The organism is Ruegeria sp. O5 (assembly GCF_056535105.1).
In genome coordinates, this window is sequence record NZ_JBQERN010000002.1 from 168,448 (window position 1) to 282,956 (window position 114,509).

Sequence of the window (114,509 nt, forward strand, 5' to 3'; positions counted from 1 at the left end):
AAACACCCCAGAACTCTCATCGATTTGCACACGGGGTTTTCCACATGTCTGTCCCCATTCTTCTGGCTTCGGGATCCGTTATTCGCGCGCAGTTGCTCAGGAACGCAGGTGTGCCGTTTGTGGTTCAAACGGCGCGCGTGGATGAAGAGGCGGTCAAAAGGGCGTTGCTGGCAGAGGATGCCGCACCACGCGATATTGCCGACACGCTGGCCGAGATCAAAGCGCGTAAGGTCAGCGACAAGAACCCCGGCGCCATGGTGATCGGGTGTGATCAGGTGCTGGATTTCGAAGGGCAGCTGCTGTCAAGGCCCGAAACCCCGGAACAGGCGCTGGCCCAACTGAAAGCCATGCGCGGCAAGCGGCACATGCTTTTGTCCGCAGCTGTGATCTATCAGGACGGTGAGCCGATCTGGAGGCATGTAGGGCAAGTGCGTCTGCGGATGCGGGCCAGTTCCGATGCCTATCTGAAAGACTATGTTGCGCGGAACTGGGACAGCATTCGCCATGCCGTCGGAGCCTACAAGCTGGAAGAAGAAGGTGTCCGCCTGTTCGCCACCATTGACGGCGACTATTTTAACGTTTTGGGTATGCCCCTGTTAGAGCTTCTCAATTTTCTGGCTGTCAAAGGGATGATCGAGCAATGACGGACAATCGGGTTCCTTTGGCCGGAGTGATTGGGCATCCCATCGGGCATTCGCGTTCTCCTAAGCTGCACGGGCATTGGTTAAAGACCTATGGGCTTGCCGGGCATTATATCCCGATGGACGTCGCCTCTGCTGATCTGGAGACTGTGCTGCGAACCCTGCCCAAAGCGGGCTTTGTCGGGGCCAACGTGACCGTTCCGCACAAAGAAGCGGCGTCGAAGATCGCAGATCATGTTTCTGACCGTGCAACCGTGATTGGTGCTGCAAATACACTGGTGTTCCGAACTGATGGTTCGATACATGCAGATAACACCGACGGGTACGGGTTTATGGAAAACCTGCGCAGTGGCGCACCTGACTGGAATGCGAAAGATGGCCCGGCGGTTGTGTTTGGTGCCGGGGGTGCTGCCCGTGCCGTTTTGCAGGCCTTGTCTGATGCCGGGGTGCCGGAAATCCTGCTGACCAACCGAACCCGCGCCCGCGCGGATCATCTGAAGGAAGAGTTCGGCCAACGCATTCGCGTGGTCGATTGGGTTCAGGCGGGGAATGTCATCGAAAATGCCGAACTGGTGGTCAATACGACCTCACTGGGGATGCAGGGCCAGCCAGAGCTGCGCGTGCCGCTGGATGGGTTGCAGCCTGGTGCCGTGGTAACGGACCTGGTCTATGCCCCGTTGAAAACCCGCCTGCTGCAAACTGCCGAGGAGGCCGGATGCACCACAGTCGATGGTCTTGGGATGTTGCTGCATCAGGCCGTTCCCGGGTTTGAACGATGGTTTGGGGTCCGCCCCGAAGTAGACGCGGATACGCGCGCGGCGGCCCTGGCATGAGTTTTGCGCTTGGCCTGACAGGCTCAATCGGTATGGGGAAAAGCACCACGGCGCAGATGTTCGTTGAAGAAGGGTGCGCATTGTGGGATGCGGATGCGGCGGTGCATCGGCTGTATGCCATTGGTGGAGCAGCGGTTGAACCAATGCGGGCAGCCTTTCCTGATGCGATACTTGACGGGGCGGTTAGCCGAAACGCGTTGAAACGGATTATCGCGGATGACCCGACCACGTTGAAAACGATTGAGGCGATTGTGCATCCACTGGTCGCTGCTGACCGCGCAGAATTTCGCGAAAGCGCTACAAGCGACATCCTGGTGTTCGATATTCCGCTTTTGTTTGAAACGGGCGGTGATGCAGCAATGGATGCGGTGGCCTGTGTTTCTATCCCGGCCGAAGACCAAAAACGGCGCGTGATGGAACGGGGCACGATGACCGAGGCGCAGTTCGAGCAAATCCGCGCCAAGCAGATGCCGAACGATGAAAAATGCGCGCGGTCGGATTTTGTGATCGTGACCGATACTCTGGACCACGCCCGCGCGCAGGTGCAGGATGTGGTCAGGCAGATACGGGCGGGGATGGCACATGCGTGAGATTGTACTGGATACCGAAACCACCGGGTTTGACCCCGAAAGCGGGGATCGGATCGTGGAAATCGGCGCCGTTGAGCTGTGGAACCACGTTGCCACCGGTGAAACCTATCACGTCTATATCAACCCCGAACGCTCGATGCCGGAAGAGGCGTTTGGCGTGCATGGTATTGGTCCCGATCTGCTGGACACCCCGCGCCCGCCGGAAAAGGGCGAAGTGACGCTGAAAGACAAGCCGGTCTTTGCAAAGGTTGGCCATGGGTTTCGCGAATTTGTTGGCGATGCGCGGTTAGTGATCCACAACGCCTCATTCGACATGAAGTTCCTGAATGCCGAGCTGAAATGGATGGGTGCCCCGCTTATCCCGATGGAGCAGGCGTTGGATACACTGGCAATTGCCCGTAAACGGTTCCCCGGTTCGCCAGCGTCACTGGATGCGCTGTGCCGTCGCTTCAATATCGACAACTCGAACCGTGTGCTGCACGGCGCGTTGCTCGACTCGGAAATTCTGGCCGAGGTTTATCTGGAATTGATCGGTGGAAGGCAGCCTGATTTTGGACTGTCGGCATCCACATCTTCTGCGGACGGAGGCAGCGATGATTGGCGAGCCACACAGCGCAGCACACCATTGCCATCCCGGATCACCGAGGATGAGCGCGCTGCACATGAAGCTTTCGTTGAAAAACTGGGCGAGAATGCCTTGTGGACCCGCGCCTGATCCGGACAGGCGCGGGTTAAAACCTTACGCGTCGGCTTTTTGGGCCTGTTCGGCCTGACGGCGCATCAATTCATTGCGATAGAGCGCAACGAAATCGATATTGTCCAGGTTGACCGGCGGGAAGCCGCCATCGCGGGTGATGTCGCTGACGATGCGGCGCAGGAACGGGAACAACATGCGCGGGCATTCGATCATCAGGAACGGGTGCAGCTGATCTTCTGGCACACCTTCCACGTGGAACATGCCGCAATAGTCCAGTTCGCACAGGAACAGAATGTCATCCATGCCTTTGGCTTTGGATGTCAGGTTCAGCTTGATCGAAACTTCGAACTGATGGTCCGCCGCGCGTTTTTTGGCGTCCAGATTCACCTGAACGGCGATTTCGGGTTGTACGTCTCCGGAAACGCCCTTTTGCGCCATCACGTTTTCAAAGGACATATCGCGGATGAACTGCCCCAGAACACGCATCTGAACCTGCGGGGCGGCTTGGGCCGCAGTGTTTTCTGCAGCGTTTTCTTCGGCCATGGATCTACTCCAAAAATGAAATTCGCCACTGCTTAGCAAGTTGGGCGCGGCACCTCAATGCTGGTGGGGGCCTTCCACCCATTTCGAAGGCTTCGAGGGGTCTTTTTTTGGCCGAACTTCGGTGAATTCCCCATCGATGATATCGCCCTGATCGAACGGGTTCCCCCGGGTTTGATATCCGGGGCCCGGCCCCATCTGGAACTGGGTCACGGTAACCTTGGATTTCAGATAGCGGAACACGGCGATGCGGACACCGGGAACTAACAACGCAAAACCAACGGCATCAGTGAAAAAGCCCGGTGTCAGCAACAAAGCACCCGACAACAGGATCATTGCCCCATGGGCCAGCGGTTCGGTCGGATCGTCCAGTTCGGCAAAGGACCGTTGCAGCTGTCCAAGCGCCATGCGACCTTGTGTCCGCACCAAAACCGTGCCCAGAACCGCGGTCAGCACTACGATGGCAAGTGTCGGCCACAACCCAATCAAACCACCAATCTGAATAAACAGCGCGATTTCGATTATGGGCACCAACAAAAATGCCAAGAACAGATACATTTGCGTTATCCTTTCCCTTAGGCCGGGCTGTGGACTTGCCACTCACTGTCACCTACATAGTGGCATGAGGCCGTGTATACAAAGTCGCGGCGTTGAAAAGAGAATGAAATGAGCGACAACCCTATGATCCAGCTCCTGGTCCTGGCCGGAATTGCCATTTTCCTGATCCTGCGCCTCAAAAGCGTATTGGGCACGCGTGAAGGCTTTGAAAAACCGCCTGTGCAGCAACAGCCTGAAGCCCATAAATCGCGCCGCGGTTTCGAGGTGATCGATGGCGGCCCGGATCATGACATTACTGACCATGTCGCCGAAGACAGCGAACAGGCGCAAACACTGGCTGCGATGAAACGTGTCGAGCCCGGTTTTTCGGTCAGTGAGTTCGTTCAGGGCGCGCGCGGTGCGTATGAGATGATCGTGATGGGGTTTGAAAGGGGCAATCTGGATGAAATCCAGCCTTTCCTGTCGGAAGAGGTGTTCGAGACTTTCGTTTCGGTCGTGGCAGCGCGCGAAGATCAGGGCCTGACCATTGAGGCCGAATTCATCGGTGTGCGGGAAACCACCCTGACGGATGTGAAATTCGACAAGGATACGAACCAGGCCGAAATCACGATGAAGTTCGTGGGGGAGCTGACCTCGGTCGTTAGGGATCGCGGAGGCGATATCGTCGAAGGCAACCCGAATACTGTGAAGCGCCAGAAGGACAGCTGGACCTTTGCCCGCGTCATGGGCAAGGACGATCCAAACTGGCTGCTTGTCGCCACGGACGCATGATTGCAACGCTTCGGTCGCTTTTACTGGTGGGTGCAATGACCATCGCCAGCGCTGCCGAAGCCGAGGCAACGCGATCCATACTGTCGTTTGACGATCTGCAGGGCTGGGCCGAGGACGACCACGGCGCGGCCCTTTCCGTATTTCTGAACACGTGCGGTGATCTGGATGACCCGGATTGGCGCGCCTTGTGTGGTGTGGCCAGAACATATGAACCGGATGCCGCCCGCGCCTTTTTCGAGTTATTCTTCCGCCCTGTTCTGGTCGAGGATGACAAAGAGGGCCTGTTTACCGGCTATTTTGAACCCGAGCTTGACGGCGCGCGCACCCGGACAGACCGTTTCAAATACCCGATCTACAAGATGCCGCCCGAAGCCCGTGCCGAAGGACCATGGCTGAGCCGTCGTGACATCCTGACCGGTGATGTGATGCAGGGCCGCGGGCTAGAGATCGCCTGGGTCGACGACCCTGTCGAGCTGTTCTTTCTGCAAATTCAGGGCTCGGGCCGTATTCGATTGTCGGATGGCGGTGCGCTGCGGGTTGGATATGGTGGCGCGAATGGTCACCCCTATCGGTCGATCGGTGTTGAACTGGTGCGACGTGGGGTTCTGGGTGCGCATGAGGTCAGCGCCCAGATGATCCGCGCCTGGGTGCGCAAGAACCCCGAGGCCGGTGCCGAGTTGCTGCTTCACAACCCGTCATACGTTTTCTTTCGCGAAGTCTCACGCGTTGCTCCTGAATTTGGACCTTTGGGGGCAATGAACCGGTCGATCACGACGATGCGCTCGATTGCGGCGGACCCCGCCTATACACCATTGGGCGCACCTGTTTGGGTGGAAAAGGACGGTGAAAAACCGTTGCGACGGCTTATGATTGCGCAGGACACAGGCGCGGCGATCAAAGGTGCGCAACGGGCCGACATCTTTTTCGGAACCGGTGAAGAGGCCGGGCAGGCTGCGGGCAAACTGAAAGATCCGGGTCGGATGGTTCTGTTGCTGCCCATTCAACGCGCCTATGCCTTGTTGCCGGATGAATTCTGATGACCCGGCGCAAACTGACAACCGATGAGATCGAGCTTTGGCGCAAGGTCACCAAACAGGCCGAGCGGCTGCATCCGGACAGTCCACAGACCGTCCATCCGACCACCCTGCCGAAACCCAGGCCCAGAAAAACACCAAAACCCCGGTTTGAGGTGTTTGAGCTTGGTCAGAACCTTCAGCCGAAACCAAATCCAAACGATCTGAAGCCATCGGTGACGGATGCGCTGCGTGCCGCGCCTGTTCAGATGGATATCAAAGCTTTTGGCCGGATGAAACGCGGTAAGCTAAAGCCCGAAGGCAAGCTGGATCTTCACGGTATGCGGGTTGATACGGCCCATCCTGCGTTGATCCGCTTTATCCTGAGCGCACAGGCACAAGGTAAGCGACTGGTTCTGGTGGTAACCGGCAAAGGCAAGGACCGCGACGAACCCGGCCCGATCCCCACCCCGCGCGGCGTTCTGCGCAATCAGGTGCCACTTTGGCTGTCCATACCGCCGTTGGCGCAGGCGGTGATGCAGATCACGCCAGCGCATATCAGCCATGGCGGCGACGGTGCTTATTACGTCTATCTCAGGCGAATGCGCTAAAAGTCCCGACGGGCGCGGGAAATTCCGGTTCGGACCAGAACGCAAACCAGCACGAAAAACACCCCAACCCAGATGAACTGAGTGTTCAGCGAAATACCAAGGTCAATCAGAACGCCGGTCAGGCCGGGGCCGATGGCCGATCCCAGAACCATGACAGCCGCGGCCATCGCCTTGATCGCACCGATATGTCGGGTTCCGTAGAATTCGGCCCAGAATGCGCTGGGCAACGTGCTGTTTGCCCCAACGGTCAAAGCCAGGAAAACCAGCCCAAGGGTTGCGCCGCCGATTGAATTGGTTGTGCCCAGAATGACGAACCCAAGTGCGATCGGAAGCTGATAGTAGGGCATGATCCGGGCGGTTCCCCATTTATCCAGCGCCCAGCCAGATGCAAACATGGACAGCAGGGATATTCCGGTAAAGATCGGAAATAGCGCCACCAGCTGGATATGCTGCCACCCCTTCACATCCGCCAGATAAACCTGATGAAAGAAAAACGCGGTGATAAATGCGGATGGCCCAAGCACTGATGGCACCATGAACCAGAACAGGGGATGGAACAGAGCGTCCCGGCGGGTCCAGTGTTTTCCCTGCATTCCCGATGCTGAAAACGCGTTGGCGAGGCTTTGTGGAGTTCTCTCTTCTCGCAGCAGCCGCATCAGGATCGGAATACCCAACGCCGTGATGCCCGCCGCGGCAATCCACAGCCAACGCCAATCCAGATAAACCATGGCGCCAACAAAGATCAGCGGCAGCAACGCCTCGCCAAGCGCATAGCCGGTGGACGCTATGGAAAGCGCTTTGCCCCGCGTAACCGTGAACCAGCGGGCCATTGCGACCACGGCAAGATGCGTGCTCATCCCCTGCCCAAATAACCGCAACAAAAAAATCACCAACGGCAACAGCAGCAGCCAAGTGTTCAGCGCCATTGCAATCGCGGCCAACGCCAGTCCCGCCAGCACAACCGGGCCCAAAACCCGTACGCGGAAGATATCCGTCAACCCTCCGGCCCAGATCATCACGACGGCGGACAGGGTCGTGCCTAACGTGTACAGCCCACCCCATGCGCCGTGGCTGAGGCCAAATTCCGAGCGGATTTCACCAGCAAAGACCGAGATGAAAAAGGTCTGCCCGAAACTGGACAGAAATGTCAGCAGAACGCCGGCCCCAAGCCAGGTCGCGTTGTCCGCAAGAAACCGGTGCAGGGAAACCCGCGTCACGGATTACTTACCTGGGCCTGGCCGGTTTCAGTCAGCACGATTTCTGTGGCGCCAGCAGGATTGCGCTGGCTTGGCGGCACGAGAATGTCGATCCCGCGCCGGTCATCGCGCCCAAATGTTTCGCTGACCCGGCGCACAGAGCGGAGGATAGTCAATAAGGCCGGAGAAGTAGCAGCCACAAAATGGGAGGATTCCGCATCGCTGTTGAAGGCAGTCGTATCCAGGATTTCAATCGGATAATCGGACAGCTTCTCGGCCGATCCGATATTGCCCAGCCTTTCACCATCGGCGGTTCCCCTCAACCGGCCGGAGACGTTCAGGACCTTGTCTTTCTTGGACACCATCAGGACAAAAGGATCAGGAGGATTTTTGATACTGTTCATCTGCGACCGAAAAACATCCACATCCAGATCGGGTGATATCAGAATAAGGCCTTCCAGATTTCGCTTTGCCCAGCCCGGCTGTTTCAGTTCGGTTTGCCGTATCATCTCCATAGCCAGCGCGCCGCCCATTGAATGCGCCACAAGGGCTACTCGCTTGACTCCCATGGATTTGAGTAGACGAATGGTTTCTTCCAGCCCATCACGGGCAAACAACATACTGTCCAGATCATAGGCATAACCATAGCCTGTCGCGCGGCTGGGCCATGAATAGACAAGGATCTGACCGGGAATGCCGATATCATGCGACAGCTGAGCGGCCCGGAACAATGTCTCTGTCTGAGTGGAGTTATAGCCGTGCACAAAAATCGTGACTTCCTTAGCCCCACTCAGCCTGTCTTTCAGCTGTTGCGGCCCGCTTAGCTGATCTACCTCTGCCAGCACGAACTGTTTTCTCGGGTCAGGGTTTGCGTAGGAGAATTTAAGGCTTCCCGGTGAACGGCCCGGTGGTATCGACACGGTCGTTTCCAGAAATTGCAGGCGTTCTGCGCGGCGGAATCCATACGCGCCATCGGGCTCGCGCGCACGCGTCGTGGCCGCAAAAACCGTTTCGGGAGTTCCGATTTCCAATGCAGATGGAAGGGTTTCGGATACAGTCCGGTCAACACATGCCGCCAGCACGACCGGACACAGAATGAAGATTAAGAAACGCAGCACGGACAGCCCCCGGAACCAATTGCCGACACGCTATCTTATTCTAATCCCGCGTCCAGCACGGCGACGCGAAAAAGCGGCAGAAACTGGCCCGAGCGGTTACAATCTGTAACAGACCGTATCCGTACGAAACCGATCTCTGCCGGTGCTGTTGGACCTAGACCTCGGTATCCTCGTCCTGTTCCTTGTGCGGCATTTCTTCGATCAGGCGGGTTTCCAGCAATTGCCCGTTCCGATACAGGATCGGATAGGCCACCGCAGCGATGTGGCTGTTAAATTCACGGAACGCGCGCAGGGTTTCCAGGTGGATATCGCTGGTCTCAAAGCTTTCCGTACTGCCGTGCTGTAGGCGTTTGAGGTGGCGTTTGCGGCTGTCGCGCTCGGCCCGTTTGATTTCGGTTTTCTCAAGGCTCAGCAGACGGGCGCTTTCCAGATCGTCCGAGATCAGAACGTTTGAGGCCAGTTTGAGGTTGGCCAGGATGCCTTCGTGCATCTCAACCAGTTCCGACCAGCCCTCTTTCGAAAATGAAGCGCCCTTTTTCCGCATGTCGCCCGCCAGAACAGTCAACCGCTTGGCAACAACGTCGCCCGCGGTTTCCAGGCGGATTGCGTATTCCATCAGGTCGCGCGCCACTTTTGCGTTTTGCTTTCCGAATGTCTCCTCGGGAATGGCGGCCACGAATTTTCGAATACCCGACAGGCAGTCGTTCACATCTTCGTCCATGTCCCTTACGGCGCGTATCTGGTCCTTGTCGCCGCTGCGGTACAATTCCAGTGACGGGCGGAACATCGACTCGACCAGATCGCTCATCCGCAGCAGTTCACGCTTGAGGCTGGACAGCGCCTGAGACGGGCTGCCGGCGGTGCGCACATCCAGCGCGCTGGCCGGGCGACCTGCCTGGGCCAGCGCGTTCGCAGATTTCGGGTCCGGAAAAAACTGCTCGAACGGCGCGCGCAATCGCCCGCAGAACGGCAGTGCCAGCAACAGCAACGAAGCATTGAACGCCAGATGCGCATTGACCAGCATCTGACCGCCCTGCAAATCCCCCAGAACACCGGCACGCAGTGCCGCAGTCGCTGCGAAAAGGGTGACAATCGCCCAGCTGCCGCGCAAGGCCAGGTTGGCAAAGGGTATGCGCCTGGCAGGCATTTCCATCCCCCTGCTCAGCCAAACAGGTATGAAAGCTGAACCGAAATTGGCCCCCAATACCAGCGACAGCCCGGCAGCAAATGGGATTGCGCCGATCTGGACCAGCGTCACACACATCAGGATCGCCGCGACAGAGGAATGCATAACAAAGGCCAGCGCGCCGCCGACCAGAAACGCTGTAATATAGTCGCGCGCCAGATACTCGGCGACAGCAGGCAGAAAGGCACTGTCCCGGATCGGGTCCATGGCTTCGCGCAAAAAGCGCAATGAGATAAGAATGAACGCAATCCCCATCAGGATGCGCCCCAATTGCCGGGGCTTCTTGGCCTCGGTTTTGACAAACAGATACCCACCAACCGCCAGAAGCAACGGTATCAGCCAACCCAGCTGGAACGACAAAACCTGAATGATCAGCGCCGAACCGAGATCAGCGCCCAGCACGATTGCAAGACCGGTGGGAAAGGTCAGGAACCCCCCGGCGGCAAACCCCGATGTCAAAAGGGCAACCGCCGCGGAGCTTTGCAGAACCACCGCCATTACAATGCCGACCATTGACGCCTGCGCGTAATGGCTTTGGCCCGTCATGAGGCGCTGGAACGAAGCCCCATAGCTGCGCTCGATCCCTGTGCGGACCATCCGCACCGCATAAAGCAGCAGCATCGTGGCTCCGGCTAGGCTGATGAGAAAGCTTACTATCGCCATGATCCTACCCGTTCACCAAATCCAGCATTTCCCCGTGCAGTTCGGGTGTTGCCGCTGAAATCACCCGGCCGTCGGAGTTCAGGTCAAGCGGCCGACCCTCCCAATCTGTCATCACCCCACCCGCAGCTTCAGCCACGGCCATCACTGGCAGGTAGTCATAGGGCTGAAGGTCATAGTCGATCACAGCATCCACATGGCCCGCCGCCAGAAGGGCATGGGGGTAGCAATCATAGGCGAACCGTCTGGTCTGTCCAGACTGCATCAGCCTGTCGAATAACGCCGGATGATCGCGATAGATCTTGTCCCCTTCGTTTACAAAAAGAATGGACTGATCCAGCCGCGTTTGGGCCGAAGTCGTGATCTCACGGCCATTCAACGTGGCGCCCCGGCCAACAACGCCGGTGAAAATTTCATTTATCGCTGGCATGCCGATCACGCCGATATCCGGTTTACCGTCAACCAGATGCCCCAACAGAAATCCAAACAGCGGATGCCCGGACAGGAATGACCGGGTTCCATCGATCGGGTCGATGATCCAAACCTCGCGACAATCCTGACCCTCGAACCCATGTTCTTCGCCAAAGATGCCGTGATCGGGGAAATGCTGTCCAAGATAGGCGCGAACCTGCGCTTCAACACCCTTGTCGGCCTGTGTCACCGGGCTTTCATCCGATTTGAACTCAACCCCCAGCGCGCCACGAAAATACCCCCGCGCTGCTTCGCTGGCCAAGTCGGCGATCTTTACCGCATGAGACAGCAGGTCGGTGCTTTCATCGGTCTGTGACGTCTTTGGATTCAGCATTTGTTTCTATCCTGTTTAACGATGATTGCGATCCCGGAGCGGTTACAAATCAGGAACGACCATTTGGCGGTCTCGTCTCGATCTCATCTCAACACATCCCACAATAATCCTACAGATCAACAAATATTCAAACAAAAAAACCCAAATATCCACGCTTTCACAAAAGCATGTGGATTTTGAAACATGATTCGATTCTCAGAACATGCAGGCAAAGGCTGGCTACACGCAAACAGGCGCACCCAAAGGCCAGAGGGTTGTGACGAAAACAAGAGTGAGCTCCTGTGGACGTCCCGGCCCCTACACACTTGAAGACAAAGATTTAACTTATCCAGTAAACAAGTTTCCGGGCATCGTGCCGCCTTTAGCAGCATTTCGGAGCTGAGCAAAACCGCGACCGCCGAAAGCCGTGATTCCGAAGACCGACTCCAAACAGTAAATACACTGAAATCTACCTAATGAATTGTCATGGAGTACACTTTTAGGTAACGCGATCCAGCTATCTGAATTAAGGTCAGCGGTTCCAGGGTTGGCTAAGGTCTCTACATTTCGCTTATCCAGTGATCACTGTAAAGCGGGCCCAGGTCTCGGAGGGTCAGCGTCTTGCCCGACGACAGATCGATAACAGGCTTATCCAAAATAAGTTCTGCACGATCGAGCCCGCGAAAAAAGGACATTGCCATATTCTCATCCCGCGAGTCCCGATGCCGGGATGGCCATGCGCGATATGTATCAAGTTTTGATGTGATATGTGAGGAGAGGTCATCACGTACAAAAAATGCGTTCACGCCGGCCGAGTTTGTTCCGACAAATTGATACCCTTTCGCAGCGGCCAGCATTTTGAACGCACCCAGAGATGCACCATAATACTGGCCTGAATAATGTGCCGAGAAACGTTCGAAGCCCGGATCGTAAGGGACAGTCAGATTATGCAAATCACCAAAGATCGCGTTGTATTCAACAATCAGTATCGCCGGAGATACGGAGCTAATCGCATCCAGCACCCAATAGTCGTTGCCGTCAATATCGACACTAAGAATGCCAATTTCGCCCGACAGATCGTGCTCGATCAGCAGAGTGTCGATATTTTCCGCAGTAATAAAGGCTTCAACGGGCGTTATGTCATTGAAGACGTGGATTGGATCTGCCCGAACATACGCAATATTCGCGGCTGACCCATCCATGATCAGACCGCGCCACCCCCTGTGGCGCACCAAAAAGCGCGTATTCGCTTCGGTATAGTTTTCAACTCCAAACTCAACAAAGACGCGTGGTATGCTTGGCAGTTGCGAGACCAACCATTCGATAATGCCATCTTCCCCGAATTGAGAATGGATGCGGAATTCTGCGTCGGCGATACATTCAAGCCTTTCCATCGCCTGAACCTGCCGGGCGGCAACCTGCCCAGTGGCCAGCAGTAACCGTTCCTGGCGCTCCGCAATTTCAGCGAGATGAGCTGCAGTCATCTGCGGGGCCGGCGCAGACAAATGCAGCGTTTCGGAAGAATGCAAGAAGCGCAATAAGACCCGACGCAGTTTCACGATAGGTTTCCGTAGTTGAATTGTAACAATGGTATCAAGAGCCTGTAAGATTTGGCATCAGCAAAAGATCAGTATGCGGAGAACCGGCCTTGGACTCGCCTTGCCGCAATGCCTCGTACATCTGATCAAGCGCATCAAGAGATAGCTGGTTTAGGCTATTCGGGTTAGATGTGCCAAGATCAATGACCCGGATATCGTCGCGTGATGCGATTGCGTCGCGTAACATTTTGTAACCCCCGGAACGCTCAAGACCATAGGGCCAAAACTCAAGCACAACCGGGCAACGCATTGTGGCCATTCTTTTTGCACAGGCCAGCACGTGACCTTCATGCCCTTGCGTATCGATCCAAATCAAATCGGGCCCGTCTTCAGGCAGCAGGCCATCCTCGACTAAACTGTCAAAGGTCCGAACCGGCACATCCTGAAGGATCCAATCGCCCTCATCATGTAGATTATTCGCGATGTCGCCTGAGACGCGAAGGCGATGGTCTCCGAAATTGGAAGGCGAGAGCTCCATCTGCATCGTGCCGTTTCTGTCCGATACTGCCATTTGGTGGCAGGACACCTTGTGATCTACCTCATGCAGGAATGTGTTAGCGCGCAAAAGTCGAAAGTTTTGCGGGTCTGGTTCAAAAGCGATAACGCGGTCAAAACCACGCCGTGCCGCATGGATCGAATGGGAGCCGATATTCGCTCCGATATCCACGAAACATGACGTCGCGATTTCATGCCCATTTTGGGCAAGAATCTGCATTACATCATCAATGGCGTGCTCCTGGAACTGGCCAGTCTGACGAAGAGACCCGCCAATCACGGAATCATTTCGGTGCGTTATCCAGTGCCCTCCTTCGGCACCGCGCGACATGACGAGTTCCGAGTTTTGCACGAAGGGTTCGGGTGAAGCCCATTTTGTTGTCGAGATTTCAGCCTCCCCTGAAAGGAAAGTTGCCCCGTTGCCATCGTCTTCTGAGGATTTAGGTGCTGCGTTCAAGCGTTGGCTCGTCGGCCAGTGTAGCGCCAGATATTCCGGGCTTGCCATCCATTGCTGGAATTGGCGCCGAGGAGATCCGTCGTGATTCAATACCCACCTACGAAATATCCCGCGCGGCTTACCGCTCGCGTGGAAGAGCAGCCTCCGCAATGTCCGGACTGGACGCCCGTTCGTTGTGCGGAACAGCATTTTTTCAAGCGCTCCACGCTTGGGTTGAACTTGGGTCATTGTGTGCGCTCTTTGCAGTTGCATGATATCATCGCGAAGGCTCGACACTTCCGTGGCGAGAGGTGGAACGTTGCCCAGCGCCCGGTGAATCTCTGATAATGCTCTGTCAAACCGGTAGACACCTTGGATCAGGTCCATCCCAATTCGAAGCGAAAACGCCTCATCCAGAGCACCGATCTCTGGTCCATCAACCTGTGCTACCACTGCATAATCAAGCGAAACATCTGTGAAAAGACTGATCAAATGAGCAGCTGTTTCCTCTCTTGGCTCACTGCCCTGCAAACGAAGAATCACGTTGCGCTCGAACCCGACATGCTCGGTGAGAAAACTGGTTAACCCCGGAGGCAGCGGTCGCAAGTGCGTAGGGTCAAGATGAAAATTGACCAAGCTAACAAGTGGATTTTCCGGATTGGGTGTTTCCAAAATCAAAAGCCCACCAGGGCGCAAAACACGGTGCGCCTCTGTTACCAGTTCGCGAATATCGTCAAAAGGCAGATGCTCGATCAAATGAAATGCGGACACTAGGGCAAGCGCGTTGTCTGGCAGCGCTTTCAACGCCGGCAGAGCCTCCATCTGTTCAACCGCCAGACCTTTTTGGTGAGCGATATCAAGCATCCCTTTGTCGATATCGACGCCACGTGCACTCAGGCCAGCCTCTTCCAGAATTTCCAGCCATTCACCTCGACCGCATCCCAGATCAAGCGCCTGTGCGTCCCCTTTCTGAGCGGCAAGTGGCGACAGGAAGGGTTGGTATACTCGCAAACGCTCTCGAATAAGAGAAGGATCGCCACGAAATCGTGCCTCGAAATCGCGATAGAAGGTGTCAGTCATACTCCGTACTTTCACATTTGCATGGTTTTGTCCGAGATGATCGCGCTTTTCTCGGATATTTACCTGATTGTTAGTACAAGTCAGGACAGAGGTCATCCCGTTTCTGGCTCGGAAATCACGCGTTCCTTCGCGTTACGTATTAGGTCAAAGGATCTGCAAGCTTAGGTGTGATCGGCGAAGGATCAAAACACCCTTAATCTGATATCACTCTGACCCCAAGCCGTTCTGGATAAGAAAGTAGACGGCCATAAACGGTGATGTGAATCAGAGATCCAATCACCTTTTCCTGCAGTTCATATACAATCCAGTTGGCGATGGTATCCGGATGCTACGGCCGATTGTTCTGCCAAGAACCTCTGGCGGCGGCAATCGAGATGCTTCAGGTCACTCCTTCAGCATCCATTTCAGCGTCTCTTCCAGAGTGTGACGGATGCCGATCGGGATCAGGTTTTCCAGAAGTGTGGGATCGCCCATCAGAACCTTGATTTCTTGTGCACGCATAAAGGCAGGATTAGACACCACCTCGATCTCATGGCCGGTTATGGTTCGGCACATGTCCAGAATCTCTGCCAGCGCGGTTGCTTTACCGGAGCAGATATTCACGGTTTCACCTTCGGGCGCGTTTTCCAGAAGCAACCTGTATACTCGCGCAACATCGCGTACATCGGAAAAGTCCCGCGCGACATCCAGGTTTCCCAATTCTATCTGTGGCTGCTTACGCCGGAAATGAGAAACGATCTTGGGAACAAGAAACTTGGGGTCCTGGCCAAGACCGGTATAATTGAATGGTCGGGCAATAACGACAGGAAGACGGTCGTTATACAGCCGGGCCATGTGCTCCATTGCAAGTTTTGAAACCGCGTAATCGTTAACAGGTGCCGGGGGGGTAGATTCCCCTATGGATGGCACGGCGGCGTTACCATAGATATTCGCGCTACTGGCCAGAACGACGGCTTTGCGGCCATGTCCGGTGTTGGCAAGCGCTTCTAGTAAGCACCGCGTCCCCATCAGATTGACCTGATAAAAGCTCTCGGCGGTTCCGTGTGCCACAAATGCGACCCCTGCCAAATGCAGCACCGCGTCCGGAGCGACATGGGTAATGACCTGCTCTAGACCCGATGAATCTGTCAAATCTGCTTCCAGATATTGGGAATCAGGCTTGGGGGCCGGATTTGTTCCGATGCCCCAAACGTCCCACCCTGCTTCTGCAAGCTCTATTGCGGCATAGTGTCCGGTAAAGCCATAGCGTCCGGTAATCAGAACTCGGGGTGCCGGCATCAAAAGGACACACCCTTTTCGTTACGTGCAAGATCCGCCTCAACCATCATCTGGCAGAGTTCCTCCAAAGATGTTGTCGCCTCCCAACCAAGCTCTTGTTTTGCCTTGCTCGCGTCGCCAATCAGCAAATCCACTTCAGCAGGGCGATAGAATTTGGGGCTAATCCTCACAAGAACACGGCTGCCTTCGGCGTCCACCGCCACTTCTTTCTCACCTTCACCTTCAAAACGCAGCTCGATACCCGCGCTCTTGAAAGCCATGGAGACAAAATCCCGCACTGTCTCGGTGCGACCGGTCGCCAGTACAAATGTATCGGGTTCATCAGCTTGCAGCATACGCCACATGCCATCCACGTAATCCCGGGCAAACCCCCAATCGCGCTTTGCGTCAAGATTGCCCAGCTCAAGGCAATCAAGTTGACCCAGTTTGATTTTGGCAACCGCGTCAGTGATTTTGCGTGTTACGAACTCCAACCCTCGCAAAGGGCTTTCGTGGTTGAACAGAATACCTGAGCTGCCGAATATATCGTAGCTTTCTCGATAATTGATGGTCATCCAATGCGCGTATAGTTTGGCAACACCGTAGGGGCTGCGCGGCCAGAACGGAGTCGTCTCGCGCTGCGGTACTTCCTGAACCTTGCCGAACATTTCGGAAGTGGAAGCCTGGTAGAACCGGATCTTGGGGTTCACTATTCTGATAGCTTCCAGCAAATAAAGTGCGCCAACGCCGGTGATCTGTGCGGTTGTGTGCGGTTGTTCAAACGAGACGCCCACAAAGCTTTGAGCCGCCAAGTTATAGATCTCATCCGGTTCCACCTTCTGAATAAGCCGGATCATTGTCCCCATGTCAGTCAGGTCGAGTTCCGACAGATCCAGATTGGGATGGTTACGAATACCAAGCTCTTCAATGCGCCAGAAATTCGTGGAAACAACCCGACGGAAGGTCCCCACGACGTTATAACCCTTGTTCAGCAACAGCTGAGCGAGATAGGCACCATCCTGTCCTGTGATACCTGTGACGATAGCAGTTTTTGTCACTCTTAATCCCTTTCTGTTTTGTCTTTTGCCTGTCGGAAAATCCTGGCCGACATGAGCAGTGCTTTTTTGTCAACTTAGTAGTGTGTGCAAGACCGCTTTAGTATTATTTCACGCGCAAGGGCTACAAAACTGGCCAATTCAAAGCTCTGTATTGGAATTGAAACCTGCGAACCCAAGCTTAGAACCAAGAGCGCGGACTTTCTGATGAAAGATTGGGCCTGCGATAAGTCGTGAAAGACGTCAATATGCATCGGTTTTTTTGGGTGCGTACATTGCCCGCCCCATATCCCGAGCCACATCTGACCAACTGCGCAGTGGCGCGGTTTTGATTTTTTCTTCCAGTTCTGAACGGTGGGCAGCGTTATTGAGCCTTAAGACGGCCTCGCCGATGCTTTGGACGCTCATTGCATCACAATATTCAACAAGATCCATTCCTACTTCGACGAGCGAGCTATTCTGGGCGACTACGGCCGTTTTTCCGTAGGCCAACGCCTCGCCCACGGGCAGGCCCCATCCCTCGTAAACACTCGGCATCAGCACGAACTGGCAGTTCTTGTAAAGGACGCCAAGCTCCTCATCTGTTGGTCCGTCAACCATGCTTACATAGCCGTATATATCGCCTGTCCCCTCCAATAGGTTATCGAACTCGTCTGTAAGCCAGCCTTTGCGGCCGGCAAACACAAGCTTAGGCAGATCAACATGGCCCTGATCAACAAGGTACTTCCACGCCATCGCGGTGCGCCAGATATTCTTGCGTGGTTCGACCGTACCAACACAAAGCGCATAAGGCTCACCAATAATTTTCCGCAGGTGGACACTTAGCTGGCTGGCGTCTTCAAGATGGGGGAAAGCGTCGAACGAAATCCGCGAAGACACGGGCCCTTGTTTCTGGGCATTCTCGTCTTCGAGCCCAATCTTGGACAACCCCGCCTGCGCCAAGGGAACAGCGGTCGCATTTCTCTGGATATCGTGTGCTTGAAAAAAGCGTAAAAGATCCTGCCGGGTCGCCTCAGAGATTGTCATGTAGCGGCTTGTGTACTCCCGACTGTCTAAAAGCCAGTCATAAAATACATAAGGCATGCTTCCAGCTGTAAACTGTGGTGCCACGATAGGGATCAGATCGTACACCAGCGAATGTACTTCCATCCCATTCGCTTTCGCCTTTTTGAACGCCTGAGTGTGGCGCGCCAGCCAACTGCTGTCCAGAAGCACAAGATGGTCACCTTCTATTGCCACATCGAACAAAGGTTGCTCGGTTCGGCGAGACCCCGAGGTTTCGACTGGTGCTTTCTTCCGCCGGGCCGCGCGCCACATCTCTGATGACATGTCCTTTTTTCGAAATACGGACTCTCTTCTGAGAAAGCTCATCACATCCAATTTGGTGCGGTGGAAGAAATACTTTGCAGGGCGGTTCCGGTACCCGTCCAACATTGGAAGATTTGAGCGCGCGGATTTCCAAGGATAGAAAATCTGCCGCAGCTTAGCTGGCGACGTAAGGGTTTCTCGACCCATTTCCTCCAGAAGCAAACAGCGCTGAACACCGGAGTTTGCATCGCACCAACAAAGGTAAACAAGCTTTGGATCGCTTAGTTTAGAAAACTCTGAGATCAACTCAACAACAACACGCTGAATGCCCGAGTAGCGATCAACTTTTTTGATATAGTCGATTAGTCCTGAGATATCGAAGAATACTTTTTTGCCATCTTGGTTAAACGTAGGGGCGTTCATAGCTTACTCTCCATGCAGTCTGCCAGATGAAGTGGTCTCATCTTTTTGGATTGTTTCGCAGTAATACCGAAGTGTACTGATTTTAAGGGCTTTTGCGACTAACTCGACTTCATGAGCAAGTAATCGCGCTTTTCTGGAAAATTGAGGTTCACACAACAGAAGGGCTGACTCTTGACGGCGAGTGTGGCGTCTGCCTGACAGAATGCCGAATAATGCTGAGACCTGCGCGCAGCGCCGAGGTCGATTGGACCAAAACCACGTGACATTTTAGAGGGGAATTGCCAGGCATGACAGTCCTTTCAAAGTTTATGGGCTCTATTGCCGGGATGGGTAACGGTCCCGTTAGTCCAGTCTTTGCAATACCGCTCGCACGTCCGCTGCAACGTTCGACCAAGTGCGAAGCTGCGGTTTACGCGCAGCAATGCGTGCGCGAAGGTTCTGAGCGAACTCCGGATCTGTCAGCAGCCTTGTGATATGGTTTGCAAGTTGATCAGGCCGATCTGGATCGAAATAGACACCAAGATCTCCGCACACTTCTTTCAGAACCGCCGCAGTAGAGCAAAGCGCTGGTGTACCGAACCACAAGGCTTCACCGGCGGGTAAACCCCAGCCCTCCATTCGGCTAGGCATGACAAGTGCCAAAGCATTCTTGTACAGGTTTACAAGGTCTGTCTGATTGGGGTTCTCGCGGAAGACCACGTGCTCACGGATCGTTGTGCATTCGTCTGATTGCAGATAGGTGCTTGTTTTGTGACGCAACGCCCCTGCCAGAACCAAAGTGGGTACGTCTTTCCCGTCACGCTTCAGAATGCGCAATGCTTCGAATACGACATCCAGGTTCTTGCGGCCCAGCATCGATCCAACTGTCATGATATATGGATTATCCGGAATATCTTGCTCGGATTGCTCGGTTCCCTCGGGGCATTCATGAACCAAGGGGACTGCGTAGACCTCTGGCGCTTCCGGCAGAACACCTTTTTCGGAGAAGTCCAGAACTTCCTGTCGCGTAAATTCGGAGTTTGTTAACAGCGCCTTGGCCCGGGAAACCAGCAGTTGGTTATCCCCTATGAAGTTACGCGGGAAACTTGCCAGCTGGTGTTCAAAATCGTGCATGGGGATCATGTCATGCAGCAATGGAATGATATCGCAAGTCACCCCTTTACGATCCAGAGTGCACAGGATTTCAACGATCAACTTGGGCCGCCCACAACTCACCAACGCCTTTCCAGACATGTCGATGGGCGTCATGTCTGGGGCTATCGCCTCCCAGGCTTTGCGGTTTCTGCGCCCGACCAGCGGTCTGACGGCCGCCAGCACCAGATCCCTCATAATTGACTTGGTGTAGTGGTGACTGCGCACGCGCAATTGCCGGATACCGATTGGAACGTTCAGGTCTACGCCACCATCTGCTCGTATGGTTGGGAATATTTCTAGAAGCTCGTTATGACCCTGCGAGAAAACGGCGAATCTGACGGACGCGTCCTGTTTTCTGAGCTCAGCGCCAATCTCGGCAACGACCCTGGCGATCCCGTAATAACGCAGCTTACCGGTCGAGGCTAAAAGCACCTCGGTCAGGTCATAGACAACCTGCCGCTTCTTGGCTGCATTGAGATCGTTTTCCATTTCCGTTTTCCTTCGGCCACCCGGTCAGTCTAAAGCGGTTATCCAACCGTGTCCTAGACCCTGGAATAGACGTCCTCATAGCGGATGATGTCATCTTCGCCCAGATAGCTTCCGGTTTGCACTTCGATCAGCACCATTGGAACCTTGCCTGGGTTTTCCATGCGATGCACAGCGCCAAGCGGAATGTATACGGACTGGTTTTCAGTGACCAGCTTGACGTCGTCATCGACGGTCACCTTCGCGGTTCCCTCAACAACAATCCAATGTTCGGACCGGTGGTGATGGCTTTGTAGCGATAGTGCTGCGCCGGGGTGTACATGAATACGCTTGACCTGAAAACGTCCGCCAACCACCAGGCTTTCAAACCAACCCCACGGGCGGAAATCCTTGGGAAAAATGGTGGCCTGGCTTGCGCCCTTGACTTTGAGCGCCTCGACAGCCTTCTTCACGTCTTGCGCACGGGATTTGTCCGCCACCAAAACCGCGTCGGATGTAGCCACAGCGATTATGTCCTTCAGGCCGATGCCGACCACCTCCAAATTACCCGCCTCAGAACGCAAAAGCGTGTCATTACAGTCTATTGAGGTCGCATTACCTGTGGCCACAACTCCGTTGTCATCCGGTCCTGCCTCACGCCAAACCGAACCCCAGTCACCCAGGTCAGACCAGCCAGCAGAAAATGGAACAACGCTCAGGTTGTCGGCCTTTTCCATCACCGCATAGTCGATCGAGATATCTTCGACCTGCTTCCAGGCCTCTGGGTCCAGCCGTAGAAAACCCAAATCCGTTTTGGCAGCTTCGCAAGCGGCCCGGACCGGAGCCATCAGTGTCGGGGCGTGGGTTTCAAAAGCGGCGATGACGTCACAGGCCCTGAAAAGGAAAATGCCACCATTCCACAGATGCTTGCCGTCGGCCAGCATCGCAGAGGCGGTTTCAACATCTGGTTTCTCGACAAAGCTGTCGAGTTTGACAGGAGCGGTGCCCTCCGGTGCTCCAGCCAGTTTAAGATAGCCATAGCCGGTCTCAGGCCGATCCGGTGTTATCCCAAAGGTTACCAACTGCCCGGCTTGGGCTGCTGGCACACCTGCAGCCACGGCTGCACGAAAGGCGTCAGCATCAGGTACAACATGGTCGGAGGGCTGAACCAGCAATAGGGCTTCGGGGTCGGACTTTGCCACATGGAGGGCTGCCGCCAGAACCGCCGGCGCGGTGTTGCGCCCCTCAGGTTCAATCAGAATCGTGCCTGGATCAATGCCAGCCGCCTGCAATTGTTCAGTCACGATAAACCGGAAATCAGATCCGGTCACCACTACTGGTGCATCATAGTCCGACCCTGACACGCGCCGGGCCGAGGATTGAAACAGGGTCTCGTCCCCGGTGATCGCTGTAAACTGCTTGGGATAGGATTTCCGGGACAGCGGCCAAAGACGGGTGCCAGAACCACCGCAAAGAAGAACAGGAGTGATGGACACGATCAGATAACCTTTGCCAATAAATGCAAGTGCCTAGTGTCAACTTAAGGGCGCAATTTCAAGGTTGTTCCACTACCACTGGGTACGTTTTGGCGAAAAAACGCTAAACACCTGCCCCCTGAGACCGCATTGTCCAGGCATTTCGGCCTCAATTTCCCAGTTGAGGTTCGATCGCCACGTTCCTCCAACGTGGCATGCCTCAGACAAACCGCCACGCTTCCAGTTGGCAAAAGGGAAAAGCGGCAGTATCGGATCCGAGCTGCTACAAAACGTAACGGCTCAAATCCGCCGACTTGGTCAATTCACCCAGATTGTCGTTCACGAATTCTGCATCGACCGTTATTTCTGTTCCGGCCCGGTCTGGTGCGGTGAATGACAGCTCTTCAAAGACCCGTTCCATGACTGTGTAAAGTCGCCGCGCACCAATGTTTTCAATGCTCTGGTTCACATCGGCTGCGATCCGCGCCAAGGCAGCAATACCATCCTCGGTAAACCCAACCGTGACCTCTTCGGTGGCCATGAGGGCTGTATACTGCCGGGTCAGTGCGTTGTCTGTTTCAGTCAGGATGCGCACGAAGTCTTCCTCGGTCAGCGCGCGCAGCTCTACCCGAATGGGCAGACGGCCTTGCAGCTCGGGCAAAAGGTCTGACGGTTTGGCGATATGGAACGCGCCGGATGCGATGAACAGGATGTGGTCGGTTTTCACCGGACCGTGTTTTGTCGAGACGGTTGTACCTTCGATCAGGGGCAGCAGGTCGCGCTGCACCCCTTCGCGACTTACATCACCGCCACGCGCTTCTGTGCGGGCACAGACCTTATCAATCTCGTCCAGAAAAACGATGCCATTCTGTTCCACCGATTCCAATGCGGTGCGGGTGACCGTCTCATCGTCCAGCAGCTTGTCTGCCTCTTCTCCGATCAGCAAGTCATAGCTTTCGGCGACAGTCAGACGTTTCCTTACAGTGCGCCCGGCAAACGCCTTGCCAAAGATATCGCCCAGATTCATCATCCCCATCTGACTGCCAGGTTGTCCTGGGATATCGAACATCGGCATTGGGTTTGAACTGTCCGCGACGTCCAGTTCGATGACCGTTTCATCCAGTTCACCCGCCTTGAGCTTTTTGCGGAACATCTCTCGTGTGCCTTCACGGGCATCCGTACCAGCGATGGCGTCAATCACGCGGTCTTCGGCGGCCTGATAGGCTTTGGCCTTGACGTCTTCGCGCATGATTTCCCGTGTTTGCAGAATGGCGGCATCGGCCAGATCGCGGATGATTTGTTCCACGTCGCGACCGACATAGCCTACCTCGGTGAACTTCGTGGCTTCGACCTTGATAAAGGGTGCGCGCGCCAGCTTGGCCAGACGGCGGCTGATCTCGGTCTTGCCGACACCGGTGGGGCCGATCATCAGGATATTCTTTGGATACACCTCTTCGCGAATATCGTCCGGCAACTGCTTGCGGCGCCAGCGGTTGCGCAGGGCAACGGCCACAGCGCGCTTGGCATCCTTTTGCCCGATAATGAATCGATCCAGTTCCGAGACAATCTCGCGCGGGGTCAGGTCGGTCAAAGGGCAATCCTCTCGGTCGTATTTGCGTGATGCGGTCTAGGTAATCATGGCTTTGACGAAAACAAGCAAACCGCGGGTCTTGGCCGCGTTGGTTAACAATGCCTCATGCGGTTTGCAAATCCTTTGCTTGGGGAAAACACGAACCCTCTGTTACGGTTGCGTCAGGGTTACGAGCGTCAGGAGCATACAGAATGACGAAGATTGCCAAGATTACCCTGTTGTTTGTGGTGTTTGTGGATCTGATTGGGCAAGGTCTGGTCTTTCCCATCATCAATTCGCTGATCATGGAAACGAGCTCAGGTTTCCTGCCGGAAAGCACGCCAGTGGGCCGTAGGCATTTTTACTACGGTCTGGTGATCGGATGCTTTTTCCTGTCGTGGTTTCTGGGTGTTGTTTATGTCTCGAAAGTGTCTGACTCGATCGGGCGAAAGAATGCGCTGCTGGTCTGCCTTGGGGGGGCGTTGGCCGGATATGCGCTGACCATTGTGGCGCTTTATCTCAATAACCTGCTTCTGCTGATCGTCGGCCGTTCGATTACCGGGTTCACTGCGGGCAATCAGCCCATCGCGCAGGCAGCGATGATCGATGGCAGCACTGACGCGTCTGACCGGGACCGAAACATGGGCTACATCGTGACAGGTGTCAGCTTTGGCCTTGTCGGCGGGCCGATCATCGGCGCGGTTTTGTCGGATTCGGCGCTGTTTGGCGGCTTTGCCACGCTGAAAACCCCGTTCTATGGCGCGTTCGTGTTGGTGTTGATCGCGATTCTTCTGGTGCTTCTGTTTTTCAAGGACACCCGAACCAAGCGCGAGCCCTTTGTGTTTCGTCCCCGCGATATTACCGACAGTCTGATCGCAGTTGGCGAACACCCTTTGGTTCTGAAAATCTTGCCGGTCTATTCGTTTTTCATGATCGCCAATGTCACATTCTACGTGTTTGTCGACAATTTCCTGACCAGCGCATTCGGGTATGGGGTCATCGGGGGCAGCGTGGCGATGGTTGTCATCGGTGTGGCGTTGGCCTTTTCCAGTACGTTCCTGGTGAAGCCTGCCCAGGAAAGGTTCAGCAAACACGCGATCATTTACACGTCGCTTGTGGTGATGGTCATTTGCGGGTTTGCCTTTGCCTTCAGCCCAAGCGGTGTATTCAGCTATGTCCCCGTGTTTTTCTTCTATTTCCTGTTCGGCATCGCCTATCCAACGCTGTTGGGCCTGTTCTCCTCAAGCGTCAGCGAGGCGGATCAGGGCTGGGCCATGGGCGTGGCCACCGCCGTGTTCTGTCTTGCGGGGGGGATCATGTCACTGATCGGTGGCGGGTTGATGAGCATCGATATCCGCGTTCCCTATTACATCGTGGTCGTAGCGGCGGTCCTGGGGCTGGTCGGCATGCACCGTCGATGGAAAGGCAAAGAGATCAAGGCGCTTTTAGCCTGAGATCGTCTCAACCGTCAGGTTGCCATTGGTGTAGACACAGATATCTGCTGCGATGGCCATGGATTGCCGGGCGATGTCTTCTGCGGATTTGTCGCTGTCCATCATGGCACGCGCGGCGGCCAGAGCGAAGTTGCCTCCCGACCCGATGGCAGCCACATTGTGTTCGGGCTCCAGTACGTCCCCTGCCCCGGTGATGACCAGCAGATCCCTGCCGTCTGTCACGATCAGCATCGCCTCAAGCTTTTGCAGATACTTGTCGGTGCGCCAGTCCTTGGCGAGTTCAACCGAGGCGCGGGCCAGTTGGCCGGGCGTAGCCTCAAGCTTGGCTTCGAGCCGTTCCAGCAATGTGAAGGCATCCGCTGTCGATCCGGCAAAACCTGCCACGACCTCGAACCCTCCGGGAGACAGGCGGCGCACCTTGCGCGCAGTGCCCTTGATCACGGTTTGACCCAGACTCACCTGACCGTCGCCGGCAATGACGACATGACCGTCCTTCTTGACGCCGATAATCGTTGTGCCGTGCCAACCGGGAAAGTCGTTATCTGCCATGATCGTCTCCGCTTTTGCTGGCGGTATATATGGGCCGGACCGGTTGTTGGCGCAACCCATTGCCAAACTGCCCAAAAGATATGCAAAAAATGCAATTCGGGGTTACCGGACCAGCAATTGTGAGTCCGGCCAAGCGGTACTAGATGAGGCTCACAACCGACAACGGGTCGGCTGTTTCTTCAATAAGGACTGCGCACATGGCAACTACAGCTAATATTCATGCGCCGCTCGGAGCAGCTACCATCCTGCACGTGGCGGACGTTTTCATCAATGCATTCGACAATGTTGTCGCATGGAATGAAGCCCGTAAAACACGGAACCTTCTGTCGGAACTCAGCGACACGCAGCTGGACGATATCGGTCTGAGCCGCGCGGATATCGCAAAAATCTGATCCAACCGACAGATCGCCAAACCGAACCAGCCGCCCGGATTTCCGAGCGGCTTTTTCGTTGCTCAGCTCTGGACGTATTTCCCGGCAAGATCGGGCAAAAAGGCCTCGACCGCAGCAGTTGCAATGACGTGCAGAGTGCCAGTCCCTTCATCAGCGACATCCAGACCACCTTTGATCGCGCGAACCTCGGCCCGGCCTCGCGGCAAGTCGGCAGCAACCAGCTCGCAATTCACCTGTTCCGGATTCTGAACGCCGATTGTCACGCGCACGCGCATTTCGTTGTGATCGATCCCCAGCTTTGAAAACAACGTGATGGATGAATGATGCAGCGCGTCCTGTACCGCGCGGCGGGCTGCTTTGGTATAATCCTGACCATAAAGGTCATTGCCAGTGCCCATTTCCAGGATGATCCGCTTTTCACTCATTGCGCCGGGTCCATGTCGAAAGAAACGATCAGTGCGGCGTTGGCGATGACCGTGTGGCCGTCGCCATGCGGTTTTTCGATGTCCAGCCCACCCTTTGTGACAGTAATGTTGGGCTGGCCATAAGGGAAAACGGCTTTGAGGGCGTCGGTATCCACTTGATCCGGCTGCTGCACGCCGATCTCGGCATCGATGATCATCGCCTCTTTCGGGAAACCAAACAGCTCGGCCATATTGACTGAGTTGTGCCACAGCGCGTCTCTGATCGCCCGCAGAGATGCTTCGGTATAGTCCATCCGGCGCAGGGATGTGCCCATCCCGAATTCTACAAGAACGCGCGTTTTCGCCATTGGTTTCCCCGCCGATTCAACAAAAAAGGCGCCCCGATCTGAGACGCCTTTCGAACAATCCGTTATCGCCAGATCAGATGGATTCGTCGATCCAGCTTTGCAGCGCGGCTTTGGGGGCAGCGCCTGCGCGATTCGATACAACTTGACCGTCCTTGAAGATGAACAGCGCCGGGATGCCGCGCACGCCCATGGCGGCGGCAGAGTTCGGGTTGTTGTCCACGTCCACCTTTGCGATCTTGACCTTGCCGCCATATTCGGCGGCCAGCTCTTCCAGTGCCGGACCAATCTGCTTACAGGGTCCGCACCATTCGGCCCAGAAATCCACTACAACTGGAACGTCCGAGTTCTTGACTTCGGCGTCAAAGGTTTCGTCGGTGACGGCTACGGTCGACATATTATGTCTCCTGAATGATATGCGCTTGGGCTGTGAAGGTAGGGGTGGCAGTAGGTAAGGTCAAGATATCTGGGTGCAGGCCACGGCATCCGTCACAAGATCGTGTGGCAGCCACATAAGATTTGCCGTTCTTGTCCAGAGGATTGCGGTGCGTATCTTATGGTTTGGATAGATCTGCGACAGGGCCTGCGCATACGCGCCCATTTGGCGAAGCAACCCTTCGGGGCAATCTTCGACCCGGTTCGGAACGGTGGCATTTGATTTGAAATCAATCACATGGACTTCGGTGTCTGTCACGATCAGGCGGTCGATAATCCCATACATTCGCTGCCCGTTCAGGTCGGCAGTAACAGGTATTTCGGCCAATGTGTCCTGCGTGAAAATGTGTCGCAGGCTTTCGGATGCCAGTACGCCTGTGACTTCGGTCAGCAATGCGCCCTGATCCTCTTGCCTCACCTCGGGCAGCAGGCGGGCACAAAGCTCTGGCCAGTGGTTCTGCGTGACTTTGGGCAAATGCTCAAGCAGCAGGTGCACGCGGGTTCCGCGCAGTTTGGCAGCGTCTTCATCCAGACCAGCGTCACCCGGCAACGCCTTGGCACCACCCAGATCCGAAGGGCTGATAGAGGCCGCCGGTACAACTGGTTCTGGTGCGGGGTGCAGGAACATGTCGGGCAGTTCTGAATGTTTGGCCAATGCAACTGACTGCTCGACCAATGGCAACCCATCCCAGTCGCCATGGGACAGCCGACGTTTATCTGAACCAGGCAGTTGCGTTGCCCCGGCCTTTTCCATCGCCGCTTCTACCATCTGGTACCAGCTGTTGCCATCTTTACCCAAATCACCCGCCGCCGCCACGATCAGCCACTTTTCGGCCCGTGTTAGAGCCACATATAGCAGGCGAAGCCGTTCGTTTTCCTCGCGGGTGCGCGCCTCTGACCGGGCGTGAGTGATCAGGTTTGGCGATTGGTCTGCCGAAACCTTCCACAGCGGTGTCCCGTCTGCCACCATGATTTCGGCGTCGCGTGGCGGCTGACGTTTGCCGGTATCCGGCAGAATGACGATCGGAGCCTCCAGACCTTTCGAGCCGTGCACCGTCATCACCCGGATCATATTGCCGACCCCGCTCATCTGTCGTTTGATTTCCAGATCGTCGGTCTGCATCCAGACCAGAAATCCCGTCAGGCTGGGGATATCCGTCCGCTCGTAGGCCAACGCCTGCGACAGCAGGGCATTGATACCGTCTTCAGCCTCGGGACCCAGTCGGCCCAACAGGTTTCGCCGCCCGTTATGTCGGGTCAGAATGCGTTCGATCAGGTCATAGGGGCGCAGAAAGTCGATCTGACTGCGCAGATCGTTCAGCACGCCCAGGGTTTCGGGGAATTCGTCAGCGCGTTTGCGCAAAGCAGCCCACAGGAATTGCTCCTCCCGCCGATGGGCCAGATCGAAAAGCTGCTGCTCGGACCATCCGAACAGCGGGGATTTCAGAACTGTCGCCAGCGACAGGCTGTCTTCGGGCGTCGCCAGAAAGCCAAGCAGCGCAGCCAGATCCTTGACCGCTAGTTCGGCCCCCACCTTAAGCCGGTCCGCCCCGGCGATGGGTAGCCCGGCAACCTTGCAGGCGCGAATGATTTCGGCAAACAGGTCGGACCGGCGTTGCACAAGGATCAGAAAATCACCGGGTTGCACTTTGCGTCGAACAAACTGGCCCTGTGTGTCCCCGTCTTCAGGGATCGTTTCGCCGCCATCGATCATTTTTTTGATCGACGCAGCCACCCGTTCGGCCAGAATAACGGTATGATGCCGTGATCCGGGTCGGTCCACCGGATCAGTCCAGTCCCCCTCCTCCGCGTCTTCGACTTTTTCGACAACGGGCCAAAGATCAACCCGACCGGGCAAATCGGATTTAAAGGCGCGGTGCTGACTTTCCTTCTGAAATCCTGCATCGGCGCGGTTTTCAAAAAGCGTGTCGACCAGAGACAAGATCGCGCTGGAGGATCGGAAGGAATATTCCAGCGTCGAACCCCACAGTTTAGAGCCTGATTCAGTGAGTTTCCGGTCAAACTCTTCCTGCATACGGTCAAAGGCTTGCGGGTCGGCGCCCTGAAAGGAATAGATCGATTGTTTTTTATCGCCGACAACAAAGATAGTGCGCTCGACCCCTGATCGGGCCCCTTCCCCGCTAGTGAATTCCTGAGCCAGTTTTTCCACCACATCCCATTGATCGGGGCTGGTGTCCTGCGCTTCGTCGACAAGAATGTGGTCGATACCCCCGTCCAGACGGTACAGCACCCATTCAGCCACCGCCGGGTCATTCAGAACCTGACGTGCGCGCAGGATTAGATCGTCGAAATCCAGCCACCCCCGCAACTGCTTGCAGCGCTCATATTCCGGTAGGAATGCAGCGGCAAAGCGGTGTAAAACGGCGGTTTTCTGGGCAGCAATCAGCGCCAGTCGGCGTTCACGCGCAGCTTCGACCCGCAGCATGAGAGCTTCGAGTTGAGGCATCCGGTCCGCCAGCGCACCTTCGCGAAGGGGTTTGGTGGGAAAGCCGTTGATCTTGGCGGTAAACGGTTCTTTTGCGCCTTTTCCGGTCAGCAGCACGTCTTCCAGCATGGGCAAGTGAGCCAATCGTGCGTCGGTGAACCCTGCCAGCCTTGCCGCAGCCTTGGCATTATTGCCTCCACTTTCGAGCAATACGGGCAGCATTGATTGGATCAGCTGGACCTCACCACCCTGAAAAACGCTTTGGAACAACGCATTATCGTCGAAATGCGAGGGCAGTTCGAAGCGTTGCAGAAGATCAGACCAATCCAGTTGCTGCGCGAACAGGTTGCGTTTCTGGGTGATCGCCGCAGTCAGCTTGTCAAAGCCTGTATCGGTGACAAACTGGGCCACGTCTTCGATCAGCCTGGCCTGCGGGCCTTCTGCGAAATCTTCAACAATTTCTTCCCTTAGCAAAGCTGCCGCACGGTCTTCCATTTCCGAAAACTGCGGGCTGACCCCGGCCTCGAGCGGGAAACGACGCAGCAACGAGGCGCAGAAAGAGTGAATTGTCTGAATCTTCAAGCCACCCGGCGTCTCAATGGCGCGGGCAAACAGGGTGCGCGCTTGGGCCAATCGATCTGAATCGATGGTGCCAGTCACGCCCAGTTCGGCCAGGTCCTTTTGCAGCCTGGCATCTTCCAGCATGGCCCATTTGCCAAGACGGTCAAACAACCGGTTCTGCATCTCGCTGGCAGCGGCTTTGGTATAGGTCAGGCAAAGAATGTGCTGCGGTTGGACGCCACCCAGCAGCAGGCGCGCCACCCGATCGGTCAGAACCCGTGTCTTTCCAGACCCCGCATTGGCGGCCAGCCAGGTCGAGGCATCTGGTCGCGCGGCCTGCACCTGCCGTTCGGTTGCTTCGTTGCGCGCGCTCATGTCAAATCCTCGGGGCGCGTTTCAGCTGTCCGGTCCCACTCGCCGAACCTGGCCAGATGATCATAGTCACCGATATCCGTATCCTTGTGTAGCATTCGGCGGGACGAATACCCCTGATCAGATTCTAAATAAGCCGAAATCAGCTCTTTCAGCTCGGCTAGAACCTTGTCGGCGGGTTCTTTCAGCAGCGGCGCGGGCACCTCTTTATAGGCACCACCCATCCCGATGAAGATCGCCTCTGCCACCGCCATCGGGTCAAGCCCTTCGATACCGCCCTGCTCGGCCATTGCGGCCTCGATCAGCAATTGCTTGTCGAATTTGGACTGCTGGCTTTCTGTCGGAGGCGCGCCGGTTTTATAGTCGATGATCCGCAAGGCCCCCCGGCTGTTGTGATCGATCCGGTCGGCGCGCCCTGTTATGGTGAAATTCAGCGGGTTCAGCACCAGCTTCATCGCCGCTTCAAAGGCCACTGGCCCGCCATCACCCCGGCGCGAAAGTTCGGCGCTGATAAAGTCGTCTGCGATCCGTTCCAGTCGCGCAAGCCACAGGTGCCGCGCCGTGGGCCAGGCGACATGCTGCTCCAGCAATGCGTGCGCGCGCTTCAGGAAATTCTCACGCGTCAGCAAGGCGTTGTCGAGCACGCTATCCTTGACGAAATGTTCGAGGATTTCGTGGATTACGATCCCCCGCAGCAACGCGTCGGGTGCCTGGACAAGCGGGTCGAGAGGTTTCAAACGCAGCACATGCTTGGCATAGATGGCATAAGGATCGCGAATTAGCCGCTTGATTTCCGTTACTGACAGGTGACGTGGACGCGCGGCAACTGGCGGGCGCGGGGATGGGCGTTGCGCGGGGTCAATGCGCGGCGCGTCTTCCAGAGCGTCGGACCAATTCAGCCAGTTTTGGCCACGGGCGCGCATTTCGGCCAGCGCTTGGGGGCCACCCTGCTCAGGCAGGCCTTGCAACAGGTTTGTCAGCCGGTTCACCCAACGGGACGGCACCGTTTCCGCATCGTCCGAGCGGGTTGCGCGGGTTAGCCAGACCTCGGGCGCGCCGATGGCCTGTTGAAAATCATGCGCCGACAGGCCAATCCGCCGTTCGGGCAGCAACAACCCCGCTTTGTCACGCATCTGCCGGTTCAGCCAGGGGTCAGGAGCCGGAGCTTCTGGCCAACTGCCTTCGTTCAATCCGCCAAGGATCAACAGGTCCGCACCTTGTACCCGCGCTTCGAGTGTGCCCCAGATCATGATATGCGGATGTGGCGCGTCGCGGTCGCGGACCTCTTCCCCTGCAAGCAACGCGCCCAGAAGATCGGCAAAATCATGGGCTGTCATCGGCCCGCCATGTTGCGCCTCATCCCTGAGGGAATTCAGCACTGCCAGCGTTTTTTGACCCGCGTTCTTGTCCCAAAGCGTGCCGGTTTCACCTGCACTGCCGGCCGAGATCGCCTCGGCAAGTGTTGTGAGCCGATCTACCCAGTCGGAAAGCGCCAACTCGCCACTGATCTGTTGATCGCAGAAGTGGTGAACAACCCAGTGGGCCCAGCTTTCGGGGGCTTCTTTGCGTACTGCAAATGCTGCGAGGCTGGTGCCATCCGGAAATGGCGGGCCATTGCGGCGCAGGTCCAGTTCCAGATCACGCGTGTGCAGCAAATGGTTACCGCGTTCACTGCCGTCATGGCACAAAGGGTGTTTTAGCAAGGTAAGCAGCGCCTCGCCCTCCAGACGGCGCGTGAACAGACCAGCCACATGTCGCAGAAACCGGCCCGGAGGCGAGAGTTGCAGCGGCAGGCCGGCGCTGTCATCCGCCAGAATGTTCCACCGGTCCAGCGCGGCGCTGACCTGACGGGTCAACATGCGATCGGGCGTGATCAGGGCGGCGGTCTGACCGGTTTCAGCAGCCTGTCGCAGGCGCAGGGCAATGGCCAAAGCCTCGTCCCGCGGTGATTGCGCCTCGACCAGTGTCAGGTCTTTGGTTGCGCCGAGTAGATCAGCCAGTTTCGGGCCTTCGCTCATCCAGGCATCGGTGATCGGGGCCGGGCGCAAAGCCAGGGAAACCAGACGGTTACGGGCAGGCGAGGGGGCGTTCAGGTCTGTCCAGGAGGTGATCTGGCCGGGTGACAGGCCCAGCCCGCGCATCAACTTGCGAAACCGGTATTGCGGATGATCTTCCGAAGTCAACGCATCATCCAACCCTTCCCAAACGTGATCCGGCTGGTCGAAATCGTATCCGGGCAGTACCAGCGCCCCTTGCGGCAAGCGCGCGACGGCGTCCATCAGCATCAGCGTGGTGCCGCGCGAACCGGTTGACCCGGCCAGAATAACCGGATGCAGGGGGGGATCGGTTTGCCAGCGGGCGATCAGGTTTTCGACCACGCGACGTTGGCGGGCCTGCGCGTCCATCACCTGCGAGCCCGTGTCAATGAAATGATCTGCGATACCGATAAAGGTCTGAGCCCGCGCCCAATGGCCGGACATGTCGCTGACATCCAGCCCCCGGATCGTGTCCGGTGACACACCTTCGCCCTGCATTTCGTCGATCAGCGCCGCCAGACTTTCGGACAGGTCAAAAACCGACGACCGCGCGGCCAGATCCGGTTGTTGTTCCAACAATTTGGCCACCAGCTGCGTCAGTTCCAGACGCCGCCGAAGGGGCGGAATGGCAGGTGGAATATGCGCCAGATCAGCGCTGTCCCCCAGATCGGTTAACAGCGAGATGCGGGGCAGCAGGCAAGGTGGCCCCTGATTGAACAGATCACGTACGCGCCGCTCCATGCGTCGCGTGTTCAACACCAGTTCCACCCGCGCCAAAGCCTCGGGCGGACCTGAACAACGCCGCTTCAGACCGTCGACCAACGCCTTGGGGAAATCCGTACCGGGTGGAACAGCGAAGACGCGGGGAAGGGGTTCGGGGTCAAACATCGGCCAGCAAATCCTCGGCCAGAGCGATCCCATCAGAGTGACCCACATCACACCAGCGCCCGGGATACTCGATGCCGAACAAACGCCCCTGGTCGTGCATCTGGTTCCAAAGCAGGTTCAACGAAAACGCCGGCTGCGAGATGGCGTGCAATCCTTGTGTCTTGAGGATCTGCGCGCCCCCGTAAACCAAGCCGGGCCCACGCGTGATCCGCCCCGCCCGATCAGCGGTAAAATCACCGGGCCCGTCGTGACCTATGGCCTGCACAGTTGGAACACACATCAAAAGCGCATCCATGCGGGCCGGATCCCATGCGTTTTGCAGCAGTTTCAATGGATTTGGGCCGGACCAGATTGCGTCAGTATTCAGGGTGAACACTGGGTCGGTTCCCAGCAATGGCAGGGCTGCGCGCAATCCTCCACCAGTTTCCAGGATCTCCGGCTCCTCCCGCGATATCAGAATGCCTTTGGGCCCGAGATGCGCGTCGAGCTGATCGGCGTGGTAATGCACGTTTGCAACTGTGCGAACAGGGCCAAGGTTGTCGACAAGATCCAGCGCATGGTCGATCAGGGGGCGCCCGGACACTTCGATCAGCGGTTTGGGTCGGTCCTTGGTCAACGCGCCCATACGGGTGCCAAATCCGGCGGCAAACAACATTACGGCAAAGGGTGATCCGGTCATTGCGGCCTCAGCCTGGCCAAATTCTGAGGTGTTGGTCGGGGCAGAGCGTCGTGCAGTAGCGAGGCCACGGAAACAAGGGCAGGGTGTTCCAGATCCCGCATGAGGTGCGACCAGACCGCCGGGATCATGTCCAGATATTGCGGCTTGCCGTAATCGGTTGCCAGTCGCGAAAAACCGCCAAGGATGCGAAGATTTCGCTGCGCGCCCAATACACTGTACGCGGTCCGAAACTCGTGATCATCCATACCTGACCCTGCAATATAGCGGTTGATCATCTGCATTTCTGTTCCGACCGAAACATCGCGGCGAATGTCCTGAAGCAAGGACACCAGATCATAGGCGGGGTGCCCCAGCATGGCCAATTGGAAATCCAGCAATCCGACGCGCCTTAAGCCGTCGCGCTCGGGCAGCCAAAGAAGGTTTTCCGCGTGATAGTCCCTTTGAATGACAACTTTGTCCCCAGAGGTTTCTCGGTGCAGAATATCGGCAAACCGAAGTTCGAACCGGTCCAGAACGTCCTGATCAACATTGCCCTGAATTCCAGCAGCATATCTCGTAAGCGCCAGCGCCGCCAGATCCGTCATCAGGGCCGGGTCGTAGGACGGTAGCGACAATAATGGGGCCTGATGCAGGTGAAGCAACACGTCTGTTGCGGCCTCGTACAAAAAGCGTTCTTTGGACGGGTCTTTTTTCAGAACACGTGCAAACAGATCATCACCCAGATCTTCCAGCAGCAGAAATCCATATTCAGCGTCTTCTGCGTAAATCTCGGGCGCACTCAGGCCAATCGAACGCAGATACTCAGCAACACGCACAAACGATTCGACGCTTTCGCCCTTGTCTGGTGGCGCATCCATCAGGACAGCCGTTCGCCCACTGACCGGATCGGTAACACGTTCGTACCGGCGGTTCGATGCGTCGCCGGCCAGTGGTGCACGCGTTGCCCCGGCCCAAGGAGTTTGTGCAATAAGGGCCTCTGCCAGGACTGTCCTGTTTGTCATCCTGCACTCTCCAGCTTTTTTACCCATTTCGGATCGGTCCATGACAAGGACACGTGGCGGGTATCTTCTGTGTCAGGGTCTGTTTCGAAGGCCAGCTTTAACGAAGCGGCAGGGGCTAGTGCGCCCAGCTTTTCCGGCCATTCCACAAGGCAGATTGCTGTGTCAAAGGCATCGACCAAACCCAGTTCATCCACTTCCTCTAACGCGTTCAGCCGATAAAGATCGCAGTGCCAGATCTCACCGGCAGGGGTGTCATAGGTCTGAACCAAAGTGAATGTGGGTGACGGCACATCTTCCGGTTCAGGCATAAGTGATTGAATGAGGCTGCGTGCGAAATGCGTCTTGCCGCTGCCGATTGCACCACTAAGCAACAGGACATCCCCATCACTGAGCGAATACCCGACACGGGTCGCAAAATCTGCGGTTTCATCGGGCGATCTGAAGGTCAGGGTTTGGGGGGGCGTCGTCATGGCGCCACAATGACGTTCTGCCCAATCGGCTGCAACCCCGGTTCAGGCGCTGATCTGTTCCAACGGGGCGGTTTTTGTCAGAAGATCCACGGGTGCAAACCGCACGATCGTCGCACCGTTATGAACCGGTGAAACCGTGCAGTCCAAAGTGATGCCCGACCGCATCCGGATTTCAGCCGTCCACTCCGCCCGGTTATCCCGCATTTCGACGAAATCCCGGATCTCTCCCAGAATCGGCGTAGCAACACAATGCTCCTGCCACCGCCGCGTGACATCGGTGACCGTGTCGTTCTGAAAGCCGATTTCCTGTGCGTCGCCCCAAAGTTTTTCGTAGGCGTAGTTGGTAAGGGCCAGGGTGCCATCATCGGCAAATACAGCGATTGCATCGGCCAGCTTGTCCAATATGGATTGCATAAGATCCATCTCGGACCGGAAGCGGCGCGTCAACGTGATTTCTGCCGTAATATCTTCGAACAGAAACGCAACAGCCCCGTCGGGGTGCGGCCTGCCGCTTACAGAATAAACCGAGCCAGAGGGAAGCGACCATGTTTCGTGGTAATTGCCGCCCTCGGCCGCTTCGAGCAGGTCGTTCATCTGACGCCGCCATGTACGGTAGTTCTTGGGCTCTGGCATCATGTGCTGATCCCTTAGCCGGTCGAAGAAACTGCTGATATTCGGGCGGCAACTGAGGAAATCCGGCGGCAACGTGGTCAGATCAATCAGGGCCGGGTTGAACAGCGCCAGTTGCCGGTTGCGATCGAAAATGGCCAGGCCGATCGAAAGTTGAGCAAACGTCTTGGTCATGGTCTGCACGAACTTGCGTTGCGCGGTTTCCGCTTCGACAATGGCGTTGATGTCTGTGGCGTAACATAACCGCCCGTCTTCCTGTTCGATCTGCGTCAGATCGAACCACAACTTGCTGTTGGACCCAGTCACATCTACCGAAACCCTTGATTTTCCAAGCGACGGCGCATCAGAGGTGCCCGGAAACAGCGGGGCAGTCAGATCGGCATCCTGACCACGCGCCCGGCGAACAAGCGTGACATAAGCTGCATTGCACCATTGCACCTGGCTGTTGTGATCCAGCAACCATACCGGATAGGGGGCCTGTTCCATGGCCAGACGGCTCGGTTCACTCAGCGTGCTTGACCCAGTCGGAGATATTCTGGCCGGTTCGTGCAGACGCACGCGGACAATCCCGTCGATCCATTCACACACGACTTCGCGTTCGACTGTGCAATCAATGGCCGAGATTACCAGTACATTTTGATCGCGAACCTTTTCGGGTGTTTCGGGGAAGGTGGGGAAATCCCTTTGCAGCAGGCGGCGCAAGTCCTGCCAGCTTCCAACATGTTCGAACCCGGCAAGCGCGATATCGGAGTGACTGATCAGGTGATCACCATCAAACAGGAATACCGCATCAAACAGGGATGTTGTCGAAAACAAACCAAAGACATCGTCGCGTCGCGTCTGGCGTGGCAATAACCACTGCACGGCAAAGCATCCCGATACCAGGCTGATCGCGGCCAGAATGATCCAGTCGGCCATGAATATCCCCAAGGTAGAACAAACCCCGGCTGACTATGGGCAGGATAGGTTAACGGCTCCTTAACTCATACTTGAATGCGCTTGTTGGAACCGGATGGAACCGGCGTGTCACCCTTTTGCGCGTCAATCAGGTTGCGCGGCCACGAGACTTTGACGATCGCGCCTGTCCGGTCCTTGTGATCAGTCAGATGCTGATACGGGTCCGTGCCATTTGCGAATTTCAGCTCGGCACCGCTGCGTTCCAGCAACGTTTTTGCGATGAACAGTCCCAGTCCCATGCCTTCGTATTCCGGCCGGGTTCGCAGGTCGGCTTCGGCCCGTCTGCGGCGCATGAAGGGATCACCGATGCGTCCAATCATGTGCGACGGGTAGCCGCGCCCGTCATCCATGATGCTGACGGTGATCCTGCTGTCTGTCCATTCGGCTTCGACCCAGACATTCGCGCGGGCGAAATCCACGGCATTCTGGATCAGGTTGCGGAGCCCGTGAATGATCTCGGGCTTTCGCAGGATCGAGGGTTGCAGCACGTCTCCGCCCTGCGTCGGGCCTTCGGAAAAATGAACGACCTTGCCCCGGTCAACATGCGGTTCGGCGGCTTCGTTCACCACCGTCGAAAGCGGAGCCTGCCGCAAATGCAGGTCATCTTTTCCGGCACGACCCATATCGCGCAAAATGTCGCGGCACCGATCAGCCTGCTCACGGATCAAGGCGGCGTCTTCCTTGAGGTCGGGACGGTCGTCCAGCTCTTCGATCAGTTCCGCACTTGTCAGTTTGATCGTGGCCAAGGGGGTGCCCAACTCGTGCGCGGCAGCGGCGACCACGCCACCCAAATCGGTCAATTTTTGCTCGCGGGCCAGTGCCATATGGGTGGCAGCCAGCGCTTCGGACATGGATTGAACCTCGGAACTGACGCGGTGAGAATAAGCACCGATAAAGACGATGGCGATAATGATAGCCGCCCAGTTGCCAAACAGCAGGATTTCCGGAATGTCCAAAACCACCCCGATGTTGGTCCGCAGCGGCAGGTGGAATTCCGCCAGCAGAGTGGTCAGAACAATCGCAACAGCCCCAACTATCAAGGTCGACCGTGTGCTCATGACATTGGCGGAAATCGTGACCGGCCCCAAAAGCAGAAGGGCAAAGGGGTTGTTCAGACCGCCCGTCAGATACAACAAGATCGACAGTTGCAGCAGATCGAACAGAACCATCAGGAAGTTTTCGAACTCGGACATCCGCTTGTTCTGTGGAAACAACAGAATGGCAGTCAGGTTACCCATGACCGAGATCCCAATGGCCAGATAGCACAGGCCCAGTTCCAGCTGCACGTGATAGTATTGCTGGGCCACGGTGATGGCGGTGATCTGACCAAAAATGGCAACCCATCGCAACAGGATCAGGGTGCGCAGGCGGATCCAGCTGCTGCGTTCCTGGCCGCGCCAAAAAGTCTGATTGGAATCTGCCATCGGTCGCTTATGTCCTGTTGCAAAGGCTGGTCATCTTGATAGGTGTCCCGGCCGGAACGATCAACAACCCCTTGCGACCGGAAAACCGAAATGACCCGCCTATACGCAATTCTTGCAACTCTCGTTCTGGCTATTGGCCTAGGTGCGATGTGGCTTTTGACGCGTGGGGGCGGATCCGGCGACCAGTTTGCACAGTGCCGATCCGGGCAGATCGCCGGGGGGACCGCTGCTATCGGCGGGCCGTTTGAACTGGTGAATGGCAAAGGTGAGACGGTGACCGACAAAGACGTGATCACCGAACCCACACTTGTCTATTTCGGATACACATTCTGCCCCGATGTCTGCCCGTTTGACATGTCCCGCAATGTTGAGGCCGTGGATATCCTGAACCAGCGCGGACAGTCGGCCACTGCGCTGTTCATCTCGATCGATCCCGAACGGGACACGCCCGAGGTTGTGGATGATTATGCCTTTAACTTAGGCGGCAAAACGATTGCCTTGACCGGTTCACCCGAACAGGTCAGGGCGGCGAGCAAGGCTTACAAGACCTATTACAAGGCACAGGATAAAAGCGACGAATTCTACCTTGTTGACCATTCCACCTTCACATATCTGGTGACGCCCGAACATGGTTTCCTTGAATTCTTCAAGCGCGATGACACGGCCGAACAGATGGCGGACAGGGTCGGGTGCTTTCTGGACCAGGCAGCGCATTAACAAGGTTGTTTGACCTTTGTTTCTGCGCTGCTATTACTCATGTTTAAGCCAAAGGCATGAAATAGCGGAAAGACCTAACATATGGCAGACAGTTCTCAGCTTGATATCGGCCCTGACAAATCCTTGCTTTTGGTGGATGATGACGAGCCGTTCCTGAGACGTTTGGCCAAGGCCATGGAAAAGCGTGGGTTCGAGGTTGAAACCGCAGGATCCGTCGCCGCAGGCCGCGCAATTTCCACCGCCCGCCCACCGGCTTACGCGGTTGTTGACCTGCGACTGGAGGATGGCAACGGTCTGGATGTGGTTGAGGTTTTGCGCGAAAAGCGCCCTGACAGCCGGGTCGTGGTTCTGACCGGGTACGGGGCGATTGCGACTGCGGTTGCTGCCGTAAAAATCGGCGCAACCGATTATCTGTCGAAACCCGCCGACGCCACCGACATCACCAATGCGCTGCTGGCCAAGGGTGACGAATTGCCCCCGCCGCCGGAAAACCCGATGAGCGCGGACCGCGTGCGTTGGGAGCACATCCAGCGGGTTTATGAGCTGTGCGACCGGAATGTCAGTGAGACCGCACGGCGGCTGAACATGCACCGCCGGACCTTGCAGCGGATACTAGCGAAACGCAGCCCGCGTTGAGACTATAACCTAATCACCGCAAAAAACCCCACTCAGCGTCACTGAAGGGAACACTTTATTTCAGCGCAAAGCTGCTGTGTCAGGTGACGATAACCGATTGGATTGGGGTGTAGGCCGTCCGATGTCCACTTGTCGATGTTATCACTATACCCGGGAGGGGAGTTGAGAAACGTGCAGTTTCCCATCTCCAAGCAAGCTTGTTGTGCTGCAATGTTGTAGGTGGTTCGAAACGTTTCGTTTTCGATAGTCCAAGTTTCGCTTGCGACAGGCAGAACGGCACGCCAGATCAATCTGTCTGCGGAGGTGAACACATCCGCTAACTGCTTAACATATTTCGGAATCTCCTCCAGAGGTGTGTCGTTCAGGGCGTCATTAACCCCAACACCCAAGTACCAGACCGGAACATGAGTGATGAGCTCCGGGTGTACCCTTGCTATTAAGCCTTGGGTTGTGTCCCGACTGATTCCCAGATTCAATGCGTTTGAAACGATGTTGCTGGTTAGCCATCCCTCGATGATGGAATCACCAATAAATGCGATTTGAATATTCGGTGACGCTAGAGCTTGGGAAATCGGTCGTTTGTGCAGCCACACCATTGTCTGATAGTGTTTAGTTTCTGTGACGGGAGTATGCGCTCCGGTAAGCTTGCGTACTGTCTTCGCCAGATACCCAGTTCTGATCAACACGGCTGCTAGCGCCAGGATCAGCACCAAATTTGTTGCAAGCAAGATCCGGTTCCCAATCGGTCGTTTCGCGCTCATTTCACCATTACCTTTAGCTGTTCAGGTTGCACGTCGCTAAAGTAGCGCGAGAAGCACTGTGTGCCGATCTGTGTAGGCTTTCCTTACTTCGACCGGTGGTCTCAGCGTAATCTCCAATCCCTCCATCACCGCTTTATCCGGGCGACCAAAGAATTTCGTCGCCTCAGCCTCGGAAAAGCCCGCGATCTGGGTGGCCTCCATCCAGGCGCTGATCTTGTCGGCTTTCTTGATCTGCCGCTTCACCGTTTTCGGCACCGCGGCTGGCAGGCCGAAGCGGATGTGAATTGCTGCCGCCAGACGGTCATCCAAGGCGCCGTAACCGGGGCCCACAGCGGATTTGACCGGCGAAATCATGTCGCCAATCACGTATTCCGGCGCATCATGTAACAGGGCTGCCAACCGCCACTTGACGGGTGTCTTGGGGGCAATTCTGCCGAAGAGTTCCTCAACCAACAGGGAGTGTTCGGCCACGGAATAGGCGAAATCGCCGCGTGTCTGCCCGTTCCAGCGCGCCACAAAAGCAAGCCCATGGGCGATATCTTCTATCTCGATATCCACCGGGGTCGGGTCCAGCAGGTCCAGCCGACGCCCCGATAACATGCGCTGCCATGCTCTGGGTTGTGTTGCCATTTTGCTATGCCTCGTCTGACCGGACGCGATTGCGCCATATTTTTGTGTTATGATGTACCTGTCTGGATCACTTGCTGCCAACAGTTTCTTGAGCATTTGTGCTTTGAAACGGCGCGCCATGATCCCGACATCAAAACCGAGGGGGGCACATGCTTCTCCCGGTGTGCTCCTCTCGACCGTGAAACGCGAAACGATAGGAGTTTGTCATGTTCAAGCGTTTGTTTGCCATTGCCCTGACCTTTGGAATGGCCGCGACTGCCCCACCAGCTTTTGCCCGGAGTTGTGCAGAACGCGACGATATTGTCGCCAAATTGCAGGAAAACTACGCCGAAGAATTGGCCTTTGGCGGTTTGCAAAAGACACGCAGCGCACAGTCGGTGATGGAGGTCTGGGCCTCGAAGGAAACGGGCAGTTATACCGTTTTGGTAACCAATGCGAACGGAATCAGCTGTATTGTTGCCGTTGGCACAGATTTTTTTGAAGCGATACCAAAGATAAAAATCGAAGGCACGCCAAGCTGAAAGCGGCCACCAGGCTTCCGGTAACAGTCTTCAAAGTTGCCACCTGCCCCAAGGAATGCTAGGGGCAGCCGGGACTATGACTTACCGAAAATGGAGCGCCTGATGGCCGTGGACTATATCGTTAAAGACATTTCGCTGGCCGGGTTCGGCCGCAAGGAATTGGACATTGCCGAAACCGAGATGCCGGGGCTGATGTCCCTGCGTGCGGAATATGGGGACAGCAAGCCTCTGACAGGTGCGCGTATCGTTGGGTCGCTGCACATGACCATCCAGACCGGCGTTCTGATTGAAACACTGGTTGCGCTGGGTGCGGACGTGCGCTGGGCGTCGTGCAACATCTTCTCGACGCAGGACCATGCCGCTGCCGCGATTGCCGAGGCGGGCATTCCTGTCTTCGCGATCAAGGGTCAAACACTGGAAGAGCATTGGGATTACCTGGATAAATCCTTCCTGTTCGAAGACGGTCCGAACATGATCCTTGACGATGGTGGTGACGCGACCCTGTACATCCTGCTGGGCGCACGTGCCGAAGCGGGCGAAGACATCATCCCAGTTCCGGGTTCGGAAGAGGAAGAGGTGATCAAGAAGCAGATCGCCAAGCGCATGGCGGCCAGCCCCGGTTGGTTCACCAAGATGCGCGACCAGATTCAGGGCGTGTCCGAGGAAACCACCACCGGCGTGAACCGTCTGTATCAGCTGGTGAAAGACGGCCACCTGCCGTTCCCGGCGATCAACGTGAATGACTCGGTCACAAAATCGAAATTCGACAATAAATACGGATGCAAGGAATCGCTGGTTGACGGTATTCGCCGCGCCACCGACACCATGATGGCCGGTAAGGTTGCCGTGGTTTGCGGCTATGGCGACGTGGGCAAGGGCTCGGCCGCCAGCCTGCGCGGCGCGGGTGCGCGCGTGAAGGTGACCGAAGTTGACCCGATTTGCGCGCTGCAGGCTGCGATGGATGGGTTCGAAGTGACCTTGCTGGAAGACGAAGTTGCCAGCGCGGATATCTTCATCACCACCACCGGCAACAAGGACGTGATCCGCATCGAGCATATGCGCGAGATGAAGGACATGGCCATCGTTGGCAATATCGGTCACTTCGACAACGAGATTCAGGTGGCTAGCCTGAAGAACCACAAGTGGACCAACATCAAGGAGCAGGTGGACATGATCGAGATGCCTTCGGGCAACCGTCTGATCCTGCTGTCTGAAGGCCGTCTGCTGAACCTTGGCAATGCCACAGGTCACCCGTCTTTCGTGATGTCGGCTTCGTTCACCAACCAGGTTCTGGCACAGATCGAACTGTTCACCAAGGGCGATCAGTACGAGAACAAGGTCTACATCCTGCCCAAGCATCTGGACGAAAAAGTGGCCCGCCTGCATCTGGATCGCATCGGCGTGAAGCTGACGAAGATGGATGCGGATCAGGCGGCGTACATCGGTGTCAAACCGGAAGGTCCATACAAGCCGGAACACTACCGCTACTGATTGTCGTCTGACGATGACGCAGAACAACGGACGCCGCCGGTTTCTTTACTCGGCGGTGTTCTTAGTTTTCAGGGTTCTGGTTGTGGTGATCGTGCTGGGCGGCGGCGGCTGGGTGCTGTTGGCGCATCCAAAGACACCGGTGCCATCACACTGGAACCCTTTGCGCGACCTAATAGTCAGCGCGCCGGTCACGCCGGTCACCAGGTATCAACTGAACCGCGCCGTGGCGGACGAAACCCAGTGTCGGGCTACGTTGGCCGAAGCGGGGGTTCATTTCGAGGCGATGGAGGATCTGGTCATTGATCAGAACTGTGGCATTGCCGCACGGGGTCTTCTGACACGGCTGGCCACCGCGCATATCGAAGCCGTTGAAACCAGTTGCGCCACGACATTGCGGCTGGCGATGTGGGAACACCATGTCGTGCAGCCGGTCGCGCACGAACTGCTTGGAACCGGTATTGCCCGATTGCGCCATGTTGGAAGTTACAATTGCAGGCGTATGCGCACCCTGAAGGGTGAAAACAACGGATGGAGCAGCCATGCCCGTGCGGACTCGATCGATATCATCGGTGTAGAGACGAGCGATGGCCGCGTGCTGACCCTGTTAAAGGACTGGCACGGCTCTGGCGCCGAACCCGCGTTCCTGCGACAGATCTGGCGGGGCGCGTGCGACTGGTTTCGTGTGGTTCTGGGCCCGGACTTCAATCGCTTGCACGCGGATCATTTCCACCTGCAAGGTTCTGGCTGGGGGTACTGCAGATAGGTCTTGCATCCTGTGCCTTCCAGCCCCCGTTAAGGGGGAGGAAACGCAGTTTTTTATCCTTTTTGGCAGACCTGTGACACGTCTAATCTCGGCTATCGGTGATTGGTGCCGGATTGACGGATAAAGGAGATTAGGACATGGGCAAGCGCGACGAGCTGATCGCCAAATACGCTGAAGATCTGAAAAACAAATGTGGGATGAACCCCGATATGGACCTGCTGACCAAGGTCACAATCGGTTGCGGCCCGGCGATTTATGACGCAGATGCGGCAACTGTTGCAGCCAGCCAGGAGTCCGAGTTGGAAACCGTCAAAAACAACTTCCTGATCAAGAAACTGGGCCTGTCCGATGGTCCCGAGCTGATGGCAGCGATCAACAAAGCCATGGAAACCTATGGCATGTCCGAGCGCAACAAATACCGCGCCGTGGTCTATTACATGCTGACCAAGCATTTCGGAAAAGAAGCCGTTTACGGCTGATCTTTCCGCGCATTCCTGAAACGCCTGTCGTCTTCCCGGCGGGCGTTTTGTATTTGAGTTGTTTTTTAAGGACTTGGCGTTTGAAATGCTGGGCGCGGGTGGGCTAAGGTCAAACCGTGACCAGGACGGTCAGAACCAGACATTTCCATACGCGTGTGGTGAGTAGGGAGCACGCGGGGGTAGGGAAGGTTCTGTATCGTCAGAACCTTCCCTCATTATTCATCTGAACTCTTTTAGGATACGCGCGATAAGGTTTTCTGCGCTGTCAGGCTGAACGGTTGAATTGTCGTCCACATTTCCGCCGCTGCCTTCCAGATAAACCTCGATCCGCCCCGGGCGCGTCTTGCTGCCCGAGCTTGTGAAGTCCCGTGCGATACCCCCAAGTGCATCGGCGGCCATCGCGGCGTTTTCGGCGTCATCGGGATGGTAAAACCGGACCTGGGTTTCTCGGACCCGGTATCCCACCCGAGCTGTTGCCACCACCGTTGCCTGACCTCGGGCAAGCAGTTCCAATGCCCGGTTGCTGGTCTCTTGCGAAACTCTCGACGGTACAAAAAGCGAGACCTCCAGACCAATGGCTGGCGTCAAAAGAAGTGGTTTCAACTCGGTGTAGGGTCGAATGGCGGGTGTGTCGATCTCTGGCGGAATAGGATCATGGGCTACCAGCAACATTTGCGATAACCCGCCCTTGTTCAGCGGATTGAGATTGCGAAATCGTGGATCAAACCGGGCCGGAATCGCGGCTTGAATGTCTGAAGCAGTTGCAACAGCCAACATGGGTTCCATCTGGGCAGGAATGAAAATCTTGGGCGGCGTTAAGGAAACTTCCGGCTTCTCCGTTGCCGCTTCAGGATTCGGGCCGGTTGCAAACTCGCTTTCCGGCATGACAGTGTTTTCCGGTTCCTGGGCGGGCGTTGCATCGGATTGATCCAAAATTACCGGATCGACGGACTCGCTATTTGGCTTGTCCAACGGTTCGCTGACGTCGGCGGGGATTGAGAAAGGCTCAGGCTCGGAGGCCCCTGAAACCAAAAGATCCTCTGGCGAAGGGGCGTCTTTCGGGTCCGGCAGGCTGGTGGTTGCAGCCTCAGGCGGTTCTTCGGGGACCAGAAAGGTTTCAGAAAGCGCATTCAGAACAGCCTGATCTTCTGCGTCTGCGGATGGCCAGTCATCAAAAAGATTTGCAACGACCCATTGCAAGGCGGCCCCACACAAAAGGGCAAGCAGTACTAACGCGACCCAAGTTTTCCGTTTTTTTCTGACGCGCGGTTTGTCCAGATATAGCGAACGGACCCGCTCGGAAACGATCTGCTCAGTATCTGTATCATCCGGAGGGGGAGGATTGTCTGTCTGGACAGATGTCGAAACAGGTTCTTCCTGCGCCTTCGCAAGCACCGACGCGCGCTTTTCCCGCGCCTCTTTCAGGCGCGCTTCCCAGGTTTTCGTGCTTTTCGCAGCAACGGTGTTATCGAGTGTCCCGTTGCCGTTTTCAGTGTCAGACACGGGGTTCAAACTTTCAAAACATATCGAATTTATCCGAACAACACCAAGCGGTTACGACCAGAGCAATCATAACCTTCAGATCCCTACCCGGCGTAGCCCTTGGAAACATAACACCTTGCCGGACGTTTGAGAAGTTTTGCACCTGATACAGGACGGCAGGTTAATCCGGCTGCGTTTCACCCAAGGCGCAAACCACTTTCCATTGATCGTCTGTTACCGGCTGAACCGACAAACGAGAGTTTTTCACCAGCACCATGTCGGAAAGCCGTTCGTCGGCCTTGATCTGGTCCAGTGTCACGGGTTTGGAAAAGGGTCGGACGGCCTTGATATCCACGCATTCCCAGCGCTCATCATCGGTGGAACTGTCGGGATGTGCCTCGGCGCATACTTCGACAATACCCACAACCGATTTGTCCTTTTGAGAGTGGTAGAAGAACCCCCAATCCCCAATGGCCATCTGACGCATGAAATTGCGCGCCTGATAGTTGCGCACACCGTCCCATTCCTCGCCCGTGTCCCCCTTGGCCATTTGCTGGTCCCAGCTCCAGGTCGAAGGTTCGGACTTGAAAAGCCAATACGCCATCAGCCGATTACCTTTTTCCAGGGAATCAGCTCAACCGACTGGAACAATCCTGCCTTCGCATAGGGGTCATTATCTGCCCAGTTTTGCGCAGCAGCCAGATCTTCGACGTCGAGCACAACCAGCGAACCGATCATGGCGTCGCCATCCAGCAGCGGCCCTGCCTGCGATACAACACCCGTTTCTTCGATATAGGCCAGATGGGCCGCGCGATTGTCCAACCGGGTTTGCAGTGCCCCGGCTCTGTCACGGGCGATGAGTGCGATCAGCATGTTATTCCTCCTTGAGTGGGCGATTGAGCAGATTTTGGATGGCCTCGGTCACACTGTAGGCACCATGGCTCAGATCCGCCACAGTTGTACTGATGGGCATGTCCAGCCCTTCCTTGACGGCAATCTCTGACATGGCGCGCGCGGTGGCGACGCCTTCGACGGTAGTATGTTGGTCAAATGGTTGGCTCAGACCCAAACTAAGGCCAAAACGGTAGTTTCGGGACAGTTCTGAGGAGCAGGTCAACACCAGATCCCCAAGCCCGGACAAACCCATCAGGGTGTCAGGACGCGCGCCACGCAGGGTGGCAAAGCGCTGCATTTCCGCAAAACCGCGAGTCATCAACGCGGCCCGGGCGCTGTCCCCCAACCCCGCGCCGATTGCTGCGCCGCAACCGATGGCCATGATGTTCTTCAGCGCCCCGCCAAGTTCAGCACCTATGGTGTCAGTGGTCCGATAGAGGCGCAGATTCGCAGTGGCCAGTTTGGTCTGCAATGCTTTGCCAAGATTCGTATCACCGCAAGCCAGCGTTAACGCAGTGGGTAAACCGCGCGCTATGTCATCAGCAAAACTGGGTCCTGTCAGCAAAGCGATCGGGGCGTCGGGGACAACATCCCTGATGACCGCAACGGGCCCGAGGCCAGAATCCAACTCTATCCCCTTACAGCAAGCGACCAATGTCTTGCCGCGCAGCACCGGGGCGTGATCCTGCAAGGCGCTGCGCAATTGCTGCATAGGAACAGCCAAAAGCAGAATGTCAGCCTTCGACGCCTCAGCGATATTTGCGGTTACGGCGATGTTCGTGGGTAAGGAAACCCCAGGCAGCCGGGTGGAGTTTTCGCGCGTCTCGTGCATCTGCCGCGCCTGATCGGCGTTTCTGGACCACAGCGTTACCGGCCCGTTGCCTGATAGCGAGATCGCCAAAGCGGTACCAAACGCGCCGGATCCCAGGACAGATATGTTCATGCCTTGGCCCCTTTCTTACCGCTGCCCAGCATGGCCGGGCTGCGTTGATCCAGCGGCCAGCGGGGGCGGGCAATCAGGTCCAGACCGTCGCGCGCGCCGGTGCGAAAGCGTTCAAGACCCGCATAGGCAATCATCGCGGCATTGTCCGTGCACAAAGCCAGCGGAGGTGCCGTAAACCGGGCACCTTTCTGGGCACAAACAGACTCTAACGCTGTCCGAATGGCCGAATTCGCCGCCACCCCACCTGCGACCGCGACAACGGGATCAACAGGGTTGTGATCAAGGTACAGATCAATCGCGCGGCGGGTTTTCTCGGCTAATGTGTCCACAATGGCCTGCTGGAACCCTGCGCACAGATCAGCACGGTCCTGACGGGTCAGCCCACCCTTATCGGCCACGATCTGGTCGCGCATCCGCATCAACGCTGTTTTCAGCCCCGAAAAAGACAGGTCACAGCCGGGCCGGTCGAGCAGTGGCCTGGGAAAGCGGAACCGCTGGGGATTACCATCACGGGACTCAGCCTCGACAGACGGGCCGCCGGGTTGCGGCAGGCCCAGCAGGCGAGCGGTCTTGTCAAAGGCTTCCCCAGGTGCGTCGTCGATTGTACCGCCCAGGCGGGTAAACTGCTCGGGGGTATGGGCGATCAGGTATTGGCAATGGCCGCCCGACACCAGAAGCATGAGGTAAGGGAAGGCGATGCCGTCCGTCAGGCGGGGTGTCAGGGCGTGACCGGCAAGATGATTGACGCCAATCAGCGGCAGGCCCGTGGCGGCGCTCAGCCCTTTGGCGCACATGACACCGGACATGACCCCTCCGATCAGACCGGGCCCGGCGGTGACGGCAATGGCGTCCAGGTCGCGAAGTGACAGACCAGCGGCCTCCAGCGCCTGCACGACGCAGACATCCAGCTTTTCGGCATGCGCACGGGCCGCAATCTCGGGCACAACACCGCCAAAGGCGCTGTGCAGATCGGTTTGACCGTGCACCACAGAAGACAGGATTTCGGCTTTGGCACCTTCGGTCTGGCGCACGACCGCTGCGGCTGTGTCGTCACAGCTGCTTTCCAAACCCAATACGGTAAGTGTTTGCACCATCACCCTGATCCGTTGCATCATGTATATACGGCGGGGTATCACCCTGCGCGGATGCAAACAATCCTGAAGGGTCAAGGCGCCACACGTTGTTTTTGTTGATGACCCGCCCTCGCTCCGCCTCGGAAAGGTTTGTCGAGCAGCTGCCAACCGGCGTCAGATCCCGGGTTCAGGTCCTCTATTCGCCGATCATGGAAATCCGGCCTCTGCCAGTTGCGGTGGATACCAAAGGTGTAAAGGGACTGATCTTTACATCGGCCAATGCGGTGAATGCGGCGGTCTCGAAAGGTGTTGACCGCACTCTGCCGGCCTATTGCGTGGGACCCGCAACAACCGGTACCGCGAAAGGGTATGGGTGGCAGGCCAAGATGGTTGGAACCACGGCAGAAGAATTGGTCGGGCATCTGCTCAAGCATCGGCCCAAAAGCCCCCTTTTGCACCTGCGGGGTGAGCATACACGGGGCAATGTCGCTGGCAGCCTGACCGAATCTGGTCTGACCGTTCGGGAACAGCCGGTCTATCAGCAGCGATTGTTGCCGCTAACACCCGAGGCAACCGAGGTCGCCAGAGGAGATCAGCCTATTATTGCTCCGCTTTTCTCGCCGCGTACGGCGCGACATTTTGCCGATATCTGGGCCGGATCAGCCCCCCTTTGGCTGGTTGCGATCAGCCAGGCTACGGCTGATCCCCTTTATTCCTTGGGCTATGAGCACCTGAAGATCGCAAAACATCCGACACCGAAGAAAATGCGTAAAGCTGTTAAAAAGCTTGCGAAACATGTGTTGCGGGTTGAGGGAGGCGAGGTCCCCGATTAACTTAACCTGGGCTGTTATTCATCTGAATTTGGATTCGATAAGGGGAATATTGCGGTGGCTGGTAAGAAGAAATCCGATCAAAAGCCGGTGGAACCCCTCCTAGCGGATGATGCAGTTGAAACTGATCTGCGGCAGGACGATACGCCTGTTGACCCGACTGAACCTGTAGAAGAAGACCTGTCCGAAGCCGAAGCCGAAGCCGAAGCCGAAGCCGAAGCCGAAGCCGAAGCCGAAGCCGAAGCCGAAGCCGAAGCCGAAGCCGAAGCCGAAGCCCCGGTCACTGAAAAGACCGTCGAACGCGTAGTTGAAAAACGTGGCGGTTTCGTTCCGGCCCTGTTGGGGGGCGCGCTGGCTGCCGTTGCAGGTTTCGCGCTGGGCAACGGAGGGCTGTTGCCAACCAGCCCGGACAACTCGGGAGCGCTGGCAGAGCTGGAAGCAAAGCTGACAGAGCAGTCGGACCAGATCGCCAAACTGTCACAGGCGCTTGCAAACAGCCCTGATGTGTCTGGACTGGCAGATCAGGTCAAAACGTTGTCGGACAAGCTGACACCGGTTGAAGGCGACCTGAGCACGGTAAAATCCTCGGTCGATGCGCTGTCCGGTCAGGTCGCGCCATTGACGGACCGGATCGCTGCGCTGGAAAAAGCCCCGATTGCCTCCACTGCCTCGCCCGAGGCAACCGCCGCGTTTGAGGCGGAACTGAAGAAACTTCAGGATTCGCTGGCAGCGCAACGGGCTGAAGTCGAAAAAATGGTTTCGGACGCTCAGGCCCTTGAAGCGAAAGCCTCGGCAGAAGCACAAGCCGCAACGAATGCTGCCACTCTGGCGCGCCTGCGTGGGCAGCTGGATACCGGCCAGCCTTTTTCGGAACTGGTTGCTGAATTGAAGGCAGGCGGCGTGAATGTGCCGGACGCCCTGTCCGGCCCGTCGGAAAAAGGCGTGGAAACACTGACCGCGCTTCGGGCGTCGTTCGAGCCTGCGGCGCGAGATGCATTGGCCGAGGCGCGCGAGGCTGAAAAAGGAACGGGTTTGGTCGCCTTCCTGCAACGCCAAACGGGCGCCCGTTCCGTCACGCCTCAGGAAGGTGATGGTCCAGACGCTGTTCTGTCGCGCGCGCAGGCTGCGCTGGCAGATGGCGACCTGACCAAAGCGTTGAATGAACTGAAATCACTTCCCGAAGTGGCGCGGGCTGCGATGGCCGATTGGGAGCAGGCGGCCGGGATACGAGCCGCCGCCGTTGACGCCGTGAATACGCTGGCTTCCAGCCTGAACTCGAACTGAAGGACCTGCCATGCTGTGGTCATTGTTTAAGATCCTCGTTTTTGTTGCGATTATCGGCCTGCTGGCGCTGGGCGGTCACTTCCTGATGCAAACCAGTGGTGGGGTGCAGATCACGGTCGCGGGCACGGAATTCACCCTTGGGCCGCTTCAGTCGGTGATTGCGCTGGGTGTTCTGGTATTTGCGGTCTGGCTGTTCTTCAAACTGCTCAGCCTTTTGGTTGCGACGCTCAAATTCCTCAACGGCGACGAAACCGCCCTGTCGCGTTATTTCGACCGCAGCCGGGAACAGCGCGGCTATCAGGCGCTGGCCGATGGGTTGATGGCGTTGGCCTCGGGCGAGGGGCGCATTGCCATGACCAAGGCCAGTAAAGCCGAAAAGCTGTTGAACAAGCCGGAACTGACGGATCTACTGGTGGCGCAGGCTGCCGAGATGACGGGTGACACCAAGAAAGCTTCGGACACCTACAAGAAACTGGTGACAAACAGTGCGACCCGGTTTGTCGGGGTACGCGGTATCATGAAACAGAAGCTGGCCGAAGGGGATGATGAAACCGCCCGCAAGCTGGCCGAAAAGGCACTGGCCATCAAACCGCGCCACGAAGAAACACAGGATGTTCTGCTTAATTTGCAGACCAAGGCGCAGGATTGGGCCGGTGCCCGGTCGACGCTGACGTCCAAGTTGAAAGCAGGGTATCTGCCGCGCGACGTATTCAAACGCCGCGATGCGGTTCTGGCGCTGTCCGAAGCCAAAGGAATCCTGGATGAAGGCGCAACTGTCGAGCAACAGGAGCGCGCGATCGAAGCCAATCGCCTGTCGCCCGATCTGGTGCCTGCCGCCGCAATGGCGGCCCGCGCGTATATCGCCAAGGGGAAGTCCCGGGCAGCGACCAAGATCTTGAAAAAAGCGTGGGAGGTTCGTCCGCATCCGGATCTGGCCCATGCCTTTGCCGAGATCGAGCCGGATGAAACCCCGGAACAAAGGGTCAGGCGTTTCACGGCACTGACCCGCATTCATCCTGAAAACATGGAAACCCGTTTGATCCTGGCCGAGCTGAACATTGTGGCCGAAGACTTTCCCGAAGCCCGCCGTGCCTTGGGTGATGTTGTCGAAAAACGGGGTGATGCGCGCGCCTATACATTGATGGCTGCCGTTGAGCGCGGCGAGGGTGCCACGGACGCTGTTGTCCAAGGTTGGCTTGCCAAGGCACTGAACGCGCCGCGCGGCCCGCAATGGGTGTGCGACAACTGTCATGACATTCAACCCGAATGGGGACCTGTCTGTCAGAACTGCCACAGCTTCGATACGCTCAGCTGGCAGACGCCACAGACACCCGAGATTTCAACAGCAACTGGGGTTCACATGTTGCCCCTGATCGTCGGTGCACTTGAAAACCAGACTGAAGAACCCGAAACAGTCGAGCCTGCGGAAGACGACGATGTGGTTGAAGTCACAGTGGATGCCGTAGAGGTCGCGGACGATGCAGAGGCTCAGAAACAGGTCTGAGCCCTGCTGTTGCTAACTGTGAATTGTCGCAATCAATTCGGTTTGCTAACGTCATCCTCGCGTCGGGGAGGGCGTTCAAATCCAAATGCTGGACTACTCTCACAACACTTGGTTGGTGGTGGCTTCGCTTGCCGTGGCGCTCATGGCCGGGTTCACGGGTCTGTACCTGACGCATGGCGCGTCCAGGCTGGATAGCCAGCGACGCAAGTTCGTGGTGGCATTGGCCGCTGTCATTCTGGGCGGCGGCATCTGGTCGATGCATTTCGTGGCGATGCTGGGGCTGCAACTGCCAATCCTGTTCTACTATGATGCCCTGATCACCCTTATGTCGGCACTGGTCGCGATCCTGATGGTAGGGCTGGCGTTGCTGCTGCTGCATTTCCGACCGCGTTCGGTTCAGACGATGATCGGATCTGGTGTGGTTGTCGGACTGGGCATCGTCGCGATGCACTATGTCGGGATGGCTGGTATGCAGCTTTGCCGCCCCGTCTATGATGTTTTCGACGTTGCTCTGTCAGCGCTGGCATCGGTAATCTTGTCGGTGTCTGCAATTTGGGTGGCTTATGGCAACCGGACTCAACGAAACATCCTGCTCGGCACGGTTTGTTTCGGGCTGGCGGTGTTCACCATGCATTTTGTTGCCACGGGCCTGACTGATTTCGTCGCGAGCGACAGCCTCGGCGGGGCGGGTCCAGCGCTGGATAATCAGGTTTTGGCAATGGGGGTGACGGTATCCGTCTTTCTGATCTGTGGTGCTTTCCTGTTGACCGGTATTACGTTCATAGAGCCAAAGCCCGTGACTGCACCTGCCTCAGGACCTGTGTTGGAACCCACCCCAATGCGCGCTGGTGTTCCGTATGAGCGCGAAGGCCAGACTTTTTTTGCGCATCCCGCGCGGATCGCCGCAATTCGGGCCGAAGGGCATTACACGGTACTCTATATGGATGCAGAGAAACTGTTCTGCCCCTGGTCGATCACCGATGCGGAAACGCGGCTTTTGCCCGAAGGGTTCCTGCGGGCGCATCGCAGTTATCTGGTGAACCCGAAACACGTCTCGCGATTTGAACGTCACAAGGACAACGGCACCTGTTATTTCGATGGTGTTGACGCGCTGAGCAAGGTGCCGGTCAGCCGGTCCCGCCTGACAGATATTCGCGAGGCACTGGGGGTCTAGGCGCAACTCGTGCAGTTCTTTCGCATTTCGTGAAACAAGCCGCGCGCTCCGTTTTCCTTAACTGGATCAGTTAAATCCGCCGTTCTTTCCTTACCTCAGGTCCCCCAAGGCATATCGCCCGGACCCAGGGAGGAAAAACATGATACCAGCCGGCTTTGAGTATCACCGGCCAGGCGACATTGCCTCGGCCATCGGCATTCTACAGGAATATGGCGACGAGGCGCGCGTGATCGCGGGCGGGCATAGCCTGATCCCGATGATGAAGCTTCGCATGGCCGAGATGGGTCATCTGGTCGATCTTCAGGCCATTGAAGAACTCAAGGGGATAGAGGTCGGGCCTGACACCGTTACTTTGGGTGCGATGGTCACGCAGCACGAGCTGATCACCCACAGCGGTCTGGCCGAAGCCATTCCGTTGATCCGCGAGGCGGCGCTTCAGATTGCGGATCCGCAAGTGCGGTACATGGGCACTGTCGGTGGCAATGTAGCCAATGGTGACCCGGGCAATGACATGCCGGGTCTGATGCAATGCTTGAACGCCGCGTTCGAGTTGTCCGGCCCGGACGGGAACCGGACAGTTGCCGCGCGTGATTTTTATGAGGCCGCGTATTTCACCGCCCGCGAAGACGAAGAAATCCTGATCCGGATTTCGATCCCTGTGCCGGGTGCAGGCGTGGGGCAGGCCTATCAAAAGCAAAAGCGCAAGATAGGAGATTATGCGACCGCCGCCGCGGCTGTGATGGTTGGCAACGGTCAGGCCTCGGTTGCGATGACCAATCTGGCCGACACGCCCATCTGGTCGGATGAGTCCAGCACCGCGCTGGCCGGGGGTGATGTCGAAGGGTGCGTTGCCGCAATGCTAGACGCAATCGATCCGGTCGCTGACAACCGCGGCCCCGTCGAATTCAAGAAACACGTGGCAGCCGTGGTGCTGCGCCGCGCCATCGACCGTGCGCAAAGCCGCGCGGGCTGAGGGAGAGGGAACCAATGTCGAAAATGCATGTCAAACTGACCGTAAACGGCAAGCAGGTTGAAGATCTGGCCGAGCCGCGCACGCTGCTGATCCACTTCCTGCGGGAAGACCTGAAAATCACCGGCCCACATATCGGGTGTGAAACCAGCCACTGCGGTGCCTGCACCGTGGATATCGACGGCAAGTCGGTCAAATCCTGCACCGCCTTTGTAGCGCAGGTAAACGGTGCTGAGATTACAACCGTTGAAGGCCTGACCAATGATGATGGCAGCCTTGGAGTGTTGCAGGAAATGTTTCGCGAACATCACGGGCTGCAATGTGGGTTCTGCACGCCGGGCATGATCACCCGGGCGCATCGTCTGTTGCAGGAGAATCCGAACCCGACCGAGGAGGAAATCCGTTTCGGCATGGCCGGAAACCTGTGCCGCTGCACGGGATACCAGAATATCGTCAAAGCGATCTCGGCCTCGGCTGATTTGCTCAATGCACAGAAGGAGGCCGCGGAATGACCGACCAGACTCTGACCCCCGAAGAACGCGCTGCCAACCTCAAAGGTATGGGCTGCGCCCGAAAGCGCGTCGAGGACGTGCGTTTCACTCAAGGCAAGGGTAATTACGTTGATGACATCAAGTTGGACGGGATGCTGTTTGGCGATTTTGTGCGCTCCCCCTACGCACATGCCCGCGTCATCAGCGTGAACAAAGAGGCGGCCTTGGCACTGCCCGGCGTGATCGCCGTTTTGACCGCCGAAGACCTGTCGCCTTTGGGATTGCACTGGATGCCGACACTGGCCGGTGACAAGCAGATGGTGCTGGCCGATGGCAAGGTGTTGTTTCAGGGCCAGGAAGTTGCCTATGTCGTGGCCGAAGACCGCTATGTCGCGGCAGATGCCGTTGAACTGGTCGAGGTCGAATACGAAGAGCTTCCTGTCATCACGGACCCGTTCGAATCGTTGAAGTCGGACGTGGTGCTCCGCGAAGACCTGGAAGGTCAGACCGAAGGCGCACATGGTCCGCGCAAACATCACAACCACATCTTTACGTGGGAACAGGGCGACAAGGACGCGACCGAAGCTGTGCTGGCCGAGGCGGACGTGGTCGCCGAAAAGATGATCTATTACCACCGCACCCATCCGTGCCCGCTTGAGACCTGCGGTTGCGTGGCGTCGATGGACAAGGTGACTGGCAAGCTGACTCTGTACGGGACGTTCCAGGCCCCCCATGCAATCCGGACAGTTGTGTCTCTGATTTCGGGGCTGGCCGAGCATAATATCCGCGTGATCAGCCCCGATATCGGTGGTGGGTTTGGCAACAAGGTGGGGGCTTACGCAGGCTATGTGTGTTCGGTGGTGGCCTCGATCGTTACCGGCAAGCCGGTGAAGTGGGTCGAGGACCGGATGGAAAACCTGATGTCCACTGCCTTTGCCCGCGACTACTGGATGCAGGGGAAGATTGCCGCCACCAAGGATGGCAAGATCACCGGATTGTGGTGTCACACCACGGCGGATCATGGTGGTTTCGACGCTTGTGCCGATCCGACCAAATTCCCTGCCGGCTTCATGAATATCTGCACCGGGTCTTATGACATCCCGACTGCCTATCTGGCGGTGGATGGTGTCTATACCAACAAGGCGCCGGGCGGTGTGGCCTATCGCTGTTCCTTCCGCGTAACCGAAGCTGCCTATTTCATCGAACGCATGATCGAGGTTCTGGCCATCAAGCTGAACATGGACGCGGCCGAGCTGCGCCGGATCAACTTCATCCGCAAAGATCAGTTCCCGTATCAGTCGGCGCTGGGCTGGGAATATGACTCGGGCGATTATCACACCGCCTGGGACAAGGCGCTGAAGGCCGTGAACTATGAGGGTCTGCGGGCGGAACAGGCGCAGCGGATCGCAGATTTCAAGGCTGGGAAAACGCGCAAGCTGCTGGGCATCGGCCTGACACATTTCACGGAAATCGTCGGGGCCGGACCGGTGAAGAACTGCGATATCCTCGGGCTGGGAATGTTCGACAGCTGCGAGATTCGCATTCATCCGACCGGATCAGCGATTGCGCGGCTGGGGACGATCAGTCAAGGGCAGGGCCACGCCACAACCTTTGCCCAGATCATCGCCAGTGAAATCGGCCTGCCCGCCGATGACATCACGCTGGAAGAGGGTGACACGGATACCGCACCTTACGGGCTTGGGACTTATGGGTCCCGGTCTACTCCGGTCGCTGGTGCGGCCACGGCGATGGCGGCCCGCAAAATTCGGGCAAAAGCCCAGATGATCGCGGCCTATCTGCTGGAGGTACACGACAATGACGTCGAATGGGACGTGGATCGCTTTGCTGTCAAAGGCGCGCCGGAGCGGTTCAAGACCATGAAGGAAATCGCATTCGCCGCCTATAATCAGGCCATTCCTGGGCTGGAGCCGGGTCTGGAGGCCGTCAGTTACTATGACCCGCCCAATATGACTTATCCGTTCGGAGCCTATATCTGTGTCATGGAGATTGACGTGGATACTGGTGAATGGGAAGTCCGGCAGTTCTATGCGCTGGATGACTGCGGTACTCGGATCAACCCGATGATCATCGAGGGGCAGGTCCATGGGGGTGTGACCGAGGCACTGGCCATCGCGATGGGTCAGGAGATTGCCTATGATGACATGGGCAATGTGAAAACCGGTACGCTGATGGACTTTTTCCTGCCAACCGCGTGGGAGACGCCGAACTATACCACTGACCATACGGTGACCCCATCCCCGCACCATCCGATTGGCGCAAAGGGTGTGGGGGAAAGCCCGAATGTCGGCGGTGTGCCTGCGTTTTCAAACGCAGTGCATGACGCGTTCCGGCCTTTTGGGTTGGTGCAGAGCCATATGCCGCACGATCACTGGCGGATTTGGAAGATTGCCAATGGTCTGGGGATGCATGGGTGATTGGGATCGGACCGGCTGTTGCCCGTCCGACTGGACGGAGGGGGCTCTGCCCCCTCCGAACCTCCCCCGGGATATTTGGGGCCAGATGAAGATAGGATCCTGGTTTTGACCTTGAACGACGTGCAGAACGGGTTGGCCGCGCAGGGCTATGTTGCCGATGATCGGTTGGTCATGGCGCTGCATCTGGCGCGGAAACTTGGGCGCCCTTTGTTGCTGGAGGGGCCGGCGGGTGTGGGGAAAACCGAAGTTGCGAAAGCGGTGGCAGCCTGGCGCGATACGCGATTGATACGTCTGCAATGCTACGAAGGTCTGGATGCCAGTCATGCCATCTATGAATGGAACTATCAGCGACAGCTATTGGCGATCCGGGCGAGCGAAGCGCAGGGTGGCGTCGCGGAGGCGCAGCTGTTTTCGGATGAATATTTGCTGAAAAGGCCTTTGTTAGAGGCTATCTCGGAAACGAAACCTCCGGTTCTGTTGATTGATGAGATTGATCGGGCGGATGAGGAGTTCGAAGCCTATCTTCTGGAAATCCTGTCAGACTTTCAGATCACCATACCCGAGTTGGGAACGGTGCAGGCACATGTGCGGCCTGTCGTCATTCTGACGGCCAACGGGACACGGGATTTGTCGGATGCACTGCGCAGAAGGTGTTTGTACAGCTTTCTTGACTATCCTTCGAGGGAGACCGAACTGGCAATCCTGCGGGCACGCCTGCCTGAAATTGAGGGGATTCTGGCGCGTCAGATCATCGGTGTTGTACAGGCGCTGCGTCAGGAAGATCTTGAGAAGAAACCGGGCATCGCCGAAATGCTGGATTGGGCAGCAGCCCTGTCCGGGTTGGGTGTTAATGATCTGGCCAAATCCCGCGAAGACGTGCAGGCGTCACTGGTGTGTTTGCTGAAAACTGCCGCAGATTACAATGCGGCACCGCCCGAGGTGATGGATCGCCTGATTGGAAAGGTCGCGTGATGCAGGTTACGCGCTTTCCCTCTCGGGCCTCGGGTCTTGCCGACCGTATGTCGGGTTTCATAGCGCATTTGCGAATGAACGGTATGCAATTGGGGGCGTCGGATGCGGGGGACGTGCTTGCCGCCTTGTCCGAAGTGGATGCAACGGATGCCAAACAGGCCCGGCAAGCCATGTGCGCGGTATTGACCGGAGATGCGGAAGATTGGCGCCGATTTGATGAACTGTTCGACGCCTATTGGTTCAACGCTGGCGCACAGCGTTCGGGAAAAGCGAAAAACAAGCATGTGCGGGTGCAGTCCGCCAAGCCAATGATCTGGCAGACCAAAACTCAGGGTGAGGACGAACCACGATCCGGGTCGGAGCAAGAGGCCACTCTGCCTGACTGCGGTGAAGGGGAAGCCGAAGGGGTGGACGGCAAGTTGATCGCCACGCGAACGGCCAACCTGTCACGCCGGGACTTGCGAGAGTTGATGGATGAAGAGGCCCTAAAACAGGCTGAAACAGCCGCGCTGACCTTGGCGCGGGCATTTCGAGACAGGCGATCGCGCCGCCGGAAACGGGCGTTGCGCGGGGCTGTTCTGGATATGCGCCGAATACAGCGCGCCAGTCTGGCGCGTGGCGGTGAGCCGCTGGACCTGTATCGCCGAGCGCGCCCGCCGCGCCCGATGCGGATTGTGGCATTGTGCGACGTGAGTGGTTCGATGACCGCGTACTCACGCGTGTTTCTGGCTTTTCTGAAAGGGTTGACCGGCAGCGGGATCGAGGCAGATGCGTATTTGTTTCACACGCGATTGATGCGGGTAACAGATGCGTTGCGCGACCATGATACCCTCCGGGCTGCGGGTCGGTTGTCTCTGATGGCCGAAGGCTTCGGCGGCGGTACCGATATTTCCGGCAGTCTGGAGCGATTTCTGTCGGGATACGGCGCGCGGGCACTGAACGGGCGTACCGTCGTCCTGATCCTGTCGGACGGATATTGCAGTTCTGATCCGCAGGCTCTGGGGGATATGCTGGCGCGTATCAGGCGCAAGGCACGCCGGATCGTCTGGCTGAACCCCTTGAAGGGCTGGAAGGACTATCAACCTATTGCGGCAGCGATGCAGGCGGCTGAACCCTATCTGGATGCGCATTTGCCGGCCAATACACTGGATGCATTGGCGGCGCTTGAGCCGCAGTTCCAAAAGCTGTGAAAGGAGTCTGACCTTGGCGAATTTCGACATTTTTGACACCATCGATCAGCTGCGCGGAACCGGAGAGGCATTTTGTGTGGCGACGGTTTTGCGCACGGCGGATGCGACTTCGGCCAAAGCTGGGGGGAAGGCGGCGATTACCCGGGCGGGTGAAATTCTGGGGCATCTTGGCGGGGCTTGTGTGCAGCGCGCAGTCCGGGCAGCGGCGCAACAAGCTTGGGCGTCCGGGGCGCCGCAGATTATCCGTGTCAAACCTTCAGAAAAGGTGGTGAAAATGACGGATCCCGATGGTGTTCAAACGTTCAAAAGTGGGTGCCCGTCCGGCGGTACCGTTGATCTATTGGTCGAGCCCTATCAACACGCGCCCCGGCTGGTGATTTTCGGCGAGGGGTTGATTGCCAAAGCTCTGGCGGCGCATGGATCTTTGGCGGGGTTTCGTACGGTTGTCGAGGATGGGCTTGATATTGCTGGAAACCATGTGCGGTTCGCCTTGGAACAGGTCGATGTGTTGGGCGTGGAGCCGCGGGACTATGTCGTGGTGGCTGCGCAGGGGCGCAGCGATGCGTCCGCCTTGAAGGCTGCATTGGAAACCGATGCGGCACGCGTGTCGATGGTGGCCAGTCGCCGCAAGGCAGCTGCCCTGACTGCAAAGCTTATCGCCCAGGGATTGGACCCTTTGAAGGTTGAGCGCCTGAAATCTCCGGCGGGCTTGGACATATATGCCATAGACCCGCATGAGATCGCCCTGTCGATTTTGGCTGAGATCGTGATGTGGCGGAACGGTGAAAAGGCAGCAAAGGTGTCGCATGATGAAAAGCTTGCTTGAACGCCTTTACCGCATGTGGCCTGCGTGGCTGGAACAAAGGATAGCCAAGGTTGCAACGTGCGTATTCCGAAGATGTTGTTGAACAAAGGAAAGACCTGAATGGAACTGACTGATGAAATCCGTATCGCAGCGCCACGGGACGTCGTTTACCGCGCGCTTAACGATCCCGACATATTGATGGAATGCATCCCGGGATGTGAGGAATTGACGCAGAAATCACCAACCGAGCTTGAGGCGAAAGTTGTTCTGAAAATAGGCCCGGTCAAAGCGCGCTTTGCAGGTGAGGTCACATTGGACACGGCCAATGCACCAAATGGGTTTTCCTTGATGGGTGAAGGCAAAGGCGGGGCGGCTGGATTTGCCAAGGGCGGCGCAGACGTATCGTTGACCGAAGAAGGGGACGAAACCGTGCTGAAATACACGGCGAAGGTTGATGTTGGTGGCAAGATCGCTCAGCTCGGCAGTCGGCTGATTGCGGGAACCGCCAAGAAGTTGTCGGCAAAGTTCTTTACGCGGTTCGGAGAGATCGTGTCAGAGCAGTCGACTGCATGATCCGGGGCGTTCCATAGCCGAGAGGTTGTCAAAGCATGGACCACTGACGACAAGGCGGGGGAACCCGCCATCAACCGAAGTGTGGCAATCGGCGGTGACTGCAAATACTCAGTCAGGACAACACCCTTCAGCGAGAGCTGCGAGCACCCCTGTCAACGGGGGGTTGAAAATCGGGTTTTGCCCATAAAAAATTGGCTTTTCCCGAAATAACCGGTAGATTTTCTGCAAAAGGTGGAAAACACCGGAGGCAGTAAGAGAGCAGATGTCACAGGCAAAAACTCGTGTTTTGCGGACCACGATACCTGCCGGTCTTGTCGGCAAACGGGACGGTCTTTTTTTCTTGTGGGGCGAGATTGAGCGCGCCCGTTTGAAAATTGAAGACGGAGCCCACCACGACTCTGCAACGCCAGATGGGCCAAATGTAAACATGGCAGACGCAGCAAGGCGTCTGGTACAGGTGCCGGTGGACGAGTTCATATTTTATTGATGGGCAACGTCTGGATGGAAATAGCGGAATCTATTCTTTTTCAAAGATCAGGATAACTTCGCCGAGGCGTATGCCAAAGCGTGAGACGTAAGCGCGGTTTAACAGACGGTCCTCGGTCAGCAGCCACATCCAATCGTCAAAACTGACGCGCATCGTGCCATCTTTGACAGGCAGGTCAATCTTGTATTTCCAGTTGAAGGTGTCGCCCCTCTCGGTCCCGCTGGCGGTTCCCAGCACACCGGGCGCAGTACCAGTCCACGTGTCATCGCCAGTCTTTGTCAGCGTCCAGATGCGCTGTTCGGTTGCGCCGTCGTCGTAGATAAAATCCTCGACCAGTGTCAGGGTTTCCCCGTCCCATGTGCCGTCGATATCGACTTCAAATCTGCGTGGAACATTCCCAAACACATCCTGAAACTGCCCGTAAGCCACGGTCTTTCCGTCGAAGAATTCCTCGAGGTTCAGTTGCCGTTCAGACAGAAAGGTTGTCGGAACCTTCGGTTTGCCAGAGCAGGCAACCAGAAGTGCAAAGCTTGCGACGGAAACGCATGTAATCAGAGAGCGACCTGTGATCATTGCACCAGCCGCCTTTCTGAAGTGGTGCTATACTCATTTGCGCCACCTACGTGGATCGGATGTGATTTGGGGGTCGGGCGCATTGTTGCAACGAGCTCAGCAACCTTGATGCCAAACTTACGCATCTCGGAACGATTCATAATGACGCCATGTTCTGTCAGATACATCCAGTCTGTAACATCCAGTGTGTGTCCTCCTGCGTCTTTGGGCAGAATGATCCTGTAGGTCAGCTTGATCGTTGCGCCGGATATCGTGCCGTGACCTTCGCCAACGATATCCTCTGCTGTTGCCGTGAACGTATTTCTGGTGCCTAGCGTCAGATACCATTTACGGTTCATCTTTTTGCCATTTGAGTACGTGAAGAACTCGGAAAGTGTGCCGGTGTTCCCATTCCACTCACCGATCATGCGGGCCACAAAGCTGTTCGACATCCTGCCATTGGGGCCATAGATCAGACCCTCGGACAGGATTTCACCGTTCAAATGCTTCTTCAGCGAAAAAGTGGGCCCGGTACCGGCATAGTCTGACGGGCTCTGCGCACGAAAGCTCAGCAGTCGGGCGCGGACAAACATTGCAATCAGCAGAGCCAGCAGGATGATGGCGAAAGCATTCACTTGCTTGTGACCTCGGTTGGCAGGGTCAGGACCATTCCAAAGGCCCCAAGTTTCAGGATGCAGGGCAGCACCGCGTAGGCGAGATTGAGTGTATCAAGCGCTTGGGCGGAATTGGTTTGACCGGGGGTGAAGCCACTGCGCTCCAGCAATGGCAGGGTAAAAAAGGCTGCCAGGGCCAGGCCCAGCTTGCCAGCAAAGGACCAGATACCAAACGCTGTGGACGCGTTAAGACCGGCTCGGGTCAATGTGACCGAAAACATGGCGGGCAGCACGACCATATCCGCGCCCAGAGCGGCACCCGAGGCGAGGCAAATCACCGCAAAACCGGTGAGGTTCCCAGCGCTCAGTGTGGCGGCACCGATAAACCCCGCGATGGAAAGCGGCATTGCAATCATCAGTGTCTGTTTCGAGCCAATTTGGTTACTGAGCTTAGCCCAAAGCGGCACGCTTACGCCTGCGCTGAGGAAAAACAGGATCAACAGCGGCCCGGCCTTACCCTGCAATTGCAATCGGTCCTCTACGAAAAATAGAAACAGGGTCGATGTAATGGCCACGGGTAGGCTGTTGATCAAAGCCAGCACCAAAAGGCGCAAACCTCCGGCCTGGCCAAGGCTTGCGAAAGACAGACCGGATCCGGTGATTGCGGGCCGCCGCCAGATCGGAACGGTCAACAAAAGGGTTGCGACCGATAGCAGACCCAGAAACAGACCAAACGCGGGATAGCCTTGCGCGTGGGCTCCGGCAGCAACAAAAAGGGCAGGGGCACTTGCCGCGATGATAACGCCTGTCAGTTGTCCGCCTTCCCGATAAGCGGCGAGGGTCATCAACTCCTTCGCGTCAGCGCGTTTCGCCAGCGTCGCACTTCGCCCGTAGAGCAGGATAGTCCCCAGGCTATAAGCCGAAAACAACAGTATCAGAAGAACAATCAATGTCAGTACATCTGCGCCTTGTTGCAGGCTGAACAGCGCCGGAAATCCAATGGCAAGGCCGAGAGCTGCCATGGACGCAAAGACAAGCTGGCCACCGGGCCATCTATCTATCGCCCAACCGATCAGTGGGTCCTGTACCAGATCGACCAATCGGATCATCAGCAAGACGGTGCCAATCACCCCCAGTCCAATGCCCAGATTCACCGCCGCAAAACGCGGTAGATGAATGTATAGCGGGATGCCCGCCGCAGCGAGCATCAGCGCGTATAAGCTGACCCGAGGGTAAAGCATCACTTTCCCTGAAGCATCTGGGTGAAGGACGCTGACCGTGTGTTTTCGCCGAGGAAAACCGACATGAAACTGCGTTTGATGCCCGGATATGCCATTGTGCAGGTCTTTCGACCGTTCAGCCAGAAACTGACCTTGTCTGGCCCGTCGGACACCGCCAGATAGCTGTCACCCTTGGTGACACCTTTAAAACATACATCCAGTTGGTCGCCAATCGGGGCAGGGTGGCCGACGCGTTTCATCTCGTCGAGCGTCGAGTTGACCAGCGCATTCTTCTTGATGCTTTTACGGTATGTCAGCTGAAGCCCGAAATCTACACTCCAGCTGAACGAAGCACCTTTGGGTGTGTAAAGCTTGGCGTCGTAGATCGGAAACCCGAGATAGCGGAAGGTTGCAGTGCCAAGAAGCTGTGCACCATCCAACTCTTCCGTCACTGGCGAGGCAATCAACCTAGTGGGGGCCAGCAAGGAAAGGCTCAAAAGGGTCGCGCGCAGCATCCCGCTATTCGGCGGCAACAGAGATGGCCGGATCTTGTCCAAGAATGGCATAATCAGCTCCGATTATTTGCGGGGTGCCATTTATCCGCTCAACTACATGCATCGCGCTGGCGATCCCGTCTTCGTGAAATCCGTGCCGGTTATACGCACCGGCGAACCAGGTTCGGTTCTGTCCCTGTATCTCGCGAATATGCCCCTGTGCTTTCAGGGCGGCTTTGTCGAATACCGGGTGGGCAAATTCGACCTGATCATAGATTTTATCCGCTGGAATATCTGTCGAGGCGTTCAGCGTCACAAAAAGCGGGTCGTTGTCCGGTATGTTCTGTAGTCGATTCATCCAATATGTAACGCCTACGTCTCCGGCCTGTGATCGATAGGTCCAGCTGGACCAGCATGCACGCCGCTTTGGCATCTGGCCAGGATCACAATGCAGGGTGGCGGTGTTGGGTTGGTACCGAATTGCGCCCAGTGCAGCGGTTTCCGCCGGGGTGGCATTCCCGCCCAAAATGGCAAGCGATTGGTCAGAGTGGGTAGCCAGGATGATCTCATCAAACTGATCCACCGCACCCTGACTGCGGACCGTAACACCTGTCTCACTCCGGGAAATGTTCTGAACCGGACTGGCCAAACGGATTGCCGCCCCTCGTGCCCGTAGGGCGGCATCGATCCTGCGGACATATTCGATACTGCCACCTTTAACTGTGTACCACTGGTGTTGATTTGCGCGGCCACTGGCCAGAAGGGCGTGATTTCGAAAGAACTGCACCAATGAGCGTGCAGGGAACTGATCCACCAGTTCAACCGGAGTTGACCAGATCGCCCCACACATTGGCATCAGATAGTTGTGGCGGAACCAGTGTCCCAGACGAAGCTGATCCACCAACTCACCAATCGTGGTGTCGTCATCTCTTGCAGCCTCCGGAGCCTTTTTGCCAAAGCGCAGAATGTCGGCAATCATCTTGTAATAGGCAGGGCGCGCAAGATTGCGCCTCTGCGCGGTCAGGGTGCGCAGATTGTTCAAACCATATTCGATACGACCATTGTCGATTGTCGCGCCAAAACTCATTTCGCTTTCGATCACGGGAACATTGAGCTCATCAAAAAGTCGGGTCAGAAAAGGATAGGTTGCGTAGTTGAAGACGATGAAACCAGTATCCACCGGTTGATCGCCGTTCTTCCCGGCCATGACTGTGCGGGCATGGCCACCTAAACGCGGTTCCGCCTCATAGAGGGTCACGTCATTGTTTTCTGAAAGGTAGTAGGCGGCTGAAAGGCCTGAAATACCTGCACCAACAACTGCGATTTTCTTCCGTACACCCTGGGTTTCGTCGAACATTCCAGCCTCGTTATGTGGTTCTTAGAATGAAATACGCGGGGTAGGTGCAGCTGGATCAATCCGGTTGGAAGTTTTGTCAGAAGCGCGATCGCATTTGATCCAACTACGTCACGGGCCCGTAGAATATGAAACATGACTGAATCGGCCCGCGCATGAGCAGCTTTGACGGAAAAACCTATTGGATCATCGGCGCAAGCGAAGGTTTGGGTCGTGCTTTGGCTAAGGCGCTAAGCGACAGGGGCGCGCATTTGATCTTGTCGGCGCGTAGTTCTGAACGTTTGGCCGACATCTGCTCCGAGCTTCCCAATGCCCGTGCGATCCGGTGCGATGTCACTGATTTAGACTCTGTTCGCGGGGCTGTGGCCGAGGCGGGTCTGGTCGATGGGCTGGTTTACAATGCCGGCGCGTATGACCCCGTGCGCTCGGCGGATTGGGATACAGAGGCGTCGCTCAGGATGGGTGATGTAAACTATCTGGGTGCTTTGCGTGTGTTGGGTGAAACCGTCCCGGACCTTGTTAAGGCAGGTCGGGGGGATATTACGCTGATCGGGTCGCTCGCGGGCTATCACGGGTTGCCAGCGGCCATCGGATATGGGGCCAGCAAGGCGGCACTGATTTCCCTGGCGGAAACGATGCGCCATGATCTGGCGGGCACCGGCGTGACCGTGCGGATCATTAATTCCGGCTTCATCAAGACCCGTCTGACTGAGAAAAACAGCTTCAGGATGCCCATGCTGATGAGCCCCGAGGATGCGGCGGATCGTGTGGTCAAGGCGATGTTGCGGCGCCGTTTCCGTACAGATTTTCCTGCACCATTCTCGTGGTTTATCCGTCTGATTGACTATCTGCCGGATCTGTTGGTGTACCGAGGGAAATAGACCCTAACCAAACTGCCCGTGACAAAACCAGCCTGCAGACATGGTTCCGCCATGGCCATAAAACAGCCACAACCGCTCGCCCTGCTGTGTCACTACAACCCAGTAGTCCCGCACGCCGCTGCGCCAGTTCGGGTCATCCAGCCACCATTCCGGTGCGATCCGTTCCGGGCCGGTGGCCTGCGCCAGCTGCCAGTTACGCCCGCGCCAGCGAAAGGCGCTGGGCACGTCAGGGGTTTCCGGTGCCATCACCGGCTCAGGCTGCCACATCAGCAGGGGGCGGGGGCGTGGCGGCGCAGGCCAGTCGCGGGCAGGTTCCGACCATGCCGCCGCCAGCGTTTGCGCCGTTTTCTCAGGGATGTGCGAGGCCGCGGGATGGCGCCGGGTGATCGCCTCAAGCCCCACCCGCGCGCCCAGCTTGCCGATCAGATCATCCACGGCGGTGTTGCCCGCCAGCCGGTTGCGGGCCACACGGCGGGCTTCGGCATGGCCGGCCACGGTACGGGCGTGGATGGGTTCTGTCTGAACCGCCTCAAGCCGCAGCATGTCGATGCCGTAGCCTGCGTCGATCTTGTCAACTTTCATCTCTAACAAAGGGCGAATGCGGTATTTATCGTAAGTTGGGCGGGCCAGGCCGACCTCGATAACCTCAGCTGCCTGATCGGCGCGGTGCGCCTCCAGCCGCAGGGTGCGGGCACCGCGCCCCTTTTCTTCCAGCTTGGTGCAAAGCGTTGGCAGAACCCGATCAACCGCAGCCATGACATCCTCAACCAGACCAATCGGGTTGGGCAGGGTCATCCGCACCGCGAAATGGTGCGGCGGGCGGGCGGGCGAAACAGGCTCGGGCGCGCTGCCCATGGCCTGATCCAACCGCAGAACCAGCCCGCGTCCAAACCTCCGCGCAAGGCTGGCGCGGGGTTGACCCAGCAGATCGCCGATGCGGCGCAGGCCCAGACGGTTCAGCTGCACGACAACCTGATCTTCCAATCGCAGCGCGGCGATGGGCAGAGGGCTGAGTGCGCCATAAGATTGCCCCGGCGGCGCGATCCGCGCGCCTCCACCCAGAGCCCTCACTTGCGGCGCGGTGCCGCCTTTGGTCCAGTGCCGCCGTTTGCCCGCCCGGGCGCGGGTGGCACGGGCCTCCTGACTGATGGCGTCGCCATTGCGGTCGGATGTGGCCGCCTGCCCCGCATAGCGCGCCAAAGCCCAGGCTGCGCCCAGCGTGTCGGCGATACCCATTTGTACGCTGAGACCCATATCCGCGCAGTCGGTTTCAAGAACGTTCAGCAACGCCTCCTCTCCGCCAAACAGATGGGCGCAACCTGACAGATCGACGATCAGCCCGTCCGGGGCCTCTTCGGCCACCCATGGGCTGAACTTTCCCGCCCAGCGACGCAACGCGGCCAGGAACGCGGCTTCGGCCGGGGCGTTACGGTGCCGCGTGATCAGGTTGGCACACATGGCATGAGCATCCCGCACCGGCTGGCCGATACGCAGCCCGGCAGCCTGCGCATCGGCATTCACCGAGGTAATAACCTGCATGTTCGACTGTTCGGCCACGATGGCCAAAGGCCCGGTATGCAGCCCCCGCGCAGCGCGGATCAGCCGTTCAGCCCCCAGATGGGGGAACCATAGCGAAAGTATTCGGCGTTTGGGCATTTGCAGGCATCACAATGTTCTTACTTTGTTCTTAAATGAGAATCGATGCCTGAGTCGAGTCCACCCTTATCCGCAGGTCAGCCGCAGGATGATCCCGTCGCCATTCACGTACACGTTCAGCCGGTCGATGCGGTAATCCTGTGTGGCGATGCCATCCGGGCCCAGCACGCGCGACCGTGCGGGCAGGTTTGCCTGAATGTTCGAAACCGGCTGGCCAACGGTATCGGAAAAATCTTCTCCCTGACAAAAGGCCAGATCGACCGGGGCAGGTTCCGGCGGCAGCAAAGCGTCTTCGGGCGCGGGCGGGGTTTCAGCACAGGCCGCCAGAAAGAACAGGATCGGGAAAAATCGGTGCATTGGCGTTCCTCATTCTGGCAATGTCGTTTCTGCAATATCAATTAATTAGCCAACCTGCCATGAAAGCACGGTTGAAAACACCCTGTAATTGACGCAGGGTCGGGGCAAAAGTGACAGGGAGATAAGTAGCATGCGTACCCGTGCCGCCGTCGCCGTTCAGGCGGGCAAACCTTTGGAAGTGATGGATGTGAACCTCGAAGGCCCCAAGGCGGGCGAGGTTCTGGTCGAGATCAAGGCCACCGGTATCTGTCATACCGACGAATTCACCCTGTCGGGTGCCGACCCTGAAGGCTTGTTCCCGGCCATTCTGGGCCATGAAGGCGCAGGCGTCGTGGTCGAAGTGGGTCCGGGTGTAACCAGCCTGAAGCCGGGCGATCATGTGATCCCGCTTTACACGCCGGAATGCCGCGAGTGTGAATACTGTCTGCACCCCAAGACCAACCTGTGTCAGGCGATCCGGGAAACCCAAGGCAAGGGTCTGATGCCCGATGGCACCTCTCGTTTCTCGACCTTGGATGGCGATCCGATCCTGCATTACATGGGCTGCTCGACCTTCTCGAACCACACGGTTCTGCCTGAAATCGCGCTGGCCAAGGTGCGCGAGGACGCGCCGTTCGACAAGATCTGCTATATCGGCTGTGGTGTCACGACCGGTATCGGCGCGGTCATCAACACCGCCAAGGTGGAAATCGGCAGCCGCGCAATCGTGTTTGGTCTGGGCGGTATCGGCCTGAACGTCATTCAGGGCCTGCGTCTGGCCGGAGCAGACCAGATCGTCGGCGTCGACCTGAACCCCTCCAAGGTGGAAATGGCCACCAGGTTTGGCATGACAGACTTCGTGAACCCGTCTGAAGTTGAAGGCGATCTGGTGCCGTATCTCGTCAACCTGACCAAGGGCGGAGCGGATTATACGTTTGACGCCACAGGCAATGTCGGCGTGATGCGTGCAGCACTTGAATCGGCGCATAAGGGCTGGGGTGAGTCGATCATCATTGGCGTGGCACCTGCAGGGGCCGAAATTTCGACCCGGCCATTCCAGCTGGTCACCGGCCGTTCGTGGCGCGGTACCGCATTTGGTGGTGCGCGTGGGCGCACGGACGTGCCCAAGATCGTCGACTGGTACATGGAAGGCAAGATCGAGATCGACCCGATGATCACCCACACCATGGGTCTGGACGACATCAACCACGGCTTCGACCTGATGCATAAGGGCGAAAGCATTCGCTCGGTGGTTATCTACTAAGAGTAAACACCAAAGTTCTAGAAAACGGCGCGCTGATCGGCGCGCCGTTTTCGTTGGACCTACTTTCCAGGCCGTGACGCCCCGGTATCTGAACGCGGCGACCGAACCCGCAGAACCGGGGTATTGGCCGAGGTGGTGTTGGCCCGGCTTTCTCGCCAAACAACATAGACGCCGGACGCGATGATGATGCTGGCACCGACGGCGACCCAAATGTCAGGGCGCTCGTCGAAGAAGATCATTCCAAACAGTGTTGCCCAGATGATCTGGCTGTATTGGCTGGGGGCGACGACACCGGCGGGTGCGGCGCGGTAGGCCAGAATGATCAGGTGTTGCGCGATGACCGAGAACACCCCAACCAGCGCCATCATCGCCAGATGAAGCAGGGAAGGCGGCTGGTATACAGCCGGTTGGGCAAGGCTCATCACGACGATAGCCAGCAGCATCGGATAGAGGATCAGCACGGCCGAGCGCTCCTCCTTCCCGATCTTGCGCACTAGGACCGAGGCAAAGGCGCTGCAGAAGGCGGCCATCAGGGCGGCCATGTGGCCCAGTGTGATATCCGTTGCACCGGGGCGCAGAACGATCAGGACGCCGATTAGGCCGACACCAACCGCAGCCCAGCGCTGAACGCGGACCACTTCACCCAGTATCGGGATCGACAGTACCGTGACGATCAACGGGAATGAAAACAGCAGGGAATAGACCTCGGCCAGTGGCAGAACCGAAAACGCGTAAAACGCGCAGGACATGGCCGTAACCATCAGGCCCGAACGCAGCAACACCAGCCATGGGTGATGCGGCAGAAAGTTTCCCGTCGTGCGGTCGGTCAGGATCGTGACGGCCATTGGAACGAACGAAAACAGCGTGGCGAAAAAGATGATCTGCATCACTGAATAGGTGCCGCCCAGCACCTTGATCAGCGCGTCGTGGCTGGCAAAGACGGCAAATCCCAGAAATGCGTAGCCAAGCCCCCGCAGGGTGTTGTTTTGAGCACTCATCAATCCGGCCTCGGCCTATGTTGGTATGGTGACGATACATCATAGCAGCGCAGGCAGGGTTCCCGGCTGTCCGTAGTGCTGCTTAACCCTATTCCGAGGGCGCGAATAGCCCTTATTTTATCGCTAACATCGCATGGCCGCCATGATCCGGGATCATCGCAGGATCGGCGGCGCGTCTTTGGGCTGTCGTGCGGATTGGACACCTGCCTTCATGCCGACACCGATGCGGCGGGCCAAGGCGACCCACGGTGTGGCCGTTTCCGCGGGCAGGGTCCGGGTGGCGACCTCCTCGAATAGATCCAGCCAATGGGCAAAGAATTCCGGTTTCACATCGGGCCGTTCGATATGGACCCGTTGCGGATTGCCGTCATAGCAGCGCTCATACAGGATGGCATTGCGCCAGAAGGCGGCGATCTTGTCCTCATGCGCGGGCCAGTCGGTGACGTGGTTTGCGAATACGGGCCCAAGAACCGCGTCTTGCCGGACACGGGCATAAAAGGCGCGAACTTGCGCGTTGATTTGCTCGGGCGTCGCGGGAAAGCGCGGGGGAAGGATGGGTCTGGTCATGACGGCCTGAATTTCGACTCTGTTTTTGGCAGATAGGGTGTTCCGGGGTTACGGAACAGAGGTGGTTTTGTCGCGCCCATCCGGTGTCAGCAGATGCCGCAGCAGGGCCACCGGGTGCGCCCGCAGGCTGAGGCGGGTGGCGACGTAATCTTCGACCACCTGTTCGCCCAGCGTCATTTGCGGCAGATAAGCCTCGGGTTCGTCCAGCGCCTCGCCCTCCAGATCTTGCGAAAACAGGGGCAGAGGCTTGGCTGTGGCAATTGCCTTGGCCTGCCACAGCGCCTCGCGCCGGGTCAGGTCGCAGGCGGCGAAGGCATCAGCCTCGGCCAGCCGTTCGATCACCGACGGCCCAAGGCCTGCGCGGCGCCAGACATCGTCGACCTGGGTGTAGCCGTTGCCGCGCGCGGCGGTCAGCCAGCTGGCGTCTTCCTCGCTCAGGCCCTTGATCTGGCGAAAGCCCAGCCGCAGCGCTAGCCCGCCATGACCATCAGGCTCCATCACATTGTCCCAAAAGCTGGCATTGATGCAGACCGGGCGCACCTGCACCCCATGCTCGCGCGCATCCCGTACAATCTGGGCCGGCGCGTAGAACCCCATCGGCTGCGAGTTCAGCAGGGCGCAGGCGAAGATGCCCGGATGGTGGCATTTGATCCATGCCGAGGCATAGACCAGCAGCGCAAAACTGGCCGCGTGGCTTTCGGGGAAACCGTACGAGCCGAAGCCTTCGATCTGGGAAAAGCAACGTTCCGCGAAATCCTGTTCATACCCGTTGCGCTTCATCCCGCGCAAAAAGAGCGCGCGGAACTCGCTGACATTGCCATGTTTCTTGAAGGTCGCCAGCGAGCGGCGCAGCCGATCGGCCTGTTCCGGGGTGAAGCCCGCGCCGACAATGGCGATTTGCATCGCCTGTTCCTGAAACAACGGCACGCCCAGCGTTTTGCCCAGCACCTCGCCCAGCGCGTCCGAGGGGAAGCTGACCTCCTCCTCTCCGTTCCGGCGGCGGATATAGGGGTGGACCATGTCGCCCTGAATGGGGCCGGGGCGGATGATGGCAACCTCGATCACCAGATCATAGAAATTACGCGGCCGCATCCGCGGCAGGAAGTTCATCTGTGCACGTGATTCCACCTGAAACACGCCGATGCTGTCCGCCTTGCAGAGCATGTCATAGACTGCCGGATCCTCGGGTGGCAGGGTGGCAAGGGTATAGCTGGTCTGGTGGTGCTGGCCGATCAGGTCAAACGCCTTGCGGATGCAGGTGAGCATCCCGAGGCTGAGGACATCGACCTTGAGGATGCCAAGACTGTCGATATCGTCCTTGTCCCAGCAGATGACCGTGCGGCCCTCCATCGTGGCGTTTTCGATGGGGACAAGCTCATCCAGCCGACCCTCGGTGATGATGAATCCTCCCACATGCTGCGAGAGGTGGCGGGGAAAGCCGTCGATCTCATAAACCAGCATTAGAGTCTGTTTCAGGCGCCGATCTTCGGGGTCGAGGCCAATTTCGCGCATCCGTTGCGCCTCAAGCCCCGAGGCCGAGAAAAAGCCCCAAAGCTGTGAGGAAAGCGCCGAGATTGTATCTTCGGTCAGGCCCATGGCGCGTCCAACCTCGCGGATGGCGCGTTTGCCGCGGTAATGGACCACCGTGGCACAGAGGCCCGCGCGTTCGCGGCCATAGCGGTCATAGATGTGCTGGATCACCTCTTCGCGGCGTTCATGTTCGAAATCGACGTCTATGTCTGGCGGTTCATCGCGCGCCTCGGAGACGAAGCGTTCAAACACCATGGTGCCCATCTCGGGGCTGACCTCGGTGATGCCGAGGCAAAAGCAAACGACCGAGTTGGCAGCCGATCCGCGCCCCTGGCAGAGGATGCTGCGCGAACGGGCGAAATGGACGATATCGCGGACGGTCAGGAAGTAGGGTTCGTATTTCAGCTTGCCGATCAGCGTCAGCTCATGCGCCAGCATTTTTTTCGCCTTTTCGGACGCCCCGGCGGGATAACGCCATTTCAACCCCTCATGCGCCAGACGGTGCAGGCGCTGGGTCGGGGTTTCTTGTGTGCTGCCCTCGTTGGGGTATTCATAACGCAGCTCGTCCAGCGAGAACGTGAGTTGTTCGCTGAGCGCATAAGCGCGGGCAACGGCCCCCTCATGACCTTTGAAGATGCGTAGCATCTCGGCCTCGGAGCGCAGGCGCTGTTCACCATTGGCCAAAGCGTCCCGACCCAATGCATCCACTTTGCGACGCAGGCGGATGGCAGTCAGCACATCGCCCAGTTTGCGGCGGGTGCCGTGGTGCATCATCGGTGTCGCGCTGGCGAGCGTGAGGATGCCAAGCTGTTTTGCTTCAGTCTCTAATAAAGAGAAAAATGCGCTATCGGCGCCATCATACCGGGGGTGCATCAACAGATGCATCCGCCCGGCAAAGCGGCGCGTCAGCTGCTGCGCCTGTGTCCGCCACGCGCCCGTGCCGCCCGGAGAGCCCGCCGCCTGTGGCCACAGCAGCAGGTGGAGGCCATCGGAAAATTCGAGCAGGTCAGACAGGTGCAGGATGCAGTCGCCTTTCTCGGCGCGCAGGCGGCCTTTGGAGAGGATGCGACACAGGTTGGCCCAGCCCTGCCGGTTCAGGGGCAGAGCGGTGACCGTGGGCGCATCGGTGAAGATCAGCCGCGCCGCCGGGATCAGGCGGGGAACCGCGTGGATGGGATAGGAGGGCGGCCTGGGGATGTGATCGGGGCAGGGTGGACCGATTGAGGTATTCTGTGCCTCCCACGCCAGCCGTTCGCGGACCTTGCGGGCGATCTCGCGCGCCTGAGTATGGGCGCGGACGATCCCGGCGACCGAGTTGTCATCGGCAATCGCAATGGCGGGTAGGCCCAGGGTGACGGCACGCTCCATATACTCCTCGGGGTGCGACGCCCCGGTGAGGAAGGTAAAATTCGACGTGATCGACAGCTCGGCATACATGGCGATTCCACATTATATTCACGTTTTGTTCTTTTTCGAGTCCTTTGCGCAGGAAACGGGTCGATTGGGTCCGGTCGCACGGGCATGGTCAGCAAAAAAGGAGATCCGAGATGTTCAAAATCACCGCTTTGCCCACCAACGATGTACGCGCCCTTCAGGCAGGTGGCGCGGATGCATATGGTTCAACGCCGGAACGCGCTGTTTCGACGGGTGCAGGTAACCCGTGCCGCCACTGCCTGCGACATATCCCCGAGGGCGATGAGATGCTGATATTGGCACATCGACCTTTTTCAAAGACACATCCCTATGCGGAAACCGGCCCGATCTTTTTGTGTGCAACACCATGTGACCGGTACGAGGAAGACGCGCTGCCCGAAATTCTGTCCACCTCGCCCGACTATCTGATCAAGGGCTACGGTACGGATGACAGGATCGTCTATGGCACCGGGGCGATCACGCCGACGGATCAGATCGGCGCAAAAGTCAGGGATATCTTTTCCCGATCCGACGTTGCCTATATTCACGTGCGATCTGCGCGGAATAACTGCTATCAGGCGCGAATAGACCGGGCTTAAAGCTTGACGCGGTGGATGCCCCGGCGTGGCTGATCCTGATCATCCGCCGGATGATCTTCGGTACGGGACGAGGTCAGGGCAAGGAATACGTCCTCAAGATCGGCCTCTTCGGTGCGGACGTCGCGGATGCGGATATTCGCGGCGCGTACCGATTCCAGAACCTGTTCGGCGCTGGTCTGGATGTTTCGGTATTGCAGGACAAGGCTGCCATCATTGCGGAGAGCTGCCTCGACGCCTTCTGACGCAGGCAGATCAATGATCGGGCTGTCGGGCACAATCACCATGGTGCGGCTGTCCATGCGGCCCAGCAGGTTGGCGGTGCTGTCCTGCGCGACCTTTTCACCGTGGTTGATAATGGCGATCTCGTCGCACATCTCCTGCGCTTCTTCCAGGTAGTGGGTGGTCAGGATGATGGTCATGCCCTGTTCGTTCAGCTTGCGCACATTGGCCCAGAGCATCTGGCGCAGTTCGATATCCACACCCGCTGTGGGTTCATCAAGCACAAGGATTTTCGGGTGATGCACCAGTGCCTTGGCCAGCAGCAACCGCCGCCGCATACCGCCCGAAAGAGTGCGGGCATAGGCCTCGGCCTTGTCGCTGAGACCGACCAATTCCAGAATCTGATCACTGCGCCGTTGGGATTTCGGAACGCCATAGAGACCGGCCTGAACCTCAAGCGCGCCGCGCGGGGTGAAAAACGGGTCGAGGTTGAGCTCTTGTGGCATTACACCAATGGCCGATCGCGACTGGCGTGGATTCTGATCCTGGTCGAAGCCCCAGATCGCCACGCGACCCGCCGATTTTACCACCAGACCAGCCAGAATATTGATCAGGGTCGATTTTCCGGCACCATTCGGGCCCAGCAGACCAAAAACCGAGCCGCGCGGGACGGTCAGGTCAATGCCTTTCAGCGCATGCTTTTCGGGCTGACCCTTGCCTCCGCGATAGGTTTTGCGCAGCCCTTCGATCCTGATTGCCGCGTCGCACATGTGGCACTTGCCCCCGGTTTGATCATCGCTCATAAACGCACCTAATACATGCCCGCGTGGCCGACAACCGAAGAAGGATCGCCAGCCGTGACCATCGAAGCGCCGGAAACCGAGATCGTCGAAACCGCCCGTGTTGCCTGTGATGGCGGCGAAGGTGCGTTGGGCCATCCGCGCGTGTGGCTGCAAATTCCAGAAGACGCAGGCTGGGTTGAATGCCCCTATTGCGACTGCAAATATGTTCTGGCCGGGCATCAGACTGACGCCTGAGCCTGTGTTGCCCTGTGTGGGCATTGAGTATTTATGAAAAGATGAAGTTTGCGGCTGCGGTGCGGGTGGCTCTATCGTTGCGCCCGTGGCATTAGTGTTTTCGCAAACGATCAGAGAGGGCGCGAAATGACCACGAATTTCGGAAAAGGGTGTCACCTGCATCTGATCGACGGATCGGCCTTTATTTTCCGGGCCTATCATGCGCTGCCGCCACTGACCCGCAAGTCGGATGGGTTGCCGATTGGGGCTGTTTCGGGCTTTTGCAACATGCTGCAGAAATATGTCGAGGGAAACACCGGGGCAGATGCGCCGACCCATGTGGCGGTAATCTTTGATAAGGGTTCCCATACTTTCCGGAACGATCTTTATGACCTCTACAAGGCCAACCGCGAGGCGATGCCCGAGGATTTGCGCCCACAGATGCCGCTGACCCGCGAGGCGACAAAAGCGTTCAACATCGCCTGCAAGGAGATGGAGGGCTATGAGGCTGACGACATTATCGCGACCCTCGCTGTTCAGGCACGAGATGCGGGTGGCCGTGTGACCATCGTGAGTTCCGACAAGGACTTGATGCAGTTGGTCGGGGACGGCGTCGAAATGCTGGATGCGATGAAGAACAAACGCATTGACCGGGATGGCGTTGTCGAGAAGTTCGGGGTCGGACCGGAACGTGTGGTCGATGTTCAGGCGTTGGCCGGTGATAGCGTCGACAATGTTCCTGGCGCGCCGGGGATCGGGGTCAAGACGGCGGCTTTGCTGATCAACGAATTCGGCGACCTAGAGACCCTGCTGGACCGGGCAGATGAGATCAAGCAGCCCAAACGCCGCCAGACCCTGATCGAAATGCGAGACCAGATCGAGCTTTCGAAGAAACTGGTTCAACTGGACGAGAATACTCCGCTGGATTTCACCTTGGACGACCTTGAGGTGAAGGACCCCGATGCGGACACGCTGTTGGCGTTTCTGGCTGAGATGGAGTTCCGCACCCTCACCAAGCGTATCGCTGACAAGCTGGGGGTTGAGGCTCCGGTGATTGCCGACGCCCCTGCGCCAGCGGTGGAAGCGGTCGAGGCCGAGGTGATCCCGTTTGACAGCTCGAAATACGAATGCGTGCGTGATGCAGCGGCCCTGCAAAAGTGGATTGACCAGGCCTATGAGCGTGGTTGGGTTGCTGTGGACACAGAGACCACGGGCCTGAACGAGATGATTGCCGGTCTGGTGGGTATTTCGCTGTGTGTCGAGGCCGGAGAAGCCTGTTACATCCCGTTGACCCACCGCGATGGATCAGCGGATGATCTGTTTGGCTCGGATGCTTTGGCAGAAGGGCAGATGCAATTGGATGAGGCCCTGAGGCTTTTGAAACCGATGCTCGAGGACCTGTCGGTCCTCAAGATCGGGCAGAACATGAAATATGATGCCAAGATCTTCAGGCGGTATGGCATCGACGTGGTACCCATCGACGATACGATGCTGATGTCCTACGCCATGCATGGCGGTGAGCATGGGCATGGGATGGACACCTTGTCCGAGCGTTATCTGGGCCACACACCAATCCCGATCAAACCGCTGCTGGGGTCGGGAAAATCGGCAATTACCTTCGACAAGGTCGCGATTGACGAGGCCACGGCTTATGCCGCCGAAGATGCGGACATCACCTTGCGTTTGTGGCAGCTGTTCAAGCCGCAATTGCACCGGGCGCAGGTGACCACGGTCTATGAGACGCTGGAACGGCCGCTTGTGCCGGTGCTGGCCGAGATGGAGATGCATGGCATCAAGGTCGACCGTGATGTCCTGAGCCGGATGTCCAACGCATTTGCCCAGAAAATGGCCGGGTTAGAGGCTGAAATTCACGAGCTGGCCGGAGGAAGCTTTAATGTCGGGTCGCCTGCTCAGCTGGGCGAAATCCTGTTCGACAAAATGGGTCTGGAAGGTGGCAAGAAAGGCAAGACCGGCAAATACTCGACCGGCGCTGATATTCTGGAAGACCTCGCAACCGAGCATGAACTGCCGCGCCGTGTTCTGGACTGGCGGCAGCTGAGCAAGCTGAAATCGACCTATACCGACGCGCTGCAGACCCATATCAACCCCGACACAGGTCGGGTGCATACGTCTTATTCGATCACCGGAGCAAATACAGGGCGTCTGGCCTCGACCGATCCGAACCTGCAAAACATTCCGGTGCGGACAGAAGAAGGGCGGCGTATTCGTGAGGCTTTCATCGCCGAGCCGGGCAATGTGTTGGTAAGTCTCGACTACAGCCAGATCGAGTTGCGGATTCTGGCCCATATCGCCGATATTTCGGCTCTGAAACAGGCGTTTTCGGACGATTTGGACATTCACGCCATGACTGCGTCCGAGATGTTTGATGTGCCGTTGGATGAGATGACGCCTGATATCCGCCGTCAGGCAAAGGCAATCAATTTCGGTGTGATCTACGGCATCTCGGGCTTTGGTCTGGCCCGAAACCTGCGCATTCCGCGGGCCGAGGCGCAGGGCTTTATTGATCGTTATTTCGAACGTTTCCCAGGCATTCGCCGTTATATGGACGACACAGTCGAATTCGCGAAAGAGCACGGCTATGTGCAAACCCTGTTCGGGCGCAAGATTCACACGCCCGAGATCAATGCCAAAGGGCCACATGCCGGGTTCTCGCGCCGCGCAGCGATCAATGCGCCAATTCAAGGTACGGCGGCGGATGTGATCCGGCGCGCTATGGTGCGAATGCCCGATGCGATCAACGGGTTGCCTGCCAGGATGCTGTTGCAGGTTCACGACGAGTTGCTGTTCGAAGTGGCCAAAGATGCGGTGGATCAGGTGATCGACGTGGCCCGAGACGTGATGGAGGGCGCCTCGGATCCTGCGGTCAAACTGGATGTGAAGCTGGTCGTGGATGCCGGGAAGGGGGCGAACTGGGCCGAGGCGCACTAGCGGCGTTGTTCATCAGGCCTCGGCGGGCTGTCCTTGCAGCGGGTCAGCCCTGCGGCCTGACCATACGGTTCACCATTCGTTGCACGGACGGGCCAAACAGCAGGATTACGGTGAAGGCAATGGGCCAGCAAAATGCCCAGGACGCCATCCAGTCGCCAACTGTGCCGGGGTTAAACCCGATTGCTTTGACCGTCGCGATCCCCGTTACAATCAAGGACATGAGGCCGGACATGATCAGGCTGAAAATGGCACGGGCATAGCGGGCTGGTATCAAGGCAGGCATCCTAATGGTCGCAATGCCCTTGATGTGCGGTATCTGAATGAAAATTACCAGCGCAAGTCCCGCATCCAGTCGAGTGTGTCGCAGGTGCGTTGAGTTGAGGGTGTGTATTCCGCGCTGATCCAGCCGCTATAACCTGCCGCGTCCATGGCCGAGAACAAGGCCTTGAAATCCGTTGGTCCGCGACCCGGTTCCGTGCGATCCGGGACTGCGCCAACTTGGGCATGGACCACCTGCGGATGAAAGCGGTCCCAGACAGCCAGCGCGTCGCCATGGATCATATGGGCGTGAAAGCTGTCATATTGCAGGCCGACATTCGGGCGATCCACCTGGTTGAGCACCTCTGCTGCCAGATCGTAATCGTTCAAAAAATATCCGGGCTGTGAAACCGGGTTGAGCGGCTCGATGGTGAATTGTTGCTGTGGGGCGAAATCGGCGGCCCATTGCAGATTTTGCACAAAACAACTCAATGCATCCGGCCCGGTGGCGTATCCGGACATGATGTGGATCAGGCCGGGGCGTAGCACCCTTGCATATCGCAGGACACGGCGAATGTCCGACTGGAACCGCGATTGACCATCGGGGATTGCTGCGTAACCCGGCGCACCGCCGGTGTAGTTGGGCGGTGGTGCGTTGATCAGCACAAGCTCCAACCCATTGGCAAGCAAGGCGCGGCGGGTTTCCGTCGCGGCGATGTCGTAAGGAAACAAGACCTCGACCGCTGTGAACCCGGCATCTGACGCAGCCTGAAACCGCTCCAGGTAAGGCATTTCGGTAAATAGCAGTGAAAGGTTGGCAGCAAATCTGGGCATGAGCGGTCAGTGGTTGTGTTGATCCGACCATAACCAAGGGATGATTTTCGGGGAAGGGATCGAAAACGACAGATTGTCGAAAATCGACCAGATCGCTTGCTCCGAATCAGCAAGGGTCCGCACAGCGCGGCGCGTCATTACGGGTGCCGCATTAACAAAAGGTCCGAATCCAATGGCGATGAGCCCGGAACCCGTACGCGGGGCAACTACCGCTATGTCTGGTGGCCGAAACCCTGCGTTGTCAGGGAATGGGTTGGCGGTTGCCTCCATGATTACCTGGGCGGCGGGGTTCCCGGCGGCGGAAGTTTTGCTGCAAACCTGGCCCCCTGTTGCATTGCTGACCGCGCGCCTGGCGCTGGCGATCGCCGTTCTGATACCGGTCTGGATCCTGCTGGATGGCCCCAGCAGAGTGTTACGCGCAAGATGGGGCCGGGCGATGGTTGTCGGCGGCTTTGGTTTTGGCTTTGCCATGTTTCTGCTGATCGTTGCGCAGAAAATGACGGACCCGGTGACAGTCGCGATCATTGCATCCTGCGCGCCTTTGCTTGCAACGGTACTGGAGCTGATGGCAGGAACCCGACGGCTGAAGTGGACCTTTGCGTTGGGTGTTCTGGTGTCGGTTCTGGGTGGGCTGATTGCAACCAGCACCGCCGCGCCCGAACAGCTGGGGCTGGGCGCGGTTCTGGCGATCCTTGCAACGGGCCTGTTTTGCTGGGGTAGCATGGCCACTGCGCGCGACTTCCCCGAACTCAGTCAGATCGGGCGCTGTACGATTACTTTCGTCGGTGGGTTGCTCATGGCCGCAGTGCTGAGTTTTGGGGCGGCCCAGCTGGGCATGGATGTGCTGCCAACCGCCGCCATTGATGGGCAGCAATGGGGGATGCTTGGGATCTATGCCTTGATATCACTGGGGCTCAGCCAAGTGTTGTTCATCTCGGCCGTGGGAAAGCTGGGCGTGGCGCTGGCTTCGTTTCACATCAATATCGCCCCGTTTTACGTGATGCTGATCATGCTGATGCTGGGGGAGGACTGGAACTGGACCCGTGCGCTGGGCGCGGGCGTGGTTGCTTTGGCCGTCGTGCTGGCCCAGGATCGCGCTCCACGGTCAGCCAAGATCGGCTGAAGGGATCAGCGGGAAGAATTGCCCACCTGACCAGACACCGAACCAGCCCTCATGGTGGCCGCCAATCTCGACAAGGCGATAGAAACTTTTGCGATCTATGCGCGCTTCGAGGTTCGTGCGGATCAGTATGTAGGGTGACGGTTCTTCTGTTTCAGGATCGATTACAATCCGGATCGGATGCGTGGGCCCTGCAACAGCGATGTCGTCCACTTGTGTGCGAAAGGTCAGGTCTTGCGTCCGACCTTCGCCGGTTTGCTCGAAATCCACGGCGATGAACGGCGCGTCCTCGACAGTGATTCCCACCTTTTCAACCGGCGTGACCAGATAGTATTTCCCGTCTTCTTTCTTAAGAATTGAGGAAAAAAGCTTCACAAGCTCGAACCGATTGATGGGCGAGCCTAAATAACTCCATGTACCATCTTTTGCGACACGGATGTCCAGATCGCCACAAAACGGAGGATTCCACAGGTGAACGGGCGGTAAACCCCGGGTTTTGGCGGCTTTTACCGATGCGGCCAATCCGTCGGGCGAGGGTTTCACAGGTTTTTGTCCGCTCATTGCTTTTGCCATTTCCTCTCAGCGCGATACACTTCAATCATATTCGTCCACGGAAGGGAAAGTCATGAACGAACCTGCCGACCTCGTAGCCGAGATCGAAGCGCTGGAAAACAAGCTGCAAGAGGCCAAGGCCTCGATCACCCGCCGCTTCATCGGGCAGGAAAGGGTCGTTGACCTGACCCTGGCTGCGCTTTTGTGCGGTGGTCACGCCCTTCTGATCGGTCTGCCGGGCTTGGGCAAGACGCGTCTGGTTGAAACCCTGTCAACGGTGATGGGGCTGCATGGCAATCGCATTCAGTTTACGCCCGACCTGATGCCAGCCGATATTCTTGGATCTGAGGTGCTGGATACGGCCGATGATGGCAGCCGCCATTTCCGTTTCATTCCAGGCCCGATCTTCTGTCAGCTGCTGATGGCGGATGAAATCAACCGCGCAAGCCCGCGAACGCAATCTGCGCTGCTGCAGGCGATGCAGGAGCGTACGGTGACAGTAGCCGGTGAGGACCGTTCCCTTGGTGTGCCATTCCACGTTCTGGCCACGCAAAACCCGATCGAACAGGAAGGCACCTATCCCCTGCCCGAAGCGCAGCTGGACCGGTTTCTTGTGCAGATCGATGTAGAATACCCCGACCGCCAGACCGAGCGGGATATTCTGCTGGCCACGACCGGTGTTGACGAAGACGAAGCACATCAGATTTTCAGCAAGGAAGAACTGCTGGCTGCGCAGGTCTTGCTGCGTCGGATGCCGGTCGGGGACTCGGTTGTCGAACTGATCCTTGATCTGGTGCGGGCCTTCCGCCCAGAAGAAGCGGGTGTATCCGAACGGGTTGCTGAAACCGTCGCGTGGGGTCCTGGGCCACGCGCTGCACAGGCGCTGATGATGACGGTTCGGGCACGTGCGATGTTGCAGGGGCGTCTGGCACCCAATGCCGAGGATGTGCTGGATATGGCGCGCCCGGTGCTTAGTCACCGGATGGCTCTCAACTTTGCGGCACGGGCACGCGGCGACAGTTTGGCCGACCTGATCGACTCGACTGCTGTCGGGTTGATCCGGACCGAGGCGGCAGCGTGAATGCCGCGCTGACCCTTCGCGAAAGATCCGAGGCCGAGGCATCGCGGCTGCCGCCCCTTTTGGCGCGGGCCGAGCATCTGGCGGGCACCGTTCTGCTGGGTGACCATGGACGGCGGCGCTCTGGCATGGGGGATGATTTCTGGCAATACCGCCCCGCGCAGATCGGGGACAGCCGCCGGATGATCGACCACCGCCGCTCGGCGCGTGGAGATCAGCAATATGTGCGGGAACGCGAATGGCAGATCGCGCAATCCGTGATGCTATGGGTCGATCAGGGCGCGTCGATGCGGTTTGCGTCCGACAAGACACTGCCGACCAAAGCAGACCGAGCCCGGCTTTTGGGGCTGGCAACGTCAATCCTGCTGGTCCGCGGCGGTGAACGCGTTGGCCTGACCGGCACGACATTGCCGCCCCGGCGCGGCAATGCGCAGATCATCCGGCTGGCGCAAGCCTGGTCTGAAGATGATCAAACGGATTACGCCCCGCCTGAACATCGCGCCATGATCCCGCATGCCCGTGCCGTGTTCATTTCGGATTTTCTTGGTCCAATGGACGAAGTTGAACTGGCCCTGACCAAAGCCGCAGACCGTGGTGTTCGCGGCGTAATCCTTCAGGTGCTGGACCCGGGCGAAGAGACATTTCCTTATCGTGGGCGTACGATTTTCGAAAGCGTCGGGGGGTCCGTCCGGCACGAAACGCTCAAGGCGGCAGAGCTGCGGGACCGCTATCTGCAACGCCTCGCCCACCGTAAGGATGCGCTGACGCAACTTTGCCGGGCGACTGGCTGGCAAATGGGTCTGCATCACACGGGCGATAGCGCGCAAGCGGCTCTGTTGTGGATATATCGTGCGCTGGACGGGGGAACGCGATGACGGTTCTGGCGGGCATCGGCTTTACCGCTCCATGGGTGCTGCTGGGTCTTCTAACCCTGCCGATCCTGTGGCTGATCCTGCGCGCGGTGCCGCCCGCGCCGATCCGTCGGATGTTCCCGGCGGTGACGTTGCTGTTGGGCCTGAAGGATGACGAAAGCGTTTCGGACCGCACGCCGTGGTGGCTGTTGCTGCTGCGGATGCTGGCAGCTGCGGCGGTGATCATAGGTCTGGCCGGTCCGGTTCTGAACCCGTCGCGGGATGAGATCGGGTCCGGGCCGCTGCTGATGGTGCTGGATGCCAGTTGGGCTGGTGCGACCCGATGGTCGGCCACGCTGGATCAGATCGATGCGCAACTGACCGAGGCTGGCCGCGCAGGGCGCACGGTGGCTATCCTGCGCCTGACCGAACCGGAAACACCCGTTTTTCAGGCGGCCGAGGCTTGGCGGGGACATTTGCCGGGATTGATGCCCAACCCATGGCAGCCGACAGAACCTCAGATCGCACAGACCATTGCGGCACTAAATTCAATTGATGGCGAGTTTGATACCCATTGGTTCAGCGACCGGCTGGATTATGCAGATCATGCGGCGCTGGTCTCCAGCTTGCAGGCTCGTGGCGATGTGGTGGTGTTTCAGGCGGCGTCCCGGCCCATGGCGATCCTGCCAGCCGCTTATCAGGACGGGTTGATCCAATTGACAGTGCAGCGCGCGGGCCCCGGACCCGAGGAACGTGTGACAGTATTGGCACAAGGGCGCGACCCGGCCGGAACGGCGCGTGTGCTACATTCAGTGGAACTGACCCTGGAAGCCGGGAACGCTTCGGCGCAGGTCGATCTGGCGCTGCCATCCGAACTCCGCGCGCGGATCACGCGGTTCGAAATCCAGGGCCAAAGGTCTGCCGGGGCCGTGACCCTGACCGATGACAGCCTGCGTCGGCGCGAGGTCGCGCTGATTGCCGGGAGTTTGAACCGCGAAGGTCTGGAGCTGCTGTCACCCCTGCATTATCTGACTCAGGTCCTGAGCCCCACGGCGGATTTCGTCGATGGTGGCCTACCCGAGGTTCTGCCCGCCAATCCGGATGTCATTGTTCTGTCCGATGTGGCCCAGATGTCGGAACCGGAAAAGGCGGACCTGATTGAATGGGTCGAACAGGGCGGTTTGTTGCTGCGCTTTGCCGGCCCGCGCATGGCGGCCAGCGATCTTGGGCGCGACATCGAAGACACCCTGCTGCCTGCACGGCTGCGCAGCGGTGGTCGATCTGTCGGCGGCGCGATGAGCTGGGGTGAGGCCAAGACCTTGGCACCATTCCCCGAAACCTCGCCCTTCTATGGACTGGACATCCCTGATGACGTGGTCGTTTCCACTCAGGTCATGGCACAACCAGACCCTAACTTGGCGGATCGCGTGATTGCCTCACTGTCTGACGGCACACCTTTGGTGACTCGTAAGGCGTTGGGGTTGGGGCAGGTGGTGTTGTTCCATGTGACCGCCGATGCAGAATGGTCGAGCCTGCCACTGTCGGGCCTGTTCGTTGAAATGCTGGATCGGCTGGCCGTGGCTTCGGCTGCAAAGTCCCGGCAAGAGGCTCAGCTACTGGGAACAACATGGGAGCCGGTACAAATCATGGACGGGTTTGGCACCTTGTCAGATGCCGGAACCCTGGCCGGTGTCGACGGGGTTGAACTGATATCGGGCCAGATCGGGCCGGAACTGCGCCCAGGTCTTTATGAAAGTGGCAAGCAGAAGTTGGCGTTGAACGTCGTTTCGGAAGAAACTCAGCTGCGCCCTGTTGTCTGGCCCGCGAATGTGCCGATCAAAGGGCAGGAGGTCAGTACGGAAACGCCACTGGGCGGTCTGTTGCTCAGCCTTGCACTGATTTTGCTGACAGTCGATGTTATTGCATCGCTTGCTTTGTCGGGCAGGTTGGGTTTGGCCCGAACGACGGCCGCTGCGCTGGCCGGTTTACTGCTGGTCCCCGAAGGTCACGCACAAACGCCTGAGGACACCGAGTTTGCATTGGCTGCGACCCACGAACTGGTATTGGCGCATGTCCTGACTGGCGACGCTCAGGTGGATGATATTGCGCAAGCCGGGTTGCGGGGACTTGGTCAAACCCTGTTCTATCGCACATCGGTCGAACCGGCAGACCCCATTGGTGTTGATCTGGAACGGGATGAACTGGCGTTCTTTCCGTTGCTTTATTGGCCGATCTCAGCAAGCCAGTCGCAACCTTCGGCCGAGGCTTATGTGAAGCTAAACGCCTATCTGCGGTCCGGGGGGATGATCCTGTTTGACACGCGTGACGCGGATATCGCCGGTTTCGGTGCCTCCAGCCCAAATGGCCGCAAACTGCAACAACTGGCCGGACCGCTGAATATACCTGCATTAGAGCCGATTCCGCGCGATCATGTTCTGACACGCACGTTCTACCTGTTACAGGATTTTCCGGGCCGATATTCAGGCACCGAGGTTTGGGTTGAAGCCGCGCCACTGGATGCAGAACAGATCGACGGGATGCCTTTCCGCAATCTGAACGACAATGTGACGCCGGTGGTCATCGGCGGCAATGACTGGGCCGGTGCCTGGGCGGTGGATCGCCACGGGCAGGCCCTGTTGCCCGTCGGGCGCGGTTATGCCGGGGAACGGCAACGCGAGTTGGCCAATCGTTTTGGTGTCAATCTGGTGATGCATGTGCTGACGGGGAACTACAAATCCGATCAGGTTCACGTGCCCGCCCTTCTGGACAGGTTGGGACAATGACAGGAACCGTCATCTTCGATCCGCTGATCCCGTGGGCGATGCTGCTTGTCGTGGGTATGATTGCCGTGGCCGGGGTCGTGATGGCCTTGTGGCGCGGATTGTCGGGATGGGCCTTGCGTGGGTTGGCGGCGCTGGTGATCATCGCTGCGCTGTCCGGCCCGGTCTATCAGATCGAAGATCGTGCACCGCTGACAGATATCGTTCTGATGTTCGAGGATGAAAGCGCCAGCCAGACGCTTTCAGATCGGGCGGAACAAACAGCAATGGCCGCAGATGACCTAGCCGCAGAGATCGAGGCACGCGACAATACAGAACTGCGCCGTATCCGGGTTGGCGATGGTGAAGGTGATGAGGGCACGCAGATCATGGCAGCCCTGAACGAAGCCCTGGCGGAAGAGCCGCGCGCGCGTATCGCAGGTATCCTCGTGGTGTCAGATGGGATCGTGCATGATGCCGATCAGGCCCCGGATCTGCCCGCGCCGATGCACCTGCTGCAAACCGGGCGGGAAAGCGACTGGGATCGCAGGCTTATTGTCCGAAACGCCCCTGCTTTCGCCATCATTGGTGAATCGGTGACCTTGACCCTGCGCGTCGAAGACAGCGGAGCTGCCCCCGCAGGTGCAACATCTGCGCCGCTGGAAATTTCGGTGGATGGGGGCGAGCCCGAGCAGTTCAGCATTCCAATCGGTCGCGATGTCGAACTGCCCGTCACATTGCCCCATGGCGGGCGCAACGTGATCCAGTTTTCCGTCCCTCAGGCTGAGGGCGAGTTGACCGACCGCAACAACACGGCCCTGATCCAGATGAATGGCGTAAGGGACCGCCTGCGTGTGCTGCTGGTCTCGGGTGAACCGCATCCGGGCGGTCGCACGTGGCGTAACCTGTTGAAATCTGATAGTTCTGTTGATCTGGTGCATTTCACCATCCTGCGCCCGCCCGAGAAACAGGACGGTGTGCCCGTTGACGAGCTGTCGCTGATCGCCTTTCCGACGCGTGAGTTGTTTCTGGAAAAGATCAACGATTTCGACCTGATCATCTTTGACCGCTACAAGCGGCGCGGGATTCTGCCTGCGATTTATCTGGACAATGTCACAAGCTACATCAACGAAGGCGGCGCGGTCCTGGTTGCCGCCGGACCTGATTTCGCCGGTGCCGACAGCATCTTCCGCTCGCCCCTGGCGCCAGTTCTGCCTGCTCAGCCAACCGCGCGGGTGATCGAGGAACGATATGTGCCGATGGTCAGTGATCTGGGGCATCGTCACCCTGTCACGACCAACCTTGGAGAATCCGAGGATTGGGGGGCGTGGTTGCGACAGATCGACGTGAAACATCGCTCGGGCGACGTGCTGATGACCGGGGTCGAGGATCGTCCGCTGCTTGTCCTGAACCGTGTCGGCGAAGGGCGCGTTGCGATGCTTGCGTCTGACCATGCCTGGCTTTGGAGTCGTGGCTTCGAAGGAGGGGGTCCGCAGCTGGAGCTGTTGCGCAGGCTGGCCCATTGGATGATGAAAGAACCGGAACTGGAAGAAGAGGCGTTGTGGGCCGAGGCCAACGGTCAGTCCATGCGCATCATTCGTCAGACGCTCGGGACAGAAGTCGGCCCGGTAACAGTCACCTTACCGAATGGCGAAACGTTGGAGATTGCCTTGAAAGAGGTTTCTCCGGGTCGGTTTGAAGCGCAGTATTACGGCCCCGAGATCGGCCTTTATCGTTTGCAGGAAGGCGACCACATGGCTGTGATCGGCCTTGGCCCTGCTGCACCGAAAGAGTTCGAGCGTACCATCGCGACAGGTGATGTCCTTGAACCGGTGCTGGCCGGGTTGCGGGGCGGTGTGATCCAACTGGAAGATGGGCTGCCGTCGATCCGCAACGTGCGCGCCGGACGCCCCGCCGCCGGGCGGGGCTGGATCGGTTTGACCCCACGCAACGCGTATGAGACGCGGGATGTCACGCAGGCCGGGTTGCTGCCGCCCTGGCTTGTCTTGCTACTGGCTGGGGGCTTTCTGCTAGGCGGTTGGCTGCGGGAAGGGCGGCGTTAACACTGGCCCGTTGCTGTTCTTTAAAGGGAACCGGGCGCGCTCTGGTCGATCCGGAACGAGGCCCGGTCGGATTGGCCCTGTGCATCCACCACCACAAGTGAGGTAAATCCGGGTCCGGGATTGGGAATTTCGAATTCTCGCTGCCGTTGCCCGGTCAAGACAGGCACGCCGTTGGTCAGAACGGAAAACGGCCCGACACCACCGCGTAGTTTCACCGTCAGAGGGCTCCCGAAAGTCTCTAACACAGCGTTTTCTGGTGGAAACAACAGATCAGGTGCGGTTTGGTCCGTTTCGAAAGCCGCCGCGCGGGGCCGGAAACGTTGCAACGGTTGCGGCAATTGCGCCGCGCCAACCAACAGTGTTGATGGCGGCGGTGGGCGCAAGGGCGTGAGTTCGGGTTTCAACAGGCCAAAAGCCTCGGTCAAAAGCGGCGCGGCAACGTCCCCTCCGAATGCGCCGGGAACAGGTGTGCCATCCGCACGTCCCAGCCAGACCCCGATGACATGCTGCCCGTCAAAGCCAATGGCCCAGGCATCGCGGTGCCCATAAGAGGTACCTGTCTTAAAGGCCAGCGTCCCTGAAGTGCTGCCCGTGGGTGCTGTGATCCCGGATAGGATATCCGCAATCTGCCATGCTGAGGTTTCGGACAAAACACGAGAGGTGAGCCGTGCATCAGCCAGGGTGTCATGGCGCAGGATCGGGCCTTGCCCACCAGCGGCCAGCGTCACGTAGATCTGTACAAGATCATGCAGGCTCAAACCGACACCACCCAAGGATATTGCCAATCCGGGTGTACCACTGCTCAGGCGCGGTTCTGATCCTGCTGTCCGCAGTGCTGCCATCACGCGCGCAGGGCCCAGCTCGTGCGTCAGGTGCACGACAGGGATATTCAGCGACAATTGCAGCGCGTCCCGAACCCTTACATCGCCCCGGAAAACACCATCGAAGTTACGCGGGGCGTAACGCCCGAACATCACCGGGCTGTCGCTGATCAGGGTTTCCGGATGGGCCAGACCCTGATCGAATGCCAGCCCGTAAACCAAAGGTTTCAGCGTCGATCCGGGCGACCGCACGGCTTGGGTCATATCCACGAACCCTTGTCGTGCATCCTGATACCCGGCTGACCCGACCGAGGCCAAAATCTTACCGTCGCGATGATCTGCCACGATCAGCGCACCGGACACGCGCGGCCCGATGCGCGCGGCGGCCCGAGCGACCAAAGTTTCCAACCGGGCTTGCACCCCTGCATCCAGGGTCAGATCAAATACACCGGTTGCAAGGGTTTGGCCTTTCACGCGGTCGGTCAGATGGGGTGCAAGGCGCGGAAACGGGATCATTCGATCAGGAATGGTTTCCGTCAGGGCTGCGTGCATTTCAGCCTTGGTCAATACGCCGTGGCGCTCCAACCTGCGCAAAATCCGATCTCGGGCAATTTGGGCTGCCTTGGGTCTGCGATCCGGGCGTCGTGCCTCCGGGGATTGCGGCAAAGCGACCAGCAGGGCCGCCTGTGCGGCGGTCAAACGGGTTGCTTCTTTGCCGAACCAGGCGCGGGCACCGGCACGGATACCTTCCAGATTGCCGCCATAGGGGGCATGGGTCAGGTAGAGGTTCAGGATCTGTGTCTTGCTCAGCTGTCGCTCCAGCGCCAATGCGACCCTAATCTGGCGAAACTTGCCACTCCAGCGTCCGGTCGATCCATCTTCGATCAGCCGCGCGACCTGCATGGTCAGGGTTGACCCGCCTGAAACAGCGCGCCCGCTCCAAAGGCTTTGCCCGGCTGCGCGCAGCAACGCGACAGGGTCCACGCCCGCGTGGGTCCAGAAACGTTTATCTTCGTACCGGATCAGCATAGCGGTGAAATTGGGATCGACCGCACCGGGTTGCAGCCTCCAGATGCCATCTGCAATCGGGAACACGCGCAGAAGGTCACCGTTACGATCCCGCATCTCGACCGAGGTTTCAGTCAGAACGGGCGGCAGCACTGTGGCGTCGACCCAGCGGTCAACACCATCCCGCGCCAACGCCGCCAGATAGAGAGCACCGGCCAACGCAAATAACAGGCGCGGCACCCTAGGCATGAGAGCCGCCCAAACAGGGGTATGAACGACGTCCGGTCACTGCACCTCGACCCGTCCCGTCGCCGTTCGCGCACGGTTCTGGGGGCGGTACATATCCTCGACCGAGGCCGCCGGATGGTGGAACACGCCCGGTGTGACGGCACGGGCGACATAAGCCAGCGTCACGGTCTGGCGTCCAGACAGGTCAACCGCAGCCAGGAACCTGTCCGAGCGGAACTCGGTATGCGTGGCATCAGACAGATCCAACCAGTCCAGCGACCGTACATCGCCCGATCGCAGCAGGTTCGGGTTGTCGATCTCGATCCCGGCGGCAAGAGGATCGTCTACCATCAGACGCGCCCCACCGCTTTCAAACGGCGTGACCGTCAGAACCGTAACAAACCGGTCCCCCACGGCAAATCGGCCTGCGTCAATCAGATCGCCGTCCATCGAATAATACTGCCGTTCGATTGCATAGCCGGTGCCACCAGCCCCTGGCGGATCCTCGGGGATTCCGGTCACCGTCAGGGTGATATCGGTTGCCTGACCGTCGGTCGCAGTGATATTGACCTCCTCCGCCTGCCCGGATTGCAGAACCTGAACAAAGGGGCCGGAAACTGACACGCCATTGACCGTCAGGCCGGACCCTGAAGGGTCTGACACCAGCGCGTGCGCCGCCAACAGGGACCACGCGGCCTCTTGTGTGGACAGGGGTGTGCGGCCCGTGCTTACCCGTTGGATCAATGCGTTGCGGTCAATCGCCTCGCTGCCTGCATCTACGGCTAGGGTCAGCAGGCCCGCCGCATCCCGCAGGCGGGTGCCGTAATCCGCGCGCCAGTGGTTTTCCTGATCGTTCGGCACCTGTTGCAACATCCGCGCCGCACGGGCGAACATCGCGTCTGCGCGGGTCTGGTCCCCGTACGAGGCCAGCGCAGCGCCCAGTTGCGCTGCAGCCAACGGCGTGTCGAAAGCATCCCCTTTGACATCCGCATAATAGCGCAGATCGCCCATCGCCGCCGCGCCTTCCCGCGCCAGAACCATCAGGGCATAAGCGATATCCTGACCACCTTCGTCAAAATCCGGCGCATAATTGACCCGATTGCGCAGGTTATCCATGGCCTGCGCAAAAGCCTGATCCGGTACCGGGTGCCCCTGCGCACGGGCGCGCGACAGGAAATCGGTCACATAGGCGTCCAGCCAGAAATCACCGCTGCCTGCGCGCCACAGGCCAAAGGCACCGTTTGCAGCCTGACGAGTCAGGATGCTTCGGATTGATTCCGTGATGCGTTGATTCACCTCCGGGCCATTGCCCAGCCCCGAGGCCTGCGCAACAGATGACAGGTAAAGCAGCGGCAGCGCCTTGCTTGTGATCTGCTCGGTGCAGCCATAAGGGTAACGGTTCAACTGATCCAGCAGGCCGGGCATATCGAACTTTGCCAGTGCTCCGGCGGACAGGATGGCCTTGGCCGAGCCGGGTTGAAACCCATCAAAAACATCCTGCGAAAACAAAAAGCTGTCGCCCGCACCCAGCGCAAAGCGCCGTGTCCGGGCAATCACGGGATCATTGGCCCGCACCGGCATCCGCAGGGTTTGCGACAGATCGCGCCCGTCTGGCGTGGTGATGGAAACGCTGATCTCTGGATCGCCAATAACATGGGCCGTTACAGGGATGTCGAACACCGCTTTGCCACCATCCTCCAGCAGAAAGCTTGCCGGTACCGGGCCCAGTTCCAGCCCACTGGTGGTGGTCAGGCCAAGCGCCATGTCTCCGGATGCGCCATCCGCATGGACAATCTCAAGCCGCATCCGACTTTGATCGCCGGGGGCCAGAAACCGCGGCAGACTGGCAGTAACCACCACCGGATCGCGGACGATCATGTCAGCTTCGGCCTGACCGACGGCTTTTTGTGACCACGCGACGGCCATCAGTCGGACCGTACCATTGAAGGCGGGCAGGGGGATGTCGACCTCAACCGCGCCATCCGCACCGACCTGAACCGGGCCGCTGAACACCGCCATCAGATCTTGCGTCGGTGGCGGGGATTGGCGGCGCATCCCGTTGTCATTGTCGCCGCCAGAGCGAACCGTACCCATCGTTCCGTTCATGCCGTTGATCAGCCGCCCGTAAACATCACGCAGGTCCACACCCAGCCGACGTTGCCCGAAATAGTACGCTTGCGGGCTTGGGCTTTCGAACCCCGTCAGGTTGAGGATGCCCACATCCACAGCAGCAAGGGTCAGCCAGACTGGATCATCGCTTGTAACATTTTCGACCCTAACAAGGGCCTTCTGTGTTTGACGGGGCGAGGTAACCTCGGGCACCTCAATGGCAACCGACAGCGTGCGATCCGCAGGATCAATGGCAGCATAGGCGACGCCCATGGCGCGTGCCGGGTTCTGACCGGCCGCAACATCCATCGGTCGGATCACCGTGGCAGTGACATAGGCACCTGCACCCCAATCTTCTGTCACCTCTATCGGGATAACACTCTCGCCCTCCTTTACGGCAACCATCTGGCGATGGATCAGTCGGTTCGACAGCACTTCGACTTGGGCGATACCTGCCATGCGCGGAACGATGCGCAGCTGTGCGGTTTCCCCGGCGCGATAGCTGTCGCGATCCAGCGACATCTCAAGCCGGTCAGGCGTGGTCGAAGCATCTGCGGCCTGATACCAGCCTGCGTGGAAATCGACAGCGGTTTCCGTAAAGGTGCCATCAATACGTTGGACTACCAGTTCATAACGGCCCCAGTCCACGGGTTGGGACAACGTCAAAGGAATAGTGGCGACGTCAATCTCTCCGGTGGCAACGCGAGTGCGTCTGGTTGTCGGTTCCCAATTCCAGTTTCCGTAAAGCTGATACCATTGATACCGCGTTTCGATCTTGTTCAGCGTCCAGCGCAGGCGCATCGGGCTGGGGCTCAGGTCGGGTGCAAGGCCGATGATCTGAAACGCGGCCTCGGTACCTTCAGGGAGTACGTCCTCGAACAGGGGTTTGACACCGATGACAGGTTGCGGCGGCAGGACAGGAACGCTCAGGTGACGTTCAACAGGGCGGCCTGAGCCGTCAGCCAGTCGCGCAATAACCTCGGCTTCAATTGGCTTCCCTTCCGTCTCTAACACAGGGATTTCAACGGCAATAGATGCTTTGCCGTTTGCATCTGTACGCGTGTCACCAAAATAGGTGCTTTTGATCGATGTCTCGGCGTCATAGCGGCCAAAGCGATACCCGTCGTAGCCCGGCACTGTGTCCGCCGGGCGTGCGATAACCTGACCGTCGATGCTCAGGTCCGACCCCGGCGCACCAAACAGATAGCGCGCGTCGATCGAAAGCGGAGGGCTGTCGCCGGGACGCAGGGGCGCGTCCGGCAGGGTCAGCTCAAAATCTATACGTTCCGGCAGGAAGTCTTCTACCAGCACTGTTTGCCGCGCCAACGCATCGCTTTTGGGATCAGACCTGATCTCGATCCGCCAAGCACCGCGCGGTGCATCCTCCGCAACAGGCAGGGCAAAGATATGCCCCCCGGCGACGCCGCCATCCGAGACGGTTCGGCGGTATTCCACGCCGTCAGGGCGATACAGGATCGCAATCAGGGGCAGGCCCTCGATAGCCTGCGCCTCACCATCGCGCGACAAGGCGGTGAGGTGGATCACCTCTCCGGCTCGATAAGCGCCGCGATCCGTGGCTAGAAAAACATCAACCGGCCCCGCAGGTGCACGTCCTTCAACACCACGATCTGACAGGTCAAAGGCAGGATCGGTCAGGGATAGAAAGCTGAAGTCACTGTCCCCGGTCGATGCCATCACCAGCGCGGGCGCACTTGCCCCCTTGCCCCGTGTCAGGCCGGGATCGAACCGGACATAACCCGATTCATCCGTTCGCGCTTCGGCGATGACCGCATTTGCGCTTGTGACCAGTGAAACCTCGACACCTTCACGGGGTGCCGCGTCGCTCAGCCCGCGCACCGTGACGTGCAACCCGTCGGTGCCAAGCACGCTGCTGATCCCAAGATCGGACAGAACAAACCATTGCGTTGCGCCCGGGTCGTCATAGGGATCAGCCCCCGGAACACGGGCGGTCAGAGCATAAATACCGGCGGGCTGATCCGCGATCGCCTCGGCCATGGGCAGGCGCGCCGTCATGGTCTGGTTCAGTTCGTTGGCCACTTCGGCGATGCCAGTCCAGATATCCTCGGCAATTTCATCGGAAAATTCTGCTTCCTGCCATTCACTAAGCGGACGACCGAAGAAATCCTGCTGCACCGCGCGCAACAGGTTCCGGTCGCTGACCCTCCGCAGGATCAGGTTCAGCTCGGTGACGTTGACCGTTTCAACGGGCAACGCAGCATCAGCGGATTTCGGCAGAACGTAGCTGCGCCCGGGAAACCGGACCGAAGGCGCCCGGTCGCGCACGTAATGGGCAAGCTCAACATTGCGGTTCAGCGCCTCGCCCGAGGCGGAGGGCAAGCCTTCGCGTAGCGTCAGGCGATAGCGCTGACCATGGGCGACACCGCCAACGCACAGCTGCCTGCCCTCAGCCTGTACCACCAACCCGTCATCGTTGCGCTGGACAAACGGATCATAGTCGACCCCCGCCTTGACCAGCGGTTCTGAAAACTCGACGCAGATCCGCGGTGCAACGGCGTCGCTTTCCACAGAACTGTCGACCACGCGAAACCCGTATTTCTTGATGGCATCATTCAGCGCGGCCAGTACATCCTCGCGCGGTTGGATTTGCTCTGCCAGCCGCAGCACAGGGATCATATCGCGCCCGCGCTCGACCTCTTCCAGGGCGCGGGCCAATGTCATTAGGGCGGCAACCTGCGTGCCGGGAGTATCGGCGCGCAAGTAGCCATTGGTTGCGGCATTCAGCGCACGGTTGCGCAGGTCGCGCCGTTCACTCCAGTCCGAAGAGTTTGTCTGCAACAACAGGCGCGCGTATTCCACCCATAAATCGGGCGCGTCACTGAGCGATACGGCCACACCAGTCCAATTCATCGCCTGCCGCGGGCTGCTCGCGCTGCGCGCCGCGCCCAGAACAGCCTGCAGGTCGTTACCCTGTGCCATATGCAAAAAGCCCAGATCGCGCGCCTGATCTGCGGCCTGCTTCAGGTCAGCAGTACCAAGTACATTCAACGCATTTGCACGCGTTTTTGCCAAAGTTTGGGTCTGATCTAGAGTAAGCACCTTCTGCGCAGACACAGCCCCCTGATAGGCCTCTTGCCGGTTTACACCGCTTTTTGGAAAACAGGCATTGGATCGGGTGTTGTAGGTGAACGCGGTGCAAAGTGTATTGGCGGAACAAGCCTGAATGCAGGACTTCAGATCGGTATCGAAAAGGGCGTCCAGATCCGAGCCATAAAAATCTGCGTCCCGTGTCGTGATGTAGCGGAAATCAGGCACTGCATCCTGCGCCTGGGTGGCGCCGGGCTGGACCAATAGTGAAAAGACGTAAGTTATTGAAATAAAAACAAAGCGGCGCATGGTGCCCTCCTCTTTGGGCACAGCGTTGCATGGTGTGCGCCTGTTGTGCAACGGCTTAAACAGTTTTTCATCTTCCGCCGGGATGCTGGGCGCAGAGCGTTCTGGAATCAATCAAATGAGTCTTGCACATAAATTGGCACAGGAACGGCGCGCGCGTTTGGCAGCTGAACGGATGCTGGCCCTGAAACAGGCCGAGCTTTCGGCAGCCAATCGCAAACTGGGCCAACATGCCATGGCGTTGACCAAACGAATTGGCGAAACGCAGGCTGAGGTTGAAACCGTTCGGGATGAAAACGAAAAGGTCAAATCCGATCTCTGCGTGGCCAACGCCAAGATCGAGGTTGCCGAACGCCGTTTGTGGCACTCGATTCAGACAATTCAGGACGGATTTGCCTTTTTTGACGGTGACAACCGGCTGATCGGCGCAAACACCGCGTATCTGAGCGTTTTTGAAGGCCTGGACGAGGTCGCGCCGGGGATATCATACCCGCGTATTCTGCATTTGCTGACGTCAGAAGGTATTGTCGATATCGGGGATGAATCCGCGGAAGACTGGCAGGACAGAATGCTGGCCCGCTGGAGCCGCGCCAACCCGCCACCAATCGTCATGCAGCTTTGGAACGGTCACTATATCCGCCTGATCGACCAGCGCGGCAGCGGTGGCGATATGGTGAGCCTTGCTCTCAACATCACAGCGTCGGTCCGGCACGAAATCGAGCTTAAGGCGGCGCGCGAGAGGGCCGAAGCAGCAAACCGGGCCAAGTCGGCCTTTCTGGCCAATATGAGCCATGAAATCCGCACCCCGATGAACGGCATCGTTGGCATGTCCGAATTGCTGGACGAGACACCGTTGGACGAAGAGCAGCGGCTATACGTCAACACGATCCGCAATTCGGGTGAGGCGTTGCTGGTCATCATCAACGACGTTCTGGACTATTCCAAGATTGAGGCGGACAAGCTGACTCTGCACCCCGAACAGTTCGATCTTGAACGTTGCATTCTTGAAGTTGCGATGCTGCTACAGCCCAGCGTGCGCGATAAGGGGCTGACATTGCTGGTGGATTACGACTTGTTCTTGCCAACCCTTTTTGTGGGCGATCCTGGTCGGATACGGCAGGTTCTGACCAATCTGGTCGGCAACGCCGTCAAGTTCACCTCCGAAGGCTACGTGCTGGTCCGGGTGACAGGGGTGCCCAACCCGGATGCGCAGATGTGCGACATCCATATCGCGATTGAAGACACCGGAATTGGCATCGACGCCGAGAAAATCGACCACATATTTGGCGAGTTCAATCAGGTCGAAGACGAGCGCAACCGCCAGTTTGAAGGCACCGGGCTTGGCCTTGCCATCACCAAGCGGCTGATCACCTTGATGGGCGGCACGGTCTGGGTTGAAAGCGAACCGGAACAGGGATCCTGTTTCGGTTTTCGCGTGACACTGCCCACGGTAGAAGGTCCGCAACCCGAGCCTCCGAACCTGGCGGAATGTTTGAAACATGTCCTGCTGGTCGAAGACCTTGCCGTGAACCGGGCCATTCTTGCCAAGCAGCTTGGGCGACTGGGGGCTGAGGTGACGGTTTGCACGTCGGGGACCGAGGCGCTGTCACAGATGAATGATCAGATTGATCTGGTTCTTTGTGACCACGACCTGCCGGATATGGATGGGCTGGACCTTGCGGTCTCGCTCAGGGATCGGGGGTGGGGTGATATTCCGGTGGTTGTGATGTCGGCAAACCCAGGCTTGATTCACGCGCATCCTGCCCGTGACCTGATCGACGGTGTCTTGCAGAAACCCATCCCGCGGTCCGAGTTGTATAGCAGGCTGATGGCGCTTGACAGCCCATCGTTGGAAAGGTGCCCTTTGGACGTGGGCAAAACAGTCTCTAAAAAGCGAGATTCTGAATCTGCGCACCCCCGACGTATGAGGGTTCTTGCCGCCGAGGACAACCGTACCAACCAATTGATCCTGAAGAAGATGGTTAAGGATCTGAATATCGATCTTCGCTTTGCCTCCAATGGGATTGAAGCGGTTGAGATCTATCAGGCGTTCGAGCCAGATCTGATCTTCATGGATATTTCAATGCCGAAGATGGACGGCAAACAGGCAACAGCGGAAATTCGCGGGCTTGAGGTTGCAACCGGTCGTCACGTTCCCATCGTTGCCCTGACGGCTCATGCCATGGCGGGGGATGATCAGGGTATTCTGTCAGCCGGCTTGGACCACTACCTGACCAAACCGCTACACAAGAACCGAATTCACCAGATGATCCTGCAACACCAACCCGATTGCGTCTGCTCGGTCGCAGACACCATGCCCGGTGTCAAAATCCGGCGTGAGCGGGGCGAAAACCCAAATCCGACCTCGTCGGGCTGACACTTCAGGCGTTTGCCATCGGGATGCAAGTTCAAGTGATCTGGGTTTCAGGCCGCATAAGGTCTGACGAAAACGGGCTTATCCGCTTCCGACAGATCAGGGCGGTATTCATAGCCGCCACTGTCGAAATCCAGCAGTCCCTTAGGGTCGGTCAAGCGGTGTTGGATGACATACCGCGCCATGGCACCGCGCGCCTTTTTGGCAAAAAAGCTCACAATCTTTGGGGTGCCGCCCTTATCTTCCATGAAGACCGGTGTGATGACGCGCAGGTTCAGGGCATTCAAATCCACCGCACCAAAATACTCCTGACTGGCACAATTCACCAGAATGTTGCTGTTAATCTCGGCACCTTGTGCATTCAGTGCCTTACTCAGCTGATCGCGCCAGTATTCGTAAAGGTTCTTCCCTCTTCGGGTTTTAAGCTTGCTGCCCATCTCAAGCCGGTAGGGCTGTATCGCGTCGAGTGGCCGCAACACACCATAAAGGCCGGAAAGGATGCGCAAGTGGTCTTGCGCCCATAACAGCTCGTCTTCGTCCAGCGAAGCAGCTTCAAGCCCTTGATATGTGTCGCCAGCAAAAGCAAGCGCAGCCGGGCGTGTGACCTTGGCGTCGGGTGCATCCGAAAAAGCGCGATACCGGTCGCGGTTCAGGCGTGCCAGATCGTCGCTCAGATCCATCAGTTTCTTCAGATCACTCAGCGTCAGGTTGCGAGCGGTTTTGGACAGCCGGATCGCATCCTCCTGAAAATCGGGCTGCGTTACCCCGACATTCCGCTCTGCCCAGTCCAGCCGTTTGGCCGGGGAAATCACGATCAGCATATCCGCCCTCTTTCTTGCCTGTTCGGGGGTATCTAGCCCGCCTCACGCAGCACGTCCAGAAAAGCGGCGCCAAACCTTTCGTGACGTCGATCACCCAGCACCTGCGCAATCCCACGGGGATCGTCTGGGCGGAGTTGCGCAACTTTTGCCAATTGTGAGGCCGAGCAGGTCAGGGGCTTGTCGATCCCGGCTGGACCGCGCGACAGCAAGGACTGAACTTCCATCAAACGGTCGTAAATCTCACCCTGATTGCGGCCAGCCAGTTTTCGGCGCGCCGGATGAACGCTTTTTACCGCCCCTGCGATCACTTCAAGGAACGTGTCGCCATAGCGTTCCAGCTTTTTGGCCCCAACACCGCCGATTCGGGCCATTTCGTCCAGCGTTACAGGGCGCTTTTCCGCCATCTCGATAAGCGTGCGGTCGGGAAAGATGACATAGGCCGGAACACGTGCAGCTTCGGACAGGGCACGGCGTTTGGCCTTGAGCGCTGACAGCAGCGGGGCGTCTTCTTCGGACACCATAGCCTTGACCGCAGGCCGACGTACCGCATTGCGCAGCGTATCCTTGCGCAGGTTTATCTTTGCCTCGCCTTTCAAAATTGGTTTGGCCGCCTCGGTCATGCGCAATGCGCCGTGACGTTCAGGGTCTGGGCGCACCAGATCGTGGCCCATCATCTGGCGGAAAATGGCCTGCCATTGCGGGTGCGTCCAATCTTTGCCGATGCCAAATGTGGACAAATCCTCGTGGCGGCGGGCGCGGGTTTTGTCGGTCTCGTTTCCCAGAAGGATGTCGATCAAATGGCCTGTCCCGAACCATTCCTCGGTCCTAAGGATCGCGGACAGGGCCATGCGTACCGGAGTTGTGCCGTCGAAAACTTCGGGCGGGCTGTCGCACAGATCGCATTTGCCGCAGGGTCCTGTGGCCTCGCCAAAGTAACCCAACAATGTCTGGCGGCGGCATTCCAATGCCTCGGCCAGACCCAGCAAGGCGTTCAGGCGCGCATGATCGGCCATGCGCCGCTCGGGCGGCGCTAGACCCTCGTCAATCTGTGATCGCCGCAGGCGAATGTCATCGGGGCCAAACAGGGTCAGCGTTTCGGCCGGGCCGCCATCGCGTCCGGCGCGTCCGATTTCCTGATAATAGGCTTCGATTGATTTCGGCAGGTCCGCATGGGCGACCCAACGGATATCGGGTTTGTCGATGCCCATGCCAAAAGCCACGGTTGCGACCACGATCAACCCGTCCTCGCGCGCGAAACGGGTTTCAACAATGCGGCGATCTTCGGGGTCCATCCCGCCGTGATAGTGGCAAGCCGAGTGCCCCTCGGCGCGCAGGGCCTGAGCAATCACCTCGGTTTTATTTCTGGTGCCGCAGTAAACGATACCGGACTGGCCTTTGCGCGCATCTGCGAAATCAAGGATCTGCTTGCGCGGTCCGTCCTTTGCGGCGAAAGCCAGATGAATGTTAGGCCGGTCAAATCCGCGCAGAAATTTGCGTGGCTCAATGCCATCGAACAGTTTTTCGACAATCTCATCCTGCGTTTCGGCGTCCGCCGTGGCGGTAAACGCGGCCAGCGGAACCTTCAGGGCGCGCCGCAACTCTCCGATCCGCAGGTAATCAGGGCGAAAGTCATGCCCCCATTGACTGACACAATGGGCTTCGTCCACGGCGATCAGGCTGACGTTGATCCGACGGAGCATCCCAAGCGCCGACCCGGCAGCCAGACGTTCGGGTGCCATGTAAAGCAGCTTTAGCCGCCCGTCCTCCAGCGCGTCCCAGACGGCCTCGGTTTCCTCGGGCGTGTTGCCGGATGTCAGCGCACCGGCCTCGACCCCGGCCTCTTGCAGCCCCCGCACCTGATCACGCATCAGGGCAATGAGCGGAGATATAACGACCGTCACGCCATCGCGGAGCAGTGCAGGGAGTTGAAAGCAAAGAGACTTCCCGCCACCTGTGGGCATGATCGCCAGCACGTTTTCACCTGCCGTCACGGCGTCGACAATCTCTTCCTGCCCGGGGCGGAAGGCGTCGAATCCAAAGACATCTCGCAGCAAGGGTGCGGCGTCGAACATATGCGGGGGTGCCCTGTTTTAAGGTTTATCTGCTCTTAAAACAGGACAATCACATACTAAGATTCAGTGAACAAGAGGTCAGTAGAAATAGGGCGCGTTGTTGATAAGGATGATCCGCAAGGCATAAACGCCGATCAGCACCACCAGCGGGGTCAAATCCAACCCACCCATATTGGGTAGAACGCGGCGGATCGGCCCGTAAATAGGCTCTAATATCCGATTTAATCCGTACCAGATTTGTGCAACCAGTTGTTGGTGCAGGTTGAGAACCTGAAAGTTGATCAGCCAGCTCATGATCACATGGGCCAGAATGATGAACCAGACAATGTCCAGGATCAGCAGCAGGATTTGGATCAGCGACAGCATGGGATCTCCGTTTTCTTGTTGGACGAGACCTAAGCACCCTTTCAGCAAAGAGCAAGTAGGCTGAACTCTGCGCTTGCGAATTGCCCCAAAGCCCCGTCTTATGACCGCAACAAGAAAACAGGGGCAGAAATGGCAGAAATATCCAAGCGCAGGCGTATCTGGGGCTGGTGGTTCTTCGATTGGGCCAGTCAGCCCTATCACACTCTTTTGGTCACGTTCGTGTTCGGCCCTTACTTCGCGGGCGTCGCTGCGGAATATTATCTGGCATCCGGCCTGGACGCGGGGTCTGCAGATGCACAGGCGCAGGTGGTTTGGGCCAACTGCATGACCATAGTTGGTTTGATTATTGCCTTCGGTGCACCGCTGATGGGGGCGATGGCCGATGTGTCGGGTCGGCGAATCCCCTGGATATTCGCCTTTTCCGTGATGTACGCAGTAGGTTCCGGCGCGCTTTGGTACACGATGCCCGATGGCTCGAACATGTGGTTGATGCTGTCTGCCTTTGGTCTGGGTTTCATCGGCGCGGAATACGCCCTGATCTTCATCAATTCCCAACTGCCCGATCTGGGTGATGACAGCGAAGTGGGCGAAATCTCCGGCTCGGGCTTTGCCTTCGGCTATTTCGGCGGCCTGATCTCGCTGGCGATCATGCTTGCACTGTTTGTGGAGCAGGCCAACGGCAAAACGCTGATCGGGATGGACCCCTTGTTTGGGCTGGATGCGTCGCAACAGCAGGGTACGCGGTTTGTTGGGCCGTTTACTGCGGCGTGGTTCATTCTGTTCATGGTGCCCTACTTCCTTTGGGTCCATGACGACGAAACGACAAACAAAAAGGGCAGCGTTGCCGAGGCGCTGCGGCTGTTGGCAAAATCAGTGTCTAACCTGCGCCATCGCACCAGTTTGGCCAGTTACCTGGGCTCATCCATGTTCTATCGGGATGCGCTGAACGGGCTTTACAGTTTTGGCGGCGTCTATGCCCGGCTAGTGTTGGAATGGGACCTGATCAAGATCGGTGTTTTCGGCATCGTCAGCGTTCTGGCTGCAGCGGCATTTTCCTGGGTGGGCGGCAAGCTGGACAAGAAATATGGTCCCAAGCCCGTGATCATCGTTGCGATCTGGGTGTTGATCCTTGTCTGCATCACCATCGTTTCAATGGACCGGTCCCAGATATTCGGTATCGCCATGTCCGAAGGGTCGGGCTTGCCGGATATGGTTTTCTTTGGTTGCGGTATCCTGATCGGAGGCATGGGCGGCATTCTGCAATCCTGTAGCCGGTCGATGATGGTCCGGCATACGGACCCGGCAACCCCCGTCGAAAGCTTTGGCCTTTATGGTCTGTCGGGTCGTGCCACTGCCTTTGCTGCGCCACTTCTGATCGGGATCGCAACCACGGTGACCGGTAGCGCTCGTCTGGGGGTGTCACCCATCGTTCTGTTGTTTATTCTGGGTCTATTCCTGATGCGCTGGGTGAGACCTGAAGGGGATCAGAGCAGATGAAAATAAAACGTTTTTTGATCGTTTTGGCTGCGCTTGCTTTTGCAGGCACTGCGGCGGCAGAACCGCTGGCAAAGCAGTTGTTCGGGGCACAGAAACAAGCTTCCCAGCAAAAACCGGCCGCTTTCGGCAGTTATTCGCGCGGATGTGCTGCGGGGGCAATTCAACTGCCTGAAACGGGGCCTACATGGCAGGCAATGCGCTTGTCGCGCAATCGCAACTGGGGGCATCCGCAGACGATTGACTACGTGCAGGACCTCAGCAGGTTTGCAGCCAGCCAGCCGGGATGGAACGGTCTCTATATAGGGGATATCAGCCAGCCACGCGGCGGGCCGATGACCTCGGGCCATCGCAGTCATCAGTTGGGGCTAGACATCGATGTCTGGATGTTGCCCGGCGATAACATGCGCCTGAGCCGCAAGTCGCGCGAAAACATCTCGTCCATCTCTCTTCGTCGTTCCAATGGCGCTTACGTCAACGGAAACTGGACCAAGCAGCATCATGCGCTGTTGCGCGAAGCGGCAAAAGACAAGCGCGTCGCCCGGATCTTCGTGTTTCCTGGGGCCAAGGTTCAGATGTGCGACGATGAAAAGGGGAACCGCGACTATCTGCGCAAGATTAGGCCCTGGTGGGGACATCACTATCATTTCCACGTGCGACTGAACTGTCCCAGAGGGTCAAAGGGCTGCGTGAATCAAGACCCACCCCCCAAGGGCGATGGCTGCGCCGAGGCCCGTCAATGGGTGCACAACATCCTGAACCCGCCGCCACCCGATCCGAATGCGCCGCCGCCGAAGAAACGCCGGGAATACGTTCTGGCCGACTTGCCGCAACAATGCTCCGCCGTTTTGCAATCCAACTGAGTGTAGCGCTGTTTCTTGCCCCGGTGGCGGCCGCGCTGGATGTGAAATCTGCGGTCCACCTGGACAGTTTCGTTTGGCGGCATCCAGCAAGTTGGTTTGGCGGATTCTCAGCGCTTCATATCTCGGACGACGGAGGCCAGATGATTGCGCTTAGCGACCGGGCGCGGATCGTGACCGCGCGGATTGAGCGGCGCGAAGGCCAGATCGCGGATATTCACGTTCTTGGTCAATGGCCGGTGCTGTCCAGCAATGGGCATATCATGAAAGGCGGCGTCGGCGATTCCGAAGGCATCGCGGTGACGCCGGATGGCGGGATATTCATCTCGTTCGAAGGGGTGCATCGTGTCGCCTATTACCCTGCACCGGGCTCAAGCGCGCGTGTGTTACCTCGCCCGAATGCGTTTCGGGACCTTGCCGACAATGGTTCTTTCGAAGCTCTGGCCATTGATGGGCGCGGCTGGCTTTACACTTTGCCGGAAAAGAACCGCACCGCTAAAGGGGACATTCCGGTTTACCGTTGGAATGGCGGCACATGGTCGACCCCGTTTGTTCTGCCACAGCGCAGCGGCTTTAAACCCGTTGCCGCGGATTTCGGTCCCGATGGACGGTTCTACGTTTTGGAACGCAAGGTATCCTTGGTCGGTTTTCGATCGCGACTGCGGCGATGGGACGTGGTAGACGAGAAACCAGGCACCGAGGAAACCCTGTTCGAAACCGGAACGGGCGCGCATGACAACCTCGAAGGATTGTCGGTCTGGCGCGACGGGCAGGGCCGGTTGCGCGCCACGATGATTTCAGATGACAACTTTCTGGCGTTGCAGCGGACCGAACTTGTGGAGTACCTGCTGCCCGATTGACAGGGCGCAGGCAAAGGTCTAAAGGCACGGCTTGCCTTGGGACGGTCCCTTGGCCAAGTCGCCGCTACCTTGTCAAAACGGGCATCAAAACATGCAACGTAACTTCATTCCCGGCATTATTGCCATGGCCACCATTGTTGTGGCCTCGAACATTCTGGTCCAGTTCCTGATCCTTGACGGGCTGCTGACATGGGGTGCTTTCACCTATCCGCTGGCCTTTCTGGTTACAGACATCATGAACCGCGTCTATGGCGTGGGTCCGGCCCGTAAGGTCGTGTTTGCCGGCTTTGTCACCGGTGTTATCTGTTCGCTGATCGGCAGCCAGATCATGTTGCAGGGTGACGGGTTCACCTATGCTGCCGTACCGCTGCGCATCGCCGTTGCATCGGGAACCGCCTTCCTGATCGCGCAACTGACGGATGTCACCGTGTTCAATTCCCTGCGCGGTGGTCGCTGGTGGCGTGCACCGCTGGTGTCGACGCTGGTGGGGTCGGCACTGGATACCACGATCTTCTTCACCCTCGCCTTTTCGGCTTCGGTCACCTTCTTCGGCGCCAATGCTGACGCCGCAATCAACTGGGCGTGGGAGCCGGTACCCTTCATGCTGTCCGGCCCGATGGCACCACTTTGGGTGACGCTGGCTTTTGCGGACTGGTTGGTGAAGCTTTCACTGGCGCTGATCGCCCTGATCCCGTTCAAGGTGATCGTTGCGCGGCTGACTGCGCAGCCTGTGTAAAAAAACGCTTTGAGAATGGCACAACTTGTGGCACGCTTCTTTTCAACCGCAACAGATAGAAAAGGAGGTGATCCAGTGTCAAGAAAGAGATTGGAGAGAGGTGTCGGAACAACCGGGGGGATCGCCCGTTAGGGCAGCCCTTGGCGGAGCGCTCGCTCCGGCTGGTCGATTGATCTAACCGACCCGACCTCCTGAACTTTCGAAGGGCCGTCCCGCTGGGGCGGCCCTTTTTGTTGCCGTCACCTTCTGGAGGTGATCAAAACTTACGAGGCGCGGGGGCTGGCTGAGCTCGATCCATTGTTGGAACCTGATCGCGACAAAGGCATGAATACGTGTCGTCAAAGCTTCGGTGTCTGGCCGCGTGCACTTGATGTCTGGCAAAGCTGCCGCGCGGCCTGACCCGGATATCCTTCTTCCTCGCTTTCATCGAACACGACATAGGCGGCATAAGCGAATCTGGGTGCCATTTCGATCAACTTGAGCCACCCGTTGCAAAGCTCCGGTTCGACAACACGCCGTGGGAAATATCCGGCCGAGGGAACCGACCGAAGATATTGCAGGCCGAGGGTGCCAATGCCCAGCTGAAGGCGCGGTGCATCAAGTTCCGGAAAGTTCAACATATGATCGGCGCGAAACTCCGGGCCCCAGTCTATCAGGACATAAGCGTTGCCCAGATCAGCGGGCAGGGCTTCCGGGCCGCTGCTGACAAGAACAAACTCGTCCTCGAAAAGCTGGAGCGCGGACAAGCCCGGTGCGTTTCGCGGCCGGTACATGATGGCAAGATCCAGGCTGCCTTCCTCGATCTCGCGCGTGAGTGTTTCCGACGGGGCCGCTGTCGCCCGGATGGCGACGTCAGGGAGTGCCGCCATCAACTCGGGCAGGGCGTTGATCAGATAGCCGTCCCAAAGGCTTGGTGTTGCGCCGATTTCCAAAGCAGCCGCCATCGAAGCCGGCAGACCGGCATCCAGCTTGGCCTGGGTCCACGTTCGCACCAGAACCTGCGCATGTTTGAGGAAATGCCGCCCGGCAATGGTCAGGGTCGCACCGGACTTGCTACGTTCAAAAACGGGCTGTCCAAGCTGTTGTTCGAGCGTTCGGATCCGCATACTGACGGTCGATTGCGTAACATGGACCTTGTCCGCTGCGTCAAGAAAAGTGCCGGTTTCAACGACTGCAAGGAACGTTCGGGCGAGTTCAATGTCCATCGTTCACCTATTTGAATCTTCGATATTATGGGCGATATAAATTCGTTATTCAACGCTATGCGAATGTGCGATACATGCCGCGTAGCGCGAAAGTGCCCCACCGGATCGGACCGCCAATCAACAGTTTTCATCGTATAGTGGACAACCCGATCTGCGGAACAGGTGCAATCTGTCTGCCGTAGATAAGCCTCCGACACCCAAGCGCTGCACCAACCCTTCAATGGGTAAACCGCCCATTCCCTGATGGAGAACAAAATGAGTCGAGTTTCTGTTGTTGCTCTGCTCGCGTCATTTCTTGCCCTTCCGGCCGCTGCCTTGCCGGTGGGACTGGACACGGACGGTGATGGTCTGGCTTCGCTGACCGAGCTACAGACAAAGTATCCCAATATTACCAGTGAGAGCTTTGCCGAAATTGACACGGATGCCGATGGTTTCCTCAATGACGAAGAAATGGTTGCCGCGGTCGAGGCCGAGTTGCTTCCTGATCCCAAGGGTGACGAATAAGCCAGGGTTGCCGTGAACATGAGAAATCCCACTCCACCCTACAGGTGGATGCTTGCCGGAATGGGTATCTGGTTAGTGCTGTCCCCATTTGTACTGTTCAGCCAGAAAACCCTAGCTCACGGTTCGTCTGACCGTGAGTCGCTCGCCTTCATGACGATCGGTATTGGTGTGTTGGTCATGTCAGGTGCTAGCGGCCGGGGCCACCTTCTCGCACGGGTGGCTCCGGTATTGGCGGTCGGGGCATTGCTGATCGCCGCGCCCGAGGTGCTGCATTTTACCGGTCACGGTGTGGCAGTGGCAAACGCTTGGCTCACGGGATCTGCGCTGATCGCGCTCGCCGCTTGGGAGGCGCTGGCGAGCAATAGATTGCGTGCGATCCTGTAGGCTGGCGCGGGGCAGGCAACTGCCCCGCGTTTCTTTAGGCTCTGGCGTCTAAATGATCTCGTCCTCATCGAACATCGGATCGCCGTCAAGCTGGCTGGCAATCGTATCGACCCGCATTTCGACATCCGAGCCGGTCGTTTCCGCAATATGAAACAGGGCGTCGCCCTCATGAACGACAGGCAGATTAGTGCGCCCCACGATGATACCCGTGGTTTCGCAGATGATATCGGTCCTGAGTTCTCCGAACGGGTCGGAAATGCGTCCAAGCAGGTCACCGGCGGCCACGTATTCTCCGGTCGCTTTGAAAGTCCGCAACAGGCCACCGGCGGGCGCGCGCATCCATGAGCTTGACCGGACATGGACAGGCTTTTCGCGCACAGCGGCGATGCCACGCTTGGCAACCATGCCCTTTGCGTTCATCACCCGAAGGATGCCTGCAACCCCCGCCCGCGCAGACAGTTCGTCGAAACGCAGACCCTCACCGCCCTCGAACAGCAGGATATCCACACCACGCTCTTGCGCGGCCTTGCGCAGTGACCCGTCGCGCAGCTTTGAAATCATCACCACGGGCGCACCGAAGGCATCCGCGTATCTAAGGGTGACATCCGAAGCCGGAGAGACGCGGATTTGCGGCAGATTGGTGCGATGAATCGCGGCAGAATGAAGATCGATCCCCAGGTCCGACCGCTCGACGATCTCGGTCATAAAAAGATGCGCCAGCCGACCGGCCAGCGACCCCCCCTCGCTGCCGGGGAAGGAACGGTTCAGGTCGCGCCGGTCGGGAAGGTATCGGGAATGTGTCATGAAACCAAAGGCATTCACGATCGGGATAACCAGCAAGGTACCCGCAAGCTTGTCAAGTTGTGGCGCCCGAAGCAGTCGCCGCGCGATTTCCACGCCGATCACTTCATCGCCGTGAACGGCGGCACTGACGAACAGGACCGGTCCGGGGCGGCGACCGTGAACCACGTGTACTGACATGCTTACCGGCGTGTGATCCGACAGTACGCTAACCGGCAAATCCAGAGTGGTTCGTGTGCCGGGCGGTACGCGAAAACCTCCGATTTCAAAGGGACCGCGCATCACCTTTACCCACGGCCTCGTGTCTTTGTGTTGCCTTTGGCTGCATTCTTTTCGAGAAACTCGATGATTTTGCCCGCGACATCAATGCCGGTGGCCTTTTCAACACCTTCAAGCCCGGGCGAAGAGTTTACTTCCATCACCACGGCGCCGTGATTGGCGCGCAGCATATCGACACCGCACACATTAAGACCCATGGCCTTGGCCGCACGCACGGCTGTCGAGCGTTCCTCGGGTGAGATTTTGATAGGCTTGGCGCTGCCACCCCGATGCAGGTTTGATCTGAACTCGCCCTCTGCCCCTTTTCGTTGCATCGCCGCGATCACCTTTCCACCGACCACAAGCGCACGAATATCCGTGCCGCCTGCTTCCTTGATGAACTCCTGTACCATGATGTTGACCTTGGCGCCGCGAAACGCCTCGACCACGGATTTTGCCGACCGGTTTGAATCCGCAAGCACCACTCCGATGCCCTGCGTGCCCTCCAGCAGCTTGACCACCAGCGGAGCGTCCCCCGCCAGTTTGAGAACTTCGTCGGTCTGTTTCGGGTCATGCGCGAAGGTGGTGACCGGCAATCCGATCCCGTCACGTGCCATCAGCTGCATGGACCGCAACTTGTCACGGGATCTGCCAATTGCAACCGACTCGTTGAGCGGAAATACACCCATGATTTCGAACTGCCGCAACACGGCCAGCCCATAGAATGTGACCGAAGCGCCGATCCGTGGGATCACCGCGTCATAGCGCCCAAGCTTTTTGCCGTCGTAATAAACCTCGGGTCGGCGCGACGCGATATTCATGTAACAGCGTAGCGTGTTCACGATATCCAACTGGTGCCCGCGTTGTTCAGCAGCCTCTTTCAGACGCTGGTGGGAATACAGGTTTGGATTTCGGGCAAGCATGACAAGCTTCATTGATGTCGTCCTTCTGCGTCCTTGGATCTTGTCTTGCTCTTCATCTTTTTCGGGTCTTTTCGTGCATCCAGAAGATATGAGTGGCCGGGATCGACAAGGATCCCGCGCCGTCGAATGGCGGTACGGCCAAGGATCAGATCAAACTCCATCCTCGCGCGATTGGCCAGCGAAACGTCGATCAGCCAGCGATGCCGTCCAAGCAGAAGTTGCGTTCTGACAATCAACCGGCGTTCCGGAATGCCACCAGTGTTCTTGATTTCCCGCTCGTCTACAACCCGCGTGCGCACCCGACCCGATGAACGGCGGTTATGGACCGGGATCATGAACTCGACCCATCGTTCGCCATCAACCTCGAACACGGTCTGGTCCACGGCATGCAGGGCCGCGGTTCTGGCGCCTGTGTCTATCTTTGCTGGAATATGCTCGATCCCGAACTCGGGCAGGCTGATCCGCTCGCGCCATCCTATGACTTCGGGGTATCCTGTTTGTTTAGCCATGGCGACTAAGCCACGCAGTCATCATTGGCGCGCCGGTAATTCACAAACGAATTCGCGCTCATCACAACGTAAAAACTATCCATATCGATTAACACATACCCAAGTTCAAAAAGTGCGATCGACAGGGCGCGGATATCTGCTTCATACAAACGCCTGCGCCCGGCGATCCGACGCACCAACTTGTCCGGAATGCGATACCGTCCGCTGGCCTTGCCGCCAAACTCCTGATCGTACAAGACGGCCAGACGTTCGGCTGCGGCGGATATCCAGTCATTTTCCTGCATGCACTTTCTTACAAATCAAAAATTTTTTTGTCTATAGGCAAATAATTTCTGCTATATCGGCGTAAGTTAAGAATCTATACCCCCACAGGTCGGCGGATGAGCGATACGGACTCCTTACCAAAGGAAACAGGGACGCAGCTTCAGCTGGCGTTGGAAAATCGCGACGGGGCGGCGCTGGCAGACCTGCTTGATCCGCTTTCGCTCAGCGATGCCTTGCGGGAATTGCTCAACCTGCCCGTTGACCAGCGAAGCGCCGCGCTCTCGTTGCTGCCACCGGAACGTGCGGCCGAACTGGTCGAAGAAGCGCCAAACGCGCTGGCGGTCGATCTTGTTGAACGCTTGGTATCCGAACAGGCCGCCGAGATCATCCTTGAGCTGGATTCCGACATTCAGGCGGATTTGATCGGTGAACTAGAAGACGCCGATGCAGAAGCGATCCTTGCCCGGATGGACCCGGAAGATGCGGCGGATGTCCGGCGGCTGGTTGAATATGACGACGATGTCGCCGGTGGTCTGATGGTGGCCGAAGCCTTTACCTTTTCCGATGGCGATACAGTCGGAAAGGTTCTGCGGCGTTTCGCTCATGAAGAATACGATCTGGAACGTTACCGTGGCCAGCACCCCTACGTTTTGAATTCCGATGGCGTGCCTGTCGGAGTGCTGTCCTTACGCAGCCTGCTGTCCACACGGCGAAGCATCAAACTCACCGATATCATGGTGCCCCCTATCACGGTTCCGGCCGGCATGCCACTGGAAGAACTGGAGGACCTTTTCGATGAGCACCCTTTTCTTGGGTTGCCGGTTGTCGAAACGGACGGGAACCTTGTGGGTGTCGTTTCCCGTTCTGCCGTGGATGAGGCCCTGCTAGAGCGCGCGGAATCCGCAAGCCTGAAACGTCAGGGTGTCTTTGGGGACGAACTGCGATCGATGCCCTTGCCGCTCAGGGCGCGGCGTCGGCTTCAATGGCTGTCGGCCAACATCGTGCTCAACGTGATCGCGGCCAGCGTGATTGCCGCCTATGAACAGACCCTTGCCGCCGTGATCGCTCTGGCTGTGTTCCTGCCGATGGTCTCGGATATGAGCGGTTGTTCCGGCAATCAGGCCGTTGCTGTCAGCATGCGCGAGCTTTCGCTTGGTCTGGTTCGGCCCATTGATGCTATGCGGGTCTGGTTAAAAGAGGTCTCGGTCGGCATCATCAACGGCTGTGTCCTTGGCCTGCTAATCGGACTCGTTGCCTGGATGTGGAAAGGAAACCCGTTTCTGGGTTTGGTGATTGGCGGCGCGCTGGGCCTGAACACGATCATCGCGGTATCGATCGGTGGCGTTCTGCCATTGTTGTTAAAGCGCATCGGTCAGGACCCGGCGGTCGCCAGTGGCCCTTTGCTGACAACGATCACTGACATGGCGGGTTTTTTTCTGGTCCTGAGCCTTGCAACGGCGATGATGCCGCTCCTGAATTAGTGTTTTTCATGCGCCCTGATCAACACAGGGGTCGGGCGCTCAACCACGAGGAAGACATGACGATCTCAAGCATTGTCAAAACGCAGAACCTGAAAAAGCCGCCATTTTGCGACACTGACACAACGGTGTTCGATGCGGCCGTCACCATTGCGTTGCTGGACGTGAATGCGTTGGCGGTTCTCAGCGATGGGAAGCTGGTCGGGATTATCACGGATCATGACGTGCTGCTGTGCCTGGCGGATTCCGGCTCGGCTTTTTACAAGCAGACTGTGGGTGACTGGATGACGGAAAAACCCGTCACCTGCGCGCTGGGCTCGAAGTTGTCGACCGGTCTTAATCTGATGGCCAAACACAAGATCCGAAACCTTGTCGTAACTCAGAATGGAAAAGCAATTGCCGTTGTGAGCAGTAAAGAAATCCTGGCACGGGTGCATGAGGAAGACGAGCTGGAGCTGAAGGTGTTGCGTGATATCGCCCGCGGGGCTCAGGGCCAGTCAATCGCCTGACACCGCGGTTCCATGTCTGCTCGCTCTCCACTCAGGACCGCTAAGGAAGGTCACTGTTGGAAATGGAAATGCTGACTTTCCAGGTGCCAACCGTCTGGCGTTTCAGGACGTTCACAAACTTCCCTTTTTCCGGCGGATCAGAGTCAGCAAATGCAAAGGATCCGACCTGATAGGCGGTATCACTATCGACACCGAAATCGATCAACTCATTTGTATGTGTTCCGCCGATGTTTTCCTTCATTCTTTCCTTATAGGCTTCGATGAACGCTTCGCGCCCGCGCAGCAGGGGCTCGCCGGGCGCCAACAACATGACGTCTTCGGTAAAGAACGCAGCTGACGCGAACAAACGTCCCGGCCACCGCCAGGATTCTGAATTGCGCGACCTGCCAAAGCAGGCTTGATCGCACATATGCACTGCGTTAGGCACCGAGGATGAGGAGACTTGCTGAAATGCTGTGCCGCAATGGCTTACGCCCGCCCGCATGTTGCGGGTATCCGACGGCACGGGTCGGGATCGCGACTCTTCTTTTTCATTCGCCCAAGTCACCAAGCTGACACTGCCATGCTGCACATCACCGATGATATCGCGCTGCAAGACTGGGAAATGACCGAAAGCTTTGTACGGTCGTCCGGTCCCGGAGGGCAGAATGTCAACAAGGTGTCGACCGCAGTCGAGCTGCGCTTCGAAGCTGCACGCTCGCCGTCCTTGCCCGATCCGGTCAAGGCCCGGTTAAAGCGACTGGCCGGGCGACGCTGGACCAAAGACGGCGCAATCATCATTCAATGTGAGGAAACACGCTCGCAGGCCCGCAACCGTGAAATCGCGCGCGCAAGGCTGGCAGAACTGATCTCCCGCGCGCTGGTCAAACCTAAACGGCGGATCGCAACGAAACCGACCTATGGCTCGGTCAAGCGTCGGCTTGCCGCGAAAAAGGCGCGTGGCGACGTCAAGGCGCTGCGGGGCAAGGTGTCTGAAGATTGATCTGGCATCTTGCCGGGGCGTTGATAGTCTGGCCCGCAAAGGCTGCAAAAGGGTAACGTCATGAGGCTGGAGGGAAAAACCGCAATCGTCACCGGCGGCGCATCCGGGTTCGGTGCGGGGATCGTGCAGAAATTCCAAGCCGAAGGCGCACGCGTCATGATTGCGGATATCAACGGTGACGCAGCCGCTGAGATGGCGGCGCAACTTGGGGCCGGGGCATTGGCGCATCAGGTCGACGTCGGCGACGGGGCTTCGGTTCAAGTGATGGCGGACACGGCACTTGCCGCCTTTGGGGCGCTCGATATTCTGGTAAACAATGCAGGTGTCACCCACTTGCCAACCCCTCTGGAAAACGTCACCGAGGATGATTTCGACCGGGTCTTCAACGTGAACATGAAGTCCGTCTATCTGACCGCCCGGGCATTTGTTCCCCATATGAAGGCGCGCGGCGCGGGCGCAATTCTGAACGTGGCCTCGACAGCGGGCCTGTCACCGCGCCCGAATCTGAACTGGTACAACGCGTCCAAAGGGTGGATGATCACGGCAACCAAAACCATGGCGGTCGAATTGGCCCCAACCGGCATTCGCGTGAACGCGATCTGCCCAGTGGCGGGCGAAACACCGCTGTTGAAATCTTTCATGGGCGAAGACACGCCCGAGATTCGCGCCAAATTTCTGGCGACCATCCCGCTGGGACGGTTTTCAACACCCAAAGACATGGCCAACGCCGCC

105 protein-coding genes (1 of these 105 running past the window's edge) are annotated in these 114,509 nt (G+C 57.9%); 48 read left to right on the forward strand and 57 right to left on the reverse strand.

Annotated elements, in window-relative coordinates; translation table 11 throughout:
* Positions 1-44 precede the first annotated feature (44 nt).
* The 4 genes from ACR0M3_RS05370 to dnaQ are packed head-to-tail and all read left to right on the forward strand — an operon-like array spanning position 45 to position 2,779.
* Positions 45-644, forward strand: a complete 600-nt coding sequence (locus ACR0M3_RS05370; RefSeq protein ID WP_480909910.1) for a Maf family protein — start codon at positions 45-47, stop codon at positions 642-644.
* Entirely contained in the window at positions 641-1,474 is an 834-nt protein-coding gene (locus ACR0M3_RS05375) for a shikimate dehydrogenase (RefSeq protein ID WP_480909911.1), read from the forward strand. The genes ACR0M3_RS05370 and ACR0M3_RS05375 overlap by 4 nt, the downstream gene beginning before the upstream one ends.
* Positions 1,471-2,064: a dephospho-CoA kinase gene (coaE, locus tag ACR0M3_RS05380; protein ID WP_480506857.1), complete on the forward strand. Its 594-nt coding sequence runs from the start codon at positions 1,471-1,473 to the stop codon at positions 2,062-2,064. The genes ACR0M3_RS05375 and coaE overlap by 4 nt, the downstream gene beginning before the upstream one ends.
* Positions 2,057-2,779, forward strand: a complete 723-nt coding sequence (gene dnaQ, locus ACR0M3_RS05385) for a DNA polymerase III subunit epsilon (RefSeq protein ID WP_480909912.1) — start codon at positions 2,057-2,059, stop codon at positions 2,777-2,779. Before coaE ends, dnaQ begins: the two co-directional genes overlap by 8 nt.
* Before the next feature lie 24 nt (positions 2,780-2,803).
* Here dnaQ and secB read toward each other — a convergent pair whose 3' ends face one another.
* The gene (secB, locus tag ACR0M3_RS05390) at positions 2,804-3,304 is read right to left on the reverse strand and encodes a protein-export chaperone SecB (RefSeq protein WP_209506872.1); all 501 of its coding nucleotides are present in this window, start codon (positions 3,302-3,304) and stop codon (positions 2,804-2,806) included.
* Between the two features lie 54 nt (positions 3,305-3,358).
* Entirely contained in the window at positions 3,359-3,859 is a 501-nt protein-coding gene (locus ACR0M3_RS05395; RefSeq protein WP_209506871.1) for an FxsA family protein, read from the reverse strand.
* Between the two features lie 108 nt (positions 3,860-3,967).
* Here ACR0M3_RS05395 and ACR0M3_RS05400 point away from each other — a divergent pair, with 108 nt between their 5' ends.
* The 3 genes from ACR0M3_RS05400 to ACR0M3_RS05410 are packed head-to-tail and all read left to right on the forward strand — an operon-like array spanning position 3,968 to position 6,254.
* Positions 3,968-4,630 (forward strand): Tim44/TimA family putative adaptor protein, encoded by a 663-nt coding sequence (locus ACR0M3_RS05400; protein WP_480482550.1) that lies wholly within the window; start codon positions 3,968-3,970, stop codon positions 4,628-4,630.
* Entirely contained in the window at positions 4,627-5,667 is a 1,041-nt protein-coding gene (gene mltA / locus ACR0M3_RS05405) for a murein transglycosylase A (protein ID WP_480909913.1), read from the forward strand. The genes ACR0M3_RS05400 and mltA overlap by 4 nt, the downstream gene beginning before the upstream one ends.
* Entirely contained in the window at positions 5,667-6,254 is a 588-nt protein-coding gene (locus tag ACR0M3_RS05410; protein ID WP_480909914.1) for a Smr/MutS family protein, read from the forward strand. The genes mltA and ACR0M3_RS05410 overlap by 1 nt, the downstream gene beginning before the upstream one ends.
* Here ACR0M3_RS05410 and ACR0M3_RS05415 read toward each other — a convergent pair.
* From ACR0M3_RS05415 to hslU, 12 genes are all read right to left on the reverse strand, one after another.
* On the reverse strand, positions 6,251-7,471 hold the full coding sequence (locus tag ACR0M3_RS05415) for an MFS transporter (protein ID WP_480538400.1): 1,221 nt from the start codon (positions 7,469-7,471) through the stop codon (positions 6,251-6,253). The two genes, ACR0M3_RS05410 and ACR0M3_RS05415, sit on opposite strands and share 4 nt — an antisense overlap.
* A complete protein-coding gene (locus ACR0M3_RS05420) occupies positions 7,468-8,568 on the reverse strand; it encodes an alpha/beta hydrolase (RefSeq protein ID WP_480909915.1) in 1,101 nt (366 codons plus the stop codon). Before ACR0M3_RS05420 ends, ACR0M3_RS05415 begins: the two co-directional genes overlap by 4 nt.
* Positions 8,569-8,722: 154 nt before the next feature.
* Positions 8,723-10,417 (reverse strand): Na/Pi cotransporter family protein, encoded by a 1,695-nt coding sequence (locus ACR0M3_RS05425; protein ID WP_480898707.1) that lies wholly within the window; start codon positions 10,415-10,417, stop codon positions 8,723-8,725.
* Between the two features lie 4 nt (positions 10,418-10,421).
* On the reverse strand, positions 10,422-11,219 hold the full coding sequence (locus tag ACR0M3_RS05430; RefSeq protein WP_480909916.1) for an inositol monophosphatase family protein: 798 nt from the start codon (positions 11,217-11,219) through the stop codon (positions 10,422-10,424).
* A gap of 539 nt (positions 11,220-11,758) precedes the next feature.
* The gene (locus ACR0M3_RS05435; protein WP_480909917.1) at positions 11,759-12,757 is read right to left on the reverse strand and encodes a hypothetical protein; all 999 of its coding nucleotides are present in this window, start codon (positions 12,755-12,757) and stop codon (positions 11,759-11,761) included.
* 34 nt (positions 12,758-12,791) lie between these two features.
* On the reverse strand, positions 12,792-14,807 hold the full coding sequence (locus ACR0M3_RS05440) for an FkbM family methyltransferase (protein ID WP_480482566.1): 2,016 nt from the start codon (positions 14,805-14,807) through the stop codon (positions 12,792-12,794).
* A gap of 384 nt (positions 14,808-15,191) precedes the next feature.
* Positions 15,192-16,085: an NAD-dependent epimerase/dehydratase family protein gene (locus ACR0M3_RS05445; protein WP_480773025.1), complete on the reverse strand. Its 894-nt coding sequence runs from the start codon at positions 16,083-16,085 to the stop codon at positions 15,192-15,194.
* A complete protein-coding gene (gmd, locus tag ACR0M3_RS05450) occupies positions 16,085-17,122 on the reverse strand; it encodes a GDP-mannose 4,6-dehydratase (protein ID WP_480482570.1) in 1,038 nt (345 codons plus the stop codon). Before gmd ends, ACR0M3_RS05445 begins: the two co-directional genes overlap by 1 nt.
* Before the next feature lie 240 nt (positions 17,123-17,362).
* Positions 17,363-18,850, reverse strand: coding sequence for a glycosyltransferase family 4 protein (locus ACR0M3_RS05455; protein ID WP_480486888.1), 1,488 nt, complete (start codon positions 18,848-18,850; stop codon positions 17,363-17,365).
* Between the two features lie 342 nt (positions 18,851-19,192).
* The gene (locus ACR0M3_RS05460) at positions 19,193-20,473 is read right to left on the reverse strand and encodes a glycosyltransferase family 4 protein (protein WP_480909918.1); all 1,281 of its coding nucleotides are present in this window, start codon (positions 20,471-20,473) and stop codon (positions 19,193-19,195) included.
* A 53-nt stretch (positions 20,474-20,526) separates the two neighbouring features.
* Positions 20,527-21,945, reverse strand: a complete 1,419-nt coding sequence (locus tag ACR0M3_RS05465) for a mannose-1-phosphate guanylyltransferase/mannose-6-phosphate isomerase (RefSeq protein ID WP_480909919.1) — start codon at positions 21,943-21,945, stop codon at positions 20,527-20,529.
* A gap of 262 nt (positions 21,946-22,207) precedes the next feature.
* The gene (hslU, locus tag ACR0M3_RS05470) at positions 22,208-23,515 is read right to left on the reverse strand and encodes an ATP-dependent protease ATPase subunit HslU (RefSeq protein WP_480909920.1); all 1,308 of its coding nucleotides are present in this window, start codon (positions 23,513-23,515) and stop codon (positions 22,208-22,210) included.
* Between the two features lie 191 nt (positions 23,516-23,706).
* Here hslU and ACR0M3_RS05475 point away from each other — a divergent pair, with 191 nt between their 5' ends.
* A complete protein-coding gene (locus ACR0M3_RS05475) occupies positions 23,707-24,948 on the forward strand; it encodes an MFS transporter (protein WP_480909921.1) in 1,242 nt (413 codons plus the stop codon).
* Here the strand turns inward: ACR0M3_RS05475 and hslV are convergent.
* Positions 24,940-25,497 carry an ATP-dependent protease subunit HslV gene (gene hslV, locus ACR0M3_RS05480; RefSeq protein ID WP_480474424.1) on the reverse strand — a complete coding sequence of 186 codons (558 nt, stop codon included), beginning with the start codon at positions 25,495-25,497 and terminating at the stop codon, positions 24,940-24,942. The two genes, ACR0M3_RS05475 and hslV, sit on opposite strands and share 9 nt — an antisense overlap.
* Before the next feature lie 197 nt (positions 25,498-25,694).
* On the opposite strand from hslV, the gene ACR0M3_RS05485 reads away from it, so the two are divergent.
* Positions 25,695-25,889 (forward strand): DUF1127 domain-containing protein, encoded by a 195-nt coding sequence (locus ACR0M3_RS05485; protein ID WP_209505251.1) that lies wholly within the window; start codon positions 25,695-25,697, stop codon positions 25,887-25,889.
* A gap of 62 nt (positions 25,890-25,951) precedes the next feature.
* Here ACR0M3_RS05485 and ACR0M3_RS05490 read toward each other — a convergent pair whose 3' ends face one another.
* From ACR0M3_RS05490 to regB, 10 genes are all read right to left on the reverse strand, one after another.
* Positions 25,952-26,314 carry a Lin0512 family protein gene (locus ACR0M3_RS05490; RefSeq protein ID WP_480898719.1) on the reverse strand — a complete coding sequence of 121 codons (363 nt, stop codon included), beginning with the start codon at positions 26,312-26,314 and terminating at the stop codon, positions 25,952-25,954.
* Entirely contained in the window at positions 26,311-26,661 is a 351-nt protein-coding gene (locus tag ACR0M3_RS05495) for a Lin0512 family protein (protein ID WP_267366143.1), read from the reverse strand. The genes ACR0M3_RS05490 and ACR0M3_RS05495 overlap by 4 nt, the downstream gene beginning before the upstream one ends.
* Positions 26,662-26,734: 73 nt before the next feature.
* A complete protein-coding gene (gene trxA, locus ACR0M3_RS05500) occupies positions 26,735-27,055 on the reverse strand; it encodes a thioredoxin (RefSeq protein WP_209505247.1) in 321 nt (106 codons plus the stop codon).
* A 60-nt stretch (positions 27,056-27,115) separates the two neighbouring features.
* Positions 27,116-30,475 (reverse strand): double-strand break repair helicase AddA, encoded by a 3,360-nt coding sequence (gene addA, locus ACR0M3_RS05505; protein WP_480909922.1) that lies wholly within the window; start codon positions 30,473-30,475, stop codon positions 27,116-27,118.
* Entirely contained in the window at positions 30,472-33,396 is a 2,925-nt protein-coding gene (gene addB, locus ACR0M3_RS05510) for a double-strand break repair protein AddB (protein WP_480909923.1), read from the reverse strand. The genes addA and addB overlap by 4 nt, the downstream gene beginning before the upstream one ends.
* Positions 33,389-34,075 (reverse strand): nucleotidyltransferase family protein, encoded by a 687-nt coding sequence (locus tag ACR0M3_RS05515; RefSeq protein WP_480909924.1) that lies wholly within the window; start codon positions 34,073-34,075, stop codon positions 33,389-33,391. Before ACR0M3_RS05515 ends, addB begins: the two co-directional genes overlap by 8 nt.
* Positions 34,072-35,076 (reverse strand): aminoglycoside phosphotransferase family protein, encoded by a 1,005-nt coding sequence (locus ACR0M3_RS05520; protein WP_480909925.1) that lies wholly within the window; start codon positions 35,074-35,076, stop codon positions 34,072-34,074. Before ACR0M3_RS05520 ends, ACR0M3_RS05515 begins: the two co-directional genes overlap by 4 nt.
* Positions 35,073-35,546 carry a tRNA (adenosine(37)-N6)-threonylcarbamoyltransferase complex ATPase subunit type 1 TsaE gene (tsaE, locus tag ACR0M3_RS05525; protein WP_480546089.1) on the reverse strand — a complete coding sequence of 158 codons (474 nt, stop codon included), beginning with the start codon at positions 35,544-35,546 and terminating at the stop codon, positions 35,073-35,075. Before tsaE ends, ACR0M3_RS05520 begins: the two co-directional genes overlap by 4 nt.
* 42 nt (positions 35,547-35,588) lie before the next feature.
* A complete protein-coding gene (locus ACR0M3_RS05530) occupies positions 35,589-37,094 on the reverse strand; it encodes a PAS-domain containing protein (protein WP_480909926.1) in 1,506 nt (501 codons plus the stop codon).
* 65 nt (positions 37,095-37,159) lie between these two features.
* Positions 37,160-38,557, reverse strand: coding sequence for a sensor histidine kinase RegB (gene regB, locus ACR0M3_RS05535; protein WP_480909927.1), 1,398 nt, complete (start codon positions 38,555-38,557; stop codon positions 37,160-37,162).
* A 90-nt stretch (positions 38,558-38,647) separates the two neighbouring features.
* On the opposite strand from regB, the gene ACR0M3_RS05540 reads away from it, so the two are divergent.
* On the forward strand, positions 38,648-39,274 hold the full coding sequence (locus ACR0M3_RS05540) for an SCO family protein (protein ID WP_267366429.1): 627 nt from the start codon (positions 38,648-38,650) through the stop codon (positions 39,272-39,274).
* Between the two features lie 81 nt (positions 39,275-39,355).
* Positions 39,356-39,910, forward strand: coding sequence for an ActR/PrrA/RegA family redox response regulator transcription factor (locus ACR0M3_RS05545; RefSeq protein ID WP_050604676.1), 555 nt, complete (start codon positions 39,356-39,358; stop codon positions 39,908-39,910).
* 38 nt (positions 39,911-39,948) lie between these two features.
* Here ACR0M3_RS05545 and ACR0M3_RS05550 read toward each other — a convergent pair whose 3' ends face one another.
* On the reverse strand, positions 39,949-40,671 hold the full coding sequence (locus ACR0M3_RS05550) for an SGNH/GDSL hydrolase family protein (protein WP_480909928.1): 723 nt from the start codon (positions 40,669-40,671) through the stop codon (positions 39,949-39,951).
* A gap of 36 nt (positions 40,672-40,707) precedes the next feature.
* The gene (locus ACR0M3_RS05555) at positions 40,708-41,301 is read right to left on the reverse strand and encodes an HD domain-containing protein (protein WP_480482603.1); all 594 of its coding nucleotides are present in this window, start codon (positions 41,299-41,301) and stop codon (positions 40,708-40,710) included.
* A gap of 206 nt (positions 41,302-41,507) precedes the next feature.
* Here ACR0M3_RS05555 and ACR0M3_RS05560 point away from each other — a divergent pair, with 206 nt between their 5' ends.
* The 4 genes from ACR0M3_RS05560 (at position 41,508) to ACR0M3_RS05575 (ending at position 44,555) form a co-directional block, all read left to right on the forward strand.
* Entirely contained in the window at positions 41,508-41,822 is a 315-nt protein-coding gene (locus tag ACR0M3_RS05560; RefSeq protein WP_480506832.1) for a hypothetical protein, read from the forward strand.
* 102 nt (positions 41,823-41,924) lie between these two features.
* Entirely contained in the window at positions 41,925-43,313 is a 1,389-nt protein-coding gene (gene ahcY, locus ACR0M3_RS05565) for an adenosylhomocysteinase (RefSeq protein WP_267366313.1), read from the forward strand.
* Between the two features lie 13 nt (positions 43,314-43,326).
* Positions 43,327-44,076: an extensin-like domain-containing protein gene (locus tag ACR0M3_RS05570; protein ID WP_480909929.1), complete on the forward strand. Its 750-nt coding sequence runs from the start codon at positions 43,327-43,329 to the stop codon at positions 44,074-44,076.
* 137 nt (positions 44,077-44,213) lie between these two features.
* A complete protein-coding gene (locus ACR0M3_RS05575; protein ID WP_267366309.1) occupies positions 44,214-44,555 on the forward strand; it encodes a DUF2853 family protein in 342 nt (113 codons plus the stop codon).
* A gap of 219 nt (positions 44,556-44,774) precedes the next feature.
* Here the strand turns inward: ACR0M3_RS05575 and ACR0M3_RS05580 are convergent, their stop codons facing one another.
* The 5 genes from ACR0M3_RS05580 to tsaD form a co-directional block, all read right to left on the reverse strand.
* Positions 44,775-46,058, reverse strand: coding sequence for a hypothetical protein (locus tag ACR0M3_RS05580; protein WP_480909930.1), 1,284 nt, complete (start codon positions 46,056-46,058; stop codon positions 44,775-44,777).
* A gap of 160 nt (positions 46,059-46,218) precedes the next feature.
* Positions 46,219-46,641, reverse strand: coding sequence for an EVE domain-containing protein (locus ACR0M3_RS05585; protein ID WP_480909931.1), 423 nt, complete (start codon positions 46,639-46,641; stop codon positions 46,219-46,221).
* On the reverse strand, positions 46,641-46,910 hold the full coding sequence (locus ACR0M3_RS05590; protein ID WP_480909932.1) for a YciI family protein: 270 nt from the start codon (positions 46,908-46,910) through the stop codon (positions 46,641-46,643). The genes ACR0M3_RS05585 and ACR0M3_RS05590 overlap by 1 nt, the downstream gene beginning before the upstream one ends.
* Before the next feature lies 1 nt (position 46,911).
* Positions 46,912-47,874 carry an NAD(P)H-dependent glycerol-3-phosphate dehydrogenase gene (locus ACR0M3_RS05595; RefSeq protein WP_480909933.1) on the reverse strand — a complete coding sequence of 321 codons (963 nt, stop codon included), beginning with the start codon at positions 47,872-47,874 and terminating at the stop codon, positions 46,912-46,914.
* Positions 47,871-48,968, reverse strand: a complete 1,098-nt coding sequence (tsaD, locus tag ACR0M3_RS05600; RefSeq protein WP_480773111.1) for a tRNA (adenosine(37)-N6)-threonylcarbamoyltransferase complex transferase subunit TsaD — start codon at positions 48,966-48,968, stop codon at positions 47,871-47,873. Before tsaD ends, ACR0M3_RS05595 begins: the two co-directional genes overlap by 4 nt.
* Positions 48,969-49,066: 98 nt before the next feature.
* Here tsaD and ACR0M3_RS05605 point away from each other — a divergent pair, with 98 nt between their 5' ends.
* The 12 genes from ACR0M3_RS05605 to ACR0M3_RS05660 all read left to right on the forward strand — a co-directional run bounded on the left by ACR0M3_RS05605 (position 49,067) and on the right by ACR0M3_RS05660 (position 61,662).
* Entirely contained in the window at positions 49,067-49,780 is a 714-nt protein-coding gene (locus ACR0M3_RS05605; RefSeq protein WP_480909934.1) for a uroporphyrinogen-III synthase, read from the forward strand.
* 54 nt (positions 49,781-49,834) lie between these two features.
* Positions 49,835-51,061 (forward strand): COG4223 family protein, encoded by a 1,227-nt coding sequence (locus ACR0M3_RS05610; protein WP_480773008.1) that lies wholly within the window; start codon positions 49,835-49,837, stop codon positions 51,059-51,061.
* 10 nt (positions 51,062-51,071) lie between these two features.
* Complete coding sequence (locus tag ACR0M3_RS05615) at positions 51,072-52,565, forward strand: heme biosynthesis HemY N-terminal domain-containing protein (RefSeq protein WP_480909935.1); 1,494 nt, start codon at positions 51,072-51,074, stop codon at positions 52,563-52,565.
* An 85-nt stretch (positions 52,566-52,650) separates the two neighbouring features.
* The gene (locus tag ACR0M3_RS05620) at positions 52,651-53,739 is read left to right on the forward strand and encodes an MHYT domain-containing protein (protein ID WP_480909936.1); all 1,089 of its coding nucleotides are present in this window, start codon (positions 52,651-52,653) and stop codon (positions 53,737-53,739) included.
* A gap of 139 nt (positions 53,740-53,878) precedes the next feature.
* Complete coding sequence (locus tag ACR0M3_RS05625) at positions 53,879-54,712, forward strand: FAD binding domain-containing protein (RefSeq protein ID WP_480909937.1); 834 nt, start codon at positions 53,879-53,881, stop codon at positions 54,710-54,712.
* A 14-nt stretch (positions 54,713-54,726) separates the two neighbouring features.
* Positions 54,727-55,221 (forward strand): (2Fe-2S)-binding protein, encoded by a 495-nt coding sequence (locus ACR0M3_RS05630; RefSeq protein WP_480482631.1) that lies wholly within the window; start codon positions 54,727-54,729, stop codon positions 55,219-55,221.
* Positions 55,218-57,635 carry an aerobic carbon-monoxide dehydrogenase large subunit gene (locus ACR0M3_RS05635; RefSeq protein WP_480909938.1) on the forward strand — a complete coding sequence of 806 codons (2,418 nt, stop codon included), beginning with the start codon at positions 55,218-55,220 and terminating at the stop codon, positions 57,633-57,635. The genes ACR0M3_RS05630 and ACR0M3_RS05635 overlap by 4 nt, the downstream gene beginning before the upstream one ends.
* A 105-nt stretch (positions 57,636-57,740) precedes the next feature.
* Positions 57,741-58,607, forward strand: coding sequence for an AAA family ATPase (locus ACR0M3_RS05640; RefSeq protein ID WP_480909939.1), 867 nt, complete (start codon positions 57,741-57,743; stop codon positions 58,605-58,607).
* Positions 58,607-59,797 (forward strand): vWA domain-containing protein, encoded by a 1,191-nt coding sequence (locus ACR0M3_RS05645; protein ID WP_480909985.1) that lies wholly within the window; start codon positions 58,607-58,609, stop codon positions 59,795-59,797. Before ACR0M3_RS05640 ends, ACR0M3_RS05645 begins: the two co-directional genes overlap by 1 nt.
* Before the next feature lie 13 nt (positions 59,798-59,810).
* Positions 59,811-60,623 (forward strand): XdhC family protein, encoded by an 813-nt coding sequence (locus tag ACR0M3_RS05650; RefSeq protein ID WP_480909940.1) that lies wholly within the window; start codon positions 59,811-59,813, stop codon positions 60,621-60,623.
* Positions 60,624-60,722: 99 nt separating this feature from the next.
* A complete protein-coding gene (locus ACR0M3_RS05655; RefSeq protein WP_480560077.1) occupies positions 60,723-61,175 on the forward strand; it encodes an SRPBCC family protein in 453 nt (150 codons plus the stop codon).
* Positions 61,176-61,437: 262 nt separating this feature from the next.
* Positions 61,438-61,662 (forward strand): hypothetical protein, encoded by a 225-nt coding sequence (locus ACR0M3_RS05660; RefSeq protein ID WP_267367879.1) that lies wholly within the window; start codon positions 61,438-61,440, stop codon positions 61,660-61,662.
* Positions 61,663-61,692: 30 nt separating this feature from the next.
* Here the strand turns inward: ACR0M3_RS05660 and ACR0M3_RS05665 are convergent, their stop codons facing one another.
* Genes ACR0M3_RS05665 through ACR0M3_RS05685 form a run of 5 tightly spaced genes read right to left on the reverse strand, consistent with a single transcriptional unit; the run spans position 61,693 to position 65,899 of the window.
* On the reverse strand, positions 61,693-62,235 hold the full coding sequence (locus ACR0M3_RS05665) for a DUF3833 domain-containing protein (protein WP_480909941.1): 543 nt from the start codon (positions 62,233-62,235) through the stop codon (positions 61,693-61,695).
* Entirely contained in the window at positions 62,232-62,807 is a 576-nt protein-coding gene (locus tag ACR0M3_RS05670; protein ID WP_480909986.1) for a DUF3833 domain-containing protein, read from the reverse strand. Before ACR0M3_RS05670 ends, ACR0M3_RS05665 begins: the two co-directional genes overlap by 4 nt.
* A gap of 38 nt (positions 62,808-62,845) precedes the next feature.
* Positions 62,846-64,069: an MFS transporter gene (locus ACR0M3_RS05675; RefSeq protein WP_480546878.1), complete on the reverse strand. Its 1,224-nt coding sequence runs from the start codon at positions 64,067-64,069 to the stop codon at positions 62,846-62,848.
* The gene (locus ACR0M3_RS05680; RefSeq protein WP_480546880.1) at positions 64,069-64,614 is read right to left on the reverse strand and encodes a hypothetical protein; all 546 of its coding nucleotides are present in this window, start codon (positions 64,612-64,614) and stop codon (positions 64,069-64,071) included. The genes ACR0M3_RS05675 and ACR0M3_RS05680 overlap by 1 nt, the downstream gene beginning before the upstream one ends.
* Positions 64,568-65,899 (reverse strand): NAD(P)/FAD-dependent oxidoreductase, encoded by a 1,332-nt coding sequence (locus ACR0M3_RS05685; RefSeq protein WP_480909942.1) that lies wholly within the window; start codon positions 65,897-65,899, stop codon positions 64,568-64,570. The genes ACR0M3_RS05680 and ACR0M3_RS05685 overlap by 47 nt, the downstream gene beginning before the upstream one ends.
* A gap of 152 nt (positions 65,900-66,051) precedes the next feature.
* Between ACR0M3_RS05685 and ACR0M3_RS05690 the strand changes: the two genes are divergently transcribed.
* The gene (locus ACR0M3_RS05690) at positions 66,052-66,777 is read left to right on the forward strand and encodes an SDR family NAD(P)-dependent oxidoreductase (RefSeq protein ID WP_480487906.1); all 726 of its coding nucleotides are present in this window, start codon (positions 66,052-66,054) and stop codon (positions 66,775-66,777) included.
* A 3-nt stretch (positions 66,778-66,780) separates the two neighbouring features.
* Here ACR0M3_RS05690 and ACR0M3_RS05695 read toward each other — a convergent pair whose 3' ends face one another.
* Both ACR0M3_RS05695 and ACR0M3_RS05700 read right to left on the reverse strand, forming a co-directional pair.
* Positions 66,781-68,433 carry a DUF6504 family protein gene (locus ACR0M3_RS05695; RefSeq protein ID WP_480909943.1) on the reverse strand — a complete coding sequence of 551 codons (1,653 nt, stop codon included), beginning with the start codon at positions 68,431-68,433 and terminating at the stop codon, positions 66,781-66,783.
* A gap of 66 nt (positions 68,434-68,499) precedes the next feature.
* Positions 68,500-68,790: an I78 family peptidase inhibitor gene (locus ACR0M3_RS05700; RefSeq protein WP_267364411.1), complete on the reverse strand. Its 291-nt coding sequence runs from the start codon at positions 68,788-68,790 to the stop codon at positions 68,500-68,502.
* A 130-nt stretch (positions 68,791-68,920) separates the two neighbouring features.
* Between ACR0M3_RS05700 and ACR0M3_RS05705 the strand changes: the two genes are divergently transcribed.
* Positions 68,921-70,033 carry an S-(hydroxymethyl)glutathione dehydrogenase/class III alcohol dehydrogenase gene (locus tag ACR0M3_RS05705; RefSeq protein ID WP_480909944.1) on the forward strand — a complete coding sequence of 371 codons (1,113 nt, stop codon included), beginning with the start codon at positions 68,921-68,923 and terminating at the stop codon, positions 70,031-70,033.
* Positions 70,034-70,092: 59 nt separating this feature from the next.
* Here the strand turns inward: ACR0M3_RS05705 and ACR0M3_RS05710 are convergent, their stop codons facing one another.
* The 3 genes from ACR0M3_RS05710 to ACR0M3_RS05720 all read right to left on the reverse strand — a co-directional run bounded on the left by ACR0M3_RS05710 (position 70,093) and on the right by ACR0M3_RS05720 (position 74,565).
* Entirely contained in the window at positions 70,093-71,031 is a 939-nt protein-coding gene (locus tag ACR0M3_RS05710; protein WP_480909945.1) for a DMT family transporter, read from the reverse strand.
* Between the two features lie 153 nt (positions 71,032-71,184).
* Positions 71,185-71,598, reverse strand: coding sequence for a group III truncated hemoglobin (locus tag ACR0M3_RS05715; protein ID WP_480474472.1), 414 nt, complete (start codon positions 71,596-71,598; stop codon positions 71,185-71,187).
* Positions 71,599-71,646: 48 nt separating this feature from the next.
* Positions 71,647-74,565, reverse strand: a complete 2,919-nt coding sequence (locus ACR0M3_RS05720) for an error-prone DNA polymerase (protein ID WP_480909946.1) — start codon at positions 74,563-74,565, stop codon at positions 71,647-71,649.
* A 110-nt stretch (positions 74,566-74,675) separates the two neighbouring features.
* Between ACR0M3_RS05720 and ACR0M3_RS05725 the strand changes: the two genes are divergently transcribed.
* The gene (locus ACR0M3_RS05725) at positions 74,676-75,140 is read left to right on the forward strand and encodes a DUF1203 domain-containing protein (RefSeq protein WP_480506580.1); all 465 of its coding nucleotides are present in this window, start codon (positions 74,676-74,678) and stop codon (positions 75,138-75,140) included.
* Here ACR0M3_RS05725 and ACR0M3_RS05730 read toward each other — a convergent pair.
* On the reverse strand, positions 75,137-76,129 hold the full coding sequence (locus ACR0M3_RS05730) for an ABC transporter ATP-binding protein (RefSeq protein WP_480538568.1): 993 nt from the start codon (positions 76,127-76,129) through the stop codon (positions 75,137-75,139). The genes ACR0M3_RS05725 and ACR0M3_RS05730 overlap by 4 nt on opposite strands.
* Positions 76,130-76,216: 87 nt before the next feature.
* Between ACR0M3_RS05730 and ACR0M3_RS05735 the strand changes: the two genes are divergently transcribed.
* Positions 76,217-76,396, forward strand: coding sequence for a zinc-finger domain-containing protein (locus ACR0M3_RS05735; RefSeq protein WP_480898775.1), 180 nt, complete (start codon positions 76,217-76,219; stop codon positions 76,394-76,396).
* A 126-nt stretch (positions 76,397-76,522) separates the two neighbouring features.
* A complete protein-coding gene (polA, locus tag ACR0M3_RS05740; RefSeq protein WP_480772998.1) occupies positions 76,523-79,324 on the forward strand; it encodes a DNA polymerase I in 2,802 nt (933 codons plus the stop codon).
* Positions 79,325-79,367: 43 nt separating this feature from the next.
* Here polA and ACR0M3_RS05745 read toward each other — a convergent pair whose 3' ends face one another.
* Both ACR0M3_RS05745 and ACR0M3_RS05750 read right to left on the reverse strand, forming a co-directional pair.
* Positions 79,368-79,598, reverse strand: coding sequence for a DUF2798 domain-containing protein (locus ACR0M3_RS05745; RefSeq protein WP_480772997.1), 231 nt, complete (start codon positions 79,596-79,598; stop codon positions 79,368-79,370).
* Between the two features lie 53 nt (positions 79,599-79,651).
* Positions 79,652-80,416: a hydroxypyruvate isomerase family protein gene (locus tag ACR0M3_RS05750; protein WP_480909947.1), complete on the reverse strand. Its 765-nt coding sequence runs from the start codon at positions 80,414-80,416 to the stop codon at positions 79,652-79,654.
* Between the two features lie 268 nt (positions 80,417-80,684).
* Here ACR0M3_RS05750 and ACR0M3_RS05755 point away from each other — a divergent pair, with 268 nt between their 5' ends.
* Positions 80,685-81,539, forward strand: coding sequence for a DMT family transporter (locus ACR0M3_RS05755; protein WP_480482669.1), 855 nt, complete (start codon positions 80,685-80,687; stop codon positions 81,537-81,539).
* Here the strand turns inward: ACR0M3_RS05755 and ACR0M3_RS05760 are convergent.
* On the reverse strand, positions 81,522-82,097 hold the full coding sequence (locus tag ACR0M3_RS05760; RefSeq protein WP_480909948.1) for a DUF1285 domain-containing protein: 576 nt from the start codon (positions 82,095-82,097) through the stop codon (positions 81,522-81,524). The two genes, ACR0M3_RS05755 and ACR0M3_RS05760, sit on opposite strands and share 18 nt — an antisense overlap.
* Positions 82,098-82,161: 64 nt before the next feature.
* On the opposite strand from ACR0M3_RS05760, the gene ACR0M3_RS05765 reads away from it, so the two are divergent.
* Genes ACR0M3_RS05765 through ACR0M3_RS05780 form a run of 4 tightly spaced genes read left to right on the forward strand, consistent with a single transcriptional unit; the run spans position 82,162 to position 88,839 of the window.
* The gene (locus tag ACR0M3_RS05765) at positions 82,162-83,169 is read left to right on the forward strand and encodes an AAA family ATPase (RefSeq protein WP_267365919.1); all 1,008 of its coding nucleotides are present in this window, start codon (positions 82,162-82,164) and stop codon (positions 83,167-83,169) included.
* Positions 83,166-84,041, forward strand: a complete 876-nt coding sequence (locus ACR0M3_RS05770) for a DUF58 domain-containing protein (RefSeq protein ID WP_480909949.1) — start codon at positions 83,166-83,168, stop codon at positions 84,039-84,041. Before ACR0M3_RS05765 ends, ACR0M3_RS05770 begins: the two co-directional genes overlap by 4 nt.
* The gene (locus ACR0M3_RS05775) at positions 84,038-86,800 is read left to right on the forward strand and encodes a DUF4159 domain-containing protein (protein WP_480909950.1); all 2,763 of its coding nucleotides are present in this window, start codon (positions 84,038-84,040) and stop codon (positions 86,798-86,800) included. Before ACR0M3_RS05770 ends, ACR0M3_RS05775 begins: the two co-directional genes overlap by 4 nt.
* Entirely contained in the window at positions 86,797-88,839 is a 2,043-nt protein-coding gene (locus ACR0M3_RS05780) for a hypothetical protein (RefSeq protein ID WP_480909951.1), read from the forward strand. Before ACR0M3_RS05775 ends, ACR0M3_RS05780 begins: the two co-directional genes overlap by 4 nt.
* 20 nt (positions 88,840-88,859) lie before the next feature.
* Here the strand turns inward: ACR0M3_RS05780 and pbpC are convergent, their stop codons facing one another.
* On the reverse strand, positions 88,860-90,917 hold the full coding sequence (gene pbpC / locus ACR0M3_RS05785) for a penicillin-binding protein 1C (protein WP_480909952.1): 2,058 nt from the start codon (positions 90,915-90,917) through the stop codon (positions 88,860-88,862).
* A gap of 36 nt (positions 90,918-90,953) precedes the next feature.
* Positions 90,954-96,380 carry an alpha-2-macroglobulin family protein gene (locus ACR0M3_RS05790; RefSeq protein ID WP_480909953.1) on the reverse strand — a complete coding sequence of 1,809 codons (5,427 nt, stop codon included), beginning with the start codon at positions 96,378-96,380 and terminating at the stop codon, positions 90,954-90,956.
* A gap of 115 nt (positions 96,381-96,495) precedes the next feature.
* On the opposite strand from ACR0M3_RS05790, the gene ACR0M3_RS05795 reads away from it, so the two are divergent.
* Positions 96,496-98,754 (forward strand): response regulator, encoded by a 2,259-nt coding sequence (locus ACR0M3_RS05795; RefSeq protein ID WP_480482681.1) that lies wholly within the window; start codon positions 96,496-96,498, stop codon positions 98,752-98,754.
* Between the two features lie 47 nt (positions 98,755-98,801).
* Here ACR0M3_RS05795 and yaaA read toward each other — a convergent pair whose 3' ends face one another.
* From yaaA to ACR0M3_RS05810, 3 genes are all read right to left on the reverse strand, one after another.
* Positions 98,802-99,572: a peroxide stress protein YaaA gene (yaaA, locus tag ACR0M3_RS05800; protein ID WP_480482683.1), complete on the reverse strand. Its 771-nt coding sequence runs from the start codon at positions 99,570-99,572 to the stop codon at positions 98,802-98,804.
* A 32-nt stretch (positions 99,573-99,604) separates the two neighbouring features.
* Entirely contained in the window at positions 99,605-101,644 is a 2,040-nt protein-coding gene (recQ, locus tag ACR0M3_RS05805) for a DNA helicase RecQ (protein ID WP_480909954.1), read from the reverse strand.
* A 78-nt stretch (positions 101,645-101,722) separates the two neighbouring features.
* Positions 101,723-102,010 (reverse strand): YggT family protein, encoded by a 288-nt coding sequence (locus ACR0M3_RS05810; RefSeq protein ID WP_170382138.1) that lies wholly within the window; start codon positions 102,008-102,010, stop codon positions 101,723-101,725.
* 129 nt (positions 102,011-102,139) lie between these two features.
* Here ACR0M3_RS05810 and ACR0M3_RS05815 point away from each other — a divergent pair, with 129 nt between their 5' ends.
* The 4 genes from ACR0M3_RS05815 to ACR0M3_RS05830 all read left to right on the forward strand — a co-directional run bounded on the left by ACR0M3_RS05815 (position 102,140) and on the right by ACR0M3_RS05830 (position 105,960).
* Entirely contained in the window at positions 102,140-103,507 is a 1,368-nt protein-coding gene (locus ACR0M3_RS05815) for an MFS transporter (RefSeq protein WP_480909955.1), read from the forward strand.
* Positions 103,504-104,367, forward strand: coding sequence for a penicillin-insensitive murein endopeptidase (gene mepA / locus ACR0M3_RS05820; protein WP_480909956.1), 864 nt, complete (start codon positions 103,504-103,506; stop codon positions 104,365-104,367). Before ACR0M3_RS05815 ends, mepA begins: the two co-directional genes overlap by 4 nt.
* Positions 104,340-105,224 carry an esterase-like activity of phytase family protein gene (locus ACR0M3_RS05825; RefSeq protein ID WP_480909957.1) on the forward strand — a complete coding sequence of 295 codons (885 nt, stop codon included), beginning with the start codon at positions 104,340-104,342 and terminating at the stop codon, positions 105,222-105,224. Before mepA ends, ACR0M3_RS05825 begins: the two co-directional genes overlap by 28 nt.
* A 91-nt stretch (positions 105,225-105,315) precedes the next feature.
* Positions 105,316-105,960 (forward strand): queuosine precursor transporter, encoded by a 645-nt coding sequence (locus tag ACR0M3_RS05830; protein WP_480909958.1) that lies wholly within the window; start codon positions 105,316-105,318, stop codon positions 105,958-105,960.
* A 338-nt stretch (positions 105,961-106,298) separates the two neighbouring features.
* On the opposite strand, the gene ACR0M3_RS05835 is transcribed toward ACR0M3_RS05830, so the two are convergent.
* Positions 106,299-107,165, reverse strand: a complete 867-nt coding sequence (locus ACR0M3_RS05835) for a LysR family transcriptional regulator (protein WP_480909959.1) — start codon at positions 107,163-107,165, stop codon at positions 106,299-106,301.
* A gap of 255 nt (positions 107,166-107,420) precedes the next feature.
* Between ACR0M3_RS05835 and ACR0M3_RS05840 the strand changes: the two genes are divergently transcribed.
* Both ACR0M3_RS05840 and ACR0M3_RS05845 read left to right on the forward strand, forming a co-directional pair.
* Entirely contained in the window at positions 107,421-107,669 is a 249-nt protein-coding gene (locus ACR0M3_RS05840) for an EF-hand domain-containing protein (protein ID WP_480909960.1), read from the forward strand.
* A 60-nt stretch (positions 107,670-107,729) separates the two neighbouring features.
* A complete protein-coding gene (locus ACR0M3_RS05845; RefSeq protein ID WP_480487877.1) occupies positions 107,730-108,053 on the forward strand; it encodes an SPW repeat domain-containing protein in 324 nt (107 codons plus the stop codon).
* 48 nt (positions 108,054-108,101) lie between these two features.
* On the opposite strand, the gene ACR0M3_RS05850 is transcribed toward ACR0M3_RS05845, so the two are convergent.
* The 4 genes from ACR0M3_RS05850 to ACR0M3_RS05865 are packed head-to-tail and all read right to left on the reverse strand — an operon-like array spanning position 108,102 to position 110,828.
* Positions 108,102-109,136, reverse strand: a complete 1,035-nt coding sequence (locus tag ACR0M3_RS05850; protein WP_480487875.1) for a succinylglutamate desuccinylase/aspartoacylase family protein — start codon at positions 109,134-109,136, stop codon at positions 108,102-108,104.
* A gap of 5 nt (positions 109,137-109,141) precedes the next feature.
* A complete protein-coding gene (rimK, locus tag ACR0M3_RS05855) occupies positions 109,142-110,047 on the reverse strand; it encodes a 30S ribosomal protein S6--L-glutamate ligase (RefSeq protein WP_480487873.1) in 906 nt (301 codons plus the stop codon).
* Positions 110,044-110,544 carry an ATP-dependent zinc protease family protein gene (locus ACR0M3_RS05860; protein ID WP_480487871.1) on the reverse strand — a complete coding sequence of 167 codons (501 nt, stop codon included), beginning with the start codon at positions 110,542-110,544 and terminating at the stop codon, positions 110,044-110,046. Before ACR0M3_RS05860 ends, rimK begins: the two co-directional genes overlap by 4 nt.
* Before the next feature lie 5 nt (positions 110,545-110,549).
* Positions 110,550-110,828 (reverse strand): hypothetical protein, encoded by a 279-nt coding sequence (locus ACR0M3_RS05865; protein ID WP_480482704.1) that lies wholly within the window; start codon positions 110,826-110,828, stop codon positions 110,550-110,552.
* A 96-nt stretch (positions 110,829-110,924) separates the two neighbouring features.
* Between ACR0M3_RS05865 and mgtE the strand changes: the two genes are divergently transcribed.
* Both mgtE and ACR0M3_RS05875 read left to right on the forward strand, forming a co-directional pair.
* Positions 110,925-112,289 (forward strand): magnesium transporter, encoded by a 1,365-nt coding sequence (mgtE, locus tag ACR0M3_RS05870; RefSeq protein ID WP_480546909.1) that lies wholly within the window; start codon positions 110,925-110,927, stop codon positions 112,287-112,289.
* A 56-nt stretch (positions 112,290-112,345) separates the two neighbouring features.
* Entirely contained in the window at positions 112,346-112,795 is a 450-nt protein-coding gene (locus ACR0M3_RS05875; RefSeq protein ID WP_480487867.1) for a CBS domain-containing protein, read from the forward strand.
* A gap of 40 nt (positions 112,796-112,835) precedes the next feature.
* On the opposite strand, the gene ACR0M3_RS05880 is transcribed toward ACR0M3_RS05875, so the two are convergent.
* On the reverse strand, positions 112,836-113,105 hold the full coding sequence (locus tag ACR0M3_RS05880; protein ID WP_480909961.1) for a YybH family protein: 270 nt from the start codon (positions 113,103-113,105) through the stop codon (positions 112,836-112,838).
* Positions 113,106-113,357: 252 nt separating this feature from the next.
* Between ACR0M3_RS05880 and arfB the strand changes: the two genes are divergently transcribed.
* Positions 113,358-113,777: an alternative ribosome rescue aminoacyl-tRNA hydrolase ArfB gene (gene arfB / locus ACR0M3_RS05885; RefSeq protein WP_209505170.1), complete on the forward strand. Its 420-nt coding sequence runs from the start codon at positions 113,358-113,360 to the stop codon at positions 113,775-113,777.
* 60 nt (positions 113,778-113,837) lie between these two features.
* Positions 113,838-114,509 carry the 5' portion of an SDR family oxidoreductase gene (locus tag ACR0M3_RS05890; RefSeq protein ID WP_480909962.1) on the forward strand. The gene runs 75 nt beyond the window's last position, so only the first 672 of its 747 coding nucleotides appear in the window; the start codon lies at positions 113,838-113,840; its stop codon lies off the right edge, out of view.

Bases quoted from the DNA above. Each gene is read 5' to 3' on its own strand.
- ACR0M3_RS05370 (WP_480909910.1), top strand. From the start codon at position 45: ATGTCTGTCCCCATTCTTCTGGCTTCGGGATCCGTTATTCGCGCGCAG.
- ACR0M3_RS05375 (WP_480909911.1), top strand. From the start codon at position 641: ATGACGGACAATCGGGTTCCTTTGGCCGGAGTGATTGGGCATCCCATC.
- coaE (WP_480506857.1), top strand. From the start codon at position 1,471: ATGAGTTTTGCGCTTGGCCTGACAGGCTCAATCGGTATGGGGAAAAGC.
- dnaQ (WP_480909912.1), top strand. From the start codon at position 2,057: ATGCGTGAGATTGTACTGGATACCGAAACCACCGGGTTTGACCCCGAA.
- secB (WP_209506872.1), bottom strand. From the start codon at position 3,304: ATGGCCGAAGAAAACGCTGCAGAAAACACTGCGGCCCAAGCCGCCCCG.
- ACR0M3_RS05395 (WP_209506871.1), bottom strand. From the start codon at position 3,859: ATGTATCTGTTCTTGGCATTTTTGTTGGTGCCCATAATCGAAATCGCG.
- ACR0M3_RS05400 (WP_480482550.1), top strand. From the start codon at position 3,968: ATGAGCGACAACCCTATGATCCAGCTCCTGGTCCTGGCCGGAATTGCC.
- mltA (WP_480909913.1), top strand. From the start codon at position 4,627: ATGATTGCAACGCTTCGGTCGCTTTTACTGGTGGGTGCAATGACCATC.
- ACR0M3_RS05410 (WP_480909914.1), top strand. From the start codon at position 5,667: ATGACCCGGCGCAAACTGACAACCGATGAGATCGAGCTTTGGCGCAAG.
- ACR0M3_RS05425 (WP_480898707.1), bottom strand. From the start codon at position 10,417: ATGGCGATAGTAAGCTTTCTCATCAGCCTAGCCGGAGCCACGATGCTG.
- ACR0M3_RS05430 (WP_480909916.1), bottom strand. From the start codon at position 11,219: ATGCTGAATCCAAAGACGTCACAGACCGATGAAAGCACCGACCTGCTG.
- ACR0M3_RS05440 (WP_480482566.1), bottom strand. From the start codon at position 14,807: ATGACTGACACCTTCTATCGCGATTTCGAGGCACGATTTCGTGGCGAT.
- ACR0M3_RS05445 (WP_480773025.1), bottom strand. From the start codon at position 16,085: ATGCCGGCACCCCGAGTTCTGATTACCGGACGCTATGGCTTTACCGGA.
- ACR0M3_RS05455 (WP_480486888.1), bottom strand. From the start codon at position 18,850: ATGAACGCCCCTACGTTTAACCAAGATGGCAAAAAAGTATTCTTCGAT.
- ACR0M3_RS05460 (WP_480909918.1), bottom strand. From the start codon at position 20,473: ATGGAAAACGATCTCAATGCAGCCAAGAAGCGGCAGGTTGTCTATGAC.
- ACR0M3_RS05475 (WP_480909921.1), top strand. From the start codon at position 23,707: ATGACGAAGATTGCCAAGATTACCCTGTTGTTTGTGGTGTTTGTGGAT.
- hslV (WP_480474424.1), bottom strand. From the start codon at position 25,497: ATGGCAGATAACGACTTTCCCGGTTGGCACGGCACAACGATTATCGGC.
- ACR0M3_RS05485 (WP_209505251.1), top strand. From the start codon at position 25,695: ATGGCAACTACAGCTAATATTCATGCGCCGCTCGGAGCAGCTACCATC.
- ACR0M3_RS05490 (WP_480898719.1), bottom strand. From the start codon at position 26,314: ATGAGTGAAAAGCGGATCATCCTGGAAATGGGCACTGGCAATGACCTT.
- ACR0M3_RS05495 (WP_267366143.1), bottom strand. From the start codon at position 26,661: ATGGCGAAAACGCGCGTTCTTGTAGAATTCGGGATGGGCACATCCCTG.
- trxA (WP_209505247.1), bottom strand. From the start codon at position 27,055: ATGTCGACCGTAGCCGTCACCGACGAAACCTTTGACGCCGAAGTCAAG.
- addA (WP_480909922.1), bottom strand. From the start codon at position 30,475: ATGAGCGCGCGCAACGAAGCAACCGAACGGCAGGTGCAGGCCGCGCGA.
- addB (WP_480909923.1), bottom strand. From the start codon at position 33,396: ATGTTTGACCCCGAACCCCTTCCCCGCGTCTTCGCTGTTCCACCCGGT.
- ACR0M3_RS05515 (WP_480909924.1), bottom strand. From the start codon at position 34,075: ATGACCGGATCACCCTTTGCCGTAATGTTGTTTGCCGCCGGATTTGGC.
- ACR0M3_RS05520 (WP_480909925.1), bottom strand. From the start codon at position 35,076: ATGACAAACAGGACAGTCCTGGCAGAGGCCCTTATTGCACAAACTCCT.
- tsaE (WP_480546089.1), bottom strand. From the start codon at position 35,546: ATGACGACGCCCCCCCAAACCCTGACCTTCAGATCGCCCGATGAAACC.
- ACR0M3_RS05530 (WP_480909926.1), bottom strand. From the start codon at position 37,094: ATGGCCGACTGGATCATTCTGGCCGCGATCAGCCTGGTATCGGGATGC.
- regB (WP_480909927.1), bottom strand. From the start codon at position 38,557: ATGGCAGATTCCAATCAGACTTTTTGGCGCGGCCAGGAACGCAGCAGC.
- ACR0M3_RS05540 (WP_267366429.1), top strand. From the start codon at position 38,648: ATGACCCGCCTATACGCAATTCTTGCAACTCTCGTTCTGGCTATTGGC.
- ACR0M3_RS05545 (WP_050604676.1), top strand. From the start codon at position 39,356: ATGGCAGACAGTTCTCAGCTTGATATCGGCCCTGACAAATCCTTGCTT.
- ACR0M3_RS05550 (WP_480909928.1), bottom strand. From the start codon at position 40,671: ATGAGCGCGAAACGACCGATTGGGAACCGGATCTTGCTTGCAACAAAT.
- ACR0M3_RS05555 (WP_480482603.1), bottom strand. From the start codon at position 41,301: ATGGCAACACAACCCAGAGCATGGCAGCGCATGTTATCGGGGCGTCGG.
- ACR0M3_RS05560 (WP_480506832.1), top strand. From the start codon at position 41,508: ATGTTCAAGCGTTTGTTTGCCATTGCCCTGACCTTTGGAATGGCCGCG.
- ahcY (WP_267366313.1), top strand. From the start codon at position 41,925: ATGGCCGTGGACTATATCGTTAAAGACATTTCGCTGGCCGGGTTCGGC.
- ACR0M3_RS05570 (WP_480909929.1), top strand. From the start codon at position 43,327: ATGACGCAGAACAACGGACGCCGCCGGTTTCTTTACTCGGCGGTGTTC.
- ACR0M3_RS05575 (WP_267366309.1), top strand. From the start codon at position 44,214: ATGGGCAAGCGCGACGAGCTGATCGCCAAATACGCTGAAGATCTGAAA.
- ACR0M3_RS05585 (WP_480909931.1), bottom strand. From the start codon at position 46,641: ATGGCGTATTGGCTTTTCAAGTCCGAACCTTCGACCTGGAGCTGGGAC.
- ACR0M3_RS05590 (WP_480909932.1), bottom strand. From the start codon at position 46,910: ATGCTGATCGCACTCATCGCCCGTGACAGAGCCGGGGCACTGCAAACC.
- ACR0M3_RS05595 (WP_480909933.1), bottom strand. From the start codon at position 47,874: ATGAACATATCTGTCCTGGGATCCGGCGCGTTTGGTACCGCTTTGGCG.
- tsaD (WP_480773111.1), bottom strand. From the start codon at position 48,968: ATGGTGCAAACACTTACCGTATTGGGTTTGGAAAGCAGCTGTGACGAC.
- ACR0M3_RS05605 (WP_480909934.1), top strand. From the start codon at position 49,067: ATGACCCGCCCTCGCTCCGCCTCGGAAAGGTTTGTCGAGCAGCTGCCA.
- ACR0M3_RS05615 (WP_480909935.1), top strand. From the start codon at position 51,072: ATGCTGTGGTCATTGTTTAAGATCCTCGTTTTTGTTGCGATTATCGGC.
- ACR0M3_RS05620 (WP_480909936.1), top strand. From the start codon at position 52,651: ATGCTGGACTACTCTCACAACACTTGGTTGGTGGTGGCTTCGCTTGCC.
- ACR0M3_RS05625 (WP_480909937.1), top strand. From the start codon at position 53,879: ATGATACCAGCCGGCTTTGAGTATCACCGGCCAGGCGACATTGCCTCG.
- ACR0M3_RS05630 (WP_480482631.1), top strand. From the start codon at position 54,727: ATGTCGAAAATGCATGTCAAACTGACCGTAAACGGCAAGCAGGTTGAA.
- ACR0M3_RS05635 (WP_480909938.1), top strand. From the start codon at position 55,218: ATGACCGACCAGACTCTGACCCCCGAAGAACGCGCTGCCAACCTCAAA.
- ACR0M3_RS05645 (WP_480909985.1), top strand. From the start codon at position 58,607: ATGCAGGTTACGCGCTTTCCCTCTCGGGCCTCGGGTCTTGCCGACCGT.
- ACR0M3_RS05655 (WP_480560077.1), top strand. From the start codon at position 60,723: ATGGAACTGACTGATGAAATCCGTATCGCAGCGCCACGGGACGTCGTT.
- ACR0M3_RS05660 (WP_267367879.1), top strand. From the start codon at position 61,438: ATGTCACAGGCAAAAACTCGTGTTTTGCGGACCACGATACCTGCCGGT.
- ACR0M3_RS05665 (WP_480909941.1), bottom strand. From the start codon at position 62,235: ATGATCACAGGTCGCTCTCTGATTACATGCGTTTCCGTCGCAAGCTTT.
- ACR0M3_RS05670 (WP_480909986.1), bottom strand. From the start codon at position 62,807: ATGTTTGTCCGCGCCCGACTGCTGAGCTTTCGTGCGCAGAGCCCGTCA.
- ACR0M3_RS05675 (WP_480546878.1), bottom strand. From the start codon at position 64,069: ATGCTTTACCCTCGGGTCAGCTTATACGCGCTGATGCTCGCTGCGGCG.
- ACR0M3_RS05680 (WP_480546880.1), bottom strand. From the start codon at position 64,614: ATGCCATTCTTGGACAAGATCCGGCCATCTCTGTTGCCGCCGAATAGC.
- ACR0M3_RS05685 (WP_480909942.1), bottom strand. From the start codon at position 65,899: ATGTTCGACGAAACCCAGGGTGTACGGAAGAAAATCGCAGTTGTTGGT.
- ACR0M3_RS05690 (WP_480487906.1), top strand. From the start codon at position 66,052: ATGAGCAGCTTTGACGGAAAAACCTATTGGATCATCGGCGCAAGCGAA.
- ACR0M3_RS05695 (WP_480909943.1), bottom strand. From the start codon at position 68,433: ATGCCCAAACGCCGAATACTTTCGCTATGGTTCCCCCATCTGGGGGCT.
- ACR0M3_RS05700 (WP_267364411.1), bottom strand. From the start codon at position 68,790: ATGCACCGATTTTTCCCGATCCTGTTCTTTCTGGCGGCCTGTGCTGAA.
- ACR0M3_RS05705 (WP_480909944.1), top strand. From the start codon at position 68,921: ATGCGTACCCGTGCCGCCGTCGCCGTTCAGGCGGGCAAACCTTTGGAA.
- ACR0M3_RS05710 (WP_480909945.1), bottom strand. From the start codon at position 71,031: ATGAGTGCTCAAAACAACACCCTGCGGGGGCTTGGCTACGCATTTCTG.
- ACR0M3_RS05715 (WP_480474472.1), bottom strand. From the start codon at position 71,598: ATGACCAGACCCATCCTTCCCCCGCGCTTTCCCGCGACGCCCGAGCAA.
- ACR0M3_RS05720 (WP_480909946.1), bottom strand. From the start codon at position 74,565: ATGTATGCCGAGCTGTCGATCACGTCGAATTTTACCTTCCTCACCGGG.
- ACR0M3_RS05725 (WP_480506580.1), top strand. From the start codon at position 74,676: ATGTTCAAAATCACCGCTTTGCCCACCAACGATGTACGCGCCCTTCAG.
- ACR0M3_RS05730 (WP_480538568.1), bottom strand. From the start codon at position 76,129: ATGTGCGACGCGGCAATCAGGATCGAAGGGCTGCGCAAAACCTATCGC.
- polA (WP_480772998.1), top strand. From the start codon at position 76,523: ATGACCACGAATTTCGGAAAAGGGTGTCACCTGCATCTGATCGACGGA.
- ACR0M3_RS05750 (WP_480909947.1), bottom strand. From the start codon at position 80,416: ATGCCCAGATTTGCTGCCAACCTTTCACTGCTATTTACCGAAATGCCT.
- ACR0M3_RS05755 (WP_480482669.1), top strand. From the start codon at position 80,685: ATGATTACCTGGGCGGCGGGGTTCCCGGCGGCGGAAGTTTTGCTGCAA.
- ACR0M3_RS05760 (WP_480909948.1), bottom strand. From the start codon at position 82,097: ATGAGCGGACAAAAACCTGTGAAACCCTCGCCCGACGGATTGGCCGCA.
- ACR0M3_RS05765 (WP_267365919.1), top strand. From the start codon at position 82,162: ATGAACGAACCTGCCGACCTCGTAGCCGAGATCGAAGCGCTGGAAAAC.
- ACR0M3_RS05775 (WP_480909950.1), top strand. From the start codon at position 84,038: ATGACGGTTCTGGCGGGCATCGGCTTTACCGCTCCATGGGTGCTGCTG.
- ACR0M3_RS05780 (WP_480909951.1), top strand. From the start codon at position 86,797: ATGACAGGAACCGTCATCTTCGATCCGCTGATCCCGTGGGCGATGCTG.
- pbpC (WP_480909952.1), bottom strand. From the start codon at position 90,917: ATGCCTAGGGTGCCGCGCCTGTTATTTGCGTTGGCCGGTGCTCTCTAT.
- ACR0M3_RS05790 (WP_480909953.1), bottom strand. From the start codon at position 96,380: ATGCGCCGCTTTGTTTTTATTTCAATAACTTACGTCTTTTCACTATTG.
- ACR0M3_RS05795 (WP_480482681.1), top strand. From the start codon at position 96,496: ATGAGTCTTGCACATAAATTGGCACAGGAACGGCGCGCGCGTTTGGCA.
- yaaA (WP_480482683.1), bottom strand. From the start codon at position 99,572: ATGCTGATCGTGATTTCCCCGGCCAAACGGCTGGACTGGGCAGAGCGG.
- recQ (WP_480909954.1), bottom strand. From the start codon at position 101,644: ATGTTCGACGCCGCACCCTTGCTGCGAGATGTCTTTGGATTCGACGCC.
- ACR0M3_RS05810 (WP_170382138.1), bottom strand. From the start codon at position 102,010: ATGCTGTCGCTGATCCAAATCCTGCTGCTGATCCTGGACATTGTCTGG.
- ACR0M3_RS05815 (WP_480909955.1), top strand. From the start codon at position 102,140: ATGGCAGAAATATCCAAGCGCAGGCGTATCTGGGGCTGGTGGTTCTTC.
- mepA (WP_480909956.1), top strand. From the start codon at position 103,504: ATGAAAATAAAACGTTTTTTGATCGTTTTGGCTGCGCTTGCTTTTGCA.
- ACR0M3_RS05825 (WP_480909957.1), top strand. From the start codon at position 104,340: ATGCTCCGCCGTTTTGCAATCCAACTGAGTGTAGCGCTGTTTCTTGCC.
- ACR0M3_RS05830 (WP_480909958.1), top strand. From the start codon at position 105,316: ATGCAACGTAACTTCATTCCCGGCATTATTGCCATGGCCACCATTGTT.
- ACR0M3_RS05835 (WP_480909959.1), bottom strand. From the start codon at position 107,165: ATGGACATTGAACTCGCCCGAACGTTCCTTGCAGTCGTTGAAACCGGC.
- ACR0M3_RS05840 (WP_480909960.1), top strand. From the start codon at position 107,421: ATGAGTCGAGTTTCTGTTGTTGCTCTGCTCGCGTCATTTCTTGCCCTT.
- ACR0M3_RS05845 (WP_480487877.1), top strand. From the start codon at position 107,730: ATGGGTATCTGGTTAGTGCTGTCCCCATTTGTACTGTTCAGCCAGAAA.
- ACR0M3_RS05850 (WP_480487875.1), bottom strand. From the start codon at position 109,136: ATGCGCGGTCCCTTTGAAATCGGAGGTTTTCGCGTACCGCCCGGCACA.
- rimK (WP_480487873.1), bottom strand. From the start codon at position 110,047: ATGAAGCTTGTCATGCTTGCCCGAAATCCAAACCTGTATTCCCACCAG.
- ACR0M3_RS05860 (WP_480487871.1), bottom strand. From the start codon at position 110,544: ATGGCTAAACAAACAGGATACCCCGAAGTCATAGGATGGCGCGAGCGG.
- ACR0M3_RS05865 (WP_480482704.1), bottom strand. From the start codon at position 110,828: ATGCAGGAAAATGACTGGATATCCGCCGCAGCCGAACGTCTGGCCGTC.
- mgtE (WP_480546909.1), top strand. From the start codon at position 110,925: ATGAGCGATACGGACTCCTTACCAAAGGAAACAGGGACGCAGCTTCAG.
- ACR0M3_RS05875 (WP_480487867.1), top strand. From the start codon at position 112,346: ATGACGATCTCAAGCATTGTCAAAACGCAGAACCTGAAAAAGCCGCCA.
- ACR0M3_RS05880 (WP_480909961.1), bottom strand. From the start codon at position 113,105: ATGTTGTTGGCGCCCGGCGAGCCCCTGCTGCGCGGGCGCGAAGCGTTC.
- arfB (WP_209505170.1), top strand. From the start codon at position 113,358: ATGCTGCACATCACCGATGATATCGCGCTGCAAGACTGGGAAATGACC.